Origin of the sequence: Streptomyces endocoffeicus (genome assembly GCF_016741935.1) — a bacterium.
GTDB lineage: Bacteria > Actinomycetota > Actinomycetes > Streptomycetales > Streptomycetaceae > Streptomyces > Streptomyces endocoffeicus.
The window spans coordinates 1,147,362-1,262,704 of record NZ_JAERRG010000001.1; the positions used below are offsets into that span (position 1 = coordinate 1,147,362).

Consider the following 115,343-nt stretch of genomic DNA (forward strand, 5'->3'; position numbering starts at 1 on the left):
GCGGACGGACGATTCCCATATCGGCCGGGTCGATGCCGACGGCACCTTCACCGCCCGCCACGGCGGCGACACCACCGTCACCGCCCGGCGCGGCGCCGCCCATGGCGACCTGGATCTCACCGTCCTGGACCGGCTGGACCGGATCCAGCCGACCGGCCGGCTGGTCGGCCTGGCCGACGCCGAGGCCACGGGCCGGTTCGGCATCGTCGGCCTGGACGCGCACGGCACCAGCGCCCCCGTCGAACCGTCCGATGTACGACTGTCGTACGACCACGCCCTGTTCGACATCGCCCCGGACCCCCGGACCGGCACCTTCACCGTCAAGGCGCGCCACGACCAGGCCGCGGGACAGGTCAAGGTCGCCGTCGGCGGCACGACCACGGTGCTCGCCGTCACCGTCGGGCTGACCGAGCGGCAGGAGGCGTCCTTCGACGACGCCGACCGCTGGACCTTCAGCCAGGCCCGCGCCTCCGGTTCGGCCGAGGCCACACCCGACGGACACACCGGCACCGGGCTCAAGCTGGACTACGACTTCACCCAGTCCACCGCCACCCGCGCCGCCTATGTCACCCCGCCCCAGCAGATCGCGGTGGACGGGCAGCCGCAGTCCTTCGGCCTGTGGATCAAGGGCGATGGCCAGGGGGCATGGCCCACCCTGCACCTCAAGGACGCGGCGGGCTCGGACCAGTTGCTCCGCGGGCCGTATGTGACCTGGACCGGATGGCGACATGTCGACTTCGCCGTACCGGCCGGGGTCGCCTATCCGCTGAAGGTCAACCGCTTCTACCTCGCCGAGACCTCCGCCACCCGCCAGTACACCGGCAGTGTGGTCATCGACGACCTCACCGCACGGGTGCCGCCCTCCGTCGAACTGCCCACGGAGAGCGTGCGCCCCGATCCGCTGATCTCCACCGCCGCCCGGACACGGGGACGCGACTGGCGGTTCGCGGTGATGTCCGACGCGCAGTTCGTGGCCCGCGATCCGAACAGCCCGATCGTCGCCCAGGCCCGCCGCACCCTGCGCGAGATCAAGGCGGCCAAGCCCGACTTCCTGGTGATCAACGGGGACTTGGTGGACGAGGGCTCCCCCGCCGATCTCTCCTTCGCCCGCACCGTGCTGACGGAGGAGCTGGGCGATGAGCTGCCCTGGTATTACGTGCCGGGCAACCACGAGGTGATGGGCGGCTCCATCGACAACTTCACCGGCGAATTCGGGCCCGCCCACCGCACGTTCGACCACCGGGGCACCCGTTTCCTCACCCTGGACACCTCACGTCTGGGGCTGCGCGCCGGTGGCTTCGACCAGATCAAGGAGTTGCGCGCCCAGCTGGACGCGGCCGCCGAGGACCCGGACATCGGCTCGGTCATGGTGATCGAGCATGTGCCGCCGCGTGACCCCACCCCGCAGCAGGGCAGCCAGCTCGGCGACCGCAAGGAGGCGGCGCTGCTGGAGGGCTGGCTGGCCGACTTCCGCCGCACCACCGGCAAGGGCGCGGGCTTCATCGGCAGCCACGTCGGCACCTTCCACGCCTCCCGGGTGGACGGCGTCCCGTACCTGATCAACGGCAACTCGGGCAAGAACCCCGCCACCCCGCCCGGTCAGGGCGGCTTCACCGGCTGGTCGATGGTCGGCGTGGACCACGTCTCGGCGCGGGATCAGGCGGCCGCGCGCCACGCACCGTGGCAGGGCGGCCCGGACTGGGTGTCCGTGCAGACCCGCGCCCATGTGGACGGGCTGACCGTCACCGCCCCGGCCGAACTGCGCACCGGGGAGGACGCCGACGTCACCGCCACCGTCCTCCAGGGCGAGGGGACCGCTGCCCGCCGGGTGCCGGTCGGCTTCCCGCTGAGCGCGGACTGGACCGGCTCGCCCAATCTCCACATCGGCGATCCGGACGACGCCGGGCGCCGCGATGTGGCGGCGTACGACCCGGCGACCGGCAGGCTGACCGCGCTGCGCCCGGGAACGGCCACCCTCGCGGTGAGCGTGAACGGCGCCGTCGCACAGGCGCGGTTCACCGTCACCGCGGCGGCCGCGGCACCCGCGGCCTGAGCGCTCCGCTGGAAGTGTCGCGATGCGCCGTCGGCCGACCGCGGCGCCATCGTGGCCTCCGACCTGCTCAGCGGGGCCGGTGGGGGCGGGGCGGCCTGAGCGCCCCGCCCCACCAGATCCAGTCGCCCCCGCCAGATCCAGTCGCCCCCGCCGGGCTCAGGTGTCCCAGACGCGGCGCACCTGCTCGAAGCGGGTGGGCAGCGGAGGGCGGCGACCGGCGTACCGGGCGTTCGTACGGTGGACGAACCGGCGCCAGGAGAGCACCAGCCCCTGCCGGGTGATGGGCAGCCCGGCGATCACGGTCACGCCGTTGTCGTGGGTGTGGTGCACTGTCAGCAGCAGCGCCTCCGGCACCGACCCCTCCAGCTCGGCGCAGAGCACCTGACGCACCCGCAGCCAGCGGCGCAGCACCAGCACGGTGCCGCGGTCCAGGCCGTGCCGGCGCGGGACACGGTGTTTGCCGTGCTCGATGGTCACCCATCCGGAGTCCAGGTCCAGCGCCGACAGGGTGCAGCGCAGCAGCCCGCCGTACCGCGCGCCGCTGGCCCGTGCCAGGCCCACCACCACGGCGAGCCGTACGGTCTCCGGCTTCGCGCCGTCCTCCATCGCCTCCACCGACAGCTGACGCCAGATCCACTCCGCCTCCGCCGTCGTGACCATTGGCCGCGGATAGCGGTCCTGCGCCGTCTCCTTCACCGTGTCCTTTGCCGTGCCCTTTGCCGTCCGCGCCTGTCTCCGCGTTGCCACCGTTACCCCCTGAAGCCTCCCGACCGAGTGGCACTGAGCCGCACTGAGCCGCACCAGGTCGCTTGGCACACTATTTCTTCCGTCGATACCCTCGTCAAGGGTTGCGCGGCGGTACCGTCGTCCGTGTGCGCCTTCTGCTGATGTCCGACACCCATCTCCCCCGGCGCGCCAAGGCGCTTCCCGGGGAGCTGCTGGAGCGGCTGCCGGACGCCGATGTGGTGATCCACGCGGGCGACTGGGTCGACCTCGCCACCCTCGACCTGCTCGAGGAGCGCTCGCGGCGGCTGATCGGGGTGTACGGCAACAACGACGGGCCCGAGCTGCGGGCGCGGCTGCCCGAGGTGGCCCGGGCCGAGCTGGCGGGAGTGCGGCTGGGCGTGGTGCACGAGACCGGCCAGTCGAAGGGGCGGGAGCGGCGCTGCGCCGAGCGGTTCCCCGACCTTGATGTGCTGGTCTTCGGCCACAGCCACATCCCGTGGGACACCACGGCCGAGGGGCGGCTGCGGCTGCTCAACCCCGGCTCGCCCACGGACCGGCGCCGGCAGCCGTACTGTACGTATCTGACGGCCTCGATCGAGGCCGGGCGGCTGACCGCCGTGGAGCTGCACCGGCTCCCGCCCCACCGCTGACCGATCGCCGCTCTCCGGGCGTATCCCGTGCCCCGGGCGTGATGGCCGCGCCCGCGCCGGTTTCCTTCCGAACTCGCTCGTCTCACTCCTCAGTCCCGGTATCCGACGTGCTCTTTTGGGGTGCCGAGGAGTGAGTGATGACAACGCCGTGGGAGCTCTCGGCCACGGGCGCGGGGGCGGCCTTCCTGGCCCCGGCGACGGCGATGGCGTCGGCCGGTCCGGTGGCAGGGCGGATCCGCACGGCGGAAGCGGTGCTGCTGACGCGGATACGGCCCGGCTGTGGCCCACGAGCCCGGCGTCGACATGCATTTCTGCAGAAATGACTGACTCAACCCTGCTTGTCTACGGGCTGTGGGCGCCGGAGGTGGGCGACGAGGGCGGAAACAGTTCGCCACGGGCCAGGGCCAGGACGGTCCGGGCCGCGATGCCGCCGATGAGGATGGTGACGGCGGCGAGGACGAGGTAGGTGTAGACGAGGTGGCCCGCCGGTTTGCCGTCATCGATCCAGTGCAGCGTGGTGGTGGCGACCACCGCCCAGGAGAAGGTGAAGGCCCACGTGGCGACCGTGAACCGCAGGCGCGCGTAGAGGGGGACCAGCCGGAGCTGGACGATGACCATCAGCAAGAGGTATCCGGCCAGCGCGGCCGCGATGAAGTCCACCCGGCCCTTGCCGAGTGCGAAGTAGGCGACGCTGGCGATGGCGGCGGGGGCCACCTCGATCGTCATCGTCGGCAGGAGCGGCGCGGGCAGTCGAGGGCGGTGGAACAGCCTTCCCGTGATCATCGAACCGAGGATGAACCAGCAGATCATGCCTAAGCCGAACATGACCTCGGCCAGCCGGGTCTGTCCCACCCTCGCGGCGCTGGCGCAGGAAACGAGGCCGCCGGCCACAGTGGGCAGGAAGTAGCCGGGGTGCATCCGGTCCAGTTCCATGTCCCTGCAGACCCACTGTCCGGTGAGCCATCCGCCGAACAACACGGTCAGCACGAGAAAGACGTCCACCAGAACCTTTCCCGCCGTCGGGCTGTACGGCGCCAGTCCCTGGGCCGCCAACAGCATCGGGGTGATCAGCGCCAGGGAGGTGAACGGACTCGCCACGGGGTCTTCCAGATCGGCGCGGAACCTCCCCCCGCCGCCGCACACGTAGCGCAGATACCATCCCACCGATACCAGCCATACGACAGTGGCCAGTCCGATCAGGGCTCTTCCGACGATCACCGGCACATGCCCGGCCTGACCAGCGGCCACCCAGGTACCACCGAGACCGGCCAGGCCGAAGGCCATGCTGAAAATGTTGGGCGGGACGTGCCGTACGGTCATCGCCGGGCTCCTTTCAGATCCGGCTGGTGAGCCACCGCAACCGACTGTGCACCCCGCAGGTCGCCTCCGCGACTTCGCCATGTCATCCGGGGACGCCGGCGGCCACGGAAACCGGCAGCCACGGAAATACGAGACGACGCCCTTACCGCCGCACCTGTCGCACCTGTCGCACCTGTCGCACGGCCACGGCGTACGTGATGCCCCCGTGAGTGACGATCGTGCTCTGCGAGACCTGACAGCCCTCCGTAGGTCAGGTGAACGCGCGGGGCCGGTTCTCCGTATGGCTCTGTGCGCGTCCTGCCCATGGGGACACGCGCCGTCCGCACAGGCCGAAACCGAAACCGGAGGCCCCGTTCCATGAATGACCGGTTCATCCCTCCCATCCAGGCGCTGCCGGATGGCGACGCCGAAGTCCGCCTGGTGCTCCATCTGCCCTGGGACGTGGTCGCCGCCCTGGGCCAGGAGGCCGGCCGGCTGGCGGCCCAGACACAGCGGCCGGTGAGCCTCGACGAGGCGGTCAGCCACCGGCTGCGCCACGGGACGGCCCAGACCATCGGCGTCCACGCCAAACCGGAGCGGGAGCGGAACCAGCCCGCGCCCACCGCACCCCACACCTCACCCCCGCTGGCGGCCCGCTCCCCCGGTGAGCAGGCCCGGCAGGCGATCGAGAAGATCAACGGCTCGGCGCATCCGCACAACGGCGCCGCGAACGGCTCCGCCGAGTCCACGGGCCCGCAGCACACCACGAGCGCGCCGGATCCGGCCCCGCCCGATGCCCGGGGCATCCTGGAGCGCCCGACGCGTGCCACCGGAACGGTGAACGGCACGGCGACGGAGATGCCGAGATAACACCGGGCCCCGGCACGGGGAGACGGCTGGAAAGGCCGCGGATACGAGGGTGCCGTCCCCATCCGGACGGCACCCTCGTATCCGCGGCGCCCTTCACAGACACGTACGAACGAGCCACTCGTCGGAGTTGTACGCGTCTCTCGCCGAATCCGGTACCGTGGTCGGCTTCTCCACGACCATGTCCTCCGCGCGAACGCGCTCCGGCAGCGTGCCGAACCTGGCCCGCCGCCTGGTCTCGGCGGCATCGGAGGGACTGGGCTTCTCGGGCCTGGGCTTCTCGGGTGTCATGTCATCCTCCTCAGAATCGGTGGACGTCTCAGAATCGATCGACGTCGAGGACGGCTTCGGCGAACGCCTCGGGCGCCTCCTGCGGCACGTTGTGGCCGATGCCCTTGAGCGTTCGGTGGTCATAGGGGCCGGTGAACTTGTCCCGGTACGCCGCACCGTCACCGGCCGGGGTGAAGGGGTCCAGCTCGCCGTCGAGGGTGATCGTGGGCACCGCGATGTCGGGCGCGGCCGCCAGGCGTGCCTCGAGCCTGTCGTAGCGGGGGTCGCCCTCGGCCAGGCCCAGCCGCCAGCGGTAGTTGTGCACCACGATGGGGACGTAGTCGGGGTTGTCGAATGCCGCCGCCGTGCGATCGAAGGTGGCATCGTCGAACTTCCACGTCGGGGAGACATTGCGCCATATGAGCTTCGCGAACTCGTGTCGGTACTTCTCGAAGCCCAGCGCACCACGTTCGGTCGCGAAGTAGTACTGGTACCACCATGCCCACTCGGCCGACGGCGGCAGCGGCAGCTTGTTCTTCTCCCGGTTGGTGATCAGGTAACCGGTCACGGAGATCAGGGCCTTGCACCGCTCCGGCCAGAGTGCGGCGATGATGTCGGCGGTCCGGGATCCCCAGTCGAAGCCTCCGAACACGGCCTTCTCGATCTTCAGGGCGTTCAGCAGGGCGATGATGTCGAGGGCGATCACCGATTGCTGCGCGTTGCGGAAGGTCTTGGGCGAGAGGAAGCTCGTGGTGCCGTGGCCGCGCAGGTACGGGACGATGACCCGGTGGCCCCGGGCCGCCAGCAGGGACGCGACCTCCCCGTAGCTGTGGATGTCGTAGGGCCATCCGTGCAGGAGGATGACGGCCGGTCCATGGGCCGGACCGGCTTCGGCGTAGCCGATGGTGAGCTCGCCGGCCTTGACCTGCTTCAGCGCCGGGAAGGACCCGCCGCCGGTGTGCGACGTCGGCGCCGTTGCCGCCGTCGCCGCCGTCGCCGCCCGGTCGGCGCCCGGCCCGGATGACGGCACGGCCACTGCCGACGAGGGGCTGCTCAGGCCGGTCAGTGATGCGGCAGCCGTTCCCGCCGCCCCCACGCCGATGGCCTTGCCGAAGGTACGCCTGTCGATCATCTGTGAACCTGAACCGTTTCTGTCCGTGCCGGCAGAGCGGGCGCTTCACGCCCGGCTGAGTGCCCTACGCCCGACTGAGTGCTCGAGCCCGGCTGAGTGCTCCGAGCAGCCATAGTGGTGCTCCGGCGCCTTCGGGGCCTCGGTGTCCGCCCGCAGGCATCCTGCGGGTTTCCCGCAGCCGCCGCTCCGGAGCTTCTGCGATCGCTCCAGTACCTTTACTCCCGTGCCTGCCGACCGCGCTGAACAGGGAGTGGATGCCGTGTCACGCCTCAGCGTGGTGATCGCCGACGATCATCCTGTGGTCCGTGCGGGGATGCGAGTGCTGTTGTCCCAGGACGATTCCCTGGAGGTCGTCGCCGAGAGCTCCACGGTCCCGGAGACCGTGGAGACCGTGACCAGGCACCAACCGTCCGTACTGGTCCTGGATCTCACCATGGCCGGCCAATCCAGTCTGCCCTCGATCCCTGATCTGCTCGCGGCGTCCCCCGGCACCCGGATTCTGATCCTCACGATGCAGGAGGACCCCGCGTTCGCCCGCGCGGCCCTGCGGATCGGGGCGGCCGGATATCTGCTCAAGGAAGCGGCGGCGGAAGAACTGGTCGGTGCGGCTCGCCAGGTCGCGAAGGGAGCCACCTACCTCCAGCCCGCCATGGGCGCCCGACTGGCCATAGCGGACACCGGCGCTCCCGGCACCGCTGGAGATGCCTCGTTGACAGCGCGCGAGCTGCAGATTCTCTCACTGCTCGCCCTGGGCCACACCAACCAGGAGATCGCGCGACGTCTCTACGTCTCCGTTCGCACGGTCGAGACTCACCGCGCCAGGATTCGGGACAAGCTCAAAACCGAGACCCGGGCGGAACTCATCGCCGCGGCTCGCGAGCGCGGACTGCTGGGATGAACAGCTCGCCGCGGGCCAAGGCCGGCCCGATCACGGAGGCCGCCGGTGCGGCGCTGCTCGTCATCGCCTTCGCGATCGAGGTCCTCCAGCAGCAGCCACGCTGGGTGATGCGGCTCTCCCTCGGCGCGGCTGTTGTCCTCATCATCGCGGCGGCGCTGAACACCGCCGTCCGGCGGGCATGGCTGGCGGCCCTGTGCGGGCTCGCGCTCATCCTCGCCGTGTCACAGCTGGTTCGCATGACCAAAGAGCCGCTTTTCAACGGCTTGAACATCGTGCCTCTCCTGCTGATCGGCTGCGCCGCCATGCTGGGTCGCAGCGCGGTGGCGCGCCGCCGCGGTCTCGCGCGCGAGCGGGCTCAGGCCCGCAGCGACGGCGAAGAACGGGAACGGCGGCGCTGGGCACGCGAGTTGCACGATGAGACGCTTCAAGAACTGGTCGCTGTCCAGATCGTTCTGTCCACCGCCGCCGGCAGTGGCGAGTCCGCCGCCATGAAGGAGGCCATCGACCAGGCGCGCGGCCTGATCGCGAACCAGATCACCTCGTTGCGGCACCTGATCGTGGAAATGCGGCCCTTCGCCCTCGACCAGTTCGGCCTCGCGCCCGCCCTCGGGACGCTGTGCCGACGCACCGGGGAAACCTTCGGGCTGGAGGCGGAACTGCGCGTCGGCGCGGAGTGGAGCGGACTCGGGGACGAACTGTCACCAGAAGCCCAGGCCCACATCTACCGCATCGTGCAGGAATCGGTGAACAACGCCGTCAAGCACGCCCGGGCGAGCCACCTTCTGGTGGAACTCGACAGCGACAATCACGCGATCAGGGTGACGGTCAGGGACAACGGCCGCGGAATGTCCCATCAGGCCTCCACACCGGTCAACCGCTCCGCGCTCCGCACGGTGGTCTCCACGGGCACCGGACTGTCGGCCATGCGCGAGCGCGGCCACCTGCTGAACGGACACCTCACCGTCGATTCCACACCCGGTGAGGGAACCCGGGTCTCCCTACTGATACCCCGCCACGCCAAGCGACGCTCCAGATCCAAGGACTCGTAACACCAGTGACACAGCCGTCGCCTCACGCGTCGCGCTTCTGCGTTGTGATCAAGGAGATGGCATAGATCACCGCGGTGATTCCCCCAAAAAAGAGGAGACCGATCCACGGGCCATAGGGGTAATCGACGGCATTCCCGGACACCCCCTCCGTGACCCGGTCGGGCTGGCCATCGGTCAGGAAGTAGTTCGCCGCCTTGAACGGCAGCCAGGGTTGCACATGCCCGCCCAGCGCCGGGATCGATGTGACGACCGTTTCCAGCAGAAGCGTGTAGACCAGAACGAGCGCGATGGCGGCGGCGCTGTGCCGGACCAGCAGTCCGACAGCCACCGCCAGAACGGCGGCCACCGCGTACACCAGGCCCACACCGGCCACGGCGCGCCAGTCGCCGCCACTGTCGAGGGCGAGGTCCGCGTCCGACTTCACCAACCGCCCGAGGCCCCAAGCCGCGAACGCACCGATGAGGCCCGTCACCGCGGAGACGAGCACCACCACACCGGCCTTGGCCAGCAGAACCGCGGTGCGGTGGGGGACGGCCTGGAACGTGAGCGAGCCTGATGACCGCGTCCCCGGTGATCTCCATGAACGCCTCTTCGAGCGACCCGTTCTGCTCCATCAGCTCGTGCAGCGTGATCCGATGCGCGGCGGCGATCTCGCCGATCTCCTCGGTGGACGCCCCTGCCACCACCAGCCGGGTCGGGTCCGCACCGCACTCGACGCGGTACCCGGCCGCCTCGACGACCGGCATCAGGACCCCGGCCTCGGGGCTGCGCACCACGACCGCGCTGCCACTCGCCTGGCTGACGAAGTGCGCGGTGCCGCACTGGGCGATGAGCTTGCCGCGCCCGATGACCACCAGTTCCTCGGCCGTCAGTGCCATCTCGGCCAGCAGATGACTGGAGACGAACACGGTGCGCCCCTCGGCCGCCAGCTTCTGCATGAACCGCCGGATCCACAGGATCCCTTCCGGATCGAGTCCGTTGACCGGCTCGTCGAACAGCAGCAACCGCGGATCGCCCAACAGGGCCGCCGCGATGCCCAGCCTTTGGAACATCCCGAGGGAGAAGCCGCCCGCGCGGCGCCGCGCCACCTCGGTCAGCCCGACCGTCTCCAGCACCTCGTCCGCACGGCGGGCGGGCAGCCCGTTCGACTTCGCCAGCCACCGCAGGTGCGCGTGCGCGGAACGATTCGGATGTGCCCACTTCGCATCGAGGAGAGCTCCCACCGTCCGTAACGGACGGCCCAGATCGTGGTAGCGCTTGCCGTCGATCAGGACCTCACCGCCGTCGGGCCGGTCCAGCCCCAGAATCATCCGCATGGTCGTCGACTTGCCGGCGCCGTTCGGCCCCAGGAATCCGGTCACCACCCCGGGATTCACACTGAACGTCAGCTCGTCGACGGCCAGTTTGTCGCCGTAGCGCTTGGTCAGATGTCTGGCTTCGATCACTGTCGATCCTCTCCCCATATCGCTGTGTGCGGCAGACCCTGCGGCGGCGCGGACCTGGTGCGGGTGCTCGCCGGACAGGTCTTCGAAGAACCCTGTCGCGGTGTAGCCCGCGTTATGCAGCACCGCGCTCAGGTTTCCGTCGGTGATCTCAAGAACCTGCTCGACCGCCTCGCGGCGCGAAGAGTCGGATGCCACATCGAGCGGTACGACCCGGATCGATTCGGTGGGCGCGCCCACCGCCTTGGCCAGCTCGTGCAACCGAGCGCGGTGCGTCCACACTGGGTCAACAGCTCGGCTTCCGGAGGGAGTTCGACCGGATCGCCGCGATCGCCCGGGAGAACGGTGCGATCGGTGACCCGGTTCTGCGGGACCGACTCGTTCGCTCCTGGATCGAACTGGAGATCATGCGGCTGAACGCGCTGCGCACGATGACGTCGTTGGGTGACGGGGAGCCGGGACCCGAGGTGTCCTTCGCCAAGCTGTACTGGTCCACCTGGCATCGAGAGTCCGGTGAGCTCGCGATGGACGTACTGGGCATTGACGGGCTTCTCGCGGAGGGCCCGCCGTACGATCTCTCCTTCGCGCAGCGGGTCTTCCTCTTCAGCCGGGCCGACACCATCTACGCGGGGTCCAGCGAGATCCAGCGAGATCCAGCGGAACATCATCGCCGTGCGCACTCTCGGACTTCCACGTTCCCGGGAGGAAGGGCTCCTTATGAGGTCGGTCACCATCCCCGGTTCGTTCGGCGGTCTCGGCCCACGCGGCGAGGCCGGGTTCGGTCGGCGTGGCCGGCGGGTGGCGGATGCCCCCGCCGGGACACGCGGCCTCACGCCCCGTAGCCTCCGTCGACGTCGAGCATCTGGCCGGAGATGAAACCGGCCCGGTCGGAGGCCAGGAAGCACACGGCCTCGGCGATATCGGTGGCGGATCCGAACCGCCGCAGGGGGATATTGCCGCGGGTGACCTCCAGGGCCTGTTCGTCGAGGTCGCCCGAACCGATCAGCCGTGCGGCCATCCCGTCGAGCAGCATTCCGGGGCCCACACAGTTGGCACGCACTCCGAACCGGCCCTCCTCCGCGGCGAATCCCCGCACCAGCGCTTCGACGGCTCCCTTCGGCCCGGCGGAAAGGCCGTCCCGCACCGGGAAGCGACGGGTGGCGGCCGTGGTGACCGCGACGATGCCGCCCTTGGCCGCGCGCAGCCGTGGCAGGGCCGGCTGCACCAGGTTGAAGAAGGCGATCGTGTCCTCCTCGATCTGCCGTCGGAACCGGTCGGGCGTCACCCGGCTCAGATGCACCATGGGCACATGCGGTCCTGCCGCGTAGACGAGGGTGTGGATGCCGTCGAAACGGTCCGCCACCTCGTCCAGGAAACGCGCCGTCGCGTCCGCGTCCGACAGGTCCAGCGGCCAGGCGGCCGCCCGGACGCCCGCCGCCTCGGCCTCCTCCGCCAGGGCGGTCCCGGCCTCGGCGTTCTTCCGGTACGTCAGTGCCACATGGCTGCCGCGCCCAGCCAGCATGCGGGTGATGGCGGCTCCGATGCCACCGGTGGCACCGGCGATCACGGCAGCACCCGGTCGTTCGGCGAAGTCCCGCATTCGAATCTCCTGTCTCCCTGTCGTCGACTCCATTCCACCCGCCACCACGACGCCGCACTGCCCTGTGCCGACCAGCACCGCCGCGAGCGAGATGGCCTGCAATCCCGAGAGGCCGAGCGTGTTCAGCGTGGTGGCGGGCACCCCCAGCGGGACACCCGCGCGAGCTGCCGCCAGACGGGCGGGATTGGGGCCGGCCCCCGCCTGCGCGGCCATTCCCATGACCACCGCGTCGACGTCACCGCCGTCCAGCCCTGCCCGGCGGAGGCATGGAGGACCTCCTCACGGCCGGACGGATGACGGCACGCTCACCGGTGCATCGGTGCATCGGTGCATCGGTGCATCGGTGCATCGGTGTCTACGGTGCCGAGGGCCTCGGTTCCCTTTCCCTCCGGCATCTCGGAGATTACGTGCGATCACCTGATCGAAACAAATGATAGACCTCGATCCTCCGCCGACGCGTCGAGCGAGGCCTCCCCGCAGTCATCGCGTGCCGTAGACCGGTTGCGGGGCTTCCGCGGCGGCGAGCAGTCCCAGCGCCGCCCCGCCCGCCTCCGCGGGACTCCACCTGGCTCCTTTGTCGGTGGTCGGGCCGGGCCGCCAGCCCTCCATGACGGTGATCCGGCCGCCCTCCGCCTCGAAAACCCGTCCGGTGACACCCGTGGAGGCCGCGGAGCCCAGCCAGACGACCAGTGGGGAGACGTTCTCCGGGGCCATCGCGTCGAACCCGCCCTCGCCCGGCGCCGCCATCGTCTCGGCGAAGGTGTGTTCGGTCATGCGAGTGCGCGCGGCCGGGGCGATGGCGTTGATCTGGACGCCATAGCGGCCCATCTCAGCGGCGGCGACGAGCGTGAGGCCGATGATCCCGGCCTTCGCGGCGGAGTAGTTGCCCTGGCCGACGCTGCCGAGCAGTCCAGCGCCGGAGCTGGTGTTGACGACGCGCGCCCGGGGTGTGCGGCCGTCCTTCGCCTCGGCTCGCCAGTGCGCGGCGGCGTGTTTCAGCGGCAAGAAGTGGCCCTTGAGGTGGACCCGCATAACGGCGTCCCAGTCGTCCTCGTCCAGATTGACCAGCATCCGGTCCCGGAGGAACCCGGCGTTGTTGACCAGGGTGTCGAGCCGCCCGAATGCTTCCAGGGCGGTGGCGATCAGCGAGGCGGCCCCGTCGGTCGTCGCGATGTCACCGCCGTGCGCGACCGCCTCGCCGCCCAGGTCCGCGATCTCGTCCACGACCCGCTGGGCCGGGCCATCCGCTTCCGCGGCCCCGTCCAGCCCCACACCGAGATCATTGACCACCACCTTCGCTCCCTCGGCGGCGAGGGCGAGTGCGTGCGCCCGGCCCAGTCCTCGGCCGGCTCCGGTGACGACGGCGACGCGTCCGGCGCAGATTCCGGTCATCTTCATGTCTCCTTGTTGACGGTGGCGGCGTCGAGGAAGGTGGGGCGCTCCCCGCCGCCGTGGACGAGCAGGCTCGCGCCGGAGATGTACGTGGCGCGGTCGGAGGCGAGGAAGACGCAGGCGTCACCCACCTCGGAGGGCTCCGCGAGCCGCCCGAGCGGAACGGTGCGGCCCACCGCGGCGACGCCCGCCTCGTCTCCGTAGTGCAGAGCGGAGAGTTCGGTGCGGACCATGCCGAGGACGAGCGTGTTGATCCGTATGTTCGGCGCCCACTCCACGGCCATGGAGCGGGCGAGGCTTTCCAGCCCGGCTTTGGCGGCGCCGTAGGCGGCGGTACCCGGGGAGGGGCGAGTGCCGCTGACGCTGCCGATCATGATGATCGAACCGCCCGCCGCCTGGCCGCTCATCACCTCGTACGCGGCCAGGGAAGCGGTCAGCGGCGCGAGGAGGTTCAGCTCGACGACACGCGCATGGCGCGCGGCCCCGCCGTCGGCCAGCATCCGGAACGGCGCCCCTCCGGCGTTGTTGACGAGAGTGTCCAGTCGTCCGTGGTCAGCGGCCACCTGGGTGAAGAAGTCCCGTACGGCCGCCGGATCGCGCAGGTCGACAGGGACGAATCGGGCCGTGCGGCCACCCGCCTCGACTGCCGCGTCCGGGGTTCTGCGCGCGCAGACCACGACCTCCGCGCCCGCTTCGAGGAAGGCCCGCGCGATCCCCGCGCCCACGCCCCGGGTACCGCCGGTGACGACGGCGACCCGATCCGACAGGTCGTAAGTCACGCTCACCATGAACCTCCCGCTTCGCACGATCCGCTGCTACGGTACCTAACAAATGCTTGGTAGAAAGGTAGCTGATGCGCTCATGGGTGTCTCCACCTCCGAGGCGGAAAAGGGCGTCGCCGTTGTCACCGTCGACTTTCCGCCCGTCAACGCCCTGCCTGTGCGGGGCTGGTACGACCTGGCCGACGCGGTGCGCGCGGCCGGCCGCGACCCGGACGTCCGGTGCGTGGTACTCACCGCCACCGGACGCGGATTCAACGCGGGCGTCGACATCAAGGAAGTGCAGCGCGACGGCGGTCACGAAGCGCTGATCGGAGCGAACCGCGGCTGCTACGAGGCATTCGCCGCGGTGTACGAGTGCGAGGTCCCGGTCGTCGCGGCCGTACAGGGCTTCTGTGTCGGTGGCGGCATCGGGCTGGTCGGCAACTCCGACGCGATCGTGGCAAGCGAGGACGCCGTTTTCGGTCTGCCCGAACTGGACCGGGGCGCGCTGGGGGCCGCGACCCATCTGGCACGGCTGGTCCCCCAGCATCTGATGCGCGCCCTCTACTACACCTCGCGCACCGCCACCGCCGAGGAGCTGCATCGCCACGGCTCGGTGTGGAAGGTCGTCCCGCGCGCGGAACTGCGAGACGCGGCCCTGGAGTTGGCCCACGAGATCGCCGCCAAGGACGGGTATCTGCTGCGGCTGGCCAAGGCCTCCATCAATGGCATCGACCCCGTGGACGTCCGGCGCAGCTACCGCTTCGAGCAGGGATTCACCTTCGAGGCGAATCTCAGCGGGGTCGCCGACCGGGTACGCGCCACCTTCGGCACGGGCAAGGAGAAGGACGAGGAGCGGGAGTCATGAGCAGGGACAAGACCATGACCGCCGATGAGGTCGTCGCCCGCCTGGAGAGCGGTATGACGATCGGTATCGGCGGCTGGGGATCGCGACGCAAACCCATGGCTCTCGTCAGGGCACTGCTGCGCTCGGACATCACCGATCTCACCGTGGTCTCCTACGGCGGCCCGGACGTGGGCCTGCTGGCTTCGGCCGGAAAGATCCGCAAGCTGGTCGCGGCGTTCGTCACCCTCGACTCCATACCCCTCGAACCACACTTCCGCGCCGCCCGGGAGCACGGAGCGTTCGAGATGACGGAGCTGGACGAGGCCATGTTCATGTGGGGGCTGACCGCTGCCGGGCACCGCCTGCCGTTCATGCCGATCCGGGCGGGCCTCGGCTCGGACGTGATGAAGGTCAACCCGCGCTTGCGCACGGTGCGCTCCCCGTACGACGACGGCGAGGAACTCGTCGCCGTCCCGGCACTGCGCCTGGATGCCGCGCTCGTCCACCTCAACCGAGCCGACACATTCGGCAACGGTCAGTACCTCGGGCCCGATCCCTACTTCGACGACCTGTTCTGCGAGGCCGCGGACCACGCGTATCTCTCCTGTGAACGGATCGTGGATAGCGCGGAGTTGCGAGCGGAACACGGCCCGCAGACCCTGCTGGTCTCCCGGGCGTACGTAAGCGGAGTGGTCGAGGCTCCGGGCGGCGCGCACTTCACCTCATGCGCCCCGGACTACGACCGCGACGAGGCCTTCCAGCGGGCCTACGCACAAGCCGCCACCGACCCCGAGGAGTGGCGACGGTTCACCGAGCGGTTCCTGTCGGGAGACGAGGACGCCTATCAGGCCGCCGTCGCGGCGTTCGCCAAGGAGGCCACATGAGCGAGAGCGTGACTCGTGCCGAATACTGCGTCGTGGCCTGCGCCGAGGCATGGCGCGGCGACGGGGAGATCCTGGCGAGCCCGATGGGCACGGTGCCCACGATCGGCGCGCGGCTGGCGAAGCTCACCTTCTCCCCCGATCTGCTGCTCACCGACGGTGAGGCGATGCTGATCGGCGACGTCCCGGCGGTGGGGAGCGGCTCCCGGGTGACCGAGGGCTGGCTGCCGTACCGCCGACACCTCGCGATGGTCGCCGGTGGGCGGCGCCACGTCATGATGGGCGCCAGCCAGCTCGACCGCCACGGCAACCAGAACATCTCGTGCGTCGGCGACTGGGCCAAGCCGCGACGGCAGCTCCTCGGCGTTCGCGGCGCCCCCGTCAACACGCTCAACAACCCGACGAGTTACTGGGTCCCCCGGCACTCGCCACGCGTCTTCGTCGACAAGGTGGACATGGTCTCGGGGGTCGGCTACGACCGGGCGGCCGCCGCCTCGCCCATGACGACGCGCTTCCACGAGATCCGCCGTGTCATCACCGATCTGGCGGTGCTGGACTTCGCCACACCCGACCGCTCCCTGCGGCTGCTCTCCGTACATCCCGGCGTCACGGCGGACCAGGTGCGGGAAGCCACCGGTTTCCCACTGACCGTCCCGGACGCTGTGCCGCACACCCGGATGCCGTCGGCGGAGGAACTGCGCCTGATCCGGGAGGTCCTCGACCCGAAAGGACTGCGCGACCGTGAGGTGAGGTCATGACCGGTGTCACGATCCCGACGCCGCTGACGAAGCTGGTCGGCGTCCGCCACCCCATCGTCCAGACGGGCATGGGCTGGGTGGCCGGACCCAGACTCGTCTCGGCCACGGCGAACGCCGGAGCGCTGGGCATCCTCGCCTCGGCGACGATGACACCGGACCAGCTGCGGGCGGCGGTCCGTGAGGTCAGGTCCCGTACGGACGCGCCGTTCGGGGTCAACCTGCGGGCGGACGCGGGCGACGCGGCCGAGCGGGTACGGATCATCGTGGAGGAAGGCGTGCGGGTCGCCTCATTCGCCCTCGCGCCCTCCCAAGAGCTGATCGCCCGGCTCAAGGACGCCGGAGTCATCGTGATCCCGTCCATCGGCGCGCGCCGGCACGCCGAGAAGGTCGCCGCCTGGGGCGCGGACGCGGTGGTCGTCCAGGGCGGCGAAGGCGGCGGCCACACCGGGAACGTCGCCACCACCGTCCTGCTGCCCCAGGTCGTGGACGCCGTGGACATCCCCGTCGTCGCCGCGGGCGGCTTCTTCGAGGGCCGTGGCCTGGTCGCGGCGCTCGCCTACGGGGCTGCGGGGGTGGCGATGGGCACCCGATTCCTGCTGACGTCGGACAGCACCGTCCCGCGTGCCGTGCAGGCCCGCTATCTCCAAGCCTCGGTCCAGGACGTCACGGTCACCACGAAGGTGGACGGGCTCCCCCACCGTATGCTGCGCAGCGAACTGGTCGACACACTGGAGCGCTCCGGCCGGGTGGCCGCGCTGCTGCGCGCGGTGCGCCACGCCGCATCCTTCAGGAAGCTGTCCGGCCTGAGCTGGGCGGGGATGGTCCGCGACGGTCTGGTCATGAAGCACGGCAAGGACCTCACCTGGGGTCAGGTCCTCTTGGCCGCGAATACTCCGATGCTGCTGCGGGCGTCCATGGTCGACGGCCGTACCGATCTCGGTGTGATGGCCTCCGGACAGGTCGCGGGCCTGATCGAGGACCTGCCGTCGTGCGCGGAGCTGGTCGAGGGAATCATCGCTGAGGCGCAAACCGTCCTGGGGCGTCTGCCACGGGTCCCCTGAGCGCATTCCGCCCTGGGCGATCCGCGTGCCGCCGCCCCTGTCACTCGGGTCGGCGGCAGACGGACGGTGCGCGTCAGAGCCGTTCGATGATGGTGACGTTGGCCTGCCCGCCGCCCTCACACATGGTCTGCAGACCGAACCGGCCGCCGGTGCGCTCCAGTTCGTGCAGCAGCGTCGTCGTCAGCTTGGTGCCGGTCGCTCCGAGCGGGTGACCGAGCGCGATGGCGCCGCCGTTGACGTTGACCTTCTCCAGGTCCGCGCCGGTTTCCTTCAGCCACGCCAGCACGACGGGCGCGAACGCCTCGTTGATCTCGACCAGGTCGATGTCGTCGAGTGACATCCCGGACTTCTTCAGTGCGTACGCGGTGGCCGGGATGGGGGCGGACAGCATCCGGATCGGGTCCTCGCCCCGCACCGACAGATGGTGGACGCGGGCGCGCGGAGTCAGGCCGTGCTCGGCGACCGCCCGTTCGGAGGCGACGAGCAGCGCGGAGGCGCCGTCGGAGACCTGCGAGGAGACGGCGGCGGTCAGCCGGCCGCCCTCGACGACCGGTGCCAGAGCGGCCATCTTCTCCAGTGAGGTACCCCGGCGCGGCCCCTCATCGGTCGTCACCTCCCCGTACGGGACGACTTCACGGTCGAAGCGGCCCTCGTCGATGGCCCGTATCGCGCGCTGGTGGGAGCGCAGCGCGAACTCCTCCATCGCCTCCCGGCTGATGCCCCACTTCTCGGCGATCAGTTCCGCTCCGTAGAACTGGTTGACGGGCCGGTCGCCGTAGCGGGCCCGCCAGCCCTCGGAGCCGGCGTACGGGCCGTCGTCGAGGCCGAGCGGTTCGGCGGCCCGGCGGCTGGCGAAGGCGATGGGGATCATCGACATGTTCTGCACCCCGCCCGCGACCACCAGGTCCTGAGTCCCGGAGAGCACCCCCTGTGCGGCGAAGTGCAGAGCCTGCTGGGAGGAGCCGCACTGGCGGTCCACCGTGGTCCCGGGCACCTCCTCCGGCAGCCCGGCGGCCAGCCAGCAGGTGCGCGCGATGTCCCCGGCCTGGGGGCCGACGGTGTCCAGGCAGCCGAAGACGACGTCCTCGACGGCGGCCGGATCGGCGCCGGAACGCTCCATCAGCGCCTTCAGCACATGGGCACCGAGGTCGGCCGGATGCACGGCCGACAGAGCGCCATCACGTTTGCCGACCGGGGTGCGTACTGCTTCGACGATGAATGCCTCGGGCATGGCTGCTGCTCCTTCGCGGGGGTCTCTATGTCTGTACGGCGATCCCGTCCAGCACCATCGACAGGTACTGGCGGGCGATTTCCTCGGGGCTGTGCTGTCCGCCGGGCCGATACCAGGACGCGGCGACCCAGACGGTGTCCCGTACGAAGCGGTAGGTGAGCCGCGCGTCCAGGTCCGCACGGAAGGCGTGGACCGCGACACCGCGCTCCAATGTGCCCAGCCACGTCTTCTCGAACTTCTCCTGCGCCGCGGCGAGGTAGGCGAAGCGGGGATGCGCGGACAGTTGCCGCGACTCCTTCTGATAGATCGCCACGGCGGCGCGATGCCGGTCGATCTCCCGGAAGGACTCGGTGACCAGGGCCTCGATGGTCGCCCGGGGGGCGAGATCCGCTTCCAGCACGGCGTCGTATCCGGCCCACAACTCGTCCAGGAAGCCGGACAGGATCTCGTCGAGCATCGACTCCTTGGAGTCGAAGTGGTAGTACAGGCTGCCCGCGAGCATTCCCGCGGCGTCCGCGATCTGCCGGACGGTGGTCGCGCTGTAGCCCTGCTCGGCGAAGACGTCCGCCGCGACGGCGAGCAATTCGGCACGCCGCGTGGTCGACGGGCTCATCGTGGGCTTCTTCTTGCCGGTCTCCGGCACGCTGGTGTTCCTTGTGTTCGGCACCCGGCCATTGTCGTCTCACGCCCGCTGGCTGCTGACCGAGACGGTCTCGCCGGTCATGTACGAGGAGTAGTCGCCGGCCAGGAAGACGATGACGTTGGCGACCTCCCAGGGCTCGGCGCAGCGGCCGAACGCCTCGCGCTCGGTGAGTTCGGCCAGCAGTTCGGCCGTGGTCACCTTCACCAGGTGCGGGTGCATCGCGAGGCTCGGGGCGACCGCGTTGACCCGCACGCCGTAGTCGGCCGCCTCGGCGGCGGCGCAGCGGGTCAGTGCCATGACTCCGGCCTTGGCGGCGGCGTAGTGGGCCTGCCCGGTCTGCGCGCGCCAGCCGACCACCGAGGCATTGTTGACGATCACGCCTCCGGCGCCCGCCGCCGCCATCCGGCGCAGCGCGGCGCGGGTGCAGCGGAAGGTTCCGTTCAGGGTCACGTCGAGGACCGTGCTCCACTGCTCGTCCGTCATCTCGGTGAGGCGGGCCGTGCCGCCGAGCCCGGCGTTGTTGACCACGATGTCGAGGCGCCCGTGCCGCTCCGCCGCGAGGTCGAACAGGTCCGTGATCTGCCGCTCGTCGGTGACGTCGCAGGGCAGGCCCGCGACCCGGTCGGCGCCGAACTCCTCGGACAGCGCGTCGCAGGTCTCCTTCAGCCGGCGCGCATGGGCATCGCCGATGACGATGCGGGCGCCCTCGTCGAGAAATCTGCGCGCGGTGGCCCCGCCGATCCCGGCGCCCGCGGCCGCGGTGATCACCGCGGTGCGGCCGTCGAGCAGGGCATGGCCGGGGACATATGGGGGCGGGCCGGCGGCGGTCATACGGGGGCCTCCTCGATCCTCGACGGCGCTCACGGTCGTACGGTAACCTACCAAACACTTGTTAGAAAAGGAGTGCGGGATGCCCGCTGCCCATGACGAACCGGTGCACTACGAGACCCGGGGCCCGGTCGCGATCGTCACCATGAACCGGCCGGAGTACCGCAATGCCCAGAACTCCGCCATGACCTACGCCCTTGACCGGGCCTTCTACCGCGCCGCCGAGGACAACGAGATCAAGGTGGTGGTCCTCGCCGGGTCGGGGAGACACTTCTCCGCCGGGCACGACATCGGCACCCCCGAGCGGGACGCCCATCTGCCGTTCGACCGCACAGCCGGGCTCTGGTGGGACCACTCGGACAAGAAGGGCGCGGAGAGCCGCTTCGCCCGCGAGTCCGAGGTCTATCTGGGCATGTGCCGACGGTGGCGTGAGCTGCCCAAGCCGGTCATCGCGTCAGTGCAGGGCGCCTGCGTCGCGGGCGGATTGATGCTCGCCTGGATCTGCGACCTGATCATCGCCTCCGACGACGCGTTCTTCGCCGACCCGGTGGTCCGCATGGGCATCCCCGGCGTCGAGTACTTCGCACACCCGTGGGTGATGTCCCCGCGGATCGCCAAGGAATTCCTGTACACCGGCGAGCGGATGAGCGCCCAGCGGGCGTACGAGATACAGATGGTCAACCGGGTCGTCCCCCGCGCCGAACTCACCCGGCACACCCTGGAGCTGGCCACGCGCATCGCCGACATGCCACGCATGGGACTCGCGCTGACCAAACGTGCCGTCAACCAGGCCGAGGATCTACAGGGCCTGCACACCGGGCTGGACTCGGTCTTCGGGTTGCACCATCTCGCGCACGCGCACAACGCGGAGACGGCCCCCGACGCGCTGGGCGGCATGGACGTCCGCGCGATGAAGGAGGCCGGCACCTGATGGACCTCGACTTCACCACCGACGAGAACACCTTCCGGGCCGAGGCCCGCGCCTGGCTCGCCGCACATGTACCCAGCACTCGTCTGCACTCCCTGGAGACCGCGGAGGGGTTCGAGGCCCACCGGGAGTGGGAGCGCGCCCTCTTCGCCGACCGGTGGTCGGTCGTCTCCTGGCCCGAGGAGTACGGCGGCCGGGGGGCCTCGCTCCTCCAGTGGCTGATCTTCGAAGAGGAGTACTACGCGGCGGACGCGCCCGGCAGGGTCAGCCAGAACGGCATCAACCTCCTCGCCCCCACCCTCTTCGAGCACGGCACACCGGAGCAGTGCGCCCGCGTCCTGCCGCCCATGGCGCGCGGCGAGGTCATCTGGGCGCAGGCCTGGTCCGAGCCGGAGGCGGGCTCCGACCTCGCACGCTTGCGCTCAACGGCCCGGCGGACCGAGGGCGGCTGGCGCCTGAGCGGTCAGAAGACCTGGTCCTCCCGGGCCGCCTTCGCCGACCGGGCCTTCGGCCTCTTCCGCAGCGATCCGGCGGCGGACAAGCCGCACCGAGGGCTGACGTATCTGATGTTCCCTCTGGACGCGCCGGGCGTGACCGTACGGCCCATCGGGCGCCTCGACGGAAAGCCCGCCTTCGCCGAACTCTTCCTGGACGATGTCTTCGTACCCGACGAGGACGTCATCGGGACGCCGGGTGAGGGCTGGCGGGTGGCGATGAGCACCGCGGGCAGCGAGCGCGGGCTGACCCTGCGCAGCCCCGGCCGCTTCACGGCCGCCGCGGACCGGTTGACCCGGCTGTGGCGCGATGAGGCCGACCCGGCGGACACGGCCCTGCGCGACCGGGTGGCCGACGCGGTGATCGGCGCCCGCGCGTATCAGCTCTTCGGCTACACGAGCGCCTCGCGGATCGCTGCCGGAGAGTCGATCGGCGCGGAGTCCAGCCTGAACAAGGTCTTCTGGTCGGAGCTGGACATCGCGCTCCACGAGACCGCCCTCGATCTGCTCGGCCCCTACGGGGAGCTTGCCGACGACGCCGAGGACGCGCCGGAGGACGGCGGTTGGGCCGAGGGCTACACCTTCTCCCTCGCGGGCCCCATCTACGCCGGAACCAACGAGATCCAGCGCGACATCATCGCCGAGCGGCTGCTCGGCCTGCCGAAGGGACGCCGGTGATGCGGTTCCTCCTCGACACCGAACAGCGGGAGTTCGCAACCGCTCTGGGCGGCCTGCTCGGCTCGTCGGACACGGCGGGGACGATACGGTCCTGGGCGTCCGGCGACCCGGGTCCCGGACGGGCGCTGTGGGCCCGGCTCGCGGAGGCGGGGGTCTTCGGCCTCGCCGTACCGGAGCGGCACGAGGGTCTGGGCGTGCTGCCCGTCGAACTGGCCGTCGCCTTCACGGAGCTCGGCCGCCACGCGGTGCCGGGCCCGCTGGTGGAGACCGTCGCGGCGGCGACTCTCCTCGGCAGGCTCGGCGACCACGCCGCGGCCGGCGCATGGCTGCCGCGGATCGCCTCCGGTGGAGCGCTGGTGTCCCTGTGCGTGCCCGCCACCAGCGGCCCCTACGCATTGGACGCGGACGTCGCGGACGCGGTGTTCCTCGTCGAGGGCGATGCCCTGAGGCTGGCGGAGAAGTGCGGCCCGCTCCAGCGTTCCTCCGATCCGGCCCGCCGACTGTCCCGCCCGACGGGCACAACGGTCCTCGTCGAGGGGCCCACGGTCCAGGCAGCGGCTGCGTACACCACCGATGTGGCGGCCCTGACAACGGCCGCCCAGGCCCTGGGGCTCGGCCGCGCGCTGCTGGACGGCACCGTCGCGTACGCCGCACAGCGCACCCAGTTCGGCGTCGCCATCGGTTCGTTCCAGGCCGTGAAGCATCGGCTGGCCGACGTGCTCCTCGCCCTGGAGTTCGCCCAGCCTCTGGTCCACTCCGCCGCCTTGGCCCTGGCCGCGGACGCCCCGTCCGCCCGCCGGGAGTGCGCGGCGGCGAAAGTGGCCGCGGGCGAGGCCGCCTACGCCGCCTCGCGCACGGCTCTACAGGTGCACGGCGCGCTCGGCTACACCGAGGAACTGGATCTGTCCCTGTGGATCCGCAAAGCCCGCGCCCTCCGCGATGCCTGGGGAACCCCGGCCGCATGCCGATCCCTCGTCCTGGCGCCGTGAGCCCCGATGGTGAGGGAAGGTGTCGTGGCCGTCGAAGAGAACGGCGGCCACGACGAACCGCACCGAGTGCTCAGGGCGGTACGCCCGGCCGACCGTGGTGTCAGCGGGCGCGACGTTCTTCCTCGGAGCGTGTCCCGGAGAGGAAGTTCTCCATGGCCCTACGGGTCCGTGGCCGGGAGCCGGCCGCGGCGATGAACTCCGCTTCGCACTCGAGGTGATCGCGCAGTCCGTCGAGCCGGTCGCCGCGCACCAGGAGCTTGGCCCGCGACAGGGCGAGCCCGTGACCGTCCGCCAGTGAACGGGCCAGTGCTCCGGCGGCGGAGGGAAGTTCGGCGTCGTCGACGACGCGGTTGACGAGTCCCCACGCCTCGGCCTCCGCGGCCGGGAGCACACGGTTGGTGAGCAGCAGGTCGAGCGCGCGCCGCTCTCCGAGCAGACGGGGCAACAGCCACGACGCGCCGCAGTCGGGGGTCAGCCCCAGCGCCGTGTAGCCCAGCCTCACCTTCGCACCACGGGCGGCCACCACCAGGTCCGCCGTCAGGGTGAACCCGACCGCGCCGCCGGCCACCGCGCCCTGTACCCCGGCGACCATCGGAACGTACAGTCCGGCCAGCCCGAGCACTGCTTCGTGAGCGGTATCGGCGACCTCGCGGACGTATCGGCCCACCGCGTCCTGCTCGGCGACGAAGGCCCGCAGGTCGCCGCCGACGCTGAAGTTGAGCCCTTCGGCGCGCAGCAGCACGGCTCCGACCTTCTCCGAGTCCGGTTCCCCGGTCCAGCGTACGAGCTGTGCCACGGCGTCTCGCAGGGCCCTGACGAAGCCGAGGTCGAAGGCGTTGCCGGTGTGCCCGTGCGCCAACACGATCTTGACCAGGGCCCCGTCCCGTTCGAGCCGTACCGGCGAGGGCGGGGCATGATCTGGTCGTATCCGAGCGGCCGGCCGGGACGTCACCGTGCGCCTCCCCAGGACGGGATCGTCGTGGCGCCCTCGTCGGCTGCCTGACACAGATCCGCCTGGCGGCGGAGTTCCCGGCGGCCCAGCACCATGCGGTGCACCTCGTCCGGGCCGTCGGCGAACCTCAGACCACGGGCCTGCGCCCACAGCGTCGCCAACGGCAGATCCTGGGCCATACCGGCAGCGCCATGCACCTGTATCGCCTGGTCGATCACCCATTCCGCGGTGCGCGGCGCGGCGACCTTGATGGCGGATATCCCGGTGCGGGCCGCCCGGGCACCACGCTCGTCGATGAGCCAGGCGGCGTGGAGCACCATCAGCCGTAGTTGGTCGATGCGGACGCGGGCCTCGGCGATCGACTCCAGCACGGCGCCGTGGCCGGCCAGGGGCCGGCCGAAGGCACTGCGTTCCCCCGCCGTGGCCCGGTGGACCTCGACGGCGTCGTGCCCGTCCACGGCCACGCCGGGCACACCGTAGGCGACAGCCCGGTCGGCCACGTTCTCGGTGGGACTGACCTCGTGGAAGGGGGTGGATACCGAGATGCCGTTGTTCTCACAGAAGTAGATGAGCGGCAGCTTCCACACCGACGCCTGGATCAAGGTTTCGTGGAAGGTTCCGCGGTGGGAGGTGCCGTCACCGAAGTCGGCGAGAGCGACCTGATCGGTTCCGCGCAGCTTCGCCGACAATGCGGCGCCGGCGGCCAGCGGGTAGACACTTCCCAGGGTCGCGCCCTCTCCCATGATCCCCAGCGAGGGGTCGGCCCAGTGGGGTACCCCCGCGCCCCTGCCACCTGTCGAACCGGTGACCCTCCCCAGCAGATCGCCGATGACCGGCTGAAGCCCCATCCCCTTCGCCAGCGGCCACGTCGCGCCGCGCCCCTGGTAGAAGAGGTAGTCGTCCTGGCGCAGTGCGGCGCAGGCCCCTGCCGCCGCTGCCTCCTGTCCCTTGCCCGGATGCCAGAAACCGGCGAACCCATGGTCCCGGATATGAAGGCTCAGCGCGTCCTCCAAGGCCCGGGCCCTGGCAACCGTGGTGAAGAGCCGTAGCAGGAACTCGGGGTCCGGGCCGACTTCGGTCGCCCGTCGTTTGCGGGGCGTCATTCCGCCTCCTTGAGCATCGGAACCGCGCGGACTGCCGCGGAAGGGTGCGGGGTGGTTCGGGCACACAAGACCTGGTAGCAGGATTCGTGTCCGTCGCGTTGCGAGGAGATTACGCCGATCAGTTGATCGGAACAACTGATTCAACCCGCTGATTTGAACGTATGCGGGGCCCGCTCAAGGGCACCCGGATAGGGTCGGGACCACAGTCGTTGCCGGAACCGACATCCAGGGAATGCATGTGGTCGACCAGAAGAAGCGCCGCAAGGGTCCGCATGACGGCGAGGCCACTCGCGAGACGCTGATGGACGCGGCGGAGAAGCTCTTCGCCGAGCAGGGCGTGGAGGCCGTGTCGATCCGGGCGGTCAACTCGACCGCGGGCCTGGCGCCCGCCGCCGTGCACTACCACTTCGGTTCCAAGGAAGCGCTGCTCACCGCGGTACTGGAGCGGCGCGGCCGTTCCGTCGTCGCCGACATCGCCGAGCGATGTGACCAACTGCTGGCACAGGAGGGACAACCCAACGCTCGTGACGTCATGGAGACGGTGGTGGCGCCTTACCTCGCGCTGCTGGAGCGGGACCACATCGGCGGCGGCCGCTGGCTCGCCATCACGGGACAACTCATCCTGAGCGGCAGCCGGGAGATGGAAGCGCTCTCCGCTCCGGCCACCGAACGACTGCAGACACTCGTGCGCCGGGCATTCCCCGACACGCGTCCGGACGATCTCGAAAACACCTGGCGGCTGGCAGTCGAAGCGGTCGTCCTGCTCCTGGCCCGCGCTCCCGGCGACGAGCCCGAGGCCGACGGGCCACAAGAGCTGGGCGGACGCGAAGCACTGATCGACTTCGCCACCGGCGGCCTCGTCCACGCGTTGCGGGGGGCCGCAGAACGCAGGGTCCGCACATCGTCCCGCTAGGGCCGCTCCCTCCTCTTCCCGCCCGGCCCCATCCGTGGTTCTATCAAGCGATTCGATCGGCCGATCGGATCCCCTGGGTATACGGCGTGGAACCAGTCGGCCGTGGCACGACGAAAGGAGGTGCCGGGGTGCGCGCGGCAGTCATGCGATCAGGGAAGATCGCTGTCGAAGAGCTCCCGGAGCCACGTCCCGGAGCGGGTCAACTGCTGGTCTAGCCCATCGCCACAGGCGTATGTGGCAGCGACCTCTCCGCCTGGCAGCACACCGACGCGTTCCTGGCGGCGCACTACGAGACCGGAGCGCTGGGCGAGGTCTTCGACCCCGCCGGAGGCACGGACTGCTCGGCCCACTCGGACATGGGCACCCCGAACAGCCGGTAGGCGGCGAGCGGAGTGAGCAGCACAGTCACCCCGTGGATGAGGCCCGTGTGTTCGCCGATCGCGGCGGTGGTACGGACGCCGTTGGCAAGCGAGGCCGCGCTGCAGGAGCGTGCCGGATCAGCCCGGTTCAGCACGCGCAGTGGGTTGCCGAAGCCCAGCATCACCTTCACGACGCCGTCGGGGAGCAGCAGCCTGCGCCGCGTCCCGATCGCATCGAAGCGGAAGCCGCGATAGCCCAGGATCTGTTCGCGCAGGCCGGGCGCGGCCGGACGGCAGAGCAGTTCGTGTATGAGCCCCCTCCCCATAGACCGACGTGGGCACGGCAGTGAGGGTAGGGCGTGTCCTGGACCAGTGAGACAGGAGGCCAGGACTTGGCTGATATCTGGTGTCGCGGGTACTTATCCACGTCTGAGCGCATTCAGGTACGCACGCATCGCTTCTGCGGGGAAGAGCCGAAGTTGGGCATGTACGCGGGTAGGTCTGTGGCAGCCGTAGCCTCTGCCGATCTACCGAGATGACGTCGCCCGGATCAGACGCCATGCGCCGCACGCAGCCGGTCAGGACGCCGCTGCCCTGACCAAACTCCTGCTGCACGTCGTCACCATTGGGCTCCCAGTGGACGGGGCCCGGTGAGCCTGGCCGACTCGGTGTGCCTGCCGATTCCGGCTTGGAGATAGGCCATCTCCTCATCAGCGAGAGCCTTGAGCCCAGCAAGAACCCGTGCTCGAGCCAGGGCGGGGAGAGCCAAGGTGGCTTGCACGGTGGGGAGCGCACACAAGTCCGCTCGTTCGCCCAGCGGGCCCCACCCGGTCGGCGCTCCGCGAGAACGCCACGCGGCTCAGCATCCATCACCTGATGCCCCGTCATCAAAGTCAGCAATTGGTCAGCATAAGACCCGCCACCAACCGCCCAGGACCGCCGACAAGCGCCAAGATCGCCCGCCGACGGACCCACCGTGCACCCATAGCACACCCACCACCCGTCCACCACGCTCCTTGTGGATACCCCACAATCCGGCGTCCCGCCCGAGCGGAAGAAAAATGACACACCCCGGGCCCATTCCCCGGACACTCGTCCGCCGTCGCGTACATCGTGCAACTATGGCCGGGCGATATCCGGCCGATCGAGGGGGAAGATCCCCGCTCCCCTCGGCGTTGCTGCCTCGCATAAGGATTCGATGCGCGTGACAGGAGTGGAACACCGTATGCCCAGCCCTTCCACCGCCCAGCCCACCGCCCAGATCGGCGTCACAGGGCTCGCCGTCATGGGTAGCAACCTCGCCCGCAACTTCGCCCGGCACGGGCACACCGTCGCTCTCCACAACCGCACGTTCGCCAAGACCAAGGCGCTGATGGAGGAGCACGGCCACGAGGGGAACTTCGTGCCGGCCGAGAGCGCCGAGGAGTTCGTCGCCGCACTGCAGCGGCCCCGGCGGCTGATCATCATGGTCAAGGCGGGTGCGCCCACCGACGCCGTCATCGAGGAGTTCGCACCCCTCCTCGAAGAGGGCGACGTGATCATCGACGGGGGCAACGCCCACTTCGACGACACCCGGCGCCGGGAGAAGTCCCTGCGCGAGCGCGGGCTGCACTTCGTGGGCACCGGCATCTCCGGCGGCGAGGAGGGCGCCCTCAACGGGCCCAGCATCATGCCCGGCGGATCGGTGGAATCCTACAAGTCCCTCGGCCCGCTGCTGGAGTCCATCTCCGCCAAGGTGGACGGCACACCGTGCTGCACCCACATCGGCCCGGACGGCGCCGGCCACTTCGTGAAGATGGTGCACAACGGCATCGAGTACGCGGACATGCAGCTCATCGCCGAGTCGTACGACCTGCTGCGGCGGGCGCTCGGCATGTCGCCGGGTGAGATCGCGGAGGTGTTCCGTACCTGGAACGGCGGCCGCCTGGAGTCGTATCTGATCGAGATCACCGCCGAGGTGCTCGGGCACACCGACGCCGCCACCGGCAAGCCGTTCGTGGACATCGTGCAGGACCAGGCCGAGCAGAAGGGCACCGGCCGCTGGACCGTGCAGACCGCGCTGGACCTGGGCGTGCCGGTGAGCGGGATCGCCGAGGCGGTGTTCGCCCGCTCGCTGTCCGGCCACGCGGATCTGCGGGACGCCTCGCAGGGGCTGCCGGGTCCGTCCGGCAAGGGCCTCACGGGGGCCGCCGCGGAGCGGTTCGCCGACGATGTCGAGCAGGCGCTGTACGCCTCGAAGATCGTGGCGTACGCGCAGGGCATCCACCAGATCGAGGCGGGCAGCCAGGAGTACGGCTGGGACATCGACCCCGGGGCGGTCGCGCGGATCTGGCGCGGTGGCTGCATCATCCGGGCGCGGTTCCTGAACCGGATCACCGAGGCGTACGCCAAGGAGCGCAAGCCCGTCACGCTGCTGACCGACAACCACTTCGCCGAGGCGCTGGGCGCGGCGCAGGACGCCTGGCGTCGGGTGGTGGCCACCTCGGTCGAGCTGGGGGTGCCGGCCCCGGGCTTCTCGGCGGCGCTGGCGTACTACGACGCGCTGCGCTCGGAGCGGCTGCCCGCCGCGCTGGTCCAGGGGCAGCGGGACTTCTTCGGCGCGCACACCTACCGCCGGGTGGACCGCGAGGGTTCGTTCCACACGCTGTGGGGCGGCGACCGCGACGAGCGTACGGCCTGAGGGCCGCGACGGCCGTGCCGCCGCCCCGGGTTCCCGGGGCGGGGGCACGGCCGTCGTGCGTTCGCCTGCCCGCGCGCGGCCGTGTCGTCAGGGCGTGTAGCGGCGGAAGGCGGGCACCGCGACGGCGAGCCCGAGTGTGCTGACGGCCACCAGCAGCCCGCCCGCGGCGACCGCCGCACGGGCCCCGAGGAGGGACCCCGCGGTGCCGTGCAGCAGATCGGCGATGCGCGGGCCGCCCGCCACCACCACGGTGAACACGCCTTGCATGCGGCCGCGCATATCGTCGGTGGCGGCCGCCTGGAGGATCGTCCCGCGGAAGACCATCGAGACCATGTCGGCCACGCCCGCGAGGGCAAGGAAGGCCACCGCCCACCACAGGTTGAGGCTGAGCCCGAATCCGGTGATGGCCACGCCCCAGGCCATCACGGCGACGATGACCATCAGCCCGTGGCGGCGGGCGCGGGAGAAGGTGCCGGACAGCAGTCCGCCGGCCACCGCGCCGAGCGGGATCGCCGCGAAGAGCAGGCCGAGCGCGAAGCCCTCGCCCCAGGGTGCGTAGGTGTGCGAGGCGAGTTGGGGGAAGAGCGCTCGGGGCATGCCGAAGACCATGGCGATGATGTCCGCGAGGAAGGACATCAGCAGGATGCGGTTGCCGGCGATGTACCGGAAGCCGTCGGTCACGTCGCGCCATCCGCCCCGCCGCGCGCCGCCCGCGGCGCCCTCGGTGAGGGGCGGCAGGGCGGGCAGCCGCCAGACGGCCCACAGGGTGACGCACAGCGCCACGGCGTCGATGAGGTAGAGCGCGGGCAGGCCGAGCACGGGGATCAGGGCACCCGCGAGCAGCGGGCCGAGGATCATGCCCGTCTGGGCGACGGTGGACTGCAGGGCGCCCGCGGCGGGCAGTTCGTCGGCGGGGACGAGACGGGCGACGGAGGCGCTGCGCGCCGGGGAGTTCATGCCGAAGAAGCCCTGCTGGGCGGCGAGCAGCACCATGAGCAGCGCCACCGAGTCCAGACCGGCGAAGGACTGCGCCCAGAACAGCACCGAGGTGACGGCGATGCCGACGTTGGTGACGAGCATCAGGGTGCGCCGGTCCATCCGGTCGGCGACCACTCCGCCCCACAGCGCGAAGACCACCAGCGGGAGGAGCCCGGCGAAGCTGGCGTAGCCGACCCACGCCGACGAGCCGGTGATGTCGTAGATCTGCTTGGGCACGGCGACGGCGGTCAGCTGGCTGCCGATGGCGGTGACGGTGGTGGAGCTCCACAGCCGGCGGAAGGGGCGGTGGCGCAGCGGCCGGGTGTCCATCACCCAGCGGCGCCAGCCGGGTCTCGGCGGCGGGGCGGTGTCCCCGGCGCCGAGGGGCGCGTCATCGTCGGCGGCGGTGGGTTCTATGTCGTCGTCGCTGCTTCGAGCGGTCTCCACGGCTGGTTCGATTCCTCCTACATCCATTCGGGCCGGGAACCATTGTGACGATCCCCGGCCCGTGCCGTGGCCCCGTCTCAGCCTCCGGCCGCGGGCCGCATCGGCTCCTGACCGTGGATGCTGCCGCTGAGGGAGGTCAGCCGGGTGCCGCTGCCGCCCCAGCGGTCGGCGATGATCTCGCCCGCGATGCTGACGGCGGTCTCCTCGGGGGTACGGGCGCCGAGGTCCAGGCCGATCGGTGAGGCGAGCTTGGCCAGCGCCTCCTCGCCGAGACCGGTGGCGCGCAGCCGGCGGAGCCGGTCGTCGTGGGTGCGGCGGGAGCCCATGGCGCCCACGTAGGCCAGCGGCAGGCGCAGGGCGACCTCCAGCAGTGGCACGTCGAACTTGGGGTCGTGGGTGAGCACACAGACCACCGTGCGTTCGTCGATCCGGCCCGCCTCCGCCTCGGTGCGCAGATAGCGGTGCGGCCAGTCGGTGACCACCTCGTGTGCCTCGGGGAAGCGGCGCGGGGTGGCGAAGACGGGCCGGGCGTCGCACACGGTGACGTGGTAGCCGAGGTAGGCGCCGATCCGGGCCATGGCCGCCGCGAAGTCCACGGCGCCGAAGACCAGCATCCGCGGCGGGGTGGCGTGGACCGAGACGAACAGGGTGAGTTCCTCGTCCATGCGGATGCCGTCGTAGCCGTAGGCCAGGGTCTCGGTGCGCCCGCCGGCCAGCAGTCCGCGGGCGTCCTCGGCGACGGCCGCGTCCAGCCGCGCGGAGCCGAGGGATCCGGAGGTGCCGTCGGGCCGTACGACCAGGCGGCGGCCCAGCCGTCCCTCCGGGTCGGGCCCGTCGACGGCCACGCAGATCACCTCGGCCACCGGCTCCCCGGCGGCCACCGCGTCGGCCACCTCGCCCAGTTCGGGGAAGCCCGCGGGGTCGATCCGCTCCACATAGACATCGATGATCCCGCCGCAGGTCAGCCCGACCGCGAAGGCGTCGTCGTCGCTGACGCCATAGCGCTCCAGCACGGGCCGCCCGCTGTCGGTCACCTCCTGGGCCAGTTCATAGACGGCGCCCTCGACGCAGCCGCCGGAGACGCTGCCGATCGCCGCGCCATCGGGGCCGACCAGCATGGACGTCCCGGGCGGCAGCGGCGAGGAATGCCAGGTCGCCACCACCGTGGCACGGGCGAACGGCTCGCCCTCGCCCCACCATCGGTGCATCTGCGCTACGACGTCCCGCATGGAATTCATATCTCCTCGCCACGGATGTAAGAGGTTGATACATTCAATGTATGAGCCTCTCACATCACTCACCGAGTAGCGACATCATCTTGCGGATCAACGGCACGTCCCACTCCCTGACGATCGACAACCGGACGACCCTGCTCGATGTGCTGCGCGAGCGGCTGGGCCTCACCGGCACCAAGAAGGGCTGTGACCACGGTCAGTGCGGGGCCTGCACGGTGCTGGTGGACGGTGAGCGGGTGAACAGCTGCCTGATGTTCGCGGTGACCGCCGAGGAGCGCGAGATCGTCTCCATCGAGGGCGTGGCGGCGCTGTCGGACGGCGCGGAGCTCCACCCGGTGCAGCGCGCCTTCCTCGACCACGACGGGCTCCAGTGCGGCTATTGCACCCCGGGCCAGATCTGCTCCGCCATCGGGGCGCTGGGCGAGGCCGGGCGCGGCTGGCCCAGCCATGTCACCGAGGACACCGCCACCGGGGTGGCCGATGTGTCGGCGCTGGACGCGCGCGAGGTGCGCGAGCGCATGAGCGGCAACCTGTGCCGCTGCGGCGCGTACAACGGGATCGTCGAGGCCGTGCTGGATGCCGCGGGCGCCCAGGGTGCCCAGGACGCGGCCACCGTCGGAGGCGCCCGATGAAGGAGTTCGCCTACGCCCGCGCGGGCGACGCCGCCGAGGCGGCCACGCTGATCGCCCAGCGCCCCGATGCCACCTATCTCGGCGGTGGCACCAATCTGGTGGACCTGATGAAGCTCGGCGTCACCGACCCGGGTCTGCTCATCGACGTCTCCCGGCTGCCGTACGACCGGATCGAGCACCGCGAGGACGGCTCCGCGCTCATCGGCGCCACCGTGCGCAACGGCGCGCTGGCGGGCGATCCGGGCATCCGCGAACGCTTCCCGCTGCTGTCCCAGGCGCTGCTGGCAGGGGCCTCCGGGCAGTTGCGCACGGTCGCCACGGTGGGCGGCAATCTGCTGCAGCGCACCCGCTGCGGGTACTTCCAGGACGTGTCCAAGCCGTGCAACAAGCGCGAGCCGGGCACCGGGTGCCCGGCGATCGGGGGCGCGCACCGCGATCTGGCCGTGCTGGGCACCTCCGACCACTGCGTGGCCTCCCACCCCTCCGACATGGCGGTGGCGCTGGTGGCGCTCGACGCGGTGGCACATGTGCGGTCGGTGGACGGCGGCACGCGCACCGTTCCGGTGGCGGAGCTGTATCTGCTGCCCGGCGACACACCGCACCGGGAGACCGTCCTGGACCACGGCGACCTCATCACCGCCGTGGAGCTGCCCCCGCCGCCGCACGGTGCCCGGATGCGCTATCGCAAGGTGCGCGACCGCTGGTCGTACGCCTTCGCGCTGGTGAGCGTCGCCACCTCGGTGTCCGTGGCCGAGGACGGCTCGCTGCGGGACGTGCGGATCGCGCTCGGCGGAGTGGCGCCGCGGCCGTGGCGCGCCCGGATCGCCGAGCAGCGGCTGCGCGGCGCCCGGCCGGACGAGGAGACGCTGCGCGAGGCGGCGCGGGCCGAGCTGGCCGGGGCGCGGCCGCTGCCGGACAACGCCTTCAAGGTCGACCTGGCCACTGATCTGATCGTCGCGGGCGTCCGCGACCTCGTCGCGAGGAGGGATCGCGCATGACCACCGTCGAGCAAAGCGTCGGCGCCCCGGTGACCCGGGTCGACGGCCTGGACAAGGTGACCGGCGCGGCGCGCTACGCCTATGAGTTCCCCACCCGGGACGTCAGTTACGTATGGCCGGTGCAGGCCACCATCGCCCGCGGCCGGGTGACGGAGGTGGACCCGGCCCCGGCGCTGGCCCTGCCCGGTGTGCTGACGGTGCTCGATCACACCAACGCCCCGCGGCTGAACGCGGAGGCGGAGGCGAGCGCGGACCTCTTCGTGCTGCAGTCCCCTCAGGTGGCCTACCACGGCCAGATCGTGGCCGCCGTGGTGGCCACCTCGCTGGAGGCGGCGCGCGAGGGCGCGGCGGCGGTCCGGGTGGGCTATGAGCGGGAGCCGCACGATGTGGTGCTGCGCGCCGACGACGAGCGGCTGGAGATCGCCGAGACGGTGACCGACGGCAGTCCGGGCCTGGTGGAGCGCGGTGACGCCGATGGCGCCTGGGCCACCGCCCCGGTGCGGGTGGACGCCACGTACACCACTCCGGTGGAGCATCCGAGCCCGATGGAGCCGCATGCCACCATCGCGGTGTGGGACGAGGACCGGCTGACGCTGTTCAACTCCGACCAGGGTCCCTATATGAGCGCGCAGCTGATGTCCGCGCTGTTCGGGATCGAGCTGGGCGCGGTGGAGGTCGTGGCCGAGTACATCGGCGGGGGCTTCGGGTCCAAGGGCATTCCGCGCTCGCCGACAGTGCTGGCGGCGCTCGCCGCGCGGGCCGTCGAGCGGCCGGTGAAGATCGCCCTGACCCGGCAGCAGATGTTCCAGCTGATCCCCTACCGCTCCCCCACGATCCAGCGGGTGCGGCTGGGCGCCGGGCGCGACGGCCGGCTGACGGTGATCCAGCACGAGTCGGTGCAGCAGCGCTCGGCCCAGGTGCCGTTCGCCGACCAGACGGTGTCCTCGACGCGGATGATGTACGCGGCGCCCCACGCCCGTACGACGGTGAAGGTGGCGCCGCTCGATGTGATGACGCCCGCCTGGTTCCGCGCCCCCGGCCACACCCCGGGGATGTTCGCGCTGGAGTCGGCCGTGGACGAGCTGGCCGGGGCGCTGGGCGTGGACCCGGTCGAGCTGCGGATCCGCAACGAGCCGGAGACCGACCCGGAGAGCGGCAAGCCCTTCAGCAGCCGCAACCTGGTCGCCTGTCTGCGCGAGGGCGCGGCGCGCTTCGGCTGGGAGCGCCGCGATCCGGCGCCGGGGATCCGGCGCGAGGGGCGCTGGCTGCTGGGCACCGGTGTGGCCGCCTCGCACCACCCGGACTACACCTTCCCCTCCTCCGCGGTGGCGCGCGCCGAGGAGGACGGGACGTACCGGGTGCGCATCGGCGCGGCCGACCTCGGCACGGGCGCCCGTACCGCCCTCACCCAGGTGGCGGCGGACGCGCTCTCCATTCCGCTGTCGCGGCTGCGGCTGGAGATCGGCCGTGCCTCGCTGGGCATGGCGCCGTTCGCGGGCGGTTCGCTCGGCACCGCCTCATGGGGCTGGGCGGTGGACAAGGCGTGCCGTGCGCTGCTCAAGGAGCTGGACACCTACGGGGGTGTGGTCCCGGACGGCGGTCTGGAGGTGGTGGCCGACACCGTCGAGGATCTGAAGCGGCGGGCGGATCTGTCGCGGCACACCTTCGGGGCGCAGTTCGCCCAGGTGCGGGTGGACGGCGACACCGGTGAGATCCGGGTGGACCGGATGCTGGGCGTGTTCGCGGCCGGGCGGATCGTCAATCCGCACACCGCGCGTTCCCAGTTCCTCGGGGCCATGACGATGGGTCTGTCGATGGCGCTGCTGGAGGTCGGCGAGGTCGATCCGGTCTTCGGCGACTTCGCCAACCATGACTTCGCGGGCTATCACATCGCCGCCCACGCCGACGTTCCGCGACTGGACGTGGTGCTGCTGGAGGAGGACGACAACACCACCAACCCGGTGGGCGCCAAGGGCATCGGCGAACTGGGCATCGTGGGCGCGGCGGCCGCCATCGGCAACGCCTTCCACCATGCCACCGGAGAGCGGGTGCGGGATCTGCCGATCCGCATCGAGCGCTCGCGGGACGCGCTGCGAGCCGCCCGGGGCGCCGAAAGGCCCAGGCCAGGGGCGGGTGAGTCGGAATCACGAGTCGGGTAGGGTCACCCGAATGGCACCCACCCCGAAGGGACGCGCCACCTACCACCACGGCGACCTGGCCGCCGCGCTGGTGCAGACGACCCTGGAGATCATCGACGAGGTCGGAGTGCGCGGCTTCTCCGTGGCGGAGGCCGCGCGCCGCACCTGTGTGAGCCCCGGTGCGCCGTACCGCCACTTCGCCGACCGCGACGCGCTGCTCGCGGCCGCCGCCCTCGAGGTCTCGCGGCGGCTGCGGGCCCTCTACCTGGACACGGTGGCCGACGTCGGATCCGCCCAGGAGCGGCTGGCGACAGTGGCGGGCACCTTCGTGCGCGCGGCGGCCCGCTACCGCGGCGGTCTTGACATCCTCTTCGCGCCGGGGCTGCGGGCCATCCATCCGGAGCTACGGGACAGCAGCAGGGAGTTCGTGGATCTGCTGCTGCCGAGCGCCTTCGAGGTGGTCGCCCCGGGCGAGGCCGCGGTGACGGCCGTGGCGTTGCTCGACGCTCTGCACGCGCTCGCCCGCGGCTATGTCGCCCAATTGCTGGAAGGGAAGTTCGGCGATCCGGATGACGTGGTCGAGGAGGTCGCCATCCGGGCGACCCGGGCCGCGAGGGCGCTGGTGGCGGGCTACGGCGTGCTGTCCGGGCCGGTCTGCGAGGAGGGCCGGAACCGCTGACGGAGGGACAGAATTTCCCGTTCCGCTTCACGTTCTTCGTTCGGCGCGCATACCGTCGATGCGGAACGGATCGGAGGAACAGATGTCCCTGAAATCCGGTAAAGGCGCCCACCGGGCGCCTTCGCGTCTGCGCTCGCCCTACGCCATCGGCGGACTGGGAGTGGCGGTCACCGCCGCCGTCCTCGCCACCCTCGTACCGGCCACGGCCTCGACGACCGACCCCGACCACGACGCCGGCACCGACCCGGCCCCCGCCGCGTCCGTCCCGCACCCCGAGCGGGACTGGATGGGCTCGACCATCGCCCGCCACGAGAAGACCGACCCCGGCGCCACGCCCCGGGCCACCAGAGCGGCCTCGGTGGAGGGCGTGGACGTCAGCGACCACCAGGGTTCGGTCGACTGGGCGGCCCTGTGGGACGACAACGTCCGATTCGCCTATGTGAAGGCCACCGAGAGCACGACCTACAAGAACCCCTCGTTCGCCTCGCAGTACAACGGCTCGTTCCGGCAGGGCATGATCCGCGGCGCCTACCACTTCGCCCTGCCGGACCGTTCCAGTGGCACCCGTCAGGCGGACTTCTTCGTCGCGGGCGGTGGCGACTGGTCGGACGACGGCAAGACGCTGCCACCCGTCCTGGACCTCGAGTACAACCCGTACGGAGCAACCTGCTACGGCCTGACCGCATCCCAGATGGTGAACTGGATCGGTGATTTCACCGCGCGGGTCAAGGAGCGCACCGGACGCCAGCCGGTGATCTACACGACCACCGGCTGGTGGCAGACGTGCACCGGCGACAGCGCCGCCTTCGCCGAGCGGAACCCGCTGTGGCTGGCGCGGTACGCCGCCACCCCCGGGCCGCTGCCGGCCGGCTGGAAGAGCCACACCCTGTGGCAGTACACCTCCAGCGGGCCGCTGGTGGGTGACCACAACCGGTTCAACGGAAGCCTGGCGGGCCTCAAGGAGCTGGCCACGGGGTGAGGCGGCGGCGCTCAGCCGCCGAGCACACCGCCGACCCCGCCGAGCACCCCGTCCAGGGTGTCGCCGACACCGTCCACCAGTCCGCCCACCAGGCCCTTGCCCTGGTGGCCGCCCTGGCCGGGGGTCTGCGACGGCTGGCTGGGCCGCTGCGACGGAGTGGTCGGGTCGGCGCTCGGGGTCGTCTCGCTCGGCGAGGAGGGCGAGGAGGGCACCTGGTCGTCCCGCTGCGCGGGGGCGGTGGGCGCCATGGTGGGCGCGGCCTTGGAGGGGGCCGCGTCCGGGGTGGCCGGGGCGGCGTGCCGCGGTGTGCCGGCGCTCCGGTCCGAACCGCCGCCACCGGGGGTGGCGGCGTCGGTGTGGTCGGAGATCAGCTTCGGCTTCGCGGACTCGCTGGGCGAGACATGGCTCTGCGCGGGCGAGTGATCGGCGGTGGGCTCGACGTCGTCCGGCAGCTGCGCCTGCTGTGAGTTCACATCGGAGCGGGCCTCGACGGACTTGTCACCGCCGACCGTCGAGTGGAGGCCGAAGGCTATGGTTCCGGCCACTCCGAGGGCGGTGGCCGCCTTGAGCGTCGTGGTACGCGCCTGCTGTGCGGCGGTCGGTCGGCTGTGTCGACCCATTTCGCTGGTCTCCCCGTTATGGCATGGGTTGGGTGGGGTGCCCCGGAAGCCCGATTCCCAGCGGAACTGATGTCCGACGCACACGTGTTACAGAGTAAAGAACCAGCCAGATGATAGCCACCGTCCCCCGGTGTACGGCCACCCGTGCACCGGGGAACGCGCGTTCCTGGCTAGCGCGCGGCCTCCGGATAGAAGTCGCGCGAACGGCCCTTGCCGTCCTTGAGCTTTCCGAGCAGGCTCGCCGGGTACTCGATGGCCCAGTAGCTCACCGCGGCGGCGGCCACGGCCACCACCAGCACGATGACCACGGCCAGCGGGAAGCCCTCCTGGCCGTCGGGCGGCAGCAGCCCCGCGTTGAACAGCCCCAGCATGATCGGCTCATGCCAGACGAAGAGGCTGTAGCTGGCGAGGCCGACACCGGTGAGCCAGCGGGCCGTGAGCCATGAGTGCCACCGCCCCTGCCGCCGCACATGGATGGTGCTGTACAGCAGCAGCATCCACAGCAGGGCGGACAGCGGATGGTAGAAGGTGGTGGGGAAGTCCTCCGCCTCCGTACCGGAGTAGGACAGCATGTACAGCCCCACGAGGGCGGCCGCCCGCAGCGGGATCGCCACCTTCGCGTCGAGCCGTCCGCGGTCGCCGAGGGCGATCATCGCCACGGCGAGGCCCATGCCCGCCGCGAACCCGCCGAAGCGGGCCTGCGGACCGAAGTACACCGGCCATTCGGTGTGCGGGATGTCCAGCCCGTAGCGGGCGACCGCGATCCAGATGAACGGCCCGATGTACAGCAGGGCACAGCCCACGGCGCACACCGCCACCCGGGAGGCCCTCCGGCGCAGCGGACGGCAGACGCGGACGGCCAGCGGGCCGAGTCCCACCAGCGCCACATAGAACATGATTTCCAGCGACAACGACCAGGTGGGGCCGATGGTGTAGAAAATCTGCTCCTGGTCGAAGACCTGGGTGAAGGTGAGGTGGTGCAGCAGATCGGACCACTCGCCGGGCAGGGTGGGATTGCGGGTGGCCCAGACGAACGTCACCGCCAGGAAGTACAGCGGGACGATCCGGATGGCCCGCCGGAAGAGGAACACCCGGCCGGGGCGGGTCGAGCCCCCGTCGATCGCCGCCCGTGCGTAGGACAGCGTCAGCAGATACGCGGAGAGGACGAAGAAGAGGTCGATGACCTCCAGCGACACCAGCGCGTTCGCGTACCGGTTGGGCACCGGTGAGTGGGCGCCGTCCCGGTCGTAGGTGTAGTACTGCTGCCAGACGTGGAAGACGACCGTGAGGAGCGCCGCCATTCCGCGGAAGCCCTGGATCTCCTGGCTCATCCGGTTCCGCGAGGGCGCGCCCTTGGCGGGCGTGCCGTTGACCGCCCGGGGGGCGGTGGTGGGCGCGATGGTCGTGGACACCGTGCTCATGTCCGCTTCACCGCCTTGTCACCGGGGCGCGGGGTGACCCGCCACTGGCGGTCCCGCAGCACCTCCTTGAGGAGCGACTGACGGGCCACGATGTTCTTGAAGTGGCTGTAGAAGACGGTGGACACCAGGAGATACCGCCAGAACCACGCCCTGCGGCGGCGCAGTTCGGGCACCGCGAGCCGCCATGCGAACAGCGCCTGCACCAGCCCGGCGGACAGCGTGAACAGGGTGGCCAGCAGGCAGACCGGCACCGCCCAGTCGAGATGGTCCACTCCCCCGGCGCGCCACGCCGAGTAGAGCAGCACCGGCAGGATCTGCAGGGTCAGCCACGGCTGGATCTCCCGCCACCCCAGCAGCACCAGCAGCCCCGCCTTCTGGCGGGTGGTGAAGGCCGGGGAACGCAAGCCCCGCCACAGGTACTTCAGCGACACCTGGAGCCAGCCCTGGGCCCAGCGCGACCGCTGGTTCCACAGCGCCGTGAGGGTGGTAGGCGCCAGTTCGCGCGAGATGAGCGTGCGGTCGGTGGCGATCCGGGCACCCTCGTGCAGGGCGCGCATCGTGGAGTCGATGTCCTCGGTGAGCATCGTGCCGTGCATCCGGGTCCGGGCGAGCAGGTCGGTGCGCCAGAAGCCGTTGGAGCCGCCGAAGACACCGAAGGTGTAGAGCCGGGTCCGGCCCGGGTGGCTGACGGCGTAGATGGCCTCGAACTCCACGCCCACCAGCTTGGAGACCCAAGAACTCTCGCCGTTGCGGATCACGCAGTGGCCCTGGACCACGTCATAGCCATGGGACAGCCAGTGCCAGGCGTGCTGGAAGGCGTCGGGCACCGGATGGTGGTCCGCGTCGAAGATGCCGACGAACTCACCGCGCACCCGGGTGACCGCGGCGTTGACGTTCTGCGCCTTGGAGGTGCTCCCCGCCACCGGCATCAGCACCAGCCGCGGGTCGCGGCGGGCCATCTCGCGCAGGGTCTCCTCGACGGGCATGGGGTGCGGCGTGTTGTACGCGAGCACGATCTCCAGCTCGTTGGGGTAGTCCAGGCGCAGGAAGGACTCGATGGTGTCGACGATGGTCGCGGCCTCATTGGGCAGATACGCGGCGATGACGGCGCTGGCCGGTGGATACGGCTGCGCGGGCCGTTCCGGCCGGGGTTTGGCGTCGAGCGAGAAGAGGCACTCCAGCACGATCAGCGCGGCGGAGAGCACCAGGCCGGACACCACGACCCAGTACGCGGCCGAGCCCACGTCCCAGCCCAGCTCGTACATCTGCTGGTAGAACACGAACGGGATGCCCACCCCGAAGAGGAGCACCAGGACGGGCGAGAGCGCCGACAGCAGGGTGCGGAGCGCGGTGGCGAGGGTACGGCGGCCGCGCCGGTGGGTGCCGCGCATCCACGCCGCGTACTTGACCGGCCGCAGATCCCGGTGGCGGATCGACTCCTCGACCGCGTTCCGGGCATTGGCGACGGCTTGGCCGCGGTCCGCGCAGTCGGCCAGCGGGGTCCAGCCGATGGCCGGGGTCAGCCGTACGTTCTCATCGGCCACCACGAAGCGGGTCCCGGCCACGGCGTTGGCGAAGTTCTGCAGTTCGCGGCGTGCGGTGTCCTCGTCCACACCGGGCATCAGCATCAGCAGATGGCCTTCGTCGTCCCAGCCGAGCCGGTCGCAGACGCCGCCCAGCTTCTCGGCCACTCCCGCGAGACGTTCGGCCACCTCACGGCGCACCCGCGGCCCTAACCGGGCCTCGAGGGCGGCGATCTCCGCCACACCGACCATGGCGACGACACCACCGGTGCGGCTGTCGTCGACCCGCTTGAGCTCCCGGTCGAGCTCGCCCAGGAAGTGGGGCTGGGAGTACAGGCCGGTGCGCGGGTCGAGCAGCAGATTCTCGACGGGGACCGGGACCCGGCGCAGCTTGGCCTCGATCCGGGCGGAGAGTTCGACGGGGTCGGAGGTCTCCGCCACGCAGTCGTCGGCGCCGCCGCGCAGCATGTCGGCGACACCGGTGGGGCCGGGGTCGGAGGTGACCATCAGCAGGGGGAGCGCCCGGCCCGCGGGGACGGCGCGGACCTCGCGTATCAGGTCCAGTCCGTCGTCGACGTCGTCCAGGGCGACGATCGCGTCCGGCGGGGAGTGCCGCATCTGCCGGCTGACATCGCCGGGCTCCGCATGGCTCACCTCATGCCCGGTGGAGACGAGTGTCCGGGTCAGCCGGTCGAGCCTGGGGCCCGGTTCGCCAACCGCCAGCACATGCCCGTTCTGTCCCGCCACGTCGCCGCGAGCGGCGGGCACGGGTTGCTGGGGTTCGCGTGATCGTGGGTGGTGCGAAGTAAGCACCTGAGGGGTTCCTTTCGTGGGGGGTGCGTCACCGAACGGGCCGTGGGCACGCGGACGTTCCGGCCGGAGTCATGACAGACCACGTGGCCATAACAGACCACGTGGCCATAACAGACCACCTGGTCACGACAGACCACGTGGTCATGGCAGACCACGTGGCCCGCAGGCATGTGCGTGCACAGGGGCAGGCGCCTACGGGCAGGCCGGAGGACGGCGTCGCCGGGAAGGCCGGGGCGATCCGCCGTTCGGTGAGTGGTGAGAGGCGGCTACGCCGCGACCGTGGCCGATCCGCGCGGGGAGAGGTGAGATCTCCGGCGGGGTCTCGGACAGACGGGCACGACGGCGGCGGGGATCACGCGGGCGTGCTCCAGCGAATTGCGCATTAGGTCCCATCCTGTTCGGATCGTGGGGGGCGGACCGAACATCACCAGTGCGGGGCGACCGATCTTTTGGGCTGACCGGTCGGAATCCCCAGTCTCATCGATCACTACGGAACCACACAACACATCGAAGTAACACTCTCATTAACCGATGAGAGAGTTCCGTTCGCCACCGATCGACCCCGGCCATGCCCAACTTCCCCTCGACACGGGGGTTTCGGAGCCCTGTCGGTACCGCGTCGGCGGCTCGTCGGCGCGTCATCGGCCCGGCGTCGGCGCCGCGTCGGTGCGGTGTCGGTGGCTCCGGCCAGACTTTTTCGAGGCACCACATTCGGTGGTTGAATTCGGAAGGGACAACACCATGCGGAATGCACGGGTTCTGATTTCCGGGGCCAGTATCGCCGGGCCCGCGCTCGCCTACTGGCTGGATCGTTATGGCTTCCGGGTCACCGCCGTGGAGCGCGCCGCGCGCCCGCGCCCGGGCGGGCAGGCGATCGACGTGCGGGGTCCGGCGCTCGAAGTGTGCGAGCGGATGGGCGTGCTGGCGGAGGTCCGGGCGCGCCGCACCGCGCTGCGCGGTATGTCGATGGTCGACGACGACGGAAAGGAGCTGTTCAGCACCACCGAGCGGACCGCGAGTGGCGGAGATCTCAACAGCTCCGATATCGAGATCCTGCGGGACGATCTGTCCTCGGTGCTGATGGCCGCGGGCGGCGACGGGATCGAGTATCTCTTCAACGATTCGATCGCCTCGCTCGTCCAGGGGCCCGACGAGGTGGCGGTCACCTTCCACCGGGGCGGTGCGCGCGCCTTCGACATCGTGGTGGCGGCCGACGGGGTGCACTCCTCCACCCGGGCCCTGGTCTTCGGCCCGGAGGAGGACTTCCTCCGCCATCTGGGGGGCTATCTGGGCGTGTGGACGGTGCCGAACTATCTGGGCCTCGACCGCTGGGAGGTCATCTACCAGATGGCCGGGGACGTCTGGGGCGGCATGCTGATGAGTGTCCGCGACAACACCGAGGCCCGGGTCTACATCGGCATCGACTCGGACGAACCGCCCGCCACGTTCCTCGGCTCCCGGTCCGTCTCGGAGCAGAAGCGGCTGGTGGCCGAGCGGTACCGGCACGCGCGCTGGGAGATGCCACGGCTGCTAGAATACATGTGGGGGGCGCCTGACTTCCACTTCGACGCGGCGGCCCAGATCCGGATGGATTCCTGGTCCCGTGGCCGGGTGGCCCTGGTCGGCGACGCCGGTTACTGCGGCTCACCGGCGTCCGGGCAGAGCACCAGCGTGGCCGTGGTCGGCGCCTATGTCCTGGCGGGCGAGCTCAGGGCCGCGGACGGCGACCACGCCACGGCCTTCGCCGCCTACGAGCGCGAGCTGCGGGGCTATGTGGCGGCCAACCAGCAGCTCGCGCTGGACAACATGGCCCGGAAGCAGGCGCAGGACGCATCGGCCGGGCAGGAGCCCGACACCAACCCGACCAATATCGACGACAGCTTCTACGAGGTGGTCAACTCCTACACCCTCAAGGACTACTGACCCGGCCCGGCGGCCGTGGCCGGGCCAGCAGCCGGAGCCAGGTCAGGAGCAGGAGCCGTAGCCGTGGCCGGGCTAGGACACCACGTCCTTGCGGCCGAAACCGCGGAAGGCGAACGCGACGAGCACCAGGGCGTACGCGACGGACACCGAGACGCCCTTCACCATTCCGCCCCACTCCATATGAGGCTGGAGTGCGTCCGCCCACGCGAACTGCCAGTGCGCGGGCAGGAAGTCGCGCCAGGAGCCGAGCGCGGTGACCGCGTCCAGCACATTGCCCACGATGGTGAGCCCCACCGCGCCGCCCACCGCGCCCAGCGGCGCGTCCGTGACGGTCGAGAGCCAGAACGCCAGGGCGGCCGTGACCAGCTGGGACAGGAAGATGTACAGCACCACCAGGGTCAGCCGGACGAGGGCGTCCCCGACCGGCAGCTCACCGCCCGTGGGCATCCGCAACGGCCCCCAGCCGTACGCCACGGTGCCCACCGCGAGCGCGACCACCGGCAGCAGCACCATGGCGGCCGCGCTGAACGCCAGGGCCACCGCCAGCTTGCTCACCAGCAGCCTGGCCCGGGGCACCGGCGCGGCCAGCAGATAGCGCAGCGAGGACCAGCTGGCCTCGGAGGCCACGGTGTCGCCGCAGAACAGCGCGACCGGCACCACCAGCAGAAAGGCGGCCGAGACGAACAGTGCGGTGGCGGCGAGGTTGGCGCCGGAGGCGGTGGCCGTGGTCATCAGGGTGACCCGGTCCTCCTGCCCCTCGGGGGTGCCACCGATGGCGAACGCGACCACGAGGACGAACGGCAGCAAGGCCAGCACCAGGCCCATCACCAGGGTCCGGCGACGGCGCAGCTGCCGTACGGCCTCGACCCGCAGCGGCAGGGTGCGGCCGGCCCGGTAGCCGGGCGCGACCTCGGTGACCTGGGACAGGGAGCTCACGCGGATCCTCCTCCGATCAACGTCAAGAAGGCGTCTTCCAGGCGCCGGTTGGGCCCGAAGCTGGTCACCGGGATCTCCAGCCGCACCAGCTCGGCGAGCAGCCGCGCCGGGGTGGTCCCGTCGAGCTGGACGAGCAGTCCGTCGGTGGTGCGGCGGGCGGAGAGGACCCCGGGCAGCGCGCCCACCTTGCCCGTCAGGGCCTCGCTCAGCTCACCGTCGTGGCCCACCAGCACACTGCCGCCGTTACCGGTGATCTCGCCGACCGCGCCCGCCTGGATCAGCCGGCCGCGGTCCATCACGACCAGATGGGTGCAGGACTGCTCGACCTCCGCCAGGAGATGGCTGGAAACGATCACCGTGCGCCCCGCGGCGGCGTACCGGATCATCACCTCGCGCATCTCGCGGATCTGCGGCGGGTCGAGACCGTTGGTCGGTTCGTCGAGGATCAGCAGATCGGGCAGGCCCAGCATGGCCTGGGCGATGGCCAGCCGCTGCCGCATGCCCTGGGAGTAGGTGCGTACGGCACGCTCCAGCGCGCTGCCCAGGCCCGCGATCTCCAGGGCCTCCTCGATATGGGCGTCGGCGGCGGGACGGCCGGTGGCCCGCCAGTACAGCTCGAGGTTGGCGCTGCCGGTCAGATGCGGCAGGAAGCCCGCCCCCTCGACGAAGGCGCCCACGCGGGAGAGCACGGGCGCGCCGGGCCTGATGGCCTGGCCGAAGACCCGGATCTCGCCGTCGTCGGGAGCGATGAGCCCCATCAGCATCCGCAAGGTGGTGGTCTTGCCCGCGCCATTGGGCCCGAGAAGCCCGAGCACCTGCCCCTTCTCGACGCGGAAGGACAGATCGCGCACCGCGTAGCGGTCGGCGGACTTGGCGTAGCGCTTGCTCAGACCGGTGATCTGCAGGGGTACGTCGGCCAGTTCGGGGTCGGGCGGCGGAGTGGCCGTACGCCGCCTGCCGGTCAGCAGCAGCGCGAGCGCCACCACGGCCGCGCCGAGCGGCAGCCCCCACACCCATGCGGGCAGCGGGGCGGGCTGGGTGTGCACCCCGGGTGCGGTGGGCACCGACAGACCGCCGTCCGCGAGCCCGACCGAGTAGGTGGCGGGCTCGTTCGGGGAGGCGTAGCCGAGGTCGGTGGAGGCGAGCACGAGCCGCAGCCGGTGGCCCGCGATGAGCTCGTGGTCCACGGCGGGCAGCCGGACGGTGACGGTACGGCCCTGTTTGGCGCCGGTGACCCGCAGCGGCGCGACCAGCTGCTCGGGCAGCACCTGCTGTCCGTCCGGCCCCACGTCGTAGACCTTGGCGAAGAGCACGGCGTCGTCCGTGTCGGCCTTGACCCGCACCTTCACCTCGGGCGATCCGGTGATCCGCAGGGGCCGGTCCAGCGGGCCCGAGTCGAACCGGGCGAACTGGCCGGGGATGTCGAGGGAGAGGCCGACGCCGAGTGAGGACGCCTGGGACAGTCCGGCGATGCCCGGCACGGTGGAGATGGAGGGCGGCCCCGCCCCGGGCGGGTTGGCGAACGACTGCTCGCGTCCGCGCAGCGCCACCGTCCGGCCGCCGTCGCCGAGGCCGGGGTAGCGGTCGCCGGTGGCGCCGCGCAGCTGGACCGCGCCGTTGGTGGTGTCGATGCCGCCGGTGCGGCTGACCCGGAAGGCGGGTCCGGTGTCGGTGCCCTTGTCGCCCTTGAGGTAGCGGTCGAACCAGGCGTCGGTGCGGGCCGCCACCCGCGAGGTCTCGCGGTCGCCGCCGTCATGTCCACCGGCCGTCCAGTCGACGGCGACCGGCGCCCCGTTGGCCCGGATCGCCTTCGCCATGGCGTCGGCCTGGCCGAGTGGGAAGAGGGAGTCGGCCTGCCCCTGGAGGATCAGCGTGGGGACCTTGATCCGGCCGGCGACGGCGGACGGGCTGCGCGCCTCGAGCAGCCGGCGGGCGGCGGCGTCGGGCTTTCCGGCGACCGCGACCCGCTCGTACATCTCGCACAGCTGCTTCTCGAAGCGACCGCAGCCCTGGCCCTGGTCCGTTCTGGCCTCTCCCCCGCCGTTCGGGTCTCCCGGGTCCGTCTGGGCTCCTTGGCCCGTCCCGCCGCCTCCGCCGCCCTGGCCGCCCTGGCCTCCCGGGCCCATCCCCCCGTTGGCGCCTCCCGCGCCGCTCGTATCGCCCTGGCCGCCCTGGGCGCCGGTGAGGTCGGCCGAGCCGGTGGTGAAGAACAGCCCGGCCCAGAGCTTCTTGTAGACGCCGTTCGGGAAGAGCGCGTCGGCGAGGTTCCAATAGGTGATCTCGGGCGCGATGGCGTCCACCCGGCGGTCGTATCCGGCCGCGAGCAGGGAGATCGCCCCGCCGTAGGAGGCGCCGGCGACACCCACCCGGGGGTCGCCCTGACGGTCGAGCCGCACCTCGGGGCGTTTCGCCAGCCAGTCGATCAGCCGCCGGACATCGGCCACCTCGTGGTCCGGGTCATTGAGCCCGATCTTCCCCGTGGATCTGCCGAAGCCACGCGCCGACCAGGTCAGCACGGCGTATCCATCGCGGGCGAGTTCCTCGGCGTGGTCGCGTACGTCGTCCTTGCTGCCGCCGAAGCCGTGGCCGAGCAGGACCGCGGGCCTGCGTCCGGTGCCCGCGGTGAAGTACGAGGTGTCGATGCGCGCGCCCGGCATGTCCAGCACGCGGTCCTGGCGGTGCACGGCCGGCCGGTCGCCGGAGGCGGCGACCGCCCAGGTGCCCGCGCCCGCGAGGAGGACCGCGGCGGCCACGGCGGCGGCCAGGCGCCGGCCCCTCGGCCGGGTCTTTCGGAGATCCATGTCTGAAACCCTAAGAGGAGGAGGCAAACGCCGCGGCTGACACCAGACGGATTCTCGTCCACTCCCCGGGGAGTACCCGGACACCGTCCGTACACCCGGCGCGGTATGCCCCGACCGCGGTGGCCGGGCTTTTGGATCAGTCGGACGATGCTCCATAGGATGCGCCGGTGATCATAAAGAAACGTCTGGCGACAGGCGCGTTGGGGCTGCTCGCGGCCCTCGCCTGCGGCCTGATATCCCCTCCCGCCGCCATGGCCGGCGAACCGGCCCCCGATTCCCCCAAGGTCGAGCTGGTACTCGATGTCAGCGGCTCCATGCGGGCCCGCGACGTCGACGGCGACACCCGGATGGCGGCAGCGAAGCAGGCGTTCAACGAGGTGCTCGACGCCACACCCGAAGAGGTGCGGCTGGGCATCCGCACCCTCGGCGCCAATTACCCCGGCAAGGACCGTAAGGCCGGCTGCCAGGACAGCGAGCGGCTCTACCCGGTGGGCCAGGTGGACCGCACCGAGGCCAAGGCGGCCGTCGCCACGCTGCGCCCCACCGGCTGGACGCCCATCGGGCTCGCGCTGCGCGGCGCGTCCAAGGACCTCTCCGGCGGCGAGGGGACCCGCCGGATCGTGCTGATCACGGACGGCGAGGACTCCTGCGGTCTGCCGGACCCGTGTGATGTGGCCCGGGAACTGGCCGCCCAGGGAACCCACCTGGTCGTCGACACGCTCGGGCTGACGCTGGACCGCAAGGTCCGCGAGCAGCTCAGCTGCATCGCCGAGGCCACCGGTGGCACGTACACGGCGATCCAGCACCGGGACCAGCTCTCCAGCCGTATCAAGCAGCTGGTCCGGCGCTCCGCCGACACGCCCGTGGAGACGCCCACGCCGGTCCGGGGCGCCGCCCAGTGCGCGAAGGCCCCGTACCTGGGCTCCGGCCTCTACAGCGACCGGGAGAGCTTCGGGGAACACCGCTGGTACCGGATGCGGGTGGCGCCCGGTCAGGAGCTGCGGGCCTCGGCGAGCGTGGCCATGGACCGCACCGTCGACCCGGACTACGGCGTGCTGGTGCGGGCGGTGACCCCGGGCGGCCGGGAGCTGGTGCGCGGCAGCGAGGCGGGCAGCGGCCGTACGGACGTCATCTCCAGCGGGCTGCGCTATCCGGTCGCCGATGTGGACGACGACGAGGACGAGACGGCGCGGACGGTGTGCGTGGAGCTGAGCCAGTCGTTCTCCGCGCCTGCCTCCGTCAAGCGCGCTCCGGGCCTTCCGGTGGAACTCGCCGTCGATGTGGTGGGCAACGACGATCCGCCCGCCGATGTGGCCGCCTTCGGCCTGGGCCGCGGCTGGGTGCTGCTGGGCGTGCTCACCGTGGGCGGGCTGCTCGTGGGGTTGCTGTGGGGCTGGCTGGCCCGCTGGCGTGTCACCGTCTGGAGGTCCAACTGATGCGAGCCCTGCGTACCCTGGGCGCCGCGCTCACCCTGTGCGCCGCCGCCTGGCTGACCGCCGCCGCACCGGCCGCCGCGGACGGTAAGGACGGCACGGACGGCAAGAGCGGCACGGAAGCGCCCACCGAGGCGGGGACGAGCTTCCGTACCGCCACCGAGCTCAAGCCCGGTCAGCGGGCCACCGCGGCGGCCTCCACCGGCGACTATCTGTACTGGGTGTTCCCGGCCGCCGCCGGGCAGGTCCCCGAGGTCGAGGCGGAGCTGAAGCTGCCCGACGCCTCGAGCCGGCACGGCAGCGCCACCTGGCAGCTGGATGTCTACGACGGTCTGCGCCGCCACCAGCCGTGCGCCTCGGGCACCCCGTCGCGCCGGGCGGCCCAGCAGGACCGGACGGTCACCGTGAGCTGCACCCTGCGGCAGGTGCGGTCCTGGTCCGAGCGCTGGGCCAACGACCCTCTGCAGGGCGCGTATTACGTGCGGCTCACCGTCGTCGATCTGCCCGCCGAGGACCTCGGGCTGCCGATCGACGCCGAGGTCGAGGCGTCCGTACGGGACGCGGGCGGGGCGCATGCCGACGGCGGGGACATGACGCCGCTCAATCCGGTACTGCGGGCCGGAACGGCCCCCGGGACGGACTCCGAGCCGACGGGCGACGCCTCCTCGGATTCCGCGGACTCATCGGACTCATCGGACTCATCGGACTCATCGGATTCATCGGACGACAAGGGCGGGGACATTCCGCACGCGGTCGCCGAGCCGGAGGACGGCTGGGGTTCCGGCTGGTGGTCGGACCGCTGGGTGTGGACCGTGATCGGCGCGGCGCTGGCGGCGCTCGCCGGGGTGGGCGGCTACACCCTCACCCGGGGGCCGCGCTCTCCGGGCCGCCCGCAGAACGGCACAGGGTCCGACATCTGACCCGATGTCCGGAATCGGCGCGGGGCCCGCACGGCGATCGTGCGGGCCCCGCGCCGCGCCGGACCCCGGTGGCCCGGCGCCAGGAAAGCTCCCGGGAAGTCGCCCGGACGCTCAGGAATAGTCCTTGCCCATGAGCTGCCCAAAGCCCTCGGGATCCGCGTCGAATCCACGAATAACGCTCTGAATTCCCCATTCCCCCGCGTCGTCCCGGGTGAATACCGCAACCGTGGCGGAAGTGGCTTCTGAGACACCGGTGAAGTCACTCGTCATGAGTTCGGTGTATCCCTCGAGAATCCGGACACTGGTGTGCGGGACATCCCCGAACGTCTTCCGCCCCGAGCCCTGCTGGATGGTTATCCCGACGACCACCCGCGTGTATTCGGACGACAGCCGTTCGAGCTCGAGGGTCATGGACTCGTCGGTGCCAAGGCCCTGACCGGTGCGGCTGTCCCGGTTGAGGTTGATGGTGCCGTCCGGTGAGCGGCTGTCGAAGTGGACGAGGTACGCGGGCGCACCGTACGGATCGGCGGCGCGGTACGTCCCGGCCACGATGTCGAGATCATGGGGCGGCTCACCGAGGGGGCTCGGATCCCACTTGAGCGCCACCTCGATTTTCTGAAGCCCCTTGTTGAGACCAGTCACCCGGACTTCCCTTCCCTCGAACCGTGCGGATTTGAAAGCGCGTGGCGTCAAGCCTATCGCGGGCAGGGCGAGTTGAGGATTTTTCCACAGCCGCGTGCGGGGCCCCGCCGAGGGGTCTCTACTATGGGCCTCCGTACTAACGGCGGAAGGAAGCGTCCATGCGACGGTTGGGGGAGCTCGAGGCGGAGATCATGGACCGTCTCTGGGCTTGGCAGCGTCCCACGACGGTGCGGGAGATCGTGGACGACATCAACGAGCACCGTCCGGTCGCCTATACCACGGTGATGACCGTCGCCTCCATCCTCTACAACAAGGGCTGGCTGCTGCGCGCCAAGGAGGGCCGGGCGTGGGTCTACTCACCGGTCCGCAGCCGCGAGGAGTACACCGCGGCGCTGATGGAGGACGCCCTCGGCACCAGCGAGGACCGCTCCGCCGCCCTCACCCACTTCGTCGAGCAGATGGGCCCCGACGAGGTCAGCGCGCTGCGCAAGGCCCTGCGGACCGCGGGGCGGCGGACCAAGGCGTGACGGCCGCCCTCGCCCTGGCCTGCTACGCCGCCGCGGTCGGCGCAGCGGCCCCCAAGGCGCTGGCGCGCAGCGCCTGGCCGCATCGCGCACCCGCCTTGGCGGTTGCCGTTTGGCATGGGTTGGTCCTTTCGTTCACCATCGCGCTCGCTCTGACCACTTATCACCTCGTCACCCCAACTTGGCATCTTCATAATGGAATGTCCGGCTTGCTCCGGTTCTGTGGGTTGACGCTGAACGCCCGAATCCCGGGCACGGGCCCGATCGGTGTTCCGGCCATCGCCGCACCGGCCTCGGTGGCGCTGGTTCCGCTCGTCTGCTTCGGTCATGAGGTGCTGCGGGCCCGGCGCGTCCGCGCCCGCCACCGGGGCGTTCTGGACATGGTCGGCCGGCGCTCGGCCCGGCTGCGCGCCACCGTGCTGGACCATGACACGCCCGCGGCCTACTGCCTGCCCGGCCGCAGGCCGCGGATCGTGGTGAGCGCGGGCGCGCTGCGGCTGCTCTCCCCCGCACAGCTGGAGTCCGTACTGGAGCATGAGCGCGCGCATATCGCGGGCCGCCACCATCTGGCGCTGGCGGCCACGGAGGCGTTCGCCCGGGTGTTCCGGTGGCTGCCGCTGGCGCGCGAGGCCAGGGCGCAGACGGCGCTTCTACTGGAGATGGCCGCGGACGACCGCGCGCTGCGCCGCCATCCGCGCCACGCGCTCGTCTCCGCCCTCTACACGATGGCGGCGGGCCACGCACCCCATGCCCCCGGCGGGGCCTTCGCCGTGGGCGGACCGGGCGCGGTGGTCCGGCTGCGGCGGATGCTGGATGCCCGGCGGCGTCCGCATCCGGCGCTGTGCGGCGTGGTGGCGGCGGTCGCGGTGGGCTTACCGCTGCTGCCTCCCCTGCTGGGCTGCGCCCCCGGGATGTAGCGCTCCGAGCCGCGCCCCAGGGTCCGCCCCGGGCCATACGGAGGGACCGCAGGACCCGGGGCGGGGTGTGACGCGGCTCAGAGCCGGTCGAGCAGCGTCCGCAAGGTGGTGACCTCGGCGGACTGGCTCTTCACGACGTCGTCGGCGAGCTTCTTGGCCTTGGCGTTACGGCCGTTCTTCTTCTCGTCCTTCGCCATGTCGATCGCGCCCTCGTGATGGTCGATCATCATGCTCGCGAAGGCCCGGTCGAAGGCGGGCCCCTTGGCGGCCTTGAGCTTCCGCATGTCCTCCTCGGACATCATTCCGCCCATAGCACCCTTACCGCTTGCACCGTGGTCCATTCCGGGCATCTCGTCCGAGGACGCCTTCTCCGGCTTGCCCCAGCCCTTGAGCCAGGACTTCAGGGTGACGATCTCCGGGTCCTGAGCCTTCTCGATCTGCCCCGCCAGGCTCTTGATCCGCGCGCTCGAGGCCCGGTCGTCGGCCAGTCCGGCCATCTCCAGGGCCTGCTCATGGTGCGGGATCATCATCTGCGCGAAGCTGACGTCCGCGTCGTTGAACGCTCCCGCGGCGGAGCTCGCGGTCGCCTCGGAGGTGGCGGACTCCTTCGCACTCGTGTGGTCCATGTCCTTCATGTCGTCGTTCCCGCCACAGCCGGCGAGCAGCAGCCCTCCGGCGGCGACGGCGCCCACGAGGGCGAGACGGCGGTGGAGCGGCCGACGCGGGACACGCGTGAATGCGGTCATGTCGATATACCTCTTTTGCCAAGTGTTGACTGTTCCATGGGCGTACCGGCGCTTTACGCGCGGTTCGGCCTATATCCGCAGAACAGACAGGGCAGTGAGGTCGGGGCCGGGTGAGGGAGGATCGGGCCGCGCGACGACGGGCACCGCCACGGGAAGCCTCAGCGGCGGACCGCTCCGGCGGGTGAGCACGGCACCCAAGAGCGCTCCGAGCACCCAGACGCCGAGCACCGCGACACACAGCGAGGCCATGTCCATACCGGTCATGGGTTCGCGTGGCTTTGTCTCGGGCGCGGCCGGGGCATGCCCGGCCCCGGCGGACAGGGCAGGCGCGACCCGCTGCGGTCCGGAGCCGGTGGCGGCCGTACCGCCGCCGTGATCGGCGCCGTACGACCCGGGGCCGCCGTTGTACGACCCGGGGTCGCCCTTGTACGACCCGGGGCGCATCTCACCGGGCGCATGGCGCGCCGAGTGCGTCATGCCCGCGCCGGAGCCGCCGTCGGGATGGCCCAGGGTGTGCATGACGAAGACACCGAGCGCGAGCACGACGACGAGCAGAAGCCGCGGAAGGACTCCGCCCGCGCGCATGCTCCTGCCGGTGGTCACCGTCGCTCCTCGGGGTCGGTGTGATCTTTCTCGGAGTCACACCCTACTCCTAATGCCGTTAGTACGTGTGCGGACCCCCGAAAGCCCCCGGAGCCGCTCAGCCCTCCCGCAGCGCCAGCCTGGCCAGCATGTTCTTCGCGTCATCGGCGACCTGGGCGTCCGCCACCACCTCATAGCGCGCGGCCACGATCTGGCTGCGGGACGAGAAATCGCGCCGCCCTCCGGTCATGGCGTGCCCGACGAAACCGAAGATCGCGCCGAACACCGCGCCGTAGACCAGACCGCTCACCAGCAGCACGACCACGTTGTGGGCGCCCGCCGCGAACACGGACAGCAGCAGCCCGATCAGCAGCCCGAACCAGGCCCCCGTACCGGCACCCGCGAGCGCCGCACGGCCCCTGGTCAGCCGCCCGAGCACGGTCTCGACCATCCGGAGGTCCGAGCCGATGATCGCCGTGTGCTCCACCGGGAACTTGTTGTCGGCCAGGAAGTCCACCGCGCGCTGGGCGCCCGCGTAGGTCGGGTACGAGCCGACGACCGGGCGGTCGACCACCTCCGACGGCGGTTGCTGGGTCATCGCTGACTCCCTCCGTCAAGGAGAGCGTGCGCCCGCGCCTGTCCCCTCGCAACGGGAGAGGGGCGGGGGAAAGAGCGGAGAAACCCGCCGAGGGTCCGCGCGGCCGGGATATCCGGAACGGCCACCGCGGCTCTCCCCGTAACATTTCCCCGGCACTCTTCGCCGCTCAATTCCCATCCGGCCCGACGCCGCGCGATTCCCGGAAGCCTCCGGTTCCTTTCCGCCGAGCGGAAAGGAACCGGAGACGGGACGGACCTTACGGGTATCAGCCGCAGGCGGCGCGGTCGGCGCGGTCGGTGCGGTCGGCGCGGTCGGTGCGGTCGGTGCGGATGAGGGAGCGGACCATCCGGCAGGTGGTGTCGGACGGCGGATGCACGCCGATCCGGGCGGCCGTGGACCGTATCCTGCGGTTGGACGCCTGCTCGGGGCGGTAGACACCGGAGTTGAGCAGCGCGATGGCCAGGCGCATGGCCTTCAGACAGCGGTTGTGGGACTCGTACCACTCACGCGGGCGCCCGGCCGGCATCCGCTTCTTCGGCAGGGTCGGAAAGGTCGGAAGATCCTGAAGAGGGGGTCCGGCAACGGCCATCGGCAACCTCCTGAGTTGGTCGGGAAACCTTCCCTTCAACTCCCTCCATTCTACGGCCGGGTACTGACAAAGGCCCCTGGTCAGACCCCGTTCCAAGGCGATCTCGCGGTACCGTGTGCGGCATGGAGATCTGGATCAATCCGGCCTGCTCGAAGTGCCGTAGCGCGCTCACCCTGCTCGACGCGGAGGGCGCCGGTTACACCGTGCGCCGCTATCTCGAGGACGTACCGAGCCAGGACGAGATCCGCGCGGCGCTCGACCGGCTCGGGCTGGAGCCGTGGGACATCACCCGGACCCAGGAGGCGGCCGCGAAGGAGCTGGGCCTGAAGGACTGGCCGCGTGAGGAGAGCGCACGGGACCGCTGGATCGCGGCGCTCGCCGAGCACCCCAAGCTGATCCAGCGGCCCATCATCACGGCGGACGACGGTTCGGCGGTGGTGGGGCGCACGGAGGAGGCGGTGCGGGAGGCGCTGTCCCGGTCCCGCGGCTGACCTCAGAGCCAGGCCACGGGGATACGGAAACGCCCCGGCGTCCCGTGTCGTGCACGGGACGCCGGGGCGCCGGGGCGTACGTGGTGCTCGGTGCCTCGGGCCGGGCCGGCTCAGCGGCTCCGCGATGCGGCCTGCTGCGGGCGCAGCAGGAACCGCTGGGTCTTACCGCTGGAGGTCTTCGGCAGCTCGGCCACGAAGTGCACGTGCCGCGGATAGGCGTGCTTGGCGTACCGCTCCCTGACCAGCTGCTGCAGCTCGGCCGCGAGCGCGTCGCCCGCCTCGATCCCCGGGCGCGGCACGATGAACGCCTCCACGACCTCGCCGTACTCGTCGTCCGGTACGCCGACCACGGCGGCCTCCGCCACTGCGACGTGCTCCAGCAGCACCGTCTCCACCTCGAAGGGGCCGATGCGGTAGCCCGCCATCAGGATGATGTCGTCGCCGCGCCCGGAGAAGAACAGATGGCCCTCCTCGTCGCGGGCGGCGGTGTCACCGGTGTAGAACCAGCGCCCGTCGGGGCTGAACTTCTCGGCGGTCTGCTCGGGGGCCTCGCGGTAGCCCTTGAACCACATCAGCGGGCTGTCGGCGATGTCCACCACGACCCGTCCGGGGACGTCCACGCGGGCCGGCGCGGAGTTGGTGTCCTCGCGCAGCACCTTCACGCCCCAGCCGGGCAGCGGACGGCCCATGGAGCCGGGCTTGATCTCGTCGCACAGGTCCGGGTGCCACGCGTGGGCGACCACCATGCCCAGCTCGGTCGAGCCGTAGTGGTCGCGCACGGGGACGCCGAGCGTCTCGAGCGCCCAATCGACGACGTCCGGGGGCAGCGGTTCGCCCGCCGCGGAGCAGCAGCGCAGCCGCAGATCGGCGGGGGCGGGGATGCCGGAGGCGCGCAGCTTGCGGTAGACGGTGGGCCCGGCGGCGAAGTTGGTGACCCCGAAGCGGGAGAGCACCTCCCAGGTGGACTCCGCGGAGAACAGGCCGTTCAGCAGCAGTCCGCGCTGTCCGAGGGCGAGAGGCCCGATGAGCGCGTAGTACAGGCCGTAGGCCCAGCCCGGGTCGGCGGCGTTCCAGAAGACGTCGGTGGGCCGGTGGTCCAGGCCGAACTGCTGGTACATGGCGAAGCTCGCGACCGCCCGCAGCGGGATCGGGACGGCCTTCGGCGTGCCCGCGGTGCCCGAGGTGAACAGCTCCACGATGAGCCCGTCGCCGCCCACGGCCGCCGGTTCGGACAGCGGGTCGTGCTCCTCGGCCAGCTCCGCGAAGGACAGATCGGCCCCGGTGACCGGCCCGGTGGTGACGATCCGCCAGGGGCGCTCGCCGGGGAAGCCCGACTCCGGGTCCAGCTTGGGGCGTTGGTCGGCGTCGGTGATCACGACCTTGGTGTCGTTGCCCGTGATCCGCAACGCGATGGCCGGTGAGGCGAACGCGGTGAACAACGGCACCTGAACGGCCCCGAGCCGCCAGATCGCAACGCTCGCGACCAGCAGTTCGGCGGATTTGCCCATCAAGGTGGCGACGCGGTCGCCCACTCCGACTCCCAGGGCGGCCAGGGCACCGGCCATGCGCGAGGAACGGTCCCGAAGCTCCCCGTACGTCATGTCATGGCCGGTCATGTCCTTGCCCACCACCGTGAACGCGACGGCGTCGTCCGGGTGCCTGTCGCACAGCAGGTACGCGGTGTTCGCCGCAGGCTCACCGAAGGTCTTGAGCAGGTCAGCCATGCGCTGTTCTGGGCTGGTCAAGAGGGCTCCTAGTGCTGGTATCCAGGTGCTGGTATCCACGAGTCGCGCCGGACGGGAGAGGGCCGGTGCCCGGCTTCGGGCGAGCGCGGACGCACCTCGGGGCACGGGCGCACCTCGCCTTCCGGGGTGGGCTGTTCCCGGGTGGTGCTGACGAAGTCCCAGGCGGCGGCAGCTCCCGTTGGCCGGTACACGCTATCGCGCTTTCCGACCGGCCCGTCAGCCGTCCTCCGGTACCGGGACCGGGACGGCATCCGCGGGCCGGAACGGGGTGGGGGTGGACGGGCGACGGCCCCGGGCGTTCCGAGCGCTCCGGCGGTCCCGAGGCGCTTCGACAGTCCCGACGCACTTCAGCAGTCCCGACGCACTCTGGCGTCCCGAGGCACTCTGGCGTCCCCCCTTTCCCCGTCCTACCTTTGGGCAGCGGTAGGCATACCGCTCGCACGGCTTGTCATGTCTGAGCTCCGAGACGCCCGACACGAGGTGAGCCTTGATCCTCCCCCGAAGACCCGTCGGCCGGTTGACCGTCGTCGCCACCGTCCTCGCCACCGCCGCGGCCATCGCCGCCGGACCCGCGCGGGCCACTCCCGACGGCACACCGTCGGCCGGCCCCGCCCGGCCGTCGCTGGTGCGGCCGATCGATCCGCAGCAGTGGCGCAACCCCGACGACATGACCTGGGCCGACTACCGCGCGGTCCCCGGTACCCACTGGTCGGACCCCTCCGTCAAGCCCACCCAGCGCACCTTCAAGGGCGCGCTGGTGCTTCTGGACTATCCGGACGAGGAGTTCACGGTCAGCCGGCCGGCCGGGTCCACCCTGTTCGGCAATCCGCAGCCGAGCGCCTCCGGTATTCCGCGCGATCGCCTCCCGCGCTTCTACCAGGACTTCCTCAACACACCGGGGCCGTTGAACAACGGTCACACCATCAACGAGTACTGGATGGAGGACTCCGGCGGCCGCATCGGTGTCGATCTGACCGCCTTCGGTGTGTACCGCATGCCGGGCAAGTCCTATCAGTACGGCGTCGAGGACTCGATGAACCCGGGCGCCTGCCCGGCCGGGGACACCTGCGGCAAGGACATCCGGGAGGACGGCAAGGCCGCCTGGGTGGCCGATGTCGGCGCAGACAAGGCGGACTCGTTCGACTTCGTCTTCTATCTCACCGCCGGCCAGGACGAGTCGTCCACCTGGCAGGAGTTCGGCCCGATGAAGTTCCCGGGCGCACCGGACATACCCGCCGCCTGGGGACCGCCCGCCGCCGCGGGCGACAACTCCGCCCGGACCCGCTATGTGCCGTGGACGTCCTGGCAGGCCGCCGCCCGTATCTGGCCCAACGCCGCCGACGGGTCGTCGGTGCAGGCCGAGAGCTCCGGGATGGCCGTGTACGCCCATGAGCTCAGCCACATCCTGGGCATCGGGGACAACTACAACAACCCGTACGGCACCCCCCTCAGCCGTTCGTACACCGGTATCTGGAGCATGCTCTCCCGCGGCTCCTTCAACGGCCCCGGCGGACCGCACACCCGGTGGCAGATCCCCGCCACGGCCGGGGGCTCGATGGGCTCCCAGCATGTGCTGCGCGACAAGCTGAAGCTCGGCATCGTGGACGAGAAGAATGTGCTGCGGCTGGACCGCGACGCGCTGAAGAGCTCCGGTCTCGTCGTCGCCCGGGTCACCGCGCGCTCGGCGCCACCGGGCGAGAAGGGGCTCTCCGGGGTCAACATCACCATGGGCGGCGATCTGTCGGAGCCCTGCGACAACGGCACCGACCCGCTGTGCGACGGCGGCGGCTACGACAACTACACGGTCGAGGTCGTCGACCGCATGGGGATGGACTCGTTCACCCCGGATCACGGAGTGCTGCTGGCCAAGACCAAGAACAAGGACCGGGCCCCGTTCGCCTGGGTGGTCGACGCCCACCCCGAGGACATCGACCTGGTGGACTTCCGGCGTCCCGACGGCACCGACCAGAAGATCACCATGGGCGACTACCGGCAGCTCAGCGATGCGCTCTTCCACGCCGGGGCCGACTCCGGCAGCCAGTACGAGTACCTCGACCGGGCCAACCGGCTGCACTTCTATGTGCTCGACCTCAAGCGCGACAGGTCCGGAGTGCTCTCGTACACCATCGCCGTGAAGTCCCTCGACGGCGCCGGACCGCAGCGCCGCGGAGTGGCCCTGCACCGCGGTGAGGCCGAGGGTGATCCCTCCCGCTCCCGGGCCGTGTGCACCTTCGGTCTCGACAACACCGGACGCGCCACCGGGGACCGGGCGACGGCTCCGGCCATGTCGGTGGACTCGGATGTCTACCGGCTGTCGGCGAGGGCCGTCGGCCGGGGCTGGTCCGCCTGGCTGCCCAACCGTCTCGCCACCGCCAGGGCCGGTGAATCGGTGGATGTGGAGGTCGCCGTGGCCGCGAAGAAGGGTGCCGAGCGACGGGGCGCGGTCGTCCTCACCGCCCGCTCCGAGAGCGATCCGCACCGAACCACCAAGGCGCTGTGCCGGCTGTCGGGTCGCCGGTAGGGCGACGGGCGACGGCCCGCCGGAACTCGGCGGGCCGTCCCCGTCCGGCGGTCCTATTCCATCGGCGGTCTCTGTCGGCGGTCCTATTCCATCGGGGGTCCCCGTCGGGGGTCCTACTCCGTCTCGTCGGCCGCGGTCTGGATCGGCACCCGGAGGGTGTCGGGCTCACAGCCCGCCGTACCGGCGATGATCCGCGCCGCCCCCTTGGTGAGCGGCACCAGGCTCTGCTCGTCCACCTTGTCCGGGGTGTCCCGCGGATCGAAGATGTACATGGGCGTGGTGATCAGCTGCACCAGCGGCACACCCGTGTAGTAGAAGTAGGCGCCGTCGGTGGCGGGATTCGGCGCGAAGGCGGTCGGCGACAGGATCCACGAGCGGCGCAGGTCCTCCGCCGCGAGCGACTCGGCCACCAACCGCTCCAACTGGGGCGCCTGGGTGGTGAACCACCAGCGCACCTCGGGGTCGTCGGTGGGCACGACCTCCCCGTCGACCACCTCGGCCTGGCGTGCGGCGTGCTCCAGATGCATTTCGAGGACGACCTGGGGGAACAGCTCGGGGTGCGCCGCGATGAACGCCTGGGTGCCCGCGGCGCCCGCCATGTGGCCGGACGTCAGCACGAACAGCATGTTGTGCGGCCGCAGTTCCTGCGGCACCGACGCCCAGAACTTGGCCTGCGCCAGGACGAGCGCCACCCCGGAGGCGTCCTCCACGGCCGATGCCCAGGGACCGTCGTGATGTGAGCCGACGATCACCCAGTGGTCGGAGGCGCCGGGCAGGGTGCCCACCACATTGTGGGTGGTCTCCTCGGTGATGGTGGCATCGGAGACGATCCGGCCCTCGCACTCCCCCGACGCCATCAGCTCGCGGACCCGCTGCCCGTCCTTGCCGCTCAGCCAGATGCCCGGGATGGAGCGCCGCTCGGCGTCATAGGGCCAGTAGAAGTCGCTGGTCTCCCAGGGCAGTCCGGTGAGCAGGCCGACGTAGGCCGTGGCGCCGTCCTTGATGGCGATGTCGAAGTCCAGCACATGGGGAAGGTCGAAGGGCACGGTCTGGACGAGGTCGGGGAACACGCCCTCGGGGTCGTAGGAGCCCGTGGCCCGGGCCTGCACCTCGGTCTGCGGCAGCCGGGTGAAGCCGATCTCCTGGACCGCGATGGAGCCCCGCACCTCCCCGTCCTCCATCCGCACCAGCGGGCCCTCGGTGCCCTCGGTCGGGGTGGTGTACGGCAGGGCGAGTCCCTCGAAGCGGATGACCTCATCGGGCCGACCGGTGGGCCAGATCTCGAAGGCGGCGGACCGCGGCCGCCAGACGGGCGTGTCCAGCGGCTCCAGCCGTACGTCCTCCAGACCCGTCTCCCGGAACTGTTCGGCGGCCCACTCCTCGGTCCAGCCGTCGGCCGGATAGCCCGCCCGGCGAATGCCCTGGCTGACGATCAGTTCGATCCAGGCCATCATCTCCTTCGAGGTGGGCGCGCGATCGATGTACTTCTCCAGCTCCGGCCAGCCGCTCATCGTCATCCTCCTCATCGCCATGGTCGGCATTCATGGTCGACGGGCGGGCTAAAGCTGGACTAATGCGAGGCCAGTACTCCTCTTTCGCGGCGCCCCCTTTCTCATCCGGTTCTCATCCGGGCGTAGGCCAGGCCTCGGCCGGGAGGAGGCCACGTCTCGGCCGGGAGGAGGCCAAGCCGGGCGTTAGACCCACTTTGGCGACGGCACAAATGATGGTCGCCGTATCCGGACAAGCCGCCGATCAGGCGGTTCAGCCGCAGGTCAGCGCCCGATTGACGGTTGGGAGTCGAGTGTGCGTACCGAAAGCTCGGAGGAACGGGAACGGGAACGGGAACGGGAACGGGAACGGGAACGGGAACGGGAACGGGAACCGCGGGGCACGGCCCGGCGGAGGAGGTGGAGCCGACAGGTCCCGGCCGGTGTCGTGGGTGTGGCCGCGGTAAGCCTGATCGCGCTCACCGTCTCCCCGGTGAACGCCGAGCCCGACACCAGAGCCAAACCGCCGCGCGGCAGGAATCCGCTCCCCGCTCCCCCGCAGATCCGCGACCTGGACTTTCTGCTCGGCTCCTACACCTGCGACTACACCCCACCGCCGGGCGGAAAGCCGGCGGTGCTGAAGCTGAACACCAAGCGGGCCATGGGAGGACATTACCTCTACACGGACGCCACGCTCGAACCCGGAAGCGTGGTCGGCCGTTCGTCCTTCGGCTGGAATCCCGTGGACGGGACATTCATCAACCAGTACCACGACAACTGGGGTTCCTCCGGAAACTACACCTCGTCCGGCTGGAAGGACGGCCACCTGATATTCAAGGGCCCCCTCACCCAGGTGATCACACCGAATGCATCGGGGCAGACAACGGGCGTGAAGCTGGACCTCAAGGATGACTACCAGGTGCTCGGACCAGGGCATTTCAAGAACTCCACGAGCTTCACCTTCCCCGACGGAAGTATTTTGCACGGCAGTTACGACTGCCGCCGCCAATAGCGTTCAGCGTTCCGGACCGAGGGAAGTGGGGGTGGCCGACCATGGCGAGCGATGAAGAGAAGCTGCTCGACTATCTGAAGCGGGTGACGGCGGATCTCCGGCAGACGCAGCGCCGTCTGAAGGATGTCGAATCCGCGGGGCATGAGCCTGTCGCCATCGTGGGAATGTCCTGCCGCTTCCCCGGAGGCGTACGGTCCCCCGAAGAGCTGTGGGAACTGGTCGCCACGGAGCGGGACGCCATTTCGGAACTCCCCACCGACCGCAATTGGGATCTGGAGAATCTCTTCCACCCCGACCCGGACCACCCGGGGACGAGTTATACGCGCGAGGGCGGGTTCATCGACAACCCCGCGGGATTCGACGCCACGTTCTTCGGCATCAGCCCCCGCGAGGCGCTCGGAATGGCGCCGCAGCAGCGACTGGCCCTGGAGGCGTCCTGGGAGGCCATCGAGCACGCCGGGGTCGACCCGGAGTCGCTGCGCGGCAGCCGGACCGGCACCTTCATCGGCTGCGATCACCTCGACTACTGCTCCGACGCCTCCCAGGTGCCCGAGGGCTCGGCCGGCTACTTCACCATCGGCAACTCGGCCAGCGTGGTGTCCGGCCGGGTGGCGTACACCCTGGGCCTGGAGGGGGCCGCGGTAACGGTGGACACCGCGTGCTCCTCCTCCCTGGTGGCCATGCACCTCGCCTGCCAGGCGATCCGGCAGGGCGAATGCGATATGGCGCTCGCCGGAGGCGTGGCCGTGATGTCCTCGACGGCACCGTTCATCGGCTTCAGCGAGTTGCGCGGGCTCGCGCCCGACGGCAGGTCCAAGGCGTTCTCGGCGAACAGCGACGGCATGACCCTGGCCGAGGGCGTGGGCGTTCTGCTGCTGGAACGGCTGTCGGACGCGCGGCGCAACGGCCACCATGTGCTGGCCGTGATCCGGGGTACGGCAGTCAACCAGGACGGCGCCAGCAACGGCCTGACCGCGCCGAACGGGCCCTCGCAGCAGCGGGTGATCCGGCAGGCGCTCGCCAACGCCCGGCTGTCGGCGTCCGAGGTGGACGCGGTGGAGGCACACGGTACGGGTACGTCGCTGGGCGATCCGATCGAGGCGCAGGCGCTGCTGGCCACGTACGGGCAGGAACGGCCCGAAGGGCGTCCGCTGTGGCTGGGGTCCATCAAGTCCAACATCGGACACGCACAGATGGCCGCGGGTGCGGCCGGGGTCATCAAGATGGTGATGGCGATGCGCCACGAGGTGCTGCCCGCCTCACTCCACATCGACGAACCGACACCCCATGTGGACTGGAACGCGGGCGATGTCCATCTGCTGACCGAAGCCCGGGAGTGGCCACGGGGCGAGCATCCGCGGCGAGCGGGGGTCTCGTCGTTCGGCATCAGCGGGACAAACGCCCATCTGATCCTGGAGCAGGCCCCGGAGGGGGGCGCGACGGCACAGGGGGACACTGAGGCGGGGCCGGCGGAGCACGTGGGCGGGCCGGTGCCGTGGGTGGTGTCGGCGCGCGGTACGGAGGCGCTACGGGGTCAGGCGCGGGCGCTGGTGGCACAGGTGAACGCCGACCCTGCGGTGAGTGCCGCTGAGGTGGGGTGGTCCCTGCTGCGGTCCAGGACGCTCTTCGACCACCGGGCGGTGGTCATCGGCCAGGACCGCGAGGAGCTGGTGGCGGGGCTGGAGGCACTGGCCGCCGGAGAACCGCATCCGGGTCTGGTGCACCCCGGCGGGGCCGCCGAGGCGGTCGGGCAGACAGTGTTCCTGTTCAGCGGGCAGGGCAGCCAACGCCCCGGCATGGGCGCCGAACTCTACGACCGCTTCCCCGTCTTCGCCGAAGCCTTCGACGAGGTCTGCGCCCTCCTCGACCCACACCTCGAACACCCGCTACGAGAACTGGTCTTCAGCCGCGACCCCGAACAGGCGGCACTACTGGACCACACGACGTACGCCCAGGCCGGGCTGTTCACCCTGCACATCGCCCTGGCACGACTCCTCGACTCCATCGGCGTACGCCCCGACGCCGTCATCGGCCACTCCATCGGCGAAATCGCCGCCGCCCACATCGCCGGAGTCTTCAACCTCCCCGACGCCTCCCGCCTCGTCGCCGCCCGCGCCACCCTGATGGGAGGGCTCCCCGGGGGCGGAGGCATGGCCACCATCGCCGCCACCACCGACGAACTCACCGACGACCTCGCCGCACACAACGGCCAGGTAACCATCGCCGCCCTCAACACCCCCGGCAACACCGTCATCTCCGGACCCGTCGACCTCGTCGCCGAGATCAGCACCACCTGGGCGGCCAAAGGCCGCAAGACCCGGACACTGACCGTCAGCCACGCCTTCCACTCCCCCCTGATGGACCCCATCCTCGAACCCTTCAAGGAAGCCATCGGCGGACTCACCTACCACCCACCCACCATCCCCCTCATCAGCAACCTCACCGGACAACCAGCCGACGACCACATCACCACCCCCGACTACTGGACCCAACACATCCGCCAACCCGTCCACTTCCACCCCGCCATCACCCACACCACACCCCACACCAGCACCTACCTCGAACTCAGCCCCGACCCCATCCTCACCACCGCAACCCACCACACCCTCCACCACCACACCACCGAAAACCCCACCAACCGACCGACACCCCTCATCACCTCCACCCTCACCCGAAAGCAGCCCGAAGGACAGGCCCTCACCCACACCCTCGCCCGGCTGCACACCACCGGTGCCGATGTCGACTGGACCAGCTGGTACCCCGCCGACCCGGCCCCCCAGGTCGTCGGGTTGCCGACGTATGCCTTCCAGCACCAGCGCTTCTGGCTGGCCCAGCCCACCGCCCGTACGAGCTTCGAGGGGGCTGCCGGGGACCCGGCCGAGGCGCGGCTCTGGCATGCCATTGAGGAGCTCGACGTCGACGCCCTCACCAGCACACTCCAGCTGGACGAGGACAGCCCCGGCATCGACGCCCTGCTGCCCGCACTCCCCGTACTGTCCGCCTGGCGACGGCAACACCGGGAACGCTCCACCATCGACTCCTGGCGCTACCGGGCCACGTGGCAGCAGCTCCCCGACCCGGCCGCCCCGGCCCTGACGGGCATCTGGCTGGTGGTCGTCCCTGCCGGGCAGGAGGAGCACACCACGGTCCAGGTCACCCTCCAAGCGCTGCGGGCGCACGGCGCCACGGCACTCCCGTACGCGGTCGACGCTCATCACATCGATCGCGCCGCGTTCCGTGAAGGTCTCGACCGGCTGACCGAGGAGTCCCAGCTCGCCGGGGTCATCAGCCTGCTCGCCCTCGACCAGGAACCGCTCACCGGCCACTCCGCGGTGTCCGCCGGGCTCGGCGCCACCACCGCGCTCCTCCAGGCTCTCGATGACGCCGGAATCAGCGTGCCCCTGTGGTGTGTCACGCAGGGCGCCGTCGCCACCGGCCGCGGCGACCTCCTCCCCCACCCCCAGCAGTCGCAGATCTGGGGGTTCGGGCGGGTGGCCGCGCTGGAGCGTCCGCAGCGCTGGGGCGGTCTCATCGATCTGCCCGCCACCATGACCCACCACACCGCGGGTCGGCTGGCGGCCCTTCTCGTCCCCGGGCAGCCCGAGGACCAAGTCGCCATCCGCACCACCGGTACGTACGCACGCCGCCTCACCCGGGTGCCCGCCGCCGACACCGCCCCCGCCCCCTGGGAGCCGTCGGGCACCACGCTCATCACCGGTGGCACCGGCGGTCTCGGCGCCCAGATCGCCCGCTGGCTGGCCGACCGGGGCGCACCCCGTCTCCACCTCGTCAGCCGTTCCGGGCCCGACGCGCCCGGCGCGTCCGAGCTCAGCGAGGAGCTCACCGCGCTGGGGACGGACGTCACCATCACCGCCTGCGATGTCTCCGACCACGCGGCGCTCCGGCGGCTCATCGACTCCGTCCCCGAGGAACATCCCCTCACCGCGGTCGTCCACACCGCCGGCACGATGGAACTGGGTGAGATCGGCGAGCTGGACCCCGGGCGGTTGCAGCCCGTTCTGCGGTCCAAGGCCCTGGCCGCCGCCCATCTGCACGACCTCACCCAGAATCTCGATCTCACGGCCTTCGTTCTCTTCTCGTCGAACGCCGCGACATGGGGCAGTGGGCAACAGGCCGCCTACGCCGCCGCGAACACCTACCTGGACGCGCTCGCCGAACACCGCCGGGCCCGGGGACTGCCCGCCACCAGCCTCGCCTGGGGGCCGTGGGGCGAGGCGGGCATGGCGGCCAACCAGCACACGCTCTCCCACCTCAAGCGGCGTGGTCTGTCCCCTCTCCCGACCGCGCTCGCCATCGCGTCGCTGCAGCACGCGCTGACACACGACGACACCGCCGTCACGATCGCGGATGTCGACTGGGAGAGGTTCGGCCGTACGTTCACCGCGCAGCGCCCGAGTCCGTTGCTCACCCGGCTGATGCCGTCGAGCGCCGAGCCCGCCACGCCCACAGCCACGGCCACGGCCACCGCCGACGACAATCCGCTGCGGCAACGGCTCAGCGCGGCGCCCGCCGCTCAGCGCCACCAGATCCTGGTCCGCCATATCCAGACCCTGGCAGCGACGATCCTCGGCCACTCCGGCCTGGACGCGGTTCCCCCGGGGCAGCCCTTCCAGGAGCTGGGCTTCGACTCCCTCACCGCGGTCGAGCTGCGCAATCAGCTCGCCACCACGACCGGCCTCGCCCTCGCTCCGGCGCTGGTCTTCGACCATCCGACACCGAATGCGCTCGCCACGTATCTGGGCGCCGAACTCACGGGGCAGAAGGCCGCCGTCACCACCCACGCGTCGTCCGTGGCCGCCGACGACGAGCCGATCGCGATCGTCGGGATGGCCTGCCGCTACCCGGGCGGGGTGCGCTCGCCGGAGGAGCTGTGGCAGCTGGTCGTCGCGGGCCGGGACGCCATCGGGGAGATGCCCGCCGACCGCGACTGGGATCTGGACAACCTCTTCGATCCCGACCCCGAGCATCTGGGCACCAGCTATGCGCGCGAGGGCGGTTTCCTCCACGACGCGGCCGGGTTCGACGCGGCGTTCTTCGGCATCAGCCCGCGCGAGGCGCTCGCCATGGACCCGCAGCAGCGGCTGCTCCTGGAGACCGCCTGGGAGACCTTCGAGAGCGCGGGCGTGGACCGGGACACACTCGCGGGCAGCAACACCGGCGTTTTCGCGGGCGGCACCTATCAGGGCTACGGCGCCTCCGGCAACTCCTCGGCGCGGGTCGAGGGATATCTGCTCGCGGGCGGTACGCCGAGTGTCATGTCCGGCCGGGTGGCGTATGCGTTCGGCCTCGAGGGCCCTGCGGTGACGGTGGACACGGCGTGTTCGTCCTCGCTGGTGGCCATGCATCTGGCCGCCCAGGCGCTGCGGCAGGGCGAATGCACGATGGCGCTGGCGGGCGGTGTGACGGTGATGGCCACCCCGACCACCTTCATCGAGTTCTCCCGCCAGCGCGGTCTGGCGGCCGACGGCCGGTGCAAGCCGTTCGCATCGGCGGCCGATGGCACCGGCTGGGGCGAGGGCGCCGGGCTACTGCTGCTGGAACGGCTGTCGGACGCGCGCCGCAACGGCCACCGGGTAATGGCGGTGATCCGGGGCTCCGCCGTCAACCAGGACGGCACCAGCAACGGGCTCACCGCGCCGAACGGGCCCTCGCAGCAGCGGGTGATCGGCCAGGCGCTCGCCAACGCCCGACTGTCACCGGCAGAGGTCGATGTGGTGGAGGGACACGGCACCGGCACCACGCTCGGCGATCCCATCGAGGCACAGGCGCTGCTGGCCACGTACGGCCAGGAACGGCCCGAGGGGCGTCCGCTCTGGCTGGGGTCCATCAAGTCCAACATCGGCCACACCCAGGCCGCCGCCGGAGTGGCCGGGGTCATCAAGATGGTGATGGCGATGCGCCACGAGGTGCTGCCCGCCTCACTGCACATCGACGAACCGACACCCCACGTGGACTGGAACGCGGGCGATGTCAGCCTGCTGGCCGAGGCGCGGGAGTGGCCACGGGGCGAACATCCACGCCGGGCGGGTGTCTCCTCGTTCGGCATCAGCGGGACCAACGCGCACATCATCGTGGAGCAGGTGCCCGAGGAGCCGGTCGCGGCGGTCGGAGCCATCGAGGCGGGACCGGTGGACTCGGCGGACTCGGCGGAGCTGATGGGTGGGCCCGTGCCGTGGGTGGTGTCCGCGCGGGGTACGGAGGCGCTACGGGGTCAGGCGCGGGCGCTGGCCGAACGGGTGAACGCCGACCCCGAGGTGAGTGCCGCTGAGGTGGGGTGGTCCCTGCTGCGGTCCAGGACGCTCTTCGACCACCGGGCGGTGATCATCGGCCGGGACCGTGAAGAGCTGGTGGCGGGGCTGGAGGCACTGGCGGCCGGAGAGCCGTATCCGGGTCTGGTGGAGCCCGGGGAGACCGCGGAGGCCACCGGTCAGACGGTCTTCCTGTTCAGCGGGCAGGGCAGCCAACGCCCCGGCATGGGCGCCGAACTCTACGACCGCTTCCCCGTCTTCGCCCAAGCCTTCGACGAGGTCTGCAGTCTGCTCGATCCGCATCTGGAACACCCGCTACGGCAGGTGGTCTTCGACACCGACCCTGAGCGTACCGGGCTGCTGGATCACACCACCTACGCCCAAGCCGGACTCTTCGCCCTGCACATCGCCCTGGCACGACTCCTCGACTCCGTCGGCGTACGCCCCGACGCCGTCATCGGCCACTCCATCGGCGAAATCGCCGCCGCCCACATCGCCGGAGTCTTCGACCTCCCCGATGCCTGCCACCTCGTCGCCACCCGCGCCACCCTGATGGGAGGGCTTCCCGGGGGCGGAGGCATGGCCACCATCGCCGCCACCCCCGACGAACTCGCCGACGACCTCGCCGCACACAACGGCCAGGTAACCATCGCCGCCCTCAACACCCCCACCAACACCGTCATCTCCGGACCCGTCGACCTCGTCGCCGAGATCAGCACCACCTGGGCGGCCAAAGGCCGCAAGACCCGGACACTGACCGTCAGCCACGCCTTCCACTCCCCCCTGATGGACCCCATCCTGCAGCCCTTCAAGGAAGCCATCAGCGGACTCACCTACCACCCACCCACCATCCCCCTCATCAGCAACCTCACCGGACAACCGGCGGACGAACACATCGCAACGCCCGAATACTGGGCCCAGCACATCCGCCAACCCGTCCACTTCCACCCCGCCATCACCCACACGACACCCCACACCAGCATCTACCTCGAACTCGGCCCCGACCCCGTCCTCGCCACCGCCGCACACCACACCCTCCACCAGAACAACCCCACAACACCGCTCATCACCTCCACCCTCACCCGAAAGCAGCCCGAAGGGCAGGCCCTCACCCACACCCTCGCCCGGCTGCACACCACCGGTGTCGATGTCGACTGGACCAGCTGGTACCCCGCCACCCCCACCCCCCGCACCATCGACCTCCCCACCTACGCCTTCCACCACCAGCACTACTGGCTGTCGTCCGGCTCTTCCTCGGCCCCGGCGCCCACGGAGGCGGCTCTGGTCGACAGGGAGTTCTGGGAGGCGGTGGAGCGCGAGGATCTGGATGCCCTGGCGGCGACCATCGACTCACCGGCGGACCAGCAGCCCATGCTGGGCGCTGTTCTTCCGACGCTGTCCGCCTGGCGGCGGCAGCACCGGGAGCGGTCGGTCATCAATTCCTGGCGGTACCGGACCACTTGGAAGCGCCTGTCCACCTCTTCCGCGCGTCCGGACCTCTCCGGCACCTGGTTGCTGATCATCCCCGCGGGTCAGTCCGACCACCCTGCCGTGGCAACCGCCGTGCAGGCCCTGACCGCCCACGGCGCCACTCCACTCCGCCATGTGCTCGACACTCGTACCGTCCATCGCGACGCCCTGGCGGACCACCTCACCCGTCTGGCCACGGAGGGCGAACCCACCGGAGTGCTGAGTCTGCTCGCCCTCGACGAGGAGCCGCACCCCGAATACGCCGCCGTGCCCTCCGGGCTGGCCGCGGCCACCGTGCTCGTCCAGGCCCTCGGCGACGCCGAGATCCCGGCGCCACTCTGGTGTCTCACACAGGGCGCCGTCGCCACCGGTCCCGGCGATCCGCTCCCCAGCCCTCGGCAGGCGCAGACCTGGGGACTTGGCCGCGCCGCTGCCCTGGAACACCCTCGCCGCTGGGGTGGCCTGATCGATCTCCCGACCGTCATCGACCACCACACCGCCGACCGGCTGGCCGCCCTGCTCGCCCCCGGTGGTCGGGAGGACCAGACCGCCATCCGCGCCACCGGCGGATACGCCCGGCGCCTCCGTAGGGCCGGTACGCCCACCACTGCCCCCAGGACCTGGCAGCCCACGGGCACCACGCTCATCACCGGCGGCACCGGTGGCCTCGGCGCCCAGATCGCCCGCTGGCTCGCCCGCCACGGCGCACCCCATCTCCACCTCATCAGCCGCTCCGGTCCCGATGCCCCCGGCGCCGCCCAACTCGCCGCAGAACTCATCGACTTGGGCACGACCGTCACCATCACCGCCTGCGACGCCTCCGACCGGGCCGCACTCCAGCACCTCCTCGACACCATCCCCGCCGAACACCCCCTCACCACCGTCATCCACGCCGCCGGAACGTCGGACACCGAGCTCATCGCCGATCTGGGGCCGGAGCGGCTGCAGCATGTGCTCGGGCCCAAGGCCCTGGCCGCCGCCCATCTGCATGAGCTGACCCAGGGGCACGATCTCAGCGCCTTCGTGCTCTTCTCGTCCGGGGCGGCCGCGTGGGGCGGCAGTCGGCAAGGGGCCTACGCCGCCGCGAACACCTATCTCGACGCCCTCGCCGAGCACCGCCGCGCCCGGGGACTCCCCGCCACCAGCCTCGCCTGGGGCCCCTGGGGCGACGCGGGCATGGCCGCCGACGAGACCGCGCTCGCGTTCTACGGGCGGCGCGGCCTGTCTCCGCTCAGCCCGGAGCTGGCCGTGGCATCGCTCCAGCACGCCCTGGACCACCGTGACACCACGGTCACCGTGGCGGACATCGACTGGGAGAAGTTCCCGACGGCGTTCACCGCCCAGCGCCCCAGCCCGCTGCTCGACGACTTGGTCACGGCCGCCGACAACTCCACCGAGCGAACCGCCGGCACATCCGCCGGCACGTCCGCCAGCACATCCGCCGGCACCTCGCTCCAGCAGCGGCTCTCCGCCGCCACCCCCGAGCAGCAGCACCAGCTCCTCCTCGAGCGGATCCAGTCCCTCGCCGCCTCGATCCTGGGGCATTCCGGGCCGGACGCCATTCCGCCCGGCCAGCCGTTCCAGGAGCTCGGGTTCGACTCCCTGACCGCCGTGGAGCTGCGCAACCAGCTCGCCACCGCCACCGGAATCGACCTCGCTCCCGCCCTCGTCTTCGACCACCCCACACCCAACGCCCTCGCCACGTATCTGCGCGCCGAACTCACGGGCCAGCAGATGGCCGTCGCCGCTCACACCCCGACCACGGCCGCCCAGGACGAACCGATCGCGATCGTCGGCATGGCCTGCCGCTACCCCGGCGACGCACACTCCCCGAAGGAGCTGTGGGACCTGGTCATGGCGCACCGCGATGCCATCGCGGAGATGCCCACCGACCGCAACTGGGATCTGAACGCGCTCTACGACCCCGACCCCGACCGTGCGGGGACGAGCTACGTCCGCGAGGGCGGATTCCTCTACCAGGCGGCCGAGTTCGATCCCGGGTTCTTCGGCATCAGCCCGCGCGAGGCGGTCGCCATGGACCCCCAGCAGCGGCTGCTGTTGGAGACCGCCTGGGAGACCTTCGAGAGCGCGGGCCTGGACCGGGACACACTCGCGGGCAGCGACACCGGCGTATTCGCGGGGGTGACGTCCCAGGACTACATCTCCCTCACCGGCGATACGGCGAGCGACGTCGAAGGCTATGTCGCCACGGGCAATATCGGCAGTGTGGTGTCCGGCCGGGTGGCCTACTCCTTCGGCCTCGAAGGCCCGGCGGTCACGGTGGACACGGCGTGCTCGTCCTCGCTGGTGGCCATGCATCTGGCCGCCCAGGCGCTGCGACAGGGCGAATGCACGATGGCCCTGGCCGGCGGGGTGACGGTGATGGCCACCCCGGGCGCGTTCATCGAGTTCTCCCGGCAGCGCGGTCTGGCGCCCGACGCGCGGTGCAAGCCGTTCGCGGCCGCGGCGGACGGCATGGTGTGGGGCGAGGGCGTCGGTCTCGTCCTGCTGGAACGGCTGTCGGACGCGCGGCGCAACGGCCACCACGTGCTCGCCGTCGTCCGTGGCTCCGCCGTCAACCAGGACGGCACCAGCAACGGGCTCACCGCACCGAACGGGCCCTCGCAGCAGCGGGTGATCCGGCAGGCGCTCGCCAACGCCCGGCTGTCACCGTCCGAGGTGGACGCCGTGGAGGCACATGGCACCGGGACCACCCTCGGCGATCCGATCGAGGCGCAGGCGCTGCTGGCCACGTACGGCCAGGAGCGGCCCGAGGGGCGTCCGCTGTGGCTCGGCTCCATCAAGTCCAACATCGGCCACACTCAGGCCGCCGCCGGAGTGGCCGGGGTCATCAAGATGGTGATGGCGATGCGCCACGGGGTGCTGCCCGCGTCACTGCACATCGACGAACCGACCCCGAATGTCGACTGGAGCGCGGGCCACCTGCGCCTGCTCGCCGAACCCGTCCCTTGGCCCCAGGGCGAACGGCCCCGCCGGGCGGGAATCTCCTCCTTCGGCATCTCCGGGACGAACGCCCATCTCATCCTTGAGCAGGCCCCCGAGCCGATCGAGCCCGCCCCCGTATCGGACGTCACTGGTGTGGTGCCCTGGGTGATCTCCGCACAGAGCGACGCGGCGCTACGGGGCCAGGCGCGGGCCCTGACCGGGCACATCATCAGCGAGCCCGAGGTGAGCGCCGCTGAGGTGGGATGGTCGCTACTGCGGTCCAGGACGCTCTTCGACCACCGGGCCGTGGTCATCGGCCAGGACCGTGAAGAGCTGATGGCGGGGCTGGAGGCACTGGCCGCCGGAGAACCACATCCGGGTCTCGTACACGCCGGAGAGACCGCCGATTCCACGGGTCAGACGGTCTTCCTGTTCAGCGGGCAGGGCAGCCAGCGCCCCGGCATGGGCGCCGAACTCTACGACCGCTTCCCCGTCTTCGCCGAAGCCTTCGACGAGGTCTGCGCCCTCCTCGACCCACACCTCGAACACCCGCTAAGGGAACTGGTCTTCAGCCGCGACCCCGAACAGGCGGCACTACTGGACCACACGACGTACGCCCAAGCCGGACTCTTCGCCCTGCACATCGCCCTGGCACGACTCCTCGACTCCCTCGGCGTACGCCCCGACGCAGTCATCGGCCACTCCATCGGCGAAATCGCCGCCGCCCACATCGCCGGAGTCTTCAACCTCCCCGACGCCTCCCGCCTCGTCGCCGCCCGCGCCACCCTCATGGGCCAGCTCCCCGACGGCGGAGGCATGGCCACCATCGCCGCCACCACCGACGAACTCACCGACGACCTCGCCGCACACAACGGCCAAGTAACCATCGCCGCCCTCAACACCCCCGGCAACACCGTCATCTCCGGACCCATAGACCTCGTCGCCGAGATCAGCACCACCTGGGCGGCCAAAGGCCGCAAGACCCGGACACTGACCGTCAGCCACGCCTTCCACTCCCCCCTGATGGACCCCATCCTGCAGCCCTTCAAGGAAGCCATCAGCGGACTCACCTACCACCCACCCACCATCCCCCTCATCAGCAACCTCACCGGACAACCAGCCGACGACCACATCACCACCCCCGACTACTGGACCCAACACATCCGCCAACCCGTCCACTTCCACCCCGCCATCACCCACACCACACCCCACACCAGCACCTACCTCGAACTCAGCCCCGACCCCATCCTCACCACCGCAACCCACCACACCCTCCACCACCACACCACCGAAAACCCCACCAACCAACCGACACCCCTCATCACCTCCACCCTCACCCACAAACAACCCGACACCCACGCCCTCACCCACACCCTCGCCCAACTCCACACCAACAACACCACCATCGACTGGACCAGCTGGTACCCCGCCACCCCCACCCCCCGCACCATCCACCTCCCCACCTACGCCTTCCACCACCAGCACTACTGGCTCGCCCCGCCCGCTCCGCGCGCCGATGGTCATCTCAACGGCCACCACCCGGCCGAGGCCAGGCTCTGGCATGCCATCGAGGAGCTCGACGTCGACGCCCTCACCAGCACACTCCAGCTGGAGAAGGACAGCCCCGGCGTCGACGCGCTGCTGCCCGCGCTCCCCGTGCTGTCGACCTGGCGGCGTCGGCACCGCGAGCGGTCCACCATCGACTCCTGGCGCTACCGCGTCGCGTGGAAGCAGTTGCCGGACCCCGCCACCGCGCCGACCCTCAGCGGGACCTGGCTGCTGCTCGTCCCCTCGGGTCTGGAGGAGCACCCGGCCGTCCACGCCACCGTCCAGGCGCTGGATGCCCATGGCGCGGCTCATGAAGTCCTGTCGCTCGATGGCGTAGACGCCCGACGCGACGCCCTCGCCCCGCTGCTCTCACACCTCCCCGATGGCAGCACACCCGAGGGCATTCTGAGTCTGCTCGCGCTCGATCAGGCGCCCCACCCCGACCACCCGGCCGTCCCCACCGGGCTGGCCGCGACGGCCGCCGTTGTCCAGGCCCTCAGCCAGACGCCGCTCATCGCGCCCCTGTGGTGCGTCACCCAGGGTGCGGTGGCCGCCACCGCCACCGATCCGCTCCCCCACCCGCACCAGGCCCAGATCTGGGGTGTGGGCCGGGTCGCGGCGCTGGAACATCCCCACCTCTGGGGCGGTCTCATCGACCTCCCGGCCGAATTGGACGCCCGCGCAGCCGCCCGTATCGCCGCCGTACTGGCGCCCGGCCATCCCGAGGACCAGGTGGCGATCCGCGCCACCGTCCTGGCCCGCCGACTGGAGCGCGCGGCCTGCCCGGACACCGCGCCCGCCGTGTGGCGCCCCGCCGGTACGACCCTGATCACCGGCGGCACGGGCGGTCTGGGCGCCCATGTGGCCCGCTGGCTCGCCCGCCACGGCGCACCCCACCTCCACCTCGTCAGCCGCTCCGGCCCCGACGCCCCCGGCGTCACCCAACTCACCGAAGAACTCACCGCGTTGGGCACGGCCGTCACCGTCACCGCCTGCGACGTGTCCGACCGCGCCGCACTCCAGCACCTCCTCGACACCGTCCCCGCCGAACACCCCCTCACCGCTGTCGTCCACGCCGCCGGGCTCGCGGAGAACACCCCGCTCGCCGAGCTCGACCTTCCGGGGATCGAGGCGGTGCTGCGGCCCAAGGCGCTCGCGGCCGCCCATCTCCATGAGCTCACCGAGGATCTCGACCTCAGCGCCTTTGTGCTCTTCTCGTCCGGCGCGGCCGCGTGGGGCGGCAGCCGACAGCCCTCGTACGCCGCCGCCAACGCCTATCTCGATGCCCTCGCCGAGCACCGCCGCGCCCGTGGCCTGCCCGCCACCAGCCTCGCCTGGGCACCGTGGAGCGATGCGGGCATGGCCGCCGACGAGGCCGTCATCGACTACTACCGCCGGCGTGGGATGCGTCCCCTGGACACCGATCTCGCCATCGCCTCGCTCCAGCACTCCCTGAACCACGGCGACACCACGATCACCATCGCGGACATCGACTGGGAGAGGTTCCCGGCCGGTTTCACCGCGCAGCGGCCCAGCCCGCTGCTGTCCGACCTGGCCGCCACCGCGACACCGGGCGCCGATGCCACCCCGGACGCCGACGCGGCGTTGAGCAGCTCGCTTCAGCGGCAACTGGCCACCAGCTCCCCCGCCCAGCAGCATCAGCTCCTGCTCCACCACATCCAGACGCATGCCGCCGCGGTCCTCGGCCATCCCACCATCGACGCGATCCCACCCGCCCAGCCGTTCCAGGAGCTGGGGTTCGACTCCCTCACGGCCGTCGAATTCGGGCATCGGCTCTCCGCCGCCACCGGTCTCGACCTTCCGCCCACTCTGGTCTTCGACCACCCCACGCCCAAGGAGCTGGCCGACTATCTGCGCGAGCGGCTCGTCGAGGGGCAGCTGACCTCCGAGGGGCATCTGCTGTCGGAGCTCGACCGGTGGGACTCGGTCTCGGAGCCCTCGGCGGTGGACGAGGCGGCCCGTCGCCGGATCACCGGGCGACTGCGGCTGCTGCTGGCCAAGTGGAGCGACACGGAACGGGAAACGGAGCGTTCCGCGGCCCACAGCGAGCTCGAGACGGCGACGGCAGAAGACATTTTCGACCTCATCTCCGACGAGTTCGGAAGGTCCGACGAGCTCGGAAAGTCGTGAGCCAGATGACCCCCATCCTCCGCGACGCGCCAAGGAGCCTCCGCTAGATGTCGAACGAAGAGAAGCTGCTCGACCACCTCAAGTGGGTCACGGCCGAGTTGCGCCAGACCCGTGAGCGTCTGCGGGAGGCCGAGTCCGCCGAGCCGGAGCCTATCGCGATCGTGGGCATGGCCTGCCGCTATCCGGGCGGGGTGCGGTCGCCGGAGGAGCTGTGGCGGCTGGTGCGGGACGGCGAGGACGCCGTCTCCGGCTTTCCCGCGGACCGGGGTTGGGGCGTTGAGGAGCTGTTTGACCCGGATCCCGAAAGCTACGGGAAGTCGTATGTGGACCAGGGCGGATTCTGTTACGACGCGACCGAGTTCGACGCGGCCTTCTTCGACATCAGTCCCCGCGAGGCCCAGGCCATGGACCCGCAGCAGCGGCTGCTGCTGGAGACCGCGTGGGAGGCGTTCGAACGCGCCGGGCTCAACCGGGCGTCGCTGGGCGGCAGCAACACCGGGGTGTTCGCCGGGGTCGGTTCGCATGACTATCTGTCGGTCATCGGCGACATCACGAGCGAGGTGGAGGGGTACGTCGGGCCCGGGAACCTCGGCAGTGTGGTGTCCGGCCGGGTGGCATACTCGCTCGGCCTGGAGGGGCCCGCGGTCACGGTGGACACCGCGTGTTCCTCGTCGCTGGTCGCCATTCATCTGGCGTGTCAGGCCCTGCGCAGCGGCGAATGCGATCTGGCCCTGGCCGGTGGGGTGGCCGTGATGGCGACGCCCGGCGCGTTCATCGAGTTCTCCCGGCAGCGTGGCATGGCCCCCGACGGCCGCTGCAAGCCGTTCGCGGCGGCCGCCGATGGCACCGGATGGGGTGAGGGCGCCGGGTTGATCGTCCTGGAGCGCCTGTGTGAGGCGCGGCGCCGCAACCGCCGTGTCCTCGGGGTGATCCGGGGTTCCGCGGTCAACCAGGACGGAGCCAGCAATGGTCTTACGGCGCCGAACGGGCCCTCGCAGCAGCGGGTGATCCGGCAGGCCCTGGCCAACGCGCAGCTGTCCACGGCCGAGGTGGACGCGGTCGACGGACACGGCACCGGGACCACCCTGGGCGATCCGATCGAGGCGCAGGCGCTGCTGGCCACGTACGGCCAGGGCAGGCCGGAGGACCGGCCGCTGTGGCTGGGCTCGATCAAATCCAACCTGGGGCACACGCAGGCCGCCGCCGGTGCGGCCAGTGTGATCAAGATGGTGATGGCGATGCGGCACGAACTGCTGCCCGCCTCGCTGCACATCGACGAGCCGACACCACACGCCGACTGGGGGTCGGGGGCGGTACGGCTGCTGACCGAGCCGGTCGCGTGGCCGCGTGGGGAGCGTCCGCGCCGGGCCGGTGTGTCCGCGTTCGGGATCTCCGGTACGAACGCCCATCTCATCCTGGAGCAGGCACCCGCCCCCGCCGAAACGCCATCCGTCGCAACGGTGCCGGCCGACGGCGACAGCGACGGCGTGTCGGCTGGTGGTGTGGTGCCGTGGGTGGTGTCTGGACGTGGCGCTGAGGCATTGCGCGGTCAGGCACAGGCACTCGCCGATCGCGTGGCCGCCGCCCCCGAAGCATCAGCGGCGGAAGTCGGCTGGTCGCTGATTGCCACCCGGTCCGTCTTCGACCACCGCGCCGTCATCATCGGCGAACACCGCGACCAACTCCTGACCGGACTCAACGCCCTCGCCACCGGCAACACCCACCCCACCATCATCGAACCAAACACCACCACCAGCGGCGGCATGGGCCCGGTCCTGGTCTTCCCCGGCCAGGGCTCCCAATGGCTCGGCATGGGCGCCGGACTCCTGGCCACCTCCCCCGCCTTCGCCACCCGCGTAACCGAATGCGAACAAGCCCTCACCCCGCATGTGGACTGGTCCCTGACCGAAGTCCTGCGCGGCGGAATCAACGCCACAGACCTCGCCCGCGTCGACGTCGTCCAGCCAGTCCTCTGGGCCGTCATGGTCTCCCTCGCCGCCGTATGGGACCACCACGGCGTCACCCCCACCGCCGTCGTCGGCCACAGCCAAGGCGAAATCGCCGCCGCCTGCGTCGCCGGAGCCCTCTCCCTCGACGAAGGCGCCCGCATCGTCGCCCTCCGCGCCCACGCCCTCCGCCGCCTCGCCGGCCACGGCGCCATGGCCTCCCTCACCCTCAGCCAAAACCAGACACAGGAATTCCTCGCCAAACTCGGCGAAGATGCCCACAACGTAGGCCTCGCCGCCGTCAACGGACCCGGGTCCGTGGTCGTCTCCGGACCACCGGACCAGGTCGCCCACGCCGTCACCGCATGCGAACAAACAGGCCACCGCGCCCGACTCATCGACGTGGACTACGCCTCCCACAGCGCCCAAGTGGATGCCATCGCCGAGGAGTTGCGGGAGGTGCTGTCGGGGATCGAGCCCGTCCAGGCGGAGGTGGCGTTCTACTCGACCGTCACCGGCACCCGCATGGACACCAGCGAGCTCGACACCACGTACTGGGTCAAGAACCTCCGCGAACGAGTACGCTTCGCCGACGCCGTACGAGCGCTCCTCGACGACGGCCACCGCGTATTCATCGAAGCCAGCACCCACCCCGTCCTCACCATCGGCATGCAGGAGACCTTCGAGGAAGCCGGTGTGCCCGCGGCCGCGGTGCCGACCCTGCGCCGGGACCACGGCGACCACGCCCAGTTGATGCGCTCGGTGGCGCAGGCGTTCACCGCCGGAGTCACCGTCGACTGGACCCGCTGGTTCCGCACCGACCCCACACCCCGCGTCATCGACCTGCCCACCTACGCCTTCCAGCGGCGCCGGTACTGGCTGGACGGGCGGGGTGGCCACAGTGGCGACCCGGGCGACCTCGGGCTGGGGTCCGCGGAGCATCCGCTGCTCGGCGCCGCCGTGGAACTCGCGGAGGGCGGCGCCCATCTGCTGACCGGCCGGCTGTCGCCGCGGACCCATCCGTGGCTGAACGACCACCGGGTGCTGGACACCGTCCTGCTGCCGGGCACCGCCTTCGCCGAACTCGCCCTGCACGCGGCCGCGCGGACCGGCTGTGACCATGTGGCGGAGCTGACCCTGCACGCACCATTGGTGATTCCGCAGGGCGAGGCGGTCGATGTGCAGATCGCCGTGGCCGCTCCCGATCACACCGGTGAGCGTCCGATCACGGTGCATTCACGGCCGGCGGCCGACACCGGGGACACGGCCTGGACCCGGCATGCCACCGGGGCGCTCGCCACCACCGCCGCATCCAACTCCCCTGCTCTGCCCGGCGCTTGGCCGCCTCCAGGGGCGACACCGCTCCCCGTCGAGGACTTCTACCAGCGACTCGCCGACCACGGATACCACTACGGACCGTCCTTCCAGGGCCTCACCGCCGCGTGGCGACTGGACGGCGACATCTACGCCGAGGTGTCCCTGCCCGAGGGGGAGCGCGAGGGCGCGGCCGCGTACGGCATCCATCCCGCCCTGTTCGACGCCGCGCTGCACGCCCGTGCCCTGGACGTCGCCCCCGACTCCGAGGACGCGCACCGGATCCTGCTCCCGTTCACCTGGAGCGGTCTGCGGCTGCGCGCCACCGGCGCGGACACCCTGCGGATCCGCATCACCCCGACGGCATCGGACCGCCTCACCCTGTTCGCGGCCGATCCAACCGGCGCGCCGGTGGCCGTCGTGAACGATCTGATGCTGCGTCCGGTGCCGGACGGGCGGTTGGGCCGGGCCCGTGCGGCGGGCAGGAACTCGCTGTTCCAGCTGGCCTGGACGCGGATGACACCGGTCGAGGGCGCCCCGGCATGCCGTTCAGCCGTGATCGGCCCGGACGGCGGTCCGCTGGCCGAGGCGCTGCCCGACGCCTCCCACCTCCCGGATCTGGCCGCCGTGCGGGCGGCGGTGGCGAGCGGGGCCCCGGCCCCCGATGTGGTGTTCGCCTTCTTCGGCTCTTCCGCCGATGGCCGGTGCGATCCGATGGAGCGCGCCCATGACCTGAGCAGGGAGGCCCTCGGGGTGTTGCGGGAGTTCCTCGTCGCTCCCGAATGCGCCGACGCCCGGTTGGCGGTGGTCACCCGTGGGGCGGTCGCCCCGCAGAGTCATGACGATGTCCACGATCTGCCTGCCTCCGCCGTGTGGGGTCTGGTGCGCAGCGCCCAGTCGGAGAGCCCCGGCCGGGTCCTGCTGCTCGACCTCGACGCACGGGACGACTCGCTACGAGCCCTGTCCGACGCCGTGGCCTCGGGCGAGCCCCAGCTGGCGCTGCGCGACGGGGTGGCGTACGTACCGCGACTCGTCCACGACGACGCGGCCAAGCGGCTCACCCCGCCGGAGGGGTCGGCCACGTGGCGTCTGGGGTTGACGGGCCACGGCAGCCTGGATCAGCTGGCGCTGGTGGACTGCCCGGACAACACCCGCCCGCTGGACCGGGGCGAGGTCCGGGTGGCACTTCGGGCGGGCGGGGTGAACTTCCATGACGTCGTCGTGGCGCTGGGCATGGTGGAGGACCCCAGGCCACTGGGCGGCGACGGTGCGGGCGTGGTCGTCGAAGTGGGGCCGGACACCGATGAGTTCGCGGTGGGCGACCGGGTCATGGGCCTGTTCAACGGCACCGGGTCGCTGGTGGTCACCGACGTCCGGATGATCACCGGGATCCCCACGGGGTGGTCCTACGCGCAGGCGGCCACCACACCGTCCGCCTTCCTCACGGCCTACTACGGTCTCGCCGATCTCGCGGGGCTGCGGGCCGGGGAGAAGCTGCTGCTGCACGCGGCCACCGGTGGGGTGGGACTGGCGGCCGTGCAGCTGGCTCGCCACTGGGAGGCCGAGGTGTTCGCCACGGCGGGACCCGCGAAGTGGCACGCCCTGCGGGAGCGCGGTTTCGACGACCGCCACATCGCCTCCTCGCGCACCCTCGACTTCGAGGAGGGGTTCCGTGCCGCCGCCGGATCCGTCGATGTGGTGCTCAACTCCCTGGCCGGTGACTTCATGGACGCGTCCTTGCGGCTGCTGGCCCCCGGCGGTCGCTTCATCGACATGGGCCGGACGGACGTCCGCGACCCCGAGGAGGTCGGCGCCCGGTATCCGGGGGTCGGCTATCGCGCGTTCGACCTGGTCGGCGGCGCGGGTCCGGACCGTATCCAGCGGATGCTGGCCGAGTTGTCGACGCTGTTCGAGAACGGGACGCTGCAACCGCTGCCGACCACGCTGTGGGACATCCGCAGGGCCCCCGAGGCGTTTCGTTACTTCAGCCAGGCCCGCCACATCGGCAAGATCGTCCTGACGCTCCCGACCGTCCTCGACCCGGAGGGCACGGTCCTCATCACCGGTGGCACGGGCACCCTCGGCGCCGCCACCGCCCGCCATCTGGTGGCCCACCACGGCGTACGGCGGCTGCTGCTCATCAGCCGCCGGGGACTCGACGCCCCGGGGGCCACGGAGCTGGCGGCCGAGCTGACCGAGCTCGGCGCGCACGTTTCCATCGTGGCGTGTGACGCGGCCGACCGGGCCGCCCTGGCCAAACTGCTGGAGACCGTTCCCGACCGCCATCCGCTCACCGCCGTCGTCCACGCCTCCGGGCTGCTGCGCGATGCCACCGTCGAGGCACTCACGCCCGATCAGCTCGATGAGGTGCTGCGGGCGAAGGCCGACGCGGCGTGGAATCTGCATGAACTCACCCGCGACGCCGGGCTGTCGGCGTTCGTGTTGTTCTCCGCGGCGGCCGGGCTGCTGGGCGCCGCGGGCCAGGGCAACTACGCGGCGGGCAACGCCTTCCTGGACGCGCTCGCCGTGCACCGCCATGCCCAGGGCCTGCCCGCCACCTCCCTGGCCTGGGGGTACTGGGCCCAGGCCACCGGCATGACCGGGGGAATGACCGACACCGACCGGGCACGGCTGGCGCGGGCCGGGATGGTGGGACTGGAGACCGAACAGGGTCTCGCACTGCTCGACATCGCGCTCGACAGCGGCCTGCCGACCCTTGCGCCCATCCGGCTCGACCTGGCCACCATGCGGCGTGAGGCCCATGCCGACGATCTGCCGCCCCTCTTCAGGAGCCTCGTACGCGGCGCCGCCCCGCAGGCGGCCACCGGAGCCGTCGCCTCGGGCGGGGCGGCACCGGCGGAGGTGTTCTCCGCCATGTCCGGGGAGGACCGCCAGCAGGCGCTCCTGAAGCTGGTGCGCAACGCCACGGCGACGGTGCTGGGCCATGACACGGCGGATGCCATCCACCCCGCCCAGAACTTCCGGGAGCTGGGCTTCGACTCGCTGACCGCCGTGGAGCTGCGCAACCGGCTGGGCGCCGCCACCGGTCTCCGGCTGCCCGCCACGCTGGTCTTCGACCACCCCACGCCCACCGCGGTGGTGCGTCTGCTGGAGGAGCTCCTGGCCCCGGCCGGGACGGCGTCGGCGGACTCGCTCCTCACCGGCCTCGACTCCCTCGACGCCGCCTTGACCGGGGGGATCACCGACCGGGAGCAACGGGCCCGGATCGCGGCGCGGCTGCGCGAACTGCTGCGCAAGGCGGACGGCCCGTGGCAGGACGCGGACGGCGACGACGACGCCGAGGAGGATCTGGCGTCGGCCAGCGACGAGGAGTTGTTCCGGGCGCTCGACAACGAGCTGACCGTCCCCTCCGACGACGGTCTCCGATGAATTCAGGACCGATGAATCAGGACCACTGGACCAGGACCGCTGGACCAGGACCGCTGGACCAGGACCGCTGAATCAGGACAGCCGTGACGATCGGGTTGATGCGATATGACGGATGACGAGAAGCTCCGCAGCTATCTCAAGCGGGCGACCGCCGATCTGCGTCTGGCCAGGCGGCAGTTGCGCGAGGTCGAGGACCGCGCCCGGGAGCCCATCGCCATCGTCGGGATGGCCTGCCACTTCCCCGGCGATGTGGCGACCCCCGAGGACCTGTGGCGGGTGGTGGACGAGGGCGTGGACGTCATCTCCTCGTTTCCCGAGGACCGTGGCTGGGACCTGGAGAACCTCTACGACCCGGATCCGGAGCACGCCGGTACCAGCAGCGCCCGCGAGGGCGGATTTCTGCGCGATGTGGCCGACTTCGACGCCGAGTTCTTCGGGATCAGCCCGCGTGAGGCCGCGGCGATGGATCCGCAGCAGCGGCTGCTGCTGGAGACGGCGTGGGAGGCGTTCGAGCGCGCGGGGCTCACGCGGGAGGCGCTGAGCGGCAGTGCCACCGGAGTGTTCGCCGGGGTGGACTCGTACCACTATCTGTCGCTGATCGGCCAGACGACGAGCGACTCGGCGGGCTATGTGGCCACCGGGAACCTCGGCAGCGTGGTCTCGGGCCGGGTGTCGTACTCGTTCGGCCTGGAGGGGCCCGCGGTCACGGTGGACACGGCGTGCTCGTCGTCACTGGTGGCCACGCACCTGGCGGTGCAGGCGCTGCGGCAGGACGAGTGCACGCTGGCGCTCGCGGGCGGAGTGACGGTGATGGCCACACCCGGTGGGTTCACCGAGTTCTCGCGTCAGCGCGCGCTCTCCCCGGACGGTCGGTGCAAGGCGTTCGCCGCGGCCGCCGACGGCACGGGCTTCTCCGAGGGCGTCGGTCTGGTGCTGCTGGAGCGGCTGTCGGACGCGCGGCGCAACGGGCACCGGGTGCTCGCGGTGATCCGGGGCTCGGCGGTCAACCAGGATGGTGCGTCGAATGGTCTTACGGCGCCGAACGGGCCCTCGCAGCAACGGGTGATCCGGCAGGCCCTGGTCAACGCGGGGCTGTCGCCGTCCGAGGTGGACGCGGTGGAGGCGCACGGTACGGGCACGACGCTGGGCGACCCCATCGAGGCGCAGGCGCTGCTGGCCACGTACGGAAAGGACCGGCCGGAGGACCGGCCGCTGTGGCTGGGCTCCATCAAGTCCAACATCGGGCATACGCAGGCCGCCGCCGGGGTGGCGAGCATCATCAAGATGGTGCAGGCCCTGCGGCATGAGGTGCTCCCCGTCTCGCTGCACATCGACGAGCCGACACCGCATGTGGACTGGGGTGCGGGCGAGGTACGGCTGCTGACCGAACCGGTCGAGTGGACGGCGAACGGACGGCCGCGCCGTGTGGGGGTGTCGTCGTTCGGCATCAGCGGTACGAACGCCCATCTCATCCTGGAGCAGGCACCCGAACCGGCCGAGGTCGCCCCCGCGCTGGACACGTCGGGGAGCGGTGTTGCGGCGGGTGGTGTGGTGCCGTGGGTGGTCTCCGGGCGTGGTGCTGAGGCATTGCGCGGTCAGGCACGGGCACTGGCCGAGCGGGTGGCCACCGCCCCCGAAGCATCAGCGGCGGAAGTCGGCTGGTCGCTGATCGCCACCCGGTCCGTCTTCGACCACCGCGCCGTCATCATCGGCGAACACCGCGACCAACTCCTGACCGGACTCAACGCCCTCGCCACCGGCAACACCCACCCCACCATCATCGAACCAACCACCACCACCAGCGGCGGCATGGGCCCGGTCCTGGTCTTCCCCGGCCAGGGCTCCCAATGGCTCGGCATGGGCGCCGGACTCCTGGCCACCTCCCCCGCCTTCGCCACCCGCGTAACCGAATGCGAACAAGCCCTCACCCCGCATGTGGACTGGTCCCTGACCGAAGTCCTGCGCGGCGGAATCAACGCCACAGACCTCGCCCGCGTCGACGTCGTCCAGCCAGTCCTCTGGGCCGTCATGGTCTCCCTCGCCGCCGTATGGGACCACCACGGCGTCACCCCCACCGCCGTCGTCGGCCACAGCCAAGGCGAAATCGCCGCCGCCTGCGTCGCCGGAGCCCTCTCCCTCGACGAAGGCGCCCGCATCGTCGCCCTCCGCGCCCACGCCCTCCGCCGCCTCGCCGGCCACGGCGCCATGGCCTCCCTCACCCTCAGCCAAAACCAGGCACAGGAGTTCCTCGCCAAACTCGGCGAAGATGCCCACAACGTAGGCCTCGCCGCCGTCAATGGACCCGGGTCCGTGGTGGTCTCCGGACCACCGGACCAGGTCGCCCACGCCGTCACCGCATGCGAACAAACAGGCCACCGCGCCCGACTCATCGACGTCGACTACGCCTCCCACAGCGCCCAAGTCGACGAAATCGCAGCCGAGTTGAACGAGCTCCTGGCCGGGGTCAAGCCGGTGCCGGGCCAGGTGGCGTTCTACTCGACCGTCACCGGCACCCGCATGGACACCAGCGAGCTCGACACCGCGTACTGGGTCAAGAACCTCCGTGAACGAGTACGCTTCGCCGACGCCGTACGAGCACTCCTCGACGACGGCCACCGCGTATTCATCGAAGCCAGCACCCACCCCGTCCTCACCATCGGCATGCAGGAAAGCATCGAGGAGGCGGGGGTCGACGCGGTCACCATCCCTACCCTGCGGCGCGACCACGGTGGACCGGCCCAGCTGGCACGGTCCGTGGCGCAGGCGTTCACCGCCGGAGTCCCCGTCGACTGGACCCGTTGGTTCCGCACCGACCCCACACCCCGCGTCATCGACCTGCCCACCTACGCCTTCCAGCGTGAGCGGTACTGGCTGGACGGAGAGGGCGGGCCGGGTGGCGACCCGGCCGATCTGGGGCTGACGGCCGCCGGGCATCCGCTGCTCGGCGCGGCCGTGGAGCTCGCCGACGGCACCACTCACGTGCTCACCGGCCGGATCTCCACCCGGTCCCATCCATGGCTCGCCGAGCATGTGGTGGCGGGTGCGGTGCTGGCGCCGGGCGCGATGCTGGTGGAGTGGGCGCTGCGGGCGGCCGACGAGGTCGGCTGCGGCGGGGTGGAGGAGCTGGCGCTGCAGGTTCCGCTGGCGCTGCCCGAGTCCGGTGGGCTGCGGGTGCAGGTGGTGGTGGGTGCCGCGGCGGAGGATGGGCGGCGTGAGGTGCGGATGTACTCACGTCCCGACCGCCCCGACCGCCCCGACCGCCCCGACGGCGTCGGGCATCCCGACGGGTCCAACGGCGTCGGCCACGCCCTGGCCCTCGATTCCGGCCTGGACGCGGGGTGGGTGTGTCATGCGGTGGGCGTGCTCGCGCCCGCCGCCGACGCCCCCGCCCCGGTGGAGGGCCTGGGCGGGGCATGGCCGCCGCCGGGCGCGGAGCCGCTGGACGTCGGCGCCTTCTACGAGCAGGTGATGGCGGCGGGGTACGGATACGGCCCGGCGTACCAGGGCCTGACGGCCGCATGGCGCCAGGGCGGGGATGTCCTCGCCGAGGTGGCACTGCCCGATGCCGCGGGAGGCCGGGACGGATTCGGCATCCATCCGGTGCTGCTGGACGCGGCACTGCATCCGTCGCTGCTGATGGACCGGCCCGAGGGGCAGGAGGACGACGACCAGGTGTGGTTGCCGTTCGCCTGGAACGGCGTGTCCCTGTGGGCCACCGAGGCGGCCACCGTACGGGTCCGGCTGTCGCGGGACGAGGAGCGGCAGTCGCTGCGCCTCACGGTGGCGGACACGGTGGGCGCGCCGGTGCTGACGGTCGACTCGCTGGTGACCCGTCCTGCCGCGACGGACCGGCCGCGCACGGCCGCCCGTGCCGTGGACGGGCTGTTCACCCTCGACTGGACGCCACTGCCCGCTCCGGCCACCGCGCCGTCCCCCACCTCGGTGGTCGGCGACGGCGGTTGGGTGGTGCTGGGCGAGGACCGGCTGGGGCTGGCGGAGCCGGTCCAGGCGGACACGGGCGATGCCATGGCGTGCCACCCGGACCTGGAGGCGCTGATCGAGGCCGTCAACGCGGGCGAGCCCGCCCCTGCCGTCGTCCTGGCCCATCCGTACGCCGCCGAGGGTGACCACGGGGACGGGCTGGGGGCGACCGAGGAGCTGCTGGGCCTGGTGCAGTCCTGGCTGCGGCGCCCGGCGCTGGCCGACACACGGCTGGTGGTCGTCACACGGGGCGCGGTGGCGGCGGCCCATCCCGGCATGGACACCGATGACACCGATGACACCCATGACACCGAAGACGCCAATAGCGCCGACGACACCGACGCCATCGCACTGGACCCGTCCGGTGCCGGAGCGTGGGGGCTGATCCGCAGCGCCCAGTCGGAGAACCCGGGCCGGTTTGTGCTGCTCGACCTCGCCGAGGGCCGGGAGGACCACGAGGGCCGCCAGGGCCTCGTGGAGGCCGTGGTGCGCGCGATCGACGCGCATGAGCCCCAGGTGGCGGTGCGGGACGGACGGGTGCTGGTGCCCCGGATGGTCCGCGCGACGGCCGCCCCCAGCCCGGCCACGGAGGGTCAGGACGAGCGGCGAACCGCCGGACTCGACGCCGAGGGCACCGTGCTGATCACGGGTGGCACCGGAACTCTGGGCGCTCAGGTCGCCGAACACCTGGTGCGCACATGGGGCGTCAGGCATCTGCTGCTGGTGAGCCGGAGCGGCCCGGAGGCCGCCGGCGCCGATGAACTCACCGACCGGCTCGCCGAGTTGGGGGCTCAGGTACGGATCACCGCGACCGATGTCACCGACCCGGACGCGGTGGCCGATCTGGTGGCCGGGGTCGATCCCGCGCATCCGCTGACCGGTGTGGTCCACGCGGCCGGGGTGCTGGACGACGCCGTCCTCACCACCCAGACCCCGGAGCGGCTGGCGCGGGTGTGGCGTCCGAAGGCCACGGCCGCGGCCCATCTGCACGCCGCGACCGCGGAGCTGCCGCTGTCCCTGTTTGTGATGTTCTCCTCCACGGCGGGCACACTGGGCGCCTCGGGGCAGTCCAACTACGCCGCGGCGAACGCCTATTGCGACGCCCTGGCCGCCCGGCGCCGCGCCCTCGGCCTGCCGGGGCTTTCGGTGGCGTGGGGCCTGTGGGCCGACGCCAGCGGGATGACCGGGCATCTGGGGGAGACGGACCGGGCCAGGATGAGCCGGTCGGGCATCGGGGCGATGTCCGGCGAGCGGGCGCTGGGGCTGCTGGACGCCGCCGTGCGCCACGGCCACCACCATCTGATCGCCATCGACCTGGACGTACGGGCACTGGCGGGCCAGCCGGCGCTCACCCTGCCCGCTCCGCTGCGGGCGCTCACCGGTGGCGGTACGGCCCGGCGTACCGCGGCCACGGCCCGGCCGCACACCGACTGGGCCGGTCATCTGGCCGCGCTGCCGGTGGAGGAGCAGCGCCGTACGCTGCTCAATCTGGTCCTCACCCATGCCGCGGCGGCGCTGGGCCACTCCGACCCGGGGCGGATCCAGACCGAGCGCGGCTTCCTGGAGCTCGGCTTCGACTCGCTGACCGCGATCGAGCTGCGCAACAGGCTGACGGCCGTGACCGGGCTGCGGCTGGCCACCACCCTTATCTTCGACCACCCGAATCCGGCCGCGCTCGCCGTCCATCTGCATGCGGAATTGGCGCCCGAGGAGGTGGATCCGCTTCCCCCGGTGCTGGGTGAAATCGACAGGCTGGAAAGCGCGCTGCTTTCCGTGGCCCAGGACGAGACGGCGCATGCGGCGCTGCTGAAGCGCCTTCAGTCCACGCTGTCGAAACTGGGCGCCCTGCACGGCGGCGGGACGGAGGAGGGCCAAGCGGCCGGCCGTATTCAGGACGCCACGGCCGACGAGATCTTCCAGTTCATCGACCAGGACCTGGGCCGAAGCGAAAGCGACGGAGAGCACGCGCATGGGGGCACACGGTGATTGATGAGCGAAGCCGGAAGAAGCTCATTCTCGAGCACAGCCGCCGGATGAACGCCGCGGATATCGATGGGCTTCTCGAACTCTACGCGGACGAGGTCACGTTCGAGGATCCGGTCGGATCGGGGCGCAGGACCGGGCGGGACGCCCTTCGGGCGCATTTCGAGGAGCTCGCCGCGGCGGGTATCTCCGAGATTCCCGGTGAGCCGGTCGCGGGGCAGGACGGGGTGCATGTCCTGGTGCCGGTGACGGCCACCATGGACTATCTGCCCAAAGGCCCCGGATTCGCCGAGCGCGGCTGGCTGACGGCCCCGGACGCCCCGGAGAACTCCCGCATCACCTGGGACTACGTCCTGATGATGCGCGCGGGGGCCGGCGGCCTCATTCAGGAACTGCAGATGTTCTGGGGGAGGTCGGACATTGGTATCACCGGCTGATCCCCGACAACCCCCGCACCGCACAGGAGGCGTTCATGGCCGATGAGGCGACCCTCAAGAGGATGGCTCTGGAATACGCGCGGCGCATGAACGAGGGTGATGTCGAGGCCGTATTGGAGCTGTTCTCGGACGACATCGTCTTCGAGGACCCGGTCGGCGCGCCCCCGCTCATCGGAAAGGACGCGCTTCGCGAACACATCGCCTGGTCCATCGAATGCCAGGTGCATGAGACCCCGGGTCGTCCGGTCACTTCCATGGACGGCCGCAGGGTGGCGGTGCCGACCACGGTCACGGTGTACGCGCCGGCCAAACTCACCTTCAGCATCATCGGCGTGATCGAGCTCGGTGATGACGGTCTGGTCCATCACGCCCAGGCGTTCTGGGGCATCACGGATACGAAAGTGGGCGACGGCCCCGAACTCACCGGTGTCGCGCATTTCATGGCGGTCACCCAGAACCTCGCCAAGATGGTCCAGGCCAAGGGCAGCCCCAGTCCGATGGGAAAGCCGTAAGCGGTGAAGGGAGGAGAGCGAGAACCATGACCGAACCCACACACGGAATCGTTCTGGGCGGAGGCTGGGCGGGAATGCTGGCCGCCCATGTGCTGGCCCGCCATGTGGAGCGCGTCACCGTCGTGGAGCGCGATGTGCTGCCGGACGGCCCCCGGCACCGCAAGGGATCGCCGCAGGGACGCCATGTCCATGTGCTGTGGTCCAGCGGCGCGCGCATCGTGGACACGCTGCTGCCGGGCATGATCGACCAACTGCTGGACGCGGGCGCCCGCCGGATCGGTTTCCATCAGGACCTGGTGACCTTGACGTCCCACGGCTGGCAGCACCGCTTTCCGCCGCGGCAGTACGCCCTGATGTGCACCCGCCCGTTCCTGGACTGGAAGGTCCGCGACCGCGTGCTCGCCACCGGGCGGATCACCGTGCGTCAGCGCTCCGAGATCCTCGATCTGATCGGCGACGCCAAACGGGTCACCGGGGTCCGGGTGCGCGATATGGACACCGGGGCGGGCGAAACCCTGGAGGCCGATCTGGTGGTCGACTCCTCCGGGCGCGGTTCCCGGCTCCGGCACTGGCTGTCGGCGCTGGAGGTGCCGCCGCTGGAGGAGGACATCGTCGACGCGGGCATCGCGTACGCCACCCGTGTGTACCAGGGTCCACCGGGCGCCGCGGCCGGATTCCCCGCCGTCAACGTGGCCGCCGACCACCGGCTGCGCGAGCCGGGCCGGTTCGGGGTGGTGTATCCGCAGGAGGACGGCACCTGGATGGTGACCCTGTCGTGCACCCGGGGCGCCGGACTGCCCACCCACGACGACGAGTTCCTGCCCTACGCGCGGACACTGCGCCATCCGCTGGTCGCCGATCTCATCGCGCTCGCGAAGCCGCTGACCTCGGTGGCCGTCTCGCGGGTCGGCGCCAACCGGCGGCTGTATCCGGAGCGTCTCGACATCTGGCCGGAGGGGCTGCTGGTGCTCGGGGACGCGCTGGCCGCGTTCAACCCGATCTACGGCCATGGCATGAGCTCGGCGGCCCGCGCGGCCGCCGCGCTGGACACCGAGCTCCAGCGGTCCGGGATCGCGGGGGGAACGACACACCGGGCCCAGCAGGCGATCAGCGCCACCGTGGACGACCCCTGGGTCATGGCCGCGTCCAAGGACGTGGAGTACGTCAACTGCCGGATGAACACGACGGATCCACGGCTGACGGGCGGGGCCGTGGCGCGGCAGCGCTTCTCCGATCTGATCGCCGACCGGTCGATCCGCTCCTCGGCGGTGTGTGATGTGGTGACCGATGTCATCAGCCTCACCGCCCCGCAGTCCGAGCTGGCGTCCAGCCGCTTCCTGTCGCTGATGCAGAAGGACCGGGTCCTCCCGGAGCTCACCGAGCCGCCGCTGACCGCCGATGAGCTGGCTCTGGTGGATCTGAGCCCGCGCAGCACAGTGGGTGCGGGCGGCTCATGAGCAACGAGGAAAAGCTCGTCGACTATCTGAAGTGGACCACGTCCGAGCTCCACGAGACCCGGCAGCGGCTGCGGGAGGTCCAGGAGGGCCTCGAGGAGCCGATCGCCATCGTCGGCATGGCCTGCCGCTTTCCCGGCGGGGTGCGCACCCCGGCCCAGCTGTGGGACCTGGTGGCCGACGGGCGGGACGCCGTCTCCAGCTTCCCCACCGACCGGGGCTGGGACCTGGAGAACCTCTACCACCCCGATCCGGAGAACCACGGCACCTCGTATGTGCGGGCCGGTGGCTTCATCTATGACGCGGCCGACTTCGACGCGGAGTTCTTCGACATCGGCGCCAGGGAGGCGGCGGCCGTCGAACCGCAGCAGCGGATGCTGCTGGAGCTGGCGTGGGAGGCGACGGAGAGCGCGGGCATCGATCCGCACACCCTGCGGGGCAGCCGGACCGGCGTCTACACGGGGGTGATGTACCACGACTACGCCTCGCGTCTGGACGAGATCCCCGAGGGTCTGCTGGGCCACGTCGGCAACGGCAACGCGGGCAGTGTGTCCTCGGGCCGGGTGGCGTTCACCCTCGGTCTGCGGGGCGCGGCGGTCAGCCTGGACACCGCGTGTTCGTCCTCGCTGGTGGCGATGCATCTGGCGGCCGGGGCGCTGAGGCGGCGCGAGTGCACACTGGCGCTGGCCGGTGGCGCCGCCATCATGTACACCGCGAGCGTGTTCCAAGTGGCCTCCAGCCAGCGCCAGTTGTCCCCCGATGTCCGGTGCCGGTCGTTCGCGGACGCCGCCGACGGCATGGTGTACGGGGAGGGCGCCGGTCTGCTGCTGCTGGAGCGGCTGTCCGACGCACGGCGCAACGGCCATCCGGTGCTGGCCATGATCCGCGGCTCGGCCATCAACCAGGACGGTGCCAGTACGGGCATGGCCGCGCCCAACGGCCCCGCCCAGCAGCAGCTGATCCGCGACGCCCTGGCGAACGCCCGGCTGTCCACGGGGGACGTGGACGCGGTGGAGGCGCATGGCACGGGTACCGCGTTCGGCGACTCCATCGAGCTCCAGGCGCTGCTCGCCACGTACGGACAGGACCGGCCGGACGACCGGCCGCTGCTGCTGGGGTCCATCAAGTCGAACATCGGTCATACGCAGGCCGCCGCCGGAATGGCCGGCGTGATCAAGATGGTGATGGCGATGCGCCGGGGCGTGCTGCCACGCTCGCTCCACATCGACCGGCCGACCCGGCTGGTGCACTGGCGCAAGGGCGCGGTGCGGCTGCTGACCGAGCGGATGGACTGGCCGCGGGTGGACCGGCCACGGCGGGCCGGTGTGTCCTCGTTCAGCGCCAGCGGCACCAACGCCCATGTGATTCTGGAGGAGTTCGCCGAACCGGTGGAGGGCGCCGCCGACGAGGCCGGCGCCCGCGACCCGGGAGTGGTGCCGTGGGTGCTGTCCGCGCGGGGCGCGGCGGCGCTGCGCGACCAGGCCGATGCGCTGGCGGCGCATGTGGCCGCTCCCGGGCCGTCCCCCACAAACGTCGGTTGGTCGCTGGTGGCCACGCGGTCGGTGTTCGACCACCGGGCGGTCGTGGTCGGCCGGGGGCCGGACGAGCTGAGGGCGGGGCTGGCCGCGCTGGCGGCCGGTGAGCCGCATCCCTCGGTGGTGGGGCCCGAAGTGGCCCGTAACGGCGCGGCGGCCTCGGCGAGCGGGACGGTGTTCGCCTTCGGTGGCGAGGGCGGTCATCCGCCGGGGACGGGAGCCGAGTTGTACGACCGGTTCCCCGTCTTCGCCACGGCCCTCGACGAGGTCGGTGAGCTGCTCGGGACGGAGGGGGAACACGACGCGTCCTCCCGGACCGGGCTGTTCGCCCTCTACATCGCGCTGGCCCGGCTGCTGGCCTCGGTGGGGGTGCGCCCCGGCGCGGTGGTGGGCTGCGGGGTCGGTGAGATCGCGGCGGCGCACATCACCGGTGCCCTCGATCTCGCCCACGCGTGTCGGCTGGTGGCCGCCGGCGCCGATCCGGGCGCGGTGGAGTACGAGCGGCCGCCCATGCCCTCGCTCGACGAGGCCGGTGCGGTGTGGGAGCTGGGGCCGGCGGCGATGCTGCCCTCCGCCCCGGCGGCGCTGGTGCTGTCACCCTTCCGCGGCGAGGGGTCCGAGGTGCGGGAGCTGATGTGCGGCCTGGCCCGTACGCACACCATGGGCGCCACCGTGGACTGGGCCACCGTGTTCGCCGGCGACCCCGCTCCCCGCACCGTCGCACTGCCCACCTACGCCTTTCAGCGGCAGCGCTTCTGGCTGGAGGACGAGGCGCCGGCGGATGCCGTGCCCACGGTGGAGACCTGGGCGGAGGCCGAGTTCTGGGATGCCGTGGAACGTACCGACACGGCGGCCCTGACCCGGGCGCTCGAGGTGCCCGCCGACCGGCGAGAGGCGCTCGCGGAGATCCTGCCCGCCCTGGCCACCTGGCGGCGGCAGCGGGAGTGGCGCTACCGCATCGCCTGGAAGCCCCTCCCCGACCCGCCGGCACCACGGCTGACCGGCACCTGGCTGGTCGTGACGTCCGGCGACGGCGGGGACGACGCCACGGTGGCCGCCGTGACCACCGCGCTGCGCGACCATGGCGCGGAGACCGTCGTGTTCGCTCCGGACACCACACCGGGGGACGACGAGGCGCCGGCCCGGCGGATGGCCGAGGCCGTCGCCGGGCGGCCGGTCGCGGGGGTCCTCTCGCTGCTGGCCCTGGAAGCCGCTCGGCCCCCGGCCGACGACGGGCGGAGCCCGGCGCTCGCCCCGACGGTGGAGTTGTTCGAGACGCTGCGGCGGGCCGGGGTCGAGGCGCCGGTGTGGCCGGCCACCCGCGGTGGCGTCAGCGTCGACGTGGGCGATCCGATGTCCCGTCCGGAGCAGGCCGGGTTCTGGGGCCTGGGCGGCGCGCTGGCGATGGAGCGTCCACGCTGGTGGGGCGGGCTGGTCGAGCTGCCGGACAGGTTCGACGACCGCGCGGGGCGGCGGCTCGCGGGGGTGCTGGCCGGGGCGTACGGCGAAGTGGAAGTGGCCGTACGGGGCGACAGCTGCTTCGCCCGGCGCCTGGTGCGCGACGTCCCCACGGCCCTCACCACCCGGGCCCGACGGCTCCGGGGAACGGTCCTCATCACGGGCGCCGGCACCGCCCTGGGCGCCCACACCGCCCGCTGGGCGGCCGAGGACGGCGCCGAACACCTGCTGCTCATCGACAACACCGTGCCACCGGCCGCCGAGCTGGCGGCCGAGCTCGGCGCCTCCGGCGTACGGACGTCCGTGGCCACCGTCGACGTGGCGGACCCGGAGGCGCTGGCCACGGCCGTCGCGGGCATTCCCGCGGAGTTCCCGCTGACGGCCGTCCTGCATCTCACGGCGCCCCTGGCCGCGGAGGCGGGGCAGCTGGAGGTGGCGCGGATCGAGCGTGAGTGGGCGGCCACGGTGGCGGGCGCGGTGAACCTCTGCGCCCTCGGCAGCCACCATGAGCTGTCGGCCTTGGTGCTCGGATGCTCGATCGTGGGCGTCCTGCCCGGTCCGGGTCTGGGCAACCAGGCACCGGCGCACGCCTATCTGGGCGCGCTCGCCCAGGAGTGCCGGGCAAGGGGCGTACCGGCGACCTCGGTGTGCTGGGGCTCGGTCGACGACCCCGACACGGCCGTCGGCGCCGCCAAGCAGCTGCGCGCCAACGGGCTGCCCGCACTCCCCCAGCGCTCGGCCGCCGCCCTGCTGCGGCAGGCGGTCATGGCGGACACGGCGTCCGTGGTCATCGCGGACATCGACTGGGCCTGGATGACCGGACACGTCTCCGAGCCGGGAACGCATCGGCTCTTCGATGACGTCTCCGGCCCTTCGAGCACGCCGCATACGCACCGCGGTCGGTGACCGACGCCGACCGGCCCCAACCAGGCGGGAGTACCCATGAACGCACACACCAAGGTCAACAACCACACCCCCGGCGACAGCACCGAAGCTCAAGGAGACGGATCGGCGATGCAGACGGAGAAGAGCGAGACCGCACTCGACGGGGCGGCGCTGCACCAGGCGCTCGCCATCGCCACGGCCGAGGAGCGCGAGGACATCCTGCGGGAGACCGTACGGACGCAGCTCGCCGACGTCCTGGCACCCACCACGGTGGACGACGACAGCAACTTCCTGGAGAACGGGCTCACTTCGCTGACCGCTCTCGAGCTCACCCGCAATCTGATGACGCTCACCGACGTGGAGATCCCCCTCGTCGCCATCCTGGAGTACCCCACCCCCACCCAGCTCGGCCACTACCTCGCCGAGGCGTACGCCGCGGTCAACTCCGGTGACGGCGCCACGGCCTAGTCCGGCCCGCACCCCCACGGGGCACAACGCCGCGCGGGAGGGGGATCGGCCCCCTCCCGCGCGGCGTTTTCGATGGTGCGGGGCAGGTGTGTCAGAAGGCGCACTCCACATGCTTGATGGCCTCGACGAAGCTGGCCACCAGCCGCCGGGGCTTCCCCACCGTGCGGATCTCCGGCAGCCGGCTGAACAGCTCGCGGAAGAGCACCGTGACCTCCATCCGGGCGAGATGGGCCCCCAGGCAGAAGTGCGGGCCGACCGACCCGAAGGTCATATGGGGATTGGGGTCCCGGGTGATGTCGAACTCGTAGGGGTCGGGGAAGACGTCCTCGTCCCGGTTGGCCGACCAGTAGAAGAGCAGCAGCTTGTCGCCCTCCTTGAAGCGGTGGCCGTTCACCTCGCAGTCGCGCCGGACGGTGCGCCGCATCCAGTTGATGGGGGTCGCGACCCGCAGAATCTCCTCGACCGCGCCCGGCGCGTAGGTCTCGAAGTCGGAGAGCAGCAGCTTCCGCTGCTCCGGGTGGTCGCTGAGCAGCACCAGACCGCGCGAGATGGCGTTGCGGGTCGTCTCCATTCCGGCGACGACGAGCAGGATGAAGAACGACGAGAGCTCTTCGGGGCTGAGCCGCTCACCGTCGATCTGCGCCTGCACCAGCCGGGTGATCAGATCGCCCGTGGGGTTGCGGGTGCGGTCGGCGGCGAGCCGTGCGATGTAGTCGGCGAGTTCATGGGAGGTCTTCAGCAGGGCGGCGGTGGCCTGATCGGCTCGGGGAACATATTCGGGGTCGAAGGTGCCGACGATGATATTGGACCGGTCGTAAATGAACTCGTAGTCGTCGTCGGGAATCCCCATCATGCCGCTGAGCACGGCGATCGGCATGATCGCCGCGACCTTCCGGACGAAGTCGCCGGGCCCTTCCGCGATGAGGTCGTCGACAATCTTCCGGGCCGCCTTGTGGGATGCCGCCTCGAACTCGGCGGCCATTCCCCGGCCGAACGCGCGGGAGACCAGCCGGCGCATCCGGGCGTGCTGGGGATTGTCCATATTGATCATCGATCCGAAGAAGTTGTTGAACTCCTCCGGCAGATCGATGATGCTGATCGCGGTGGGCACGGAACCGAAGTCCTGCGGGCGCCGGCTCACCTCGGCGATATCGGCATGCCGGACCATCGCGTAATAGCCGGACCCCTGCCCGAACCCGGGCATGACCGGCTCGCGGAAGAGAACGGGCTCCGGCCGTCCGCGCAGCGCCGCGAAGGCGGCGTCGCGGTCGCCGTACGGCCGTGCCCAGAAGGACAAGTCGGTGAGGTCGATGTTGTCGATATGGGCGAACCTGGATTCCGGGGGATACACGGCGCCTCACTTCGGCTCGGAGTCTACGGTCGGCAAGGGAGGTGGATCGGCATGAGAGTATGAATCGCCCGGCCATCCAGCATCTCGCCGCCCGCTAAAGCGCCGCTAATTCGCGCAGACCTCACATCCCCAGCGGTCGAATCGGATTGGACGGTCCGGCTAGAATTCCGCCATGGATCTTTCCGTGCCCGTAACCGACGATGTGAAATTGCATTTCCGGCACCGGCCGGGAACGGCGTCGCTTCCCTTTCTCCTGGTCCACGGCATGGCGTCGAGCGCCCGGCTGTGGGACGAGGTCGCCGACCATCTGGCCGCCGCGGGCCATGCGGTGTACGCGGTGGATCTGCGCGGCCACGGGGACTCCGACGCACCGGAGACCGGATACGACATCCCGACCGCGGTCGCGGATCTGGTGGCGGCGTCCGCCGCCCTCGGGCTGGACCGGGCGGTGGTGGCCGGTCACTCCTGGGGCGGCAATATCTCGGTGCGGCTGTCCGCCGAGCACCCCGAGCTGGTCGCCGCGCTGGCCCTGGTGGACGGCGGCTGGCTGGAGCCGGCCAAGGCGTTCTCCTCCTGGGACGCGTTCGTCGGGGCGCTGCGGCCGGCGTCCTTGGAGGGCGCCACCGTGCGGAGCGTGAGCGACTACTTCCGCGCCATCCACCCGGACTGGTCCCCGGCGGCGATCGAGGCCGCGGTGGCCACGATGCGGGAGAACCCGGACGGGTCGCTGTCCCGGCGCATGTCCACCGAGCAGCACATGTCGATCCTGCACAGCATCTGGAACGAGCCGCCGAGGCCGTGGTACGCGGCCATCGACGTGCCCACCCTGCTGATGCCCGCCATCCCCAAGGGCGCGGACGCGAAGTGGGCGGACCGCATCCGCTCCCGGATCAGGGAGACCACGGCCGATCTGCGCCATGCGACGATGCGTGAGTATCTCGACTCCGAGCACGATCTGCACGCCCAGCACCCCCGGCGGGTGGCCGACGATCTGCTCGACCTGGCGCGTGGCCTCCGGCCGGTCGGCACCGCTCGCTGACCGGCACGGCACCCCCACCACCGACGGCTAAGCGCTCCGCAGGGTCTCGGCCCGCCTCTCGATCGCCGAGATCAGCGCCCCGACCATGGCCTCGTAGATCTGCTCGTCCGTCACCTCGGCGAGTTCGGCGGTCAGGCGGGTGATGTTCGGGAATGCCCGCGGGTCGACCAGCCGGTACTCGCGGGTCCAGGCGGACTCGTCGGCCGCGCGGGCCTCCGCGTCGAACAGGAGATAGGCGGCCTGCTGTCCGACATAGGCGAGGAGTGAGTCCGCGACCATGCGGTAGTGGCGGGCCGCCTCGGCGCCCTCGAGTCCGGCCTCCATGACGGCGCCGAGGATGAGTTCGACGACCCGGAACTCGTTGGGCCGCCGGGTGGTCCGGCTCGCCATGGCCGAGCCCACCACCGGGTATTTGAGGGCGACGGCCAGCGAGCCGTCGGCGAGCGCCCGGATGCGCCCCTTCCAGTCGAGGCCCTCGGGGATGCTGTCGAGCACCTCGCCGAGCGTGCGGTCCGCGACGGACAGCAGCAGCTCGTCCTTGTCGCGAAAGTGCCGGTAGATCGCGGTCGGGTCCGCACCGAGCTCCTCGCCCAGGCGCCGGACGGTGAAGGCGTCCTCGCTACCGCGGGCCGCGATGCGCAGGCTCGCGTCGATGATCGCGTCGGGCGTCAGCTGACTGCCTGCGCGCTTGCTCCGGGCCGTGTTGGCGGGTGACTTCGGCATGGTGCGGCCAGTGTATCGATCCAGGAAGCGATCAGCGCAATACCGTTGACAACAGCGTTGCGCTGCCGTTCACTCCTCCACAACAACAAGCCAGCGGGGTCAGCCCGCCGAGCCGGAGGTTGCTTCGATGGCACAGCGCAGCCAACAGGCCGACACCGTTTTCGTGGGTGGCCGGGTCTTCACCGGAGCCGGAACAACGCCCATCCCGGTGGACGCCGCCGTCGCCGTAGCGGGAGGCCGGATCCTCGCCGTCGCCGACGCGAGCACGGTGTGGTCGCTCGCCGGGGCCAGCACGGAAGTCGTCGACCTGGAGGGCGGACTGCTCGTCCCCGGGTTCCAGGACGCCCATGTCCATCCCGTGGTGGGCGGGTCCTTGATGCTCGGCTGCGACCTGGGCGAGCGGAGCACCGCCGAGGGCTGTCTCGCGGTGGTGGCCCAGTACGCCAAGGACCATCCGGACGCGGCCTGGATCCGCGGTGGCGGCTGGTCCATGGACAGCTTCCCCGGGGGTACGCCGACGCGCGGCATGCTCGACGCGGTGGTGCCGGACCGGCCCGTCCTGCTCACCAACCGGGACGGCCACGGCGCCTGGGCCAACACCCGCGCACTCGACCTCGCGGGGGTCGACCGCCACACCCCCGACCCGGCGGACGGCCGGATCGAGCGGGAGCCGGACGGGACCCCGGCGGGCACCCTGCACGAGGGCGCCGTGGAACTGGTGGCCCGCCATATGCCGGTCGCGACACCGGACGAGGCGTACGCCGGGCTGCTCGCCGCGCAGGAGTACCTCTTCTCGCTGGGGGTGACCGGCTGGCAGGACGCCATGATCGGCGCCTTCCCCGGCAACCCCGACAACTTCGATGTCTATCTGCGCGCGGCCCGTGAGGGCTCGCTGCTCGCCCGCGTCGTCGGCGCCCTGTGGTGGGACCGCGAACGCGGCCTGGAACAACTTCCCGAGCTGGAGGAGCGCCGCCGCACCGGACAGGTGGGCCGCTTCAACGCCACCAGCGTGAAGATCATGCAGGACGGCGTGGCGGAGAACTTCACCGCGGGAATGCTGGAGCCCTACCTCGACGGCTGTGGCTGCCCCACCGCCAACTCCGGGCTCAGTTTCGTCGAACCCGCGCTGCTCACCGAGGCGGTGTGCGCGCTCGACCGCTCCGGCTTCCAAGTCCACTTCCACGCGCTCGGCGACCGCGCCGTCCGTGAGGCCCTCGACGCGCTCGCCGCGGCCCGCACCGCCAATGGCGTCAATGACAACCGGCACCACATGGCCCACCTCCAGGTCGTCCACCCCGACGACATCGGACGCTTCGCGAGCCTGGAGGTGGCCGCGAACATCCAGGCGCTGTGGGCCGCGCACGAACCGCAGATGGACGAGCTGACGATCCCGTTCCTGGGCCCCGAGCGGGCCGCCCTGCAGTACCCGTTCGGGGATCTGCGGCGCGCCGGGGCCCGCCTGGTCGCGGGCAGCGACTGGTCGGTGAGCAGCCCCAACCCGCTGTGGGGCATCCATGTCGCGGTCAACCGCACGGTGCCCCCGGAGGAGAACCCCGAAGCGCCGTACGCGCCGTTCTACCCCGAGCAGGCCCTGTCCCTGGCCGATGCGCTCACCGCGTACACCGCGGGCAGCGCCTGGGTGAACCACCTCGACGACGTGACCGGCACGATCGAGGAAGGCAAGTACGCGGATCTCGTGGTACTCGACCGCGACCCGTTCGCGGGTCCCTCCCAGGAGATCGCCGACGCCCGGGTGCGCCGGACCTATATCGACGGCCGGCTCGTCTTCGCCGCGACCGACTGACGTATCCCCGCTACTTCACCGAGCCCACCCCGGACGGAGCCAGACGATGCCCACAGGGAGCGCAGGAACGAGACGACGGACACGACCATCGCGGCGCACCGTGGGGACCTTCCTCGCGGTGGCCACGGTGCTCACCACCGGTGCGTGCAGCGGCACCGCGCACTCGGACAAGAGCGGCAGCACGGGTGCCGCGTACCAACTCACGCACCGGACTCCCGCCGCCGCAGGGGCACTTGACTCCTTCAGCTGGTCGATCTACGCCGAGCCCACCTCGATCGACTACGCCTACGCCTTCGACTACCCGCCCAACCAGATCCTCTCCAACGTCTGCGAGAGCCTGCTGCGCTGGAACCCGGATCTGACGACATCGCCGAACCTCGCGTCCTCGTACCGCAATCCGACGCCCACCACCTGGGTCTACAAGATCCGCCCCCATGTGCGCTTCCACGACGGGACGGTGCTCACCGCCCACGACGTCGTCGCCTCACTGCGCCGCCACCTCGACCCCGCCGTGGGCAGCGCCTGGGCCAACGCGTTCCGCAATGTGAAGTCGATCGACCAGACCGGTGCGCTGGAGGTCACCGTCAGGCTGAAGAAGCCGGACTCGACCTTCAACCAGGAGATGGCGGCCAGCCCCGGCACCGTCGAGTCCGCCGCCACCCTCGCCAAGGCGGGCAAGGACTACGGCAGCCCCAAGGGCGGTGTGAACTGCACCGGGCCGTTCTCGTTCGGGTCCTGGAACCCGGGCCAGTCGCTCGTGCTCAAGAAGTTCGACGGCTACTGGAACCCCAAGCTCAGGGCCAAGGCGGGCCAGGTCAAGTTCGTGTTCCTGAGTGATGCGACGACCCGCGTCAGCGCCTTCCAGAGCGGTGAGGTGGACGGCGGCTGGATGGTCCCCACCGACTCCTACGCCCAACTCGGTTCGTCCCAGGCGGGAAAGCTCTACTTCGGCCGCAACACCACTGTCGCCGACGAGGTGGTCGGCGATCTCAAGGGCCCGCTGGGCGACACCCGGGTGCGCAGGGCCCTGATGATGGCCATCGATCGCGAGGGCATCGTCAAGGCGGGCGCCGGCGGAGTCGGTGAGGTCGCCGACTCGCTGGTCACCGACAACATGTGGAACAAAGCGCCCGCCGCGACCCGCAAGGCCCTCCTCAAGGACGTGCCGCGCTACCCGTACGACCCGGCCAGGGCCAAGAAGCTCGCGAAGCGGGCCGGAGTGCGGGGCCAGCGCATCGTCATCGCGTCCAGCCCGCTCGACTCGCAGTCGACGATCACCACACAGGCGGTCGCCCAGGCGGCCAAGGACATCGGGCTCGACCCCAAGATCGACACGCTCCCCCCGGAGAAGTACTCGACGCTCTTCACCGACCCCGCCGCCCGCAAGGGCATCGACCTGTTCCTCACCTTCTGGTACACGTCGATCACCGATCCGCTGGACATGTACACCTCCCTGGAGACCGGCGCGTCCACCAACTACGGGGGCTGGTCGAACAAGGACTTCGACAAGGCCGTCGAGCAGGCCATCGGCACCTACGAACCGGCCGCGCACGCGGAAGCCAACGCGAAGGCGCAGCGGATCGCCCTGCGGGAACTGCCCTGGCTGCCCCTGCTCACGCAGCCCGTGAGCGTCTTCCTCGGCAACCGGATCACCGGCGTCCAGCCGTCGATCGCCTACCTGTACTACCCGTGGGCGGCCGAGATCGGAGCCAAGCGATGAACCGCACGGCGACACGGGCGCTCGAGGGTCTGCGCAGACTGGCCGGGATGGCCACGACCCTCCTGGTCACCTCGTTCCTGGTGTTCTCCTCGCTGTACCTGGCGCCCGGCGACCCGGCGAGCTTCCTGGTGCGCGGCCGCAGCGCGAGCCCGCAGGAACTCGCCGAGATCCGCCACCAGTACGGGTTCGACCAGCCGTTCCTGGTCCGGTACGGGCACTGGCTGGACCAGGTGCTGCACGGCGACTTCGGCCGGTCCTACATCTTCCACCAGGACGTCAGCTCGGTCATCTGGTCGCGCCTGCCGGCCACGCTGCTGTTGGTCGGGGTGTCGGCACTGCTGATCGCGGTGGTGGGCATCGCGGCGGGCATGGTCGGCGCGCTGCGCCGCGGCACCCGGACCGACTCCGTGCTGATGCTTCTGGTGACGGTGGGGGCCGCCGCGCCCGCCTTCGTCGTCGCAGTGCTGTTGAGGTCGCAGTTCGGGGTGCGGCTCGGCTGGTTCCCGACGATCGGCAATGGCACCGGCGTACTCGACCGGCTGCATCATGTCGTGCTTCCGGCGGTGGCCCTGTCGGTGACGTTCATGGCGCTGGTGACCAGGGTGACCCGGTCGGCGATGCTGGAGGAGCTGGGCCGTGAGCACGTCGAGGTCTCGGTGAGCCGTGGCACACCACGGTGGACCGTGATCCGGTGTCATGTGCTGCGCAACGCGCTCGGACCGATCGTCACCGTCTCCGCGCTCCTGATCTCGGGAATGCTGGTGAGCACCTCGATCGTGGAGACCGCGTTCGGGATGTCGGGCGTGGGATCGCTGCTCGTGCAGTCGGTCAACCAGATGGACTTCCAGGTGGTGCAGGCGATCGTGCTGCTCGTGGTGGCCGCGTTCGTCGTGGTCAACGCCCTGGTGGACGTGGTACACCCGCTGATCGATCCGCGGGTGGCGGCAGCGGGGAGCGCACGATGAGCGTACAGATCCCAGGCGTGATGCGCGGTCCGGTCGCCCGGCTGCGGTCCTTGGGCGGCGGGTGGCTGCAGAACCTGTGCCTGCTTTTTCTGGTCCTGTTCGTCCTGGTCTCGGTGTTCGCGCCGTGGCTCGCGCCGCAGGATCCGACCTACGGCGACCTCCGCTCGGGGCTCGTGGGCCCGAGCGCCGGGCATTGGCTGGGCACGGACCAGGGTGGGCACGATACGTTCTCGGCCCTCGTCGAAGGGAGCCGTACGAGCCTGGTCGGGCCGCTCACGGTGGTGCTGTTCTCCACCGTCACGGGCATCGCCGTCGGGCTGTTCACGGCCTGGCGGGGCGGCTGGGTCGACACCGTGATCGGGCGGCTGATCGACGTCCTGTTCGCCTTCCCCGCGCTGCTCGTCGCGATCCTCGCGGTGGCGGTCTTCGGCAAGGGGATGACCGCACCGGTGATCGCCATGTCCCTCGCGTACATGCCGTACACCGCCCGGCTGGTGCGCGGCCTCGCCTTGCAGGAGCAGGCCAGGCCCTACATCGCCGCCTACCGTGTGCAAGGGCACTCCGGGATGTTCGTGGCGGTGCGCCGACTGCTGCCGAACATCGGCCCGACCGTGCTCGCCCAGTCGACCGTCAACTTCGGCTACGCGCTGCTCGACCTCGCCGCCCTGTCCTTCCTGGGCCTTGGCGTTCAGCCGCCGACACCCGACTGGGGCGCGATGATCAACCAGAGTCAGGCCGCGGTGCTGCAGGGGCAGCCGCTGTCGTCGATCGTGCCCGCAGTCGCGGTCGTCCTGGTCGTCGTCGCCTTCAACGTGGTCGGAGAGAACTTCGGCGACCGGCTCGCGGGAAGGGATTCCTGATGGCACTGCTCGAGTACGAGGCCCTGAGCATCGCCCTGCCCGGCATGGCCCGCTCGGTTCTCGACGGCGTCGATCTGACCGTGGCCGCAGGTGAGATCGTCGCCCTGGTCGGTGAATCCGGCTCCGGGAAGTCGGTCACCGCCCGCGCCGCCCTCGGCCTGTTCCCGGCGGGGGCCGACGTCGAAGGCCATGTCCGGGTCGATGGGACGGACCTGGTGAGTGCCGACGCCACCGGCCTGCGGACCATCCGTACGGCCAAGGCGTCGATGATCTTCCAGGACCCCCGGGCGGGCATCAACCCCGTGCGCCGCATCGGGGACTTCCTCACCGAGTCGCTGCGCGTCAGCCACGGCTGGGCCAAGGACCGTGCGAAGGCACGGGCCGCCGAACTGCTCGCCGCGGTCGGCCTCCCGGACCCCGCCCGGCACCTGACCCAGTATCCGCACCAGCTCTCCGGTGGCATGCTCCAACGCGTCATGATCGCCGGAGCGCTCACCACCGAACCCCGGCTGCTGCTGTGCGACGAACCGACCACCGCCCTCGACGTCAGTACCCAGGCCGAGATCATGGCCATCCTGGGGCGGCTGCAACGCGAACGCGACCTGGGCCTGCTCCTCATCACCCACGACATCGAACTCGCGGCCGCCGCCTGCGACCGCGTCTACGTGATGTACGCCGGGCGGATCGTGGAGACGGCCCCCACCGCCGAACTCTTCGCCGCGCCTCGCCACCCCTACACCGCGGGCCTGCTCGGCTCGTCCCCTCCCCTGTCGGCGCCGGACGGCCCGCCCGCCCGGCTGACTCCGATCCCCGGGGCCCCGATGGGTCTGCTCGACTCCGCCCCCGGCTGCTCGTTCGCGGCCCGCTGCCGCTTCGCCCGGCCCGGCGTCTGCGACCAGTCACCACCGCCCCTGGAGCGGCACGGCACGGCCCAGGTCGCCTGCCACCGCGCCGACGACCTCACCTCCGCACCCGACGCGCTCGCCGCGACGGCGCCCGCTCCCAACTCACCCCACCTGGAGGACGGTTGACCAGCGAGACGGACACGCTGCTCCAAGTGAGCGGTCTGCGCAAGACCTACCGGACGGGAAGGGCGGAGGTCGTCGCGGTCGACGACCTGTCGTTCTCCGTACGGGCCGGCGGCGCGCTCGGCATCGTAGGAGAGTCGGGCTCCGGCAAGACGACCACGGCCCGGATGCTGATCGGCCTCGAACGCCCCGACGCGGGACGGATCCTGGTCCAGGGCGAGCCGCTGACCGCGACCGTACGCGGCAAGGCGGCCCGCCTCGCCCGAGCCAAGGCGGTCCAGATCGTCTTCCAGGACCCATACCTCTCGCTGGACGCGCGCATCAGCATCGGCGCGACCATCGACGGGGTGCTGTGCCTGCACGGCATGACGGACCGGGCGGACCGGGCCACCCGCACCAGGGAGCTGCTCGCCCAGGTCGGCCTCGGCGAGCGCGAGGCGGCCGCGCTCCCCCGCAAGCTCTCCGGGGGGCAGCGCCAACGGGCCGCGATCGCACGGGCGTTGGCCGTCGAACCCGGCGTGCTCGTGCTCGACGAGGCGGTGTCGGCCCTTGACGTATCCGTACAGGCGCAGGTGCTCAACCTCCTGTGGGACATCCGCCGCGACACCGGTATCGGCCTGGTCTTCGTCAGCCACGACCTGGCCGTCGTGCGATACGTGTGCGACGAGGCGCTCGTTCTGTACCGGGGCCGCACGATGGAACACCGCCCCGTCGCGGACCTCCTCACCGACCCCGGACACCCCTACACACAGCTTCTGCTGGCGTCCGTTCCCCGACCGGGCTGGGACCCCGACTCGATCAGCAGCCGACGCCGGGAGCACAGCGGTTGACGCACCGGCGGTCGCGGGCCCGGGGCCCGCGACCGCCGGTCAGACCCCGAGCTCGCGGTCGATGAGGGCGAACACCTCATCGGCGGTGGCCGCCGCCAGATCCTGCTCGCCCGCGGGCTCATCGGCCTCCTGCGCGGTGGCGGTGTACTTCCACACCAGGGCCTGCAACCGGTTCACCAGACCGGCGCGGCGCGGGTCACCGGTCGGCAGCCCGGCCAGTGCCGCCTCGACCTCGTCGAGGTGTCCGGACACCGGATGCGCCGCGTCGGCCTCCCCCGGGTCCACCTCGGTGAGCAGGTGGCCCGCCAGCGTGCGGGGGGTCGGATAGTCGAAGACCACCGTGGTCGGCAGGCTCAGCCCCGTGCCGGCGCGCAGCCGGTTCCTGAGCTCCACGGCCGCGATGGAGTCGAACCCCAGCTCCTTGAACGGGCGGTCCGGCTCGACCGCCTCCGGCGCCGGATAGTGCAGTACGGCCGCCACCTGGGCGCGTACCAGCGCCAGCAGCCGCTCGACCCGCTCGTCCCCGGGCAGGGCGGCCAGCTCCCGCCGCAGCGCCGACGCCTCGTCGGTGCCGGTGTCCGCCTCGGATCCCCGCGCGGCCTCGATGGCCTGGCGGGCGGCCGGGACACCGTCGAAGAGCCTGCTGGGACGGGCGAGGGTGAACAGCGGCGCGAAGCGCTCCCATGCCACATCGGCGACGGTGACGCCCGGATCGTCGTGGTCGAGGACCTGGCGCAGTGCGGTCAGCGCCGGCCCGGGGTCCAGCGGGGACAGGCCCTGCCGCCGGGAGCGCTCGGTGTGCGAGACCGTCGTCGCGTCCGCTGCCTCACCGCCGTACGGCAGGTCCCACAGCCCCCACGCGATCGAGACGGTGGACCGGCCGTCGGCCCGGTCGCGCCGGGCCAGCGCGTCGAGGCAGGCGGTGGCGGCCGCGTAGGAGCCGTGGTCCTTGCTGCCCCAGGACGCGGCGACGGTGGAGAAGTAGACCACCGTGTCCTCGGCGCCCATGCCGCAGAGTTCGTCCAGGTGGCGCCCGGTGTCGTCCAGATGGGCGCGGATCTCCTCGGCCAGCCGCCGCGGGGTGAGCTCCATCAGCGGGGCCAGCTCGCCGGAGGCCGAGGTGTGGATGATGGTCCCGATCCGACCGTCGGCCTCCGCCACGCGCTCGACCAGGCGCGCGGTGCCTTCCCGGTCGGCGGGCGCGTGGTCGGCCACGGTGAGTCCGGTGCCGAGCGCGTCCAGTTCGGCCTTCAGCTCCACGGCGCCGGGGGCATCGCCGCCTCCCGGGCACAGCATCACGATGTGTTCCGCCCCGTCGGCGGCCAGGTGGCGGGCGACATGGGCGGCGGGCCCGTCGGCGGTTCCGGTGATGAGCACGGTGCCCCGGGGCTGCCAGGCGCGCCGCGGGGCCCGGCCGCCGATCGGGTCGGGGACGAGCCGGCGGCCGTACGCACCGGCGGGGCGCAGCGCCACTTCGTCCTCGCCCGAGGCACCGGTGAGCAGGGCACGCAGCCGCTCCGCGGCGAGGGTGTCGGGGCTCTTGGGCAGGTCCACCAACCCGCCCCATCGGTCCGGGTGTTCGAGGGCGGCCACCCGGCCGAGCCCCCACAGCTGGGCCTGGTCGGGAGCGTCCAGGGGGTCGGAGTCGTCGATGGCGACCGCACCGCGGGTGGCGCACCACAGGGGCGCGGTGACGGCGGCGTCCACCAGCGCCTGGAGCAGGGTGAGCGTTCCGGTCAGGCCGGGGGCCACGCCGGGGAGCGGTGACGGCGCCTCGTCGTCCAGGGCCAGGAGCGACAGGACGCCCGTCGGTGGCGGCTCCTCGGCGCACCGGGAGCGCAGCGACTCGGCGAGCCCCTCGCGGTCAGTGTCCTCGGCCACCTCCAGCCGCCGCACCCGGCCGCCGTCCGCGCCCAGCGCCCGTACGCACACGTCGGTCCAGGCATGGGGGGCCTTCGGGTGGACCACGAGCCAGGAGCCCCCGGCAGCGGGAGCGCCATCGGTGACGGGCCGCCACTCGACGCGGTAGCGCCAGGAGTCCGCGGCGGAGCGCTCACGCCGGGCGCGGCGCCATGTCGAGAGCGCGGGGAGCACGGTGCCCAGCGAGGTCCGGTGGCCGGTGTCGTCCGGGAGGCTCAGCGTCTCGGAGAGCGCGCTCAGGTCCTCTCCCTCCACCGCGGCCCAGAACCGGGACTCCTCCTCGTCCGCCGGGGCCCGCGTGTCGAAGGACACGGAGTCGGCCAGCCAGTACCGCTCCCGCTGGAAGGCGTAGGTGGGCAGGTCTACGGTGCGCGGGGCGGTGGGGCCGGTGGGGTGGAGGGTGGTCCAGTCGACCGCGACACCCGCCGTGAAGGCGAGCGCGAGGGACTCGATCAGCCGCGCCGGGCCGCCGTGGTCGCGCCGGAGCGTGGGCACGGTGACCGCGTCGGCCCCGGCTTCCTCGAAGCTCTCCTGCATGCCGACGGTCAGTACGGGATGGGTGCTGCTCTCGATGAACACACGGTGGCCATCGGCCAGCAGCGCCCGGACGGTGTCGGCGAACCGCACCGGTTCCCGGAGGTTGGTCACCCAGTAACCGGTGTCCAGGGCTGTGGTGTCGATCCGGCCGGCGGTGACCGTGGAGTAGAACGCCACCGTGGACGGGACCGGCCGGACTCCGGCCAGGGCCTGCGTCAGCTCGTCGGCGATCTCGTCCACCTGGGGGCTGTGCGAGGCGTAGTCCACCTCGATCGGGCGGGCCCGGTCGCCCGCCTCCTGACACGCCGCCACGACGTGCGCCACCTGCTCGGGCGGCCCGGAAATCACCGTGGACGAGGGGCCGTTGACGGCCGCCACGCCCACGGCCGCCGTCTGATCGCCCAGCCCGGCCAGCAGCTTCCCGGCCCGCTCACGGCTCACTCCCAGGGAGGCCATCGCCCCGCCACCGGCCAGCCGCCGCAACGCCTTGCTGCGCAGCGCCACGACCCTGGCACCGTCCTCCAGCGACAGGGCCCCGGCCACCACGGCCGCCGCGATCTCGCCCTGACTGTGCCCGATCACCGCCGCTGGACGTACGCCGTGGCCTGCCCACACCGCGGCGAGCGACACCATCACGGCCCACAGGACGGGCTGTACGACGTCGACACGGCCCAGGTGGCCCGCCCCGTCGGCGCCGCGCAGCACATCGGTGAGGGACCAGTCGACGTACGGCGCCAGGGCACGCTCGCACTCCGCCACGCGGGCGGCGAACACGGGTGAGGCATCGAGCAGTTCGGCGCCCATGCCCGCCCACTGCGAGCCCTGGCCGGGGAACACCAGCACCGGGCCCAGGTCCCCGGCCACGGCGGCGCCACCGGGGTGGACCAGGGCCGGGTGCGTCCCGCCGGTGGCCAGCGCCTCCACGGCCGCCATCAGCTCCTCGCGGGTCTCGCCCACGGCCACGGCCCGGTGGTCGAACACCGAGCGGGTGGTGACGAGCGACCAGCTCACCTCGGCGGTGGACGGCCCCGAGTCGGCGGCCATCCGCCGGGCGAGCGCGGCGGCCTGCGCCCGCAGGGCCCGGCCGCTACGGGCGGACAGCACCCAGGGCGCCACCGCCGTCGCCACCGCCTGAGACTCACGGTCGGCGGGCTCCTCCGGATCGGCCTCCTCCTGCCCGGCAGGGGGACTCGGCTCGGGGGCCTGCTCCAGGATCAGATGGGCATTGGTGCCGCTGATCCCGAACGAGGACACCCCGGCCCTGCGGCAGCGCTCGCCCTTGGGCCACGCCACCGGTTCGGTCAGCAGCCGTACCCCGCCGCCTTCCCACTCCACATGCGAGGTCGGCTCATCGATGTGCAGGGTCACCGGCAGCGTCTCGTGGCGGAGCGCCATCACCATCTTGATCACACCGGCCACACCGGCGGCCGCCTGGGCATGGCCGATGTTCGACTTGAGCGACCCCAGCCACAGGGGCCGTTCACCGGGCCGGTCCCGGCCGTAGGTGGCCAGCAGCGCGTGTGCCTCGATCGGGTCGCCGAGGGAGGTGCCCGTGCCATGGGCCTCCACCGCGTCGACCTGATCGGCGGCGAGCCGTGCGTTGTCCAGCGCCTGCCGGATCACCCGTTCCTGCGATACGTCGTTGGGCGCGGTGAGGCCGTTGCTGGCACCGTCCTGGTTGACGGCCGAGCCCCGGATCAGGGCCAGCACCCGATGTCCGTTGCGCCGCGCGTCCGACAGCCGCTCCAGCAGCACCAGGCCGACGCCCTCGGAGAAGCCCGTGCCGTCCGCGGCCGCCGCGAAGGACTTGCAGCGGCCGTCCGGCGCCAGCCCGCGCTGCCGGGAGAACTCGGCGAACGCGGTCGGTGTGGTGAGCGCGGTGACCCCGCCCGCGAGCGCCAGATCGCATTCGCCCTGGCGCAGTGCCTGACTCGCCAGATGCATGGCCACCAGCGACGACGAACACGCCGTGTCCACCGTCACCGCCGGGCCCTCAAGACCGAAGGTGTACGCCACCCGGCCGGAGACCACACTGGTGAGGCTGCCGGTGGTGGCATAGCCCTCGAAGCCCTCGGGGACCTGGGGCATCCGGGACAGATAGTCCTGGCTGGACACGCCCGCGTACACACCGGTCCGGCTGCCCTTCGCCGTCACCGGGTCGACACCCGCGCGCTCGAACAGCTCCCAGGCCACCTCCAGCAGCAATCGCTGCTGCGGATCCATCGCCAGGGCCTCGCGCGGGCTGATCCCGAAGAACTCCGCGTCGAAGCGGTCGGCGCCGTCCAGGAACCCGCCGTGCCGGACATAGCTGGTGCCGGGGTGGTCGGGGTCCGGGTGGTAGAGGCCCTCCAGATCCCAGCCGCGGTCGGTGGGGAACGCGGTGATGCCGTCGCCACCGGAGGCCACCAGCTCCCACAGCTCCTCGGGGCAGCCCACACCACCGGGGTAGCGGCAGGCCATGCTCACGATGGCCACCGGCTCCTGGGACCGCTCCTCCATCTCGCGCAGCCGCTGACGGGCCTGCCCGAGATCCACCGTGACCCGCTTCAGATACTGGCGGAGTTTCTCTTCCGTACCCGACATCAGTCCTCACTCACGATCAAGCCTCACTCACGGTCAAGAGGGCAGTTCCCTGTCGATGAACTCGAACAACTCGTCGTCCGACGCGGAGTCGAGGGCGCCGTCGTCCGCGGCGGGGCGGTGCTCGCCGGTGGCCTCGGCCGGTGTGTCGTCGTTGAGCCGCCACAGCAGCGCTTCCAGGCGCTTCGCCAGCCGGCCGCGGACCTCGTCGTGGGCACCGAGCCCCGCCATGGCCGCCTCCAGCCGCTCCAGCTCGCCGAAGACGGGCGCCGAGGTGTCCGGCCGCGCGGGGCACAGCCGCTCACGCAGTTCGGCGGCGATGGCCGAGGGCGTCGGATGCCTGAAGACGACGGTGGCGGGCAGCCGCAGCCCGGTGGCGGCGGCGAGCCGGTTGCGCAGTTCGACGCCGGTCAGCGAGTCGAAGCCCAGGTCCTTGAACGGGGTGTCACCGGACACCGCCCCGGCGTCGGTGTGGCCCAGCACCGCCGCGGCCTGCGTGCGCACCAGCGTGAGCAGGATCCGGTGCCGCTCCTCCGCGGGCACCGCCGTGAGCTGGGCGACCAGACCGGCGGCGGGCGCCCCGGTGGCGGCGGTACGACGGGTGGTCGTCCCGCTGTCGAGGAGCGTACGCAGCAGGGCGGGCAGCGTGTCCGCGGGCTGGGCGGCCAGGGTCCGGAGGTCGAGCCGTACGGCCGCGGGTCGCGGGTTGCCGTGCCAGCAGGCGGCGTCCATCAGCCCCAGCGCCTGCTCGCCGGACATGGCGGCGATGCCGGAGCGGGACATCCTGGCCAGGTCCGCCTCGTCCAGATGCCCGGTCATACCACTGGCATCGGCCCACAGCCCCCAGGCCACCGACACCGCCGGGAGGCCCATGGCCTGGCGGTGGACGGCCAGGGCGTCGCAATAGGCGTTGGCCGCCGCGTAGTTGGCCTGGGCCGGGCTGCCCAGCACGCCCGCGGCCGAGGAGAACATCACGAACATGCCGAGCCGCAGATGTGCGGTGGCGGTGTGGAGATGGGCCGCGGCCGTGGCCTTCGGACCCCACACCCTGGCCAGACGCTCCGGGGTCTGCGAGGTGACGACCGCATCGTCCAGTACACCCGCCGCGTGGACGACACCGGTCAGGGGGTGTGCCGGGTCGATGCCCGCGACGAGGTCGTGCACCGCGGCGCCGTCGGTCACGTCCACCGCCTCGATCCGGGCCTCGGCGCCCAGGTCGGCGAGCTGGGCCACCAGTTCCTTGGCCCCGGGTGCGTCGGGGCCACCGCGGCTCACCAGCAGCAGATGGCGGATGTGCCAGGCGCGGACGAGATGTTCGGCCACCAGCGCGCCGAGGGTTCCGGTGCCGCCGGTGATGAGCACGGTGCCGTCCGGGTCCACCGGGGCGGGGACGTCCAGGACCAGCTTGCCGGTGTGCTTGGCCTGGCTGAGATACCGCAACGCCGCACGCGCCCGGCTGAGCGGCCACGCATGGACCGGGGGCGGTTCGAGCGCACCGGAGGCGAACAACTCACCCAGTTCGCGCAGCATTTCGCCGATACGGTCCGGACCGGCGTGGGTGATCAGGTCGTAGGCCCGATAGGTCACCCCGGGGTGCTCGGCCGCGATCGGCTCCGGTTCGCGGATGTCGGTCTTGCCCATCTCCAGAAGCCGCCCGCCCGCGCGGAGGAGGCGGAGCGAGGCATCGACGAAGGGGCCGGCGAGGCTGTTGAGCACCACATCGACGCCACGTCCGCCGGTGGCCTCCCGGAACGCCTCCTCGAAGTCCAGGTCGCGCGACGAGGCCCGGTGGGCCGCATCGATGCCCATCGCCTCGAGGACCCCGTGCTTCGCCGGGCTCGCCGTCGCGTAGACCTCCGCGCCAAGGTGCCGTGCCATCCGCACCGCGGCCGTTCCCACCCCACCGGTCGCCGCATGGATCAGCACCGACTCCCCGGGGCGCAGCCCGGCGAGGTCCGTCAGTCCGTACCAGGCGGTCAGACAGGCCACCGGTACGGCCGCGGCCTGCCGGAAGCTCCAGCCGTCCGGGATCGGCGCCAGCAACCGCGCGTCGGTGACCGCGAGCGGTCCGAACGACTGGTCGAGGACGCCCATGACGCGGTCGCCCACGGATACGTGGGTCACCTCGGGGCCGATGTCCACCACGACTCCGGCGCCCTCTCCGCCGAGTCCGGTCTGGCCGGGCACCATGCCCAAACTGACCACGACATCACGGAAGTTGACACCGGCGGCGCGTACCGCGATCCGCACCTGGCCCGCTCCCAGGGGCTCCAGCACCTCGGGGCAGGGCACCGGTACGACGTTCTCCAGGGTCGCCGTGCCCGCTGTGTCCAGCCGCCATGCCTCCGGCTGCGCCACGGGGCCCACCAGCCCCGCGCCACCGGTACCGGCGTGAACCAGGCGGGGCACGAGGGCCCGACCGGCGCGCAGGGCCAGCTGGGGCTCGTCCATCTCCACGGCGCGCGCCACGGCGATGCGCACGGCGTCGGTGTGCGGTTCGGCTCGGGAGTCGGGCTCATCGTCGCGGTCGAGGAGGACGAAGCGGCCGGGGTGCTCCGACTGTGCGCTGCGTACGAGGCCCCATACGGCGGCCGCGGCCAGGTCCACCCGGGCGGTGCTCTCGGGGCCGTCCACCGCGACCGCGCCTCGCGTGACCACCACCAGCCGGGCATCCGCCAGCCGCGGTTCGGCCAGCCAGCCCCGCACCAGCTCCAGCGCCCCTTCGGTCGCCGCCAGCGCCTCGGCCGACGCCTCGTCCTGAGCGGTGGGCCCGCTCAGGTCGGTCAGATCGGCGAGAACGACGGGCGGTGCGGGCTCGTCGTCATCGAGTGCCGCGACGAGCGCGGCCGGATCCGGGTGGCCGTCGGCCCCCAGGACCGCCCAGCCGTCGTCCCCGGCCGCCGGCTCTCCGGCCCCGGCCGCCGGCTCTCCGGCCCCGGCCGCGAGCGGCAGGGGAGTCCACTCGACGGTGAACAGACTGTCCGTGGCATGGCTGCCGGGGGCCACCGCCGCCCGCAGCTGGTCGACGCTCGCGGGCCGCATCGCCACGGAGTCGACGGTCAGCACCGGGGCGCCGACGGCGTCGGCCACGGTCAGCCGCAGGGCGCGCTCGCCCTCGGCGGTCTCCTGGTGGGGAGAGAGACGTACCCGGACCGTGGTCGCCCCGGCCGCCCACAACGCCACGCCGTTCCAGGCGAATGGCAGCCAGACCCGGCCATCGGTGGGTTCGTCACCGGTCGTCTCGGTGTCATCGTGCGTATCGAGCCGGTCGATCAGCAGGGCGGGATGCAGCGCGGCGTCCAGCAGCGCCGGATGGATACCGAACCCGGCCCGCTCCCCGGCGGCCTCGGGCAGGACTACCTCCGCGCACACATCGGCCCCGTCCCGCCACACGGCCCGCAGCCCCTGGAAGGACGGCCCGTAGCCATAGCCCGAGGCCGCGACCCGGTCGTAGAACCCGTCGACGCCGAGCGATGCCGCACCGGCCGGAGGCCACGCCCCGCCCAGGCCCGGCACCTCGTCGGAACGGTCCGGTGGCGGGCTCAGCACGCCCTCCGCATGGCACACCCACCCCGTGGCGGCGGCCTCTCCTTCACCGGCGGCGGGCCGGGAGTACACCCGCACCTCGCGCCGCCCGTCCTCGGCGGCCTCGCCCACCACGATCTGCACCCGCAGCGCGCCCGACGGCGGCAGGACGAGTGGCATGTGCAGCGCCAGCTCATCCACACCGCCACAGCCGACCTCATCGGCCGCCCGCAGTGCCCACTCGGCCAGCGCCGCGCCCGGGACCAGCACCGCGTCCGCCACCACATGCTCACCGAGCCAGGTGTGCGTACGCGCCGAAATCCGGCCCGTCAGCACATGGCCACGGCCATCGGCGAGTTCCACGGCGGCGCCCAGCAGCGGATGTCCGGCGGAGACCAGCCCCAGGTCGGCCGGGTCGCCGGCGCGTCCGCCGTGGCCGTCGAGCCAGTAGCGCTCGCGCTGGAACGCGTAGGTGGGCAGGGCGACCACGCGGGGCGTCGGGGAACCCGGGTACAGGGTGGTCCAGTCGACGTCGGCTCCGGCGGTGAACGCCTGGGCGAGCGAGTGGAGGAGCTGGGCCCGGCCGCCGTGCTCGCGGCGCAGGGTGGGCACGGTGACGGCCGGGATCTCGGCTTCCTCGAAGGTCTCCTGCAGACCGAGGGTGAGCACGGGGTGGGTGCTTGCCTCGATGAACACCCGGTGCCCGTCCGCCAGCAGCGCCTGAACGGCATCGGTGAACCGCACCCGCTCACGGAGGTTCCGCACCCAGTAGTCCGTATCCAGGACGGAGCCGTCGGCCCGGCCACCGGTCACGGTCGAGTAGAACGCCGTACCCGAACCGGACGTGTCGAGCGGGTGGACACCGGCCAGGAGCTCGTTCAACTCCTCGCGGATCTCGTC

General features: G+C 71.3%; 74 protein-coding genes and 3 pseudogenes (2 of these 77 cut by a window edge). 43 read left to right on the forward strand and 34 right to left on the reverse strand.

The window, feature by feature from the left end:
- Nucleotides 1-2,053: the 3' portion of a phosphodiester glycosidase family protein gene (locus tag JK364_RS04475; protein ID WP_201847697.1), read on the forward strand. Its footprint begins 1,454 nt before the window's first position; 2,053 of the gene's 3,507 nt are visible here — the last part of the coding sequence; the start codon falls outside the window, past its left edge; its stop codon occupies nt 2,051-2,053.
- A gap of 156 nt (nt 2,054-2,209) precedes the next feature.
- Here the strand turns inward: JK364_RS04475 and JK364_RS04480 are convergent, their stop codons facing one another.
- Nucleotides 2,210-2,800: a tyrosine-type recombinase/integrase gene (locus JK364_RS04480; RefSeq protein ID WP_307841149.1), complete on the reverse strand. Its 591-nt coding sequence runs from the start codon at nt 2,798-2,800 to the stop codon at nt 2,210-2,212.
- Between the two features lie 125 nt (nt 2,801-2,925).
- On the opposite strand from JK364_RS04480, the gene JK364_RS04485 reads away from it, so the two are divergent.
- Complete coding sequence (locus JK364_RS04485; RefSeq protein WP_201847699.1) at nt 2,926-3,429, forward strand: metallophosphoesterase family protein; 504 nt, start codon at nt 2,926-2,928, stop codon at nt 3,427-3,429.
- Between the two features lie 342 nt (nt 3,430-3,771).
- Here the strand turns inward: JK364_RS04485 and JK364_RS04490 are convergent, their stop codons facing one another.
- A complete protein-coding gene (locus tag JK364_RS04490; protein WP_201847701.1) occupies nt 3,772-4,749 on the reverse strand; it encodes an SLAC1 family transporter in 978 nt (325 codons plus the stop codon).
- Between the two features lie 357 nt (nt 4,750-5,106).
- Here JK364_RS04490 and JK364_RS04495 point away from each other — a divergent pair, with 357 nt between their 5' ends.
- Nucleotides 5,107-5,598 (forward strand): hypothetical protein, encoded by a 492-nt coding sequence (locus JK364_RS04495; RefSeq protein WP_201847703.1) that lies wholly within the window; start codon nt 5,107-5,109, stop codon nt 5,596-5,598.
- A gap of 93 nt (nt 5,599-5,691) precedes the next feature.
- Here the strand turns inward: JK364_RS04495 and JK364_RS04500 are convergent, their stop codons facing one another.
- Both JK364_RS04500 and JK364_RS04505 read right to left on the reverse strand, forming a co-directional pair.
- Nucleotides 5,692-5,886, reverse strand: a complete 195-nt coding sequence (locus JK364_RS04500; protein ID WP_201847705.1) for a hypothetical protein — start codon at nt 5,884-5,886, stop codon at nt 5,692-5,694.
- Nucleotides 5,887-5,914: 28 nt separating this feature from the next.
- Nucleotides 5,915-6,997 carry an alpha/beta fold hydrolase gene (locus tag JK364_RS04505; RefSeq protein ID WP_201847707.1) on the reverse strand — a complete coding sequence of 361 codons (1,083 nt, stop codon included), beginning with the start codon at nt 6,995-6,997 and terminating at the stop codon, nt 5,915-5,917.
- A gap of 259 nt (nt 6,998-7,256) precedes the next feature.
- Between JK364_RS04505 and JK364_RS57480 the strand changes: the two genes are divergently transcribed.
- Both JK364_RS57480 and JK364_RS04515 read left to right on the forward strand, forming a co-directional pair.
- A complete protein-coding gene (locus JK364_RS57480; protein ID WP_307841150.1) occupies nt 7,257-7,895 on the forward strand; it encodes a response regulator in 639 nt (212 codons plus the stop codon).
- Nucleotides 7,892-8,944: a sensor histidine kinase gene (locus tag JK364_RS04515; RefSeq protein ID WP_201847709.1), complete on the forward strand. Its 1,053-nt coding sequence runs from the start codon at nt 7,892-7,894 to the stop codon at nt 8,942-8,944. Before JK364_RS57480 ends, JK364_RS04515 begins: the two co-directional genes overlap by 4 nt.
- 22 nt (nt 8,945-8,966) lie before the next feature.
- On the opposite strand, the gene JK364_RS04520 is transcribed toward JK364_RS04515, so the two are convergent.
- Together JK364_RS04520 and JK364_RS04525 are read right to left on the reverse strand one after the other, a co-directional pair.
- Nucleotides 8,967-9,437, reverse strand: coding sequence for a hypothetical protein (locus JK364_RS04520; RefSeq protein ID WP_230991616.1), 471 nt, complete (start codon nt 9,435-9,437; stop codon nt 8,967-8,969).
- Nucleotides 9,409-10,389, reverse strand: a pseudogene (locus tag JK364_RS04525) (ABC transporter ATP-binding protein); the annotation flags it as partial. The pseudogene JK364_RS04525 and the gene JK364_RS04520, both read right to left, overlap by 29 nt.
- A 188-nt stretch (nt 10,390-10,577) precedes the next feature.
- On the opposite strand from JK364_RS04525, the gene JK364_RS55050 reads away from it, so the two are divergent.
- Entirely contained in the window at nt 10,578-11,228 is a 651-nt protein-coding gene (locus JK364_RS55050; protein ID WP_307841151.1) for an acyl-CoA dehydrogenase family protein, read from the forward strand.
- Here the strand turns inward: JK364_RS55050 and JK364_RS04535 are convergent.
- The 4 genes and pseudogenes from JK364_RS04535 to JK364_RS04550 form a co-directional block, all read right to left on the reverse strand.
- Nucleotides 11,216-11,986, reverse strand: coding sequence for an SDR family NAD(P)-dependent oxidoreductase (locus JK364_RS04535; RefSeq protein ID WP_201848903.1), 771 nt, complete (start codon nt 11,984-11,986; stop codon nt 11,216-11,218). The genes JK364_RS55050 and JK364_RS04535 overlap by 13 nt on opposite strands.
- 3 nt (nt 11,987-11,989) lie before the next feature.
- Nucleotides 11,990-12,241: pseudogene (locus JK364_RS56870) on the reverse strand (thiolase family protein); the annotation flags it as partial.
- Nucleotides 12,242-12,466: 225 nt separating this feature from the next.
- Complete coding sequence (locus tag JK364_RS04545) at nt 12,467-13,378, reverse strand: SDR family oxidoreductase (protein WP_201848904.1); 912 nt, start codon at nt 13,376-13,378, stop codon at nt 12,467-12,469.
- A 2-nt stretch (nt 13,379-13,380) separates the two neighbouring features.
- The gene (locus tag JK364_RS04550) at nt 13,381-14,166 is read right to left on the reverse strand and encodes an SDR family oxidoreductase (protein WP_201847711.1); all 786 of its coding nucleotides are present in this window, start codon (nt 14,164-14,166) and stop codon (nt 13,381-13,383) included.
- Nucleotides 14,167-14,239: 73 nt separating this feature from the next.
- Here JK364_RS04550 and JK364_RS04555 point away from each other — a divergent pair, with 73 nt between their 5' ends.
- From JK364_RS04555 to JK364_RS04570, 4 genes are read left to right on the forward strand one after another with little or no spacing between them, the layout of a single operon-like run.
- Nucleotides 14,240-15,007 (forward strand): enoyl-CoA hydratase family protein, encoded by a 768-nt coding sequence (locus JK364_RS04555; RefSeq protein WP_201847713.1) that lies wholly within the window; start codon nt 14,240-14,242, stop codon nt 15,005-15,007.
- The gene (locus JK364_RS04560; protein ID WP_201847714.1) at nt 15,004-15,870 is read left to right on the forward strand and encodes a CoA transferase subunit A; all 867 of its coding nucleotides are present in this window, start codon (nt 15,004-15,006) and stop codon (nt 15,868-15,870) included. The genes JK364_RS04555 and JK364_RS04560 overlap by 4 nt, the downstream gene beginning before the upstream one ends.
- On the forward strand, nt 15,867-16,625 hold the full coding sequence (locus tag JK364_RS04565; RefSeq protein ID WP_201847715.1) for a CoA-transferase subunit beta: 759 nt from the start codon (nt 15,867-15,869) through the stop codon (nt 16,623-16,625). The genes JK364_RS04560 and JK364_RS04565 overlap by 4 nt, the downstream gene beginning before the upstream one ends.
- Entirely contained in the window at nt 16,622-17,686 is a 1,065-nt protein-coding gene (locus tag JK364_RS04570; RefSeq protein WP_201847716.1) for an NAD(P)H-dependent flavin oxidoreductase, read from the forward strand. Before JK364_RS04565 ends, JK364_RS04570 begins: the two co-directional genes overlap by 4 nt.
- Before the next feature lie 73 nt (nt 17,687-17,759).
- Here JK364_RS04570 and JK364_RS04575 read toward each other — a convergent pair whose 3' ends face one another.
- From JK364_RS04575 to JK364_RS04585, 3 genes are all read right to left on the reverse strand, one after another.
- Nucleotides 17,760-18,917, reverse strand: coding sequence for an acetyl-CoA C-acetyltransferase (locus tag JK364_RS04575; protein WP_201847717.1), 1,158 nt, complete (start codon nt 18,915-18,917; stop codon nt 17,760-17,762).
- A gap of 25 nt (nt 18,918-18,942) precedes the next feature.
- Complete coding sequence (locus JK364_RS04580; protein ID WP_201848905.1) at nt 18,943-19,530, reverse strand: TetR/AcrR family transcriptional regulator; 588 nt, start codon at nt 19,528-19,530, stop codon at nt 18,943-18,945.
- A 69-nt stretch (nt 19,531-19,599) separates the two neighbouring features.
- Nucleotides 19,600-20,391 carry an SDR family oxidoreductase gene (locus tag JK364_RS04585; RefSeq protein ID WP_201847718.1) on the reverse strand — a complete coding sequence of 264 codons (792 nt, stop codon included), beginning with the start codon at nt 20,389-20,391 and terminating at the stop codon, nt 19,600-19,602.
- A gap of 79 nt (nt 20,392-20,470) precedes the next feature.
- Between JK364_RS04585 and JK364_RS04590 the strand changes: the two genes are divergently transcribed.
- Genes JK364_RS04590 through JK364_RS04600 form a run of 3 tightly spaced genes read left to right on the forward strand, consistent with a single transcriptional unit; the run spans nt 20,471 to nt 23,477 of the window.
- Entirely contained in the window at nt 20,471-21,319 is an 849-nt protein-coding gene (locus JK364_RS04590; RefSeq protein ID WP_201847719.1) for an enoyl-CoA hydratase, read from the forward strand.
- On the forward strand, nt 21,319-22,488 hold the full coding sequence (locus JK364_RS04595; protein ID WP_201847720.1) for an acyl-CoA dehydrogenase family protein: 1,170 nt from the start codon (nt 21,319-21,321) through the stop codon (nt 22,486-22,488). Before JK364_RS04590 ends, JK364_RS04595 begins: the two co-directional genes overlap by 1 nt.
- Nucleotides 22,488-23,477, forward strand: coding sequence for an acyl-CoA dehydrogenase family protein (locus tag JK364_RS04600; RefSeq protein ID WP_201847722.1), 990 nt, complete (start codon nt 22,488-22,490; stop codon nt 23,475-23,477). Before JK364_RS04595 ends, JK364_RS04600 begins: the two co-directional genes overlap by 1 nt.
- A gap of 100 nt (nt 23,478-23,577) precedes the next feature.
- On the opposite strand, the gene JK364_RS04605 is transcribed toward JK364_RS04600, so the two are convergent.
- On the reverse strand, nt 23,578-24,429 hold the full coding sequence (locus tag JK364_RS04605) for an enoyl-CoA hydratase/isomerase family protein (protein WP_307841152.1): 852 nt from the start codon (nt 24,427-24,429) through the stop codon (nt 23,578-23,580).
- Complete coding sequence (locus JK364_RS04610) at nt 24,426-25,532, reverse strand: thiamine pyrophosphate-dependent enzyme (protein WP_201847724.1); 1,107 nt, start codon at nt 25,530-25,532, stop codon at nt 24,426-24,428. The genes JK364_RS04605 and JK364_RS04610 overlap by 4 nt, the downstream gene beginning before the upstream one ends.
- A gap of 238 nt (nt 25,533-25,770) precedes the next feature.
- On the opposite strand from JK364_RS04610, the gene JK364_RS04615 reads away from it, so the two are divergent.
- On the forward strand, nt 25,771-26,445 hold the full coding sequence (locus JK364_RS04615) for a TetR/AcrR family transcriptional regulator (RefSeq protein WP_201847726.1): 675 nt from the start codon (nt 25,771-25,773) through the stop codon (nt 26,443-26,445).
- A gap of 286 nt (nt 26,446-26,731) precedes the next feature.
- Here JK364_RS04615 and JK364_RS04620 read toward each other — a convergent pair whose 3' ends face one another.
- Complete coding sequence (locus tag JK364_RS04620) at nt 26,732-27,130, reverse strand: DUF6597 domain-containing transcriptional factor (protein ID WP_201847728.1); 399 nt, start codon at nt 27,128-27,130, stop codon at nt 26,732-26,734.
- Nucleotides 27,131-28,029: 899 nt separating this feature from the next.
- Here JK364_RS04620 and gnd point away from each other — a divergent pair.
- A complete protein-coding gene (gene gnd, locus JK364_RS04625) occupies nt 28,030-29,484 on the forward strand; it encodes an NADP-dependent phosphogluconate dehydrogenase (RefSeq protein WP_201847729.1) in 1,455 nt (484 codons plus the stop codon).
- Between the two features lie 87 nt (nt 29,485-29,571).
- Here the strand turns inward: gnd and JK364_RS04630 are convergent, their stop codons facing one another.
- Together JK364_RS04630 and JK364_RS04635 are read right to left on the reverse strand one after the other, a co-directional pair.
- Complete coding sequence (locus tag JK364_RS04630; RefSeq protein WP_201847730.1) at nt 29,572-30,909, reverse strand: MFS transporter; 1,338 nt, start codon at nt 30,907-30,909, stop codon at nt 29,572-29,574.
- A gap of 77 nt (nt 30,910-30,986) precedes the next feature.
- A complete protein-coding gene (locus JK364_RS04635) occupies nt 30,987-32,138 on the reverse strand; it encodes an XdhC family protein (RefSeq protein WP_201847731.1) in 1,152 nt (383 codons plus the stop codon).
- Nucleotides 32,139-32,188: 50 nt separating this feature from the next.
- Here JK364_RS04635 and JK364_RS04640 point away from each other — a divergent pair, with 50 nt between their 5' ends.
- The 5 genes from JK364_RS04640 to JK364_RS04660 all read left to right on the forward strand — a co-directional run bounded on the left by JK364_RS04640 (nt 32,189) and on the right by JK364_RS04660 (nt 37,570).
- Entirely contained in the window at nt 32,189-32,776 is a 588-nt protein-coding gene (locus tag JK364_RS04640; protein WP_201847732.1) for a (2Fe-2S)-binding protein, read from the forward strand.
- Nucleotides 32,773-33,774 (forward strand): FAD binding domain-containing protein, encoded by a 1,002-nt coding sequence (locus JK364_RS04645; RefSeq protein WP_201847733.1) that lies wholly within the window; start codon nt 32,773-32,775, stop codon nt 33,772-33,774. The genes JK364_RS04640 and JK364_RS04645 overlap by 4 nt, the downstream gene beginning before the upstream one ends.
- On the forward strand, nt 33,771-35,933 hold the full coding sequence (locus tag JK364_RS04650) for a xanthine dehydrogenase family protein molybdopterin-binding subunit (protein WP_201847734.1): 2,163 nt from the start codon (nt 33,771-33,773) through the stop codon (nt 35,931-35,933). The genes JK364_RS04645 and JK364_RS04650 overlap by 4 nt, the downstream gene beginning before the upstream one ends.
- 10 nt (nt 35,934-35,943) lie before the next feature.
- The gene (locus JK364_RS04655; RefSeq protein WP_201847735.1) at nt 35,944-36,591 is read left to right on the forward strand and encodes a TetR/AcrR family transcriptional regulator; all 648 of its coding nucleotides are present in this window, start codon (nt 35,944-35,946) and stop codon (nt 36,589-36,591) included.
- 82 nt (nt 36,592-36,673) lie between these two features.
- Entirely contained in the window at nt 36,674-37,570 is an 897-nt protein-coding gene (locus tag JK364_RS04660) for a lysozyme (RefSeq protein WP_201847737.1), read from the forward strand.
- An 11-nt stretch (nt 37,571-37,581) separates the two neighbouring features.
- On the opposite strand, the gene JK364_RS04665 is transcribed toward JK364_RS04660, so the two are convergent.
- The 3 genes from JK364_RS04665 to JK364_RS04675 all read right to left on the reverse strand — a co-directional run bounded on the left by JK364_RS04665 (nt 37,582) and on the right by JK364_RS04675 (nt 41,902).
- Nucleotides 37,582-38,190: an extensin gene (locus JK364_RS04665; protein ID WP_201847739.1), complete on the reverse strand. Its 609-nt coding sequence runs from the start codon at nt 38,188-38,190 to the stop codon at nt 37,582-37,584.
- 170 nt (nt 38,191-38,360) lie between these two features.
- On the reverse strand, nt 38,361-39,611 hold the full coding sequence (locus JK364_RS04670) for an acyltransferase family protein (RefSeq protein ID WP_201847741.1): 1,251 nt from the start codon (nt 39,609-39,611) through the stop codon (nt 38,361-38,363).
- Nucleotides 39,608-41,902, reverse strand: coding sequence for a glycosyltransferase (locus JK364_RS04675; RefSeq protein ID WP_307841153.1), 2,295 nt, complete (start codon nt 41,900-41,902; stop codon nt 39,608-39,610). Before JK364_RS04675 ends, JK364_RS04670 begins: the two co-directional genes overlap by 4 nt.
- Nucleotides 41,903-42,688: 786 nt before the next feature.
- Between JK364_RS04675 and JK364_RS04680 the strand changes: the two genes are divergently transcribed.
- Entirely contained in the window at nt 42,689-43,870 is a 1,182-nt protein-coding gene (locus tag JK364_RS04680; protein ID WP_201847745.1) for an FAD-dependent monooxygenase, read from the forward strand.
- Between the two features lie 72 nt (nt 43,871-43,942).
- On the opposite strand, the gene JK364_RS04685 is transcribed toward JK364_RS04680, so the two are convergent.
- Entirely contained in the window at nt 43,943-44,797 is an 855-nt protein-coding gene (locus JK364_RS04685; protein ID WP_230991509.1) for an ABC transporter permease, read from the reverse strand.
- A 5-nt stretch (nt 44,798-44,802) separates the two neighbouring features.
- Nucleotides 44,803-47,607, reverse strand: coding sequence for an alpha/beta fold hydrolase (locus JK364_RS04690; RefSeq protein WP_201847749.1), 2,805 nt, complete (start codon nt 47,605-47,607; stop codon nt 44,803-44,805).
- Nucleotides 47,608-47,774: 167 nt separating this feature from the next.
- Here JK364_RS04690 and JK364_RS04695 point away from each other — a divergent pair, with 167 nt between their 5' ends.
- A complete protein-coding gene (locus JK364_RS04695; protein WP_201847751.1) occupies nt 47,775-49,043 on the forward strand; it encodes a VWA domain-containing protein in 1,269 nt (422 codons plus the stop codon).
- Nucleotides 49,043-49,960, forward strand: a complete 918-nt coding sequence (locus JK364_RS04700; protein ID WP_201847753.1) for a hypothetical protein — start codon at nt 49,043-49,045, stop codon at nt 49,958-49,960. Before JK364_RS04695 ends, JK364_RS04700 begins: the two co-directional genes overlap by 1 nt.
- A 111-nt stretch (nt 49,961-50,071) precedes the next feature.
- Here the strand turns inward: JK364_RS04700 and JK364_RS04705 are convergent, their stop codons facing one another.
- Nucleotides 50,072-50,653, reverse strand: coding sequence for a TerD family protein (locus tag JK364_RS04705; protein WP_230991301.1), 582 nt, complete (start codon nt 50,651-50,653; stop codon nt 50,072-50,074).
- Between the two features lie 107 nt (nt 50,654-50,760).
- Between JK364_RS04705 and JK364_RS04710 the strand changes: the two genes are divergently transcribed.
- On the forward strand, nt 50,761-51,129 hold the full coding sequence (locus JK364_RS04710) for a BlaI/MecI/CopY family transcriptional regulator (protein WP_201847755.1): 369 nt from the start codon (nt 50,761-50,763) through the stop codon (nt 51,127-51,129).
- Nucleotides 51,130-51,326: 197 nt separating this feature from the next.
- Nucleotides 51,327-52,043 carry a M56 family metallopeptidase gene (locus JK364_RS04715; protein ID WP_307841154.1) on the forward strand — a complete coding sequence of 239 codons (717 nt, stop codon included), beginning with the start codon at nt 51,327-51,329 and terminating at the stop codon, nt 52,041-52,043.
- Nucleotides 52,044-52,120: 77 nt separating this feature from the next.
- On the opposite strand, the gene JK364_RS04720 is transcribed toward JK364_RS04715, so the two are convergent.
- The 4 genes from JK364_RS04720 to JK364_RS04735 all read right to left on the reverse strand — a co-directional run bounded on the left by JK364_RS04720 (nt 52,121) and on the right by JK364_RS04735 (nt 54,558).
- Nucleotides 52,121-52,789, reverse strand: a complete 669-nt coding sequence (locus tag JK364_RS04720; protein ID WP_201847759.1) for a DUF305 domain-containing protein — start codon at nt 52,787-52,789, stop codon at nt 52,121-52,123.
- A gap of 69 nt (nt 52,790-52,858) precedes the next feature.
- Complete coding sequence (locus JK364_RS04725; RefSeq protein WP_201847761.1) at nt 52,859-53,392, reverse strand: hypothetical protein; 534 nt, start codon at nt 53,390-53,392, stop codon at nt 52,859-52,861.
- Between the two features lie 97 nt (nt 53,393-53,489).
- On the reverse strand, nt 53,490-53,969 hold the full coding sequence (locus JK364_RS04730; protein ID WP_201847763.1) for a YflT domain-containing protein: 480 nt from the start codon (nt 53,967-53,969) through the stop codon (nt 53,490-53,492).
- Nucleotides 53,970-54,234: 265 nt separating this feature from the next.
- The gene (locus JK364_RS04735; RefSeq protein WP_201847765.1) at nt 54,235-54,558 is read right to left on the reverse strand and encodes a hypothetical protein; all 324 of its coding nucleotides are present in this window, start codon (nt 54,556-54,558) and stop codon (nt 54,235-54,237) included.
- A gap of 122 nt (nt 54,559-54,680) precedes the next feature.
- On the opposite strand from JK364_RS04735, the gene JK364_RS04740 reads away from it, so the two are divergent.
- Nucleotides 54,681-55,049, forward strand: coding sequence for an arsenate reductase family protein (locus tag JK364_RS04740; RefSeq protein ID WP_044567769.1), 369 nt, complete (start codon nt 54,681-54,683; stop codon nt 55,047-55,049).
- A 110-nt stretch (nt 55,050-55,159) separates the two neighbouring features.
- Here JK364_RS04740 and JK364_RS04745 read toward each other — a convergent pair whose 3' ends face one another.
- Nucleotides 55,160-56,794, reverse strand: coding sequence for an AMP-binding protein (locus JK364_RS04745; RefSeq protein WP_201847767.1), 1,635 nt, complete (start codon nt 56,792-56,794; stop codon nt 55,160-55,162).
- Between the two features lie 487 nt (nt 56,795-57,281).
- Between JK364_RS04745 and JK364_RS04750 the strand changes: the two genes are divergently transcribed.
- Nucleotides 57,282-59,315, forward strand: coding sequence for a M6 family metalloprotease domain-containing protein (locus tag JK364_RS04750; RefSeq protein WP_201847769.1), 2,034 nt, complete (start codon nt 57,282-57,284; stop codon nt 59,313-59,315).
- Between the two features lie 113 nt (nt 59,316-59,428).
- Here JK364_RS04750 and JK364_RS04755 read toward each other — a convergent pair whose 3' ends face one another.
- Nucleotides 59,429-60,826: a M28 family metallopeptidase gene (locus JK364_RS04755; RefSeq protein ID WP_201847771.1), complete on the reverse strand. Its 1,398-nt coding sequence runs from the start codon at nt 60,824-60,826 to the stop codon at nt 59,429-59,431.
- Nucleotides 60,827-61,256: 430 nt separating this feature from the next.
- Here JK364_RS04755 and JK364_RS04760 point away from each other — a divergent pair, with 430 nt between their 5' ends.
- The 9 genes and pseudogenes from JK364_RS04760 to JK364_RS04800 all read left to right on the forward strand — a co-directional run bounded on the left by JK364_RS04760 (nt 61,257) and on the right by JK364_RS04800 (nt 95,561).
- Complete coding sequence (locus tag JK364_RS04760; RefSeq protein ID WP_307841155.1) at nt 61,257-61,814, forward strand: hypothetical protein; 558 nt, start codon at nt 61,257-61,259, stop codon at nt 61,812-61,814.
- Between the two features lie 41 nt (nt 61,815-61,855).
- Nucleotides 61,856-76,198: a type I polyketide synthase gene (locus tag JK364_RS04765; protein WP_201847773.1), complete on the forward strand. Its 14,343-nt coding sequence runs from the start codon at nt 61,856-61,858 to the stop codon at nt 76,196-76,198.
- 86 nt (nt 76,199-76,284) lie between these two features.
- Nucleotides 76,285-82,848 (forward strand): annotated as a pseudogene (locus JK364_RS04770) (type I polyketide synthase); the annotation flags it as partial.
- Nucleotides 82,849-82,953: 105 nt separating this feature from the next.
- Nucleotides 82,954-88,815 (forward strand): type I polyketide synthase, encoded by a 5,862-nt coding sequence (locus JK364_RS04775; protein WP_201847777.1) that lies wholly within the window; start codon nt 82,954-82,956, stop codon nt 88,813-88,815.
- A 47-nt stretch (nt 88,816-88,862) separates the two neighbouring features.
- A complete protein-coding gene (locus JK364_RS04780; protein ID WP_230991302.1) occupies nt 88,863-89,249 on the forward strand; it encodes a nuclear transport factor 2 family protein in 387 nt (128 codons plus the stop codon).
- 35 nt (nt 89,250-89,284) lie between these two features.
- Complete coding sequence (locus JK364_RS04785; RefSeq protein ID WP_201847781.1) at nt 89,285-89,761, forward strand: nuclear transport factor 2 family protein; 477 nt, start codon at nt 89,285-89,287, stop codon at nt 89,759-89,761.
- Nucleotides 89,762-89,787: 26 nt separating this feature from the next.
- A complete protein-coding gene (locus tag JK364_RS04790; RefSeq protein WP_201847783.1) occupies nt 89,788-91,218 on the forward strand; it encodes an NAD(P)/FAD-dependent oxidoreductase in 1,431 nt (476 codons plus the stop codon).
- On the forward strand, nt 91,215-95,114 hold the full coding sequence (locus tag JK364_RS04795) for a type I polyketide synthase (protein ID WP_201847785.1): 3,900 nt from the start codon (nt 91,215-91,217) through the stop codon (nt 95,112-95,114). Before JK364_RS04790 ends, JK364_RS04795 begins: the two co-directional genes overlap by 4 nt.
- Before the next feature lie 36 nt (nt 95,115-95,150).
- Nucleotides 95,151-95,561 carry an acyl carrier protein gene (locus JK364_RS04800; protein WP_201847787.1) on the forward strand — a complete coding sequence of 137 codons (411 nt, stop codon included), beginning with the start codon at nt 95,151-95,153 and terminating at the stop codon, nt 95,559-95,561.
- Nucleotides 95,562-95,652: 91 nt separating this feature from the next.
- Here the strand turns inward: JK364_RS04800 and JK364_RS04805 are convergent, their stop codons facing one another.
- The gene (locus JK364_RS04805) at nt 95,653-96,912 is read right to left on the reverse strand and encodes a cytochrome P450 (RefSeq protein WP_201847789.1); all 1,260 of its coding nucleotides are present in this window, start codon (nt 96,910-96,912) and stop codon (nt 95,653-95,655) included.
- 172 nt (nt 96,913-97,084) lie between these two features.
- On the opposite strand from JK364_RS04805, the gene JK364_RS04810 reads away from it, so the two are divergent.
- Nucleotides 97,085-97,951 (forward strand): alpha/beta fold hydrolase, encoded by an 867-nt coding sequence (locus tag JK364_RS04810; protein ID WP_201847791.1) that lies wholly within the window; start codon nt 97,085-97,087, stop codon nt 97,949-97,951.
- 27 nt (nt 97,952-97,978) lie between these two features.
- On the opposite strand, the gene JK364_RS04815 is transcribed toward JK364_RS04810, so the two are convergent.
- Nucleotides 97,979-98,674, reverse strand: coding sequence for a TetR/AcrR family transcriptional regulator (locus JK364_RS04815; protein WP_201847793.1), 696 nt, complete (start codon nt 98,672-98,674; stop codon nt 97,979-97,981).
- Nucleotides 98,675-98,801: 127 nt separating this feature from the next.
- On the opposite strand from JK364_RS04815, the gene JK364_RS04820 reads away from it, so the two are divergent.
- The 6 genes from JK364_RS04820 to JK364_RS04845 all read left to right on the forward strand — a co-directional run bounded on the left by JK364_RS04820 (nt 98,802) and on the right by JK364_RS04845 (nt 105,881).
- A complete protein-coding gene (locus JK364_RS04820) occupies nt 98,802-100,478 on the forward strand; it encodes an amidohydrolase (protein WP_201847795.1) in 1,677 nt (558 codons plus the stop codon).
- 100 nt (nt 100,479-100,578) lie between these two features.
- Nucleotides 100,579-102,198 (forward strand): ABC transporter substrate-binding protein, encoded by a 1,620-nt coding sequence (locus tag JK364_RS04825; RefSeq protein WP_307841156.1) that lies wholly within the window; start codon nt 100,579-100,581, stop codon nt 102,196-102,198.
- Nucleotides 102,195-103,163: an ABC transporter permease gene (locus JK364_RS04830; protein WP_201847798.1), complete on the forward strand. Its 969-nt coding sequence runs from the start codon at nt 102,195-102,197 to the stop codon at nt 103,161-103,163. The genes JK364_RS04825 and JK364_RS04830 overlap by 4 nt, the downstream gene beginning before the upstream one ends.
- Nucleotides 103,160-104,023: an ABC transporter permease gene (locus JK364_RS04835; protein ID WP_201847800.1), complete on the forward strand. Its 864-nt coding sequence runs from the start codon at nt 103,160-103,162 to the stop codon at nt 104,021-104,023. The genes JK364_RS04830 and JK364_RS04835 overlap by 4 nt, the downstream gene beginning before the upstream one ends.
- Complete coding sequence (locus JK364_RS04840; RefSeq protein WP_201847802.1) at nt 104,023-105,054, forward strand: ABC transporter ATP-binding protein; 1,032 nt, start codon at nt 104,023-104,025, stop codon at nt 105,052-105,054. The genes JK364_RS04835 and JK364_RS04840 overlap by 1 nt, the downstream gene beginning before the upstream one ends.
- A complete protein-coding gene (locus tag JK364_RS04845) occupies nt 105,051-105,881 on the forward strand; it encodes an ATP-binding cassette domain-containing protein (RefSeq protein ID WP_201847804.1) in 831 nt (276 codons plus the stop codon). Before JK364_RS04840 ends, JK364_RS04845 begins: the two co-directional genes overlap by 4 nt.
- 39 nt (nt 105,882-105,920) lie before the next feature.
- Here JK364_RS04845 and JK364_RS04850 read toward each other — a convergent pair whose 3' ends face one another.
- Together JK364_RS04850 and JK364_RS04855 are read right to left on the reverse strand one after the other, a co-directional pair.
- Nucleotides 105,921-110,921, reverse strand: coding sequence for a type I polyketide synthase (locus tag JK364_RS04850; RefSeq protein WP_201847806.1), 5,001 nt, complete (start codon nt 110,919-110,921; stop codon nt 105,921-105,923).
- A 33-nt stretch (nt 110,922-110,954) separates the two neighbouring features.
- A protein-coding gene (locus tag JK364_RS04855) for a type I polyketide synthase (RefSeq protein WP_201847808.1) crosses the window boundary here: on the reverse strand, nt 110,955-115,343 show its final stretch. Its footprint extends 7,710 nt past the window's final position; 4,389 of the gene's 12,099 nt are visible here — the last part of the coding sequence; the start codon falls outside the window, past its right edge; it ends in the stop codon at nt 110,955-110,957.

Bases quoted from the DNA above. Each gene is read 5' to 3' on its own strand.
- JK364_RS04635 (WP_201847731.1), bottom strand. From the start codon at position 32,138: ATGCGGGACGTCGTAGCGCAGATGCACCGATGGTGGGGCGAGGGCGAG.
- JK364_RS04795 (WP_201847785.1), top strand. From the start codon at position 91,215: ATGAGCAACGAGGAAAAGCTCGTCGACTATCTGAAGTGGACCACGTCC.
- JK364_RS04560 (WP_201847714.1), top strand. From the start codon at position 15,004: ATGAGCAGGGACAAGACCATGACCGCCGATGAGGTCGTCGCCCGCCTG.
- JK364_RS04730 (WP_201847763.1), bottom strand. From the start codon at position 53,969: ATGACCCAGCAACCGCCGTCGGAGGTGGTCGACCGCCCGGTCGTCGGC.
- JK364_RS04790 (WP_201847783.1), top strand. From the start codon at position 89,788: ATGACCGAACCCACACACGGAATCGTTCTGGGCGGAGGCTGGGCGGGA.
- JK364_RS04575 (WP_201847717.1), bottom strand. From the start codon at position 18,917: ATGCCCGAGGCATTCATCGTCGAAGCAGTACGCACCCCGGTCGGCAAA.
- JK364_RS04585 (WP_201847718.1), bottom strand. From the start codon at position 20,391: ATGACCGCCGCCGGCCCGCCCCCATATGTCCCCGGCCATGCCCTGCTC.
- JK364_RS04680 (WP_201847745.1), top strand. From the start codon at position 42,689: ATGCGGAATGCACGGGTTCTGATTTCCGGGGCCAGTATCGCCGGGCCC.
- JK364_RS04655 (WP_201847735.1), top strand. From the start codon at position 35,944: ATGGCACCCACCCCGAAGGGACGCGCCACCTACCACCACGGCGACCTG.
- JK364_RS04735 (WP_201847765.1), bottom strand. From the start codon at position 54,558: ATGGCCGTTGCCGGACCCCCTCTTCAGGATCTTCCGACCTTTCCGACC.
- JK364_RS04835 (WP_201847800.1), top strand. From the start codon at position 103,160: ATGAGCGTACAGATCCCAGGCGTGATGCGCGGTCCGGTCGCCCGGCTG.
- JK364_RS04830 (WP_201847798.1), top strand. From the start codon at position 102,195: ATGAACCGCACGGCGACACGGGCGCTCGAGGGTCTGCGCAGACTGGCC.
- JK364_RS04660 (WP_201847737.1), top strand. From the start codon at position 36,674: ATGTCCCTGAAATCCGGTAAAGGCGCCCACCGGGCGCCTTCGCGTCTG.
- JK364_RS04580 (WP_201848905.1), bottom strand. From the start codon at position 19,530: ATGAGCCCGTCGACCACGCGGCGTGCCGAATTGCTCGCCGTCGCGGCG.
- JK364_RS04505 (WP_201847707.1), bottom strand. From the start codon at position 6,997: ATGATCGACAGGCGTACCTTCGGCAAGGCCATCGGCGTGGGGGCGGCG.
- JK364_RS04620 (WP_201847728.1), bottom strand. From the start codon at position 27,130: ATGGGGAGGGGGCTCATACACGAACTGCTCTGCCGTCCGGCCGCGCCC.
- JK364_RS04810 (WP_201847791.1), top strand. From the start codon at position 97,085: ATGGATCTTTCCGTGCCCGTAACCGACGATGTGAAATTGCATTTCCGG.
- JK364_RS04610 (WP_201847724.1), bottom strand. From the start codon at position 25,532: ATGACGCCCCGCAAACGACGGGCGACCGAAGTCGGCCCGGACCCCGAG.
- JK364_RS04775 (WP_201847777.1), top strand. From the start codon at position 82,954: ATGACGGATGACGAGAAGCTCCGCAGCTATCTCAAGCGGGCGACCGCC.
- JK364_RS04555 (WP_201847713.1), top strand. From the start codon at position 14,240: ATGGGTGTCTCCACCTCCGAGGCGGAAAAGGGCGTCGCCGTTGTCACC.
- JK364_RS04535 (WP_201848903.1), bottom strand. From the start codon at position 11,986: ATGCGGGACTTCGCCGAACGACCGGGTGCTGCCGTGATCGCCGGTGCC.
- JK364_RS04600 (WP_201847722.1), top strand. From the start codon at position 22,488: ATGCGGTTCCTCCTCGACACCGAACAGCGGGAGTTCGCAACCGCTCTG.
- JK364_RS04490 (WP_201847701.1), bottom strand. From the start codon at position 4,749: ATGACCGTACGGCACGTCCCGCCCAACATTTTCAGCATGGCCTTCGGC.
- JK364_RS04500 (WP_201847705.1), bottom strand. From the start codon at position 5,886: ATGACACCCGAGAAGCCCAGGCCCGAGAAGCCCAGTCCCTCCGATGCC.
- JK364_RS04565 (WP_201847715.1), top strand. From the start codon at position 15,867: ATGAGCGAGAGCGTGACTCGTGCCGAATACTGCGTCGTGGCCTGCGCC.
- JK364_RS04595 (WP_201847720.1), top strand. From the start codon at position 21,319: ATGGACCTCGACTTCACCACCGACGAGAACACCTTCCGGGCCGAGGCC.
- JK364_RS04840 (WP_201847802.1), top strand. From the start codon at position 104,023: ATGGCACTGCTCGAGTACGAGGCCCTGAGCATCGCCCTGCCCGGCATG.
- JK364_RS04570 (WP_201847716.1), top strand. From the start codon at position 16,622: ATGACCGGTGTCACGATCCCGACGCCGCTGACGAAGCTGGTCGGCGTC.
- JK364_RS04670 (WP_201847741.1), bottom strand. From the start codon at position 39,611: ATGAGCACGGTGTCCACGACCATCGCGCCCACCACCGCCCCCCGGGCG.
- JK364_RS04710 (WP_201847755.1), top strand. From the start codon at position 50,761: ATGCGACGGTTGGGGGAGCTCGAGGCGGAGATCATGGACCGTCTCTGG.
- JK364_RS04495 (WP_201847703.1), top strand. From the start codon at position 5,107: ATGAATGACCGGTTCATCCCTCCCATCCAGGCGCTGCCGGATGGCGAC.
- JK364_RS04645 (WP_201847733.1), top strand. From the start codon at position 32,773: ATGAAGGAGTTCGCCTACGCCCGCGCGGGCGACGCCGCCGAGGCGGCC.
- JK364_RS04785 (WP_201847781.1), top strand. From the start codon at position 89,285: ATGGCCGATGAGGCGACCCTCAAGAGGATGGCTCTGGAATACGCGCGG.
- JK364_RS04650 (WP_201847734.1), top strand. From the start codon at position 33,771: ATGACCACCGTCGAGCAAAGCGTCGGCGCCCCGGTGACCCGGGTCGAC.
- JK364_RS04545 (WP_201848904.1), bottom strand. From the start codon at position 13,378: ATGACCGGAATCTGCGCCGGACGCGTCGCCGTCGTCACCGGAGCCGGC.
- JK364_RS04765 (WP_201847773.1), top strand. From the start codon at position 61,856: ATGGCGAGCGATGAAGAGAAGCTGCTCGACTATCTGAAGCGGGTGACG.
- JK364_RS04815 (WP_201847793.1), bottom strand. From the start codon at position 98,674: ATGCCGAAGTCACCCGCCAACACGGCCCGGAGCAAGCGCGCAGGCAGT.
- JK364_RS04690 (WP_201847749.1), bottom strand. From the start codon at position 47,607: ATGGATCTCCGAAAGACCCGGCCGAGGGGCCGGCGCCTGGCCGCCGCC.
- JK364_RS04550 (WP_201847711.1), bottom strand. From the start codon at position 14,166: ATGGTGAGCGTGACTTACGACCTGTCGGATCGGGTCGCCGTCGTCACC.
- JK364_RS04820 (WP_201847795.1), top strand. From the start codon at position 98,802: ATGGCACAGCGCAGCCAACAGGCCGACACCGTTTTCGTGGGTGGCCGG.
- JK364_RS04640 (WP_201847732.1), top strand. From the start codon at position 32,189: ATGAGCCTCTCACATCACTCACCGAGTAGCGACATCATCTTGCGGATC.
- JK364_RS04715 (WP_307841154.1), top strand. From the start codon at position 51,327: ATGTCCGGCTTGCTCCGGTTCTGTGGGTTGACGCTGAACGCCCGAATC.
- JK364_RS04515 (WP_201847709.1), top strand. From the start codon at position 7,892: ATGAACAGCTCGCCGCGGGCCAAGGCCGGCCCGATCACGGAGGCCGCC.
- JK364_RS04850 (WP_201847806.1), bottom strand. From the start codon at position 110,921: ATGTCGGGTACGGAAGAGAAACTCCGCCAGTATCTGAAGCGGGTCACG.
- JK364_RS04755 (WP_201847771.1), bottom strand. From the start codon at position 60,826: ATGAGCGGCTGGCCGGAGCTGGAGAAGTACATCGATCGCGCGCCCACC.
- JK364_RS04800 (WP_201847787.1), top strand. From the start codon at position 95,151: ATGAACGCACACACCAAGGTCAACAACCACACCCCCGGCGACAGCACC.
- JK364_RS04590 (WP_201847719.1), top strand. From the start codon at position 20,471: ATGCCCGCTGCCCATGACGAACCGGTGCACTACGAGACCCGGGGCCCG.
- JK364_RS04665 (WP_201847739.1), bottom strand. From the start codon at position 38,190: ATGGGTCGACACAGCCGACCGACCGCCGCACAGCAGGCGCGTACCACG.
- JK364_RS04780 (WP_230991302.1), top strand. From the start codon at position 88,863: ATGAACGCCGCGGATATCGATGGGCTTCTCGAACTCTACGCGGACGAG.
- JK364_RS55050 (WP_307841151.1), top strand. From the start codon at position 10,578: ATGCCACATCGAGCGGTACGACCCGGATCGATTCGGTGGGCGCGCCCA.
- JK364_RS04720 (WP_201847759.1), bottom strand. From the start codon at position 52,789: ATGACCGCATTCACGCGTGTCCCGCGTCGGCCGCTCCACCGCCGTCTC.
- gnd (WP_201847729.1), top strand. From the start codon at position 28,030: ATGCCCAGCCCTTCCACCGCCCAGCCCACCGCCCAGATCGGCGTCACA.
- JK364_RS04740 (WP_044567769.1), top strand. From the start codon at position 54,681: ATGGAGATCTGGATCAATCCGGCCTGCTCGAAGTGCCGTAGCGCGCTC.
- JK364_RS04700 (WP_201847753.1), top strand. From the start codon at position 49,043: ATGCGAGCCCTGCGTACCCTGGGCGCCGCGCTCACCCTGTGCGCCGCC.